This window comes from Vibrio limimangrovi (genome assembly GCF_054064025.1).
In genome coordinates, this window is sequence record NZ_JBSUGF010000006.1 from 115343 (window position 1) to 230685 (window position 115343).

Sequence of the window (115343 nt, forward strand, 5' to 3'; positions counted from 1 at the left end):
TTTGGATCCATGATAAAGGCCGCCATTTCACGTCAGCGTGAGTTCTTAGCCGACGCGAGTGCGGTTCAATTTACTCGCAACGATCAGGGGATTGCTGGTGCACTCAAGAAAATAGGCCGTCATTTCCACGGTTCCACACTGGATACAGCGGCATGCGACGATATGAGCCATATGATGTTTGGGCAAAGCAAGCTCTCAGGCTTTTCTGGTTGGTTTGCCACTCACCCTCCTCTTGATGAAAGAATTCGCCGTATTGAGCCAAACTGGGATGGAAGTTATGCCGAGCAAACCGAAAATAGCCGTTCGTTTTTTGGCAGCGAGCAAGTAAGCGGATTTGCTGAAAGTGCAAGCTTAACGACCAATGAATCAGACACGATGCCGACACAATTGAGTGGCACCGGTCAACAATTGATCAAGCAACTACCTGCAGAACTGGTTGATCTTGCCAGAGAACCCTACAGCGCACGTTTCATTGCTCTCCTCATCATCTTCGATGGCAGTAATATTCAACGAGAGATGATAAAAAATCACCTACCTCCCTCTACTCAAGCTTCTGCGATCCCCTGGCTGGATTACGACCTCCCGCTGCATCTCCGCTTTCCGCTGCTTGAACTAGCAATACCGGCACTCAAATCCCTCAGCGAAGGACAGAGAAATCGACTTTGTGAGGTACTACGCGAATTTTCTCAAACTGATGATCACTACTCTCTCGCAGAGTGGTGCGTTATTAACTTAGTAGAGAAGCAATTGCTTGTTTCTTTTACACAAATAAAACAGCAGAAGTCATTAAAGCAACTCAAACAAAGTGTGCTGTGGTTACTCCGGGAACTAGCATGGGTAAGCCACCATCAGTCAGAAAGGGCGCAAAATGCCTTTAACTCTGCCCTTACTTCACTGGGCTTTCCAGAACAGGAGTTAGAACGAGCCAATAATGACTGGCGTTTGAGCCGAGCAGCGTTAGAACTGCTACTACAGTTAAAACCGAAAGAAAGAGCGATATTTGTGAAAGCATGTCGACTCGTGATCGAATCTGATGGTGAAATTTCGGTAGCAGAAGGAGAGCTTTACCGTGTGATAGCGTGCTTCCTTGAAGTACCAGTAGCGCCAATGACCGTGTCCGTTGTGTGACAATCTCACTTTTATCAACTAAAACGCCAGCAATAAAATCGCTGGCGTTTGCATATCTCTCGGTTTAACTATGCCGCTTTTAAGCGCTCAGGAACTTGAGTAATGCTTTGACGATAACTAAACCACAAATAAGTCACTGCCAAAGAGAAGAACAAGTAAGACAGAGTAAATACAATTGGAGAAGTTATAAGCTCCGCAGACATTCCCCACATAACACCTGTAACTGTGATTGCCAATTTAGACAACATGCCACAAATCAACAGGAACAACGCAAGTTGCGGAAAACGAGAGCTACGAAATGCGAAAAAGTAGCAACTACCTACCGCTAAAGAAGCGATTGATAGACCCAACATAAATGAATGGAAATGCTCTGCCGATGCCACACCTGCAGAAACAGAAGCGATAAGCACTAGGAACAGTTTCATAAGTTACCTCACAATAAATCGAAAAAAGCATCCCTTCATAAATGAAAACTCACTTTTCACTATATTTTGCTTATCTCAAACACCAATTACAAGTGCGTTTTTTGTTCATTTTATTTCATAAACCACCCGTCAATTGACTGTATTACAAAAGGTTAACAACTTAAATTTTATAAAACCTTTATATCCAATACTTAGGCATTAAAACTCTTATTTAGATGCATTTTGTCACACGAAGTTAACAATTAAACGTTTCGTAACTTTTATCTAAAAATGTGAACTAACGACGAACGCGCAATCAGTTCGCAAAAATTGTTATATAAATCGGGGATAGACACATAACTCCACACTTTCAAATTAACATCTTGTTTACACAAATAAACTCAGTGTAAAAATGGTTCTATTCATTCAAATTGTTTTTAATCTAAACGTTAAAAAAGAGATTCCAATCACATCTTTATTGGTTATAATCCGCGCTCATTGCGTTATACGTTGAAAAACGCAAACTTATTTTGATGAAAAGAACTTTTAAACCCCCACCTCTTTGATATTGGGCTATCGACCTATTTTTTGTTCAACAGCAAAAGGATGACAGGCTCCCACCAAGAGGTATAACCGAGAAAAAATATGAGCAAGATTGATAAAGCATTGCGCATCCTGCTGGCAGGCTTTTGCATTAACCTTTGTCTTGGCATCCTGTATGCTTGGAGTGTATTTAACAAGGCATTGGTAACAGAATCCGGCTGGACTGCTGCTGAGGCCTCCGCACCTTACGCAACTGCAACCATCACTTTCTCTATTTGTCTTCTTGTTGCAGGCATCCTACAAGATCGTATGGGGCCTCGTTTGATCCTTATTCTTGGTACTGTACTGACTGGTCTGGGGATGATTGCATCTGGCTTTGTTAACTCACCACTGATGCTGAACATCACCTTTGGTGTAATTACAGGTGCAGGTATCGGTTTTGGTTACGCATGTTTGTCACCTTCTGCAATGAAGTGGTTCCATGCCTCTAAGAAAGGTATGGTAAACGGTATTATCGCAGCAGGATTTGGCTTAGCGGCTATCTATCTAGCGCCTGTTACGGCTGCATTGATCGAAAACATGGGCATTCAAACCAGCTTTATGGTTCTTGGTGTGGGTATCCTGGCAATTGCGGTTCCACTAGCAGCAACAATTAATAACCCACCAGCTGATTACACGCCTGCGGAGCCTAAGTTGAAACAAGGCCAAGCTCCTAAAGCGCTCAAAAAGTCTGACGATCTTACCTGGAAAGCAATGCTGAAAACGCCTCAGTTTTACTCACTATGGATCATGTACGCGTTCGCAGCTTCTGTCGGTCTGATGATCATCGGTAACATCACGACAATAGCAAGTGTCCAAGCTAACCTGCCAAACGCGGTGTATCTGGCTTCTATTCTTGCGGTATTCAATTCTGGCGGCCGTGTCGTTGCTGGCATGCTGGCCGATAAAATTGGTGGTGTTCGCACTCTTCTACTTGCATTTGTTCTGCAAGGTATCAACATGGTGTTGTTTGCCACATTTGACTCAGAATTCACACTCATCATTGGTACGGCTATCGCAGCGGTCGGTTACGGCACGCTTCTGGCGGTGTTCCCGACTCTGACCGCAGAGTTCTATGGTCTGAAAAACTACGGTACAAACTACGGTGTACTTTACACCGCATGGGGTATTGGTGGTGCGATTGGTGCTGCGGTCGTTGGCTACTCAATGAGCAATGGCGAAGGTTACACACTGGCTTATACAATTTCATCAGTAATGATGGCGGTATGTATCGTATTAGCATTCATCACTAAGCCACTAGCTGAAGCAAAAGTCGCGCAGCTGAAAAACGCATAATTGTGAATTGATTTGATGATGAAAAGGCTTAACCTGTGGGTTAGGCCTTTTTACTATAAACCCTTTCTCATTATGCAAACACCTGTCGAACTCACATCGGATTACTATCTGGAGAATTTCTTCAAGCTCCTCCAGCATGCAACGCTTTGGTATAGCGATTTACTCTTAGAAGAAGAACACAAATGGATTTGTACGTTTCAAACGCTTAGTCGACCAGCTCAATGCCTTTTGGTGCGCTTGTACAGCCGTAAAGGATGCTGGTTTCGCAGTGATAAGCTCAATTATCCGGAAATCCCTTCGATTGACGAAGCGCTGTCGGAACTGAATCAATCTGATCTTATCGAGCTATCACCAACGATTACCCACCAAGAGCTGGCGGCGAGTATCCTGACCAAGCCAGAAATTCTATCGCTTTATCCTCAACTGCCTAAAGCATTAAGAAAAGATAATCTCGTTGAGTGTCTGAGCAACACTGAGTTCGATCAATTTGATTTGCTTGAATTTACAGTCATCAGGCTTAACTCAGCGCATATGATTGATGTACTCCTCACCTTGTTCTTCGCCAATACTCATCAGGATTTGAGCCAATTTGTACTGGATGATCTGGGTTTGCATCAGTTCGAAAAGTATCAATTAAGCACAGCGCTCCGGTTCTTCGAATCGCGCGCACAAATTGACCGCTTGATTGAACTCAGCCAACTCGCCAATCTTTACTGGCAGTTTGACCGGAAAGAAAAAGCCAATCTCGACCAACTCATTGAAGCAATGCCTGTTCCAGTTAAACATGACTACGTGGATAGAAAACGCGAACACATGCTGAATGACATCGCGCGCGATTACGAACGTATTAATGAACTAGAAACCGCGCTCGCGATTTTCGAACAAACTCACCTCCCACCAAGCAGGGAACGCCGCGCGCGCATCTATGATAAGTTGGACAACGACATCTTGTTGCGTGACATTGTCACTGACATGCTAGCATCACCTAGCGATGTATCCGAATGGGAAGTGGCACAAAAACTGGAACAGCGTTTAAAACGTAAACTTGGCCAAAAAGTGTCAAGGGCTTCGAAGCCAAAATGCAAGGAATATCGAGTAGAGTTAGACTTATCCCAACAACGAGTCGAACTGACCACCAAAGCATATTTCGAACACTTGGGCTGGCAAGTGTTTTATGCGGAAAACGCTCTACTCAATGCTCTGTTCGGTCTGACCTTTTGGGAGGCTATTTTCGCGCCAATTGAAGGAGCTTTCATCAATGCCTACCAACATCGACCACTCGATTTGTACCACAGTGATTTTGCACCTAAGCGGGAAAAGTTTGTCACATCGGCATTAACAGAACTCGCTGCTGGAAACACAAGTGCTCTACTTGAAAAGTACGATACCAAGTTGGGCATCAGTAATCCCTTTGTACATTGGGGTGTTGTGAGTAAAGAGTTAATTCAGTACGCACTCAGCACCATTCCTACTTCGATGCTAATAGAACTGCTCAAGGTGCAACTGAGCGATCTCAAGCTATACCGTAATGGCATGCCAGATTTGATTGCGTTTAAGGGTGAGCAATTTGAATGGATTGAAGTGAAAGGCCCTGGTGATAAGTTACAGGATAACCAATGGCGCTGGATTAAAGAATTTAATCGCTTAAATATACCTTTTGCGGTCTGTTACGTGGCCGCTAATCCAGACGTATAACTCAGATAAGCAAGGTTTTTAAGCAGATGTTTCAATACAAGGGCAATCATTTGGTAACACAAGCTTTATGCTTTTTGATAATACTTCGAAACGCACTTTGCGTGAGCGGTAAGGTTCACCATCTAAATTCAGCGGTAACGGGTTTGGAAAATCAATTTCCAACCAACTTGTACGAGTATGTTTTACAAACTCGCCATTAATACTCGGGTTATTAATCTCTTCGATTACTTTGGGTAAATCATGTGGCAAGAATGGACAAACCAGAGTTAAATCCATTAACCCGTCATCAATCATAGCGCTGGGTGCTAACGACTGACCTCCACCAGCCAAGCGTCCGTTACAGAACGCACCGAGTAAAATTCCACCTTCATAACTCCCATCGTCTACTGTGATAGTTCCATCATACGGTTTGAACCCCAGCGCTTTAACGACACCTGTCAATGTATATGCACCACCGCCTAAAAAGTTTTTCAATTCCACAGGGGTGTCAGCCGTAATTTCCGCACCGAATCCTGCCGTAGCAACATTGATAAAGCAGCGATCGTTAGCTTTAACACAATCGACCAAACATGGCTGCCCCTCAACAGCAAGCAGAAGTGAGTCATCAATCGAGCCTGGGATACGGTTTGCAGTGGCAAAATCGTTGGCGGTTCCAAGCGGAATGATCGCCAATTCGGGCCGTTGGTCTTCATCAATTTGCACCATTGCTGAGACGGCTTCATTGACAGTCCCATCACCACCCGCAACAACAAGACGAGTAATACCATCATTGACGGCTTCTTTAACCAAACGGACCATGTCTTGAGATTCCCAGGTAACTCGAACTTGCACATCGACTCCCTGCTCTCTCATATCCATAATTGCGTTTCTTAGCTCAGGGGTGCCCGCTTTTTTGCCGTTTAGTATTGCTCGTATTGTTTTCATATGAGTTCAATCCTATGTCTTGATGACATTCCCTATCTTGTTAATGTAGGGAATAACTTAATACCCGGGAACAACAGTTTAGCTAAATGACCTCAACGTACAGCAGATTATGGAGTTTGCTCGATTAAGATTTACCTAAATACGGGGTGAGAAACGCGCTCACTTCATCACCGCAAACACCGATTTCTACTTCCATACCCGCCTGCTTAAGGATATCGATACCACGACCACTGTTACGTGGATCAGGGTCGAGCATAGCCACCACAACTTTTTTGATTCCTGAGTTAACCAGCGTTACCGCACAAGCAGGAGTTCGTCCTACAAACGAACAAGGCTCAAGTGTCACATAAGCAGTAACATCCTCTAATGACCCTTTATATCCATTCAGCGCTTCCACTTCGGCATGATTACCTCCGATAGCTTGAGTGTGACCCTCGGAGACGATTTGATTGTCTTTAACTAAAACACAGCCTACTGGCGGATTGGGTTGGCACTCAGGAAGTGCATTACGCGAGATCTCCAACGCGCGGCGCATAAACTCTTGGCTCATGTAACATCGATTCTTTAATGAAAAACAAGGTGCTATAGTAGCGCCCAGCTTTATTCAATACCATCTCTTTGCTTAAACTTATCTAATTGAGGTAAAGCCTTAGGTATTGTTAGCTTGAATCGCTTTTTCTTGCTCTGTATTTCTCGCCACATGGATTTCATCAGACTCGCGTTCTGCTCACCTTGTTGTAACCGAACGGAGCGCTTCTGCCACGCCTCATCAACGTTAGCTTCTTTCATCTCAAGCTTGGCGGTATTCACTCTCAGCTGTTGATACAGTGCTGCCCGTGCCTCACCCCAACGTTTTGATTTAAGCAATCGATGAAAAGTCAGCCACGGAGGTGTGGGTCTGTTTCGGTAGTAACGCTTGATCGTAAAAAATAAAATGCCACTCATGAGAACGGCAGCAATCAAACCAAGCACCCATGCATAATAGGCTTTAATAAACGACTTTAACGTATGTTTTGCCTGAAAAGCTTTACCCTCAACCAGCACGCTTTCTAGCTGTTGCGTTTTGCTGTTCCACCACAGGAATTCAAGATCAGGAAAGTTTAACTCCCCGCCTTGTTGGATTACGTAGACGCTCTCTTCTGTGCGGGTCGATTGATAGTCACCTCGTGTTTGTGTATCCGAGAGTCGGTGAGGCTGCGCATAGGCTTGATAACGCGAGTTTGATTCGCCTTTTAGCAGATCAGGCAGTAACACCGACAAACTATCCTGCGCAGTTATGGTTATTTTTCGTGTGACCGCATCTCCAACTTTTAGCGATTCCGAGGAACTTTCCCACTCTTGTTTTACGTCGACATTCGTTGCAGTAAACCAAGGCGTATTATCGCTCAGCAAACCCGATGGTAACGAAGCTGAGAACTTAATAGGTTGAGTGTAAAGGGTTCCTGAAACGTTGTTTCCATCAGGTGATGAAACCTGAACACCCACCGCAACAGGAGGGATTACAAAATCGCCCGATGTTTGTGGGTATAAGGTGACTTCCCAACGTTGACGCGACCAGGTTTGGCCACCTTTTCGTTCGGTGAAATTAGTTGCCAGTTGATTGCGCTGCTTGGTAATCACATCGGGGATTTCTATCGTGCCGATTCGGGTGCCACCGGTAAACCAGCGTGGCGTCGCCACCTCAATGCTTAGGATAATTTGTTCGTTAACACTGAAGTTGGGTGGCGTACGATTTTCTTCATCACTGGTTGCTTTACCTACCCAGGCTTTAATCTCCACACTATTACTACGCTGCAAGTCAACAATGTCTTGTGCGAAAACCAAACCACTCATACAGAAACTTACCAGCATGATGACGACACGAGACAGACGAGCACACAGAATATGTTGAAATAGTGCTATCATTGCGTCACCTCTTCATTGCCACTAACGCGATCAACAACTGAGACACTGGCTGGCGGCGAGTTGAGTTGAATTTGAAACTTCGCACGCAAGAAGTCTTTTGGATCAGACTCCACGCGTTTTAACCACTTATCAGCGAGGTCTTGATTGCCCAGAATGTCAGCAGCACTCAGTGTCTCTTTGATCATCATTTCTTGAGACGTTTGCTCTTCCGCCCCTTCTGCTGTTTGAGGATTATCACCAAGCTCAGTCGACATCTCTTGTTCAGTCCCGGCCTGACTTTCACTCATCTGATTGATGTCCTCAACAATACCTCCGATGACTGCTAAATTGTGTTCAACATCAGGTCGCAATGTCTGACTTAGTGTTGGTTTACTCGCCAATGATTTTAGCAGGTCTCTCGCCGCCAGATATTCTCGTTCACGCGCCAGTGCACTCGCAGCATTGTATAAGCCGTAATCTCGTACCTCTTGTGAGGGGTCGTTTTGCATTTCTAAGAATGCACTGTGCGCCAACTCAAACTCGCTTGCGTAGTAATAGGCCGTACCTTTGCGTAGAGGGTCGGAGAAATGCTTTGCCGCATCCAAATACGCTTGTTTGTTGAACAACCGCTGTCCTTGTTGATCAGATGTCAGCCACAAGTCCCACCACCATTGAGCCGCTTTGTCAAACATTGTCACTTTTTGGACAACGACAGGCTCTACCGCTTTGCTTGATACGTTCTCAGCCCACACTTTAGTAGGCACAATCAGACTGCCTGAGACCATCGCGATTAAACACCATTGCACTAACCAGCCCTTTCGGAACCAGATCAGCATAATAAGAGCAATCGGAAATAGCAGTGCATAACCCATGTCTTTCCAAGGCATAGAAGATTCGCCATTGAGCTGCATGTTCCGTTCTATGTAGCGATTCAGCTGTTGAATGTCTGAGTCATCAACACTCACTTCCACCAGCCGTCCATCGGTTTTACTTGCAAGCGTTTGCAGCGAATCGAGATCCATCGGGTCATTAGTGACAATACCTGGATTACCCACTGCCAGTATCAACAACTGATAAGGTTGATTGGCAAAATAATCTTCATACTTGCTAATGGTGGTTGGGTTCACCCCATCCGTCACCAATAACACCGTCGAGCCTGCCAATCCCTGTAATTGCTGATCAATCAACGGCAGTACCTGCTCCGCGAGTTTACCTTTCACTGGCATAATTTCCGGATCAATGGCGGCGAGGAATGGATCGAAAACGGCACTGTCCTGTGTAACCGGCATCGCAACGTGTGCAGTTCCAGCAAACACCACCAACCCCGTACGCCCCCCTTGTCTTGTCGCGAGCAAATCACGAATTTTTTGTTTAGAGCGCTCTAAACGACTTGGTGGCAGATCTTTTTGTAACATCGAGTCACTGTTATCCAAAACCACCAGCATCGACGCTTTGTCTTCGCCGAAAGGTGATGCCTCACGTTGCCAGCTCGGTCCTGCGCAAATAATGATGGCGATGAAAACGTTGACCATGAGTAACTTCAGTGGCAACTGTTTGCGCCAGCCTCGTTCACCTATCGTCAGTACCTCACGCAAATGATCCGGCAGAATATCTTTCCAGCTTGGTTTGTTCTCTTCGTGCCAGCGCAACCAAACCAGAAAAAACATCGGGATCAGCGCCAATAGCCATAACGGGCGAATGAAATGAAACTGAGTAATAAACTGCGTTAAGCTAAGAGAATCAAACATCGCGCTCTCCTAACGAACCATCCCCGGTTGAGAAACGTGCTTTTGCTCTTCTTCTGAGTGTAGCCACGCTGAATGCGAGCAAATGCATCACCACCACCAAGACCATCAGGTAATGATGCAAACTTTGTTTAGGTCGATATGTCGTGCTTTCATACAATTCTGGCTCAAGCTTACTGATTTCTTGGTAAGCTGCCGATAATTCGTCTCGATTAAGCGCTTCAAATGCCTCGCCACCGGATTCTTCCGCAATTCTTTTGATCGTCTCCATATCAAGTGCCGTTTCACCAATGGTTTGCGGATCGCCCATCGCGATAACATGCACGCGAACACCTTTCGCTCTGGCCACTTTTGCCGCGTCTATTGGTTCAACGTAGCTGCCGGTGTCATTACCATCGGTCAATACAATCGCAACTTTTTCACGATTTGTGGCTTGCGTTAATTCACCACGCGTCTTGTCACTCTGCTCAAACACTTTAATTGCTAATCCAATTGCATCGCCAAGGTGGGTACTTTGCCCTGCCATCGCGACATCGGTTTGATTAAGCAGTTCTAGCCACACGCTTTGATCGGCGGTAAATGGCGTTTGCACAAAGGCTGCATCACCAAACAGCACCAAACCGAGTCGATCGCCTTTACGAGATTGGACAAAGTCCATCAACACTTCTTTGGCAGCATCCAGTCGTGAAATTTTCTCGCCAGTACGAGAAGTAAAATCTGGCTCGGCCATTGAACCAGAAAGATCAACGACGACCATCACATCTCTGCCGAGGCTTTCACGAACTTGAGGCTGACCCAAAACAGTGGGTTTTGCTATCGCGCAGACAATCAGTATCCACGAGAGGATTAATGTCGCGCGCTGCCACCAACTTGGGGTTAGCTGGCTTGCACCTTCTGACGGCGTTTCGCCAATGGCTTCTACTAGTTGACTAAAGAATGGGACCTTTATTGCCGTTTGCTTGGTACGATAAGCGGGAACTAGGTAATAGATCACCAGTGGCAAGGGTAAAATAACCAGCCATAAAGGGTACCCAAATTCAAAGCCAGGCAGCCCCATCGAAGAGAAAAGATCATTCATCCTGACCTCCTTGCTTCAGAGCTGTTCTTGCCGTTGACATATTTAAACGAACCACTGACGAATGCTCTTTAACCCAACGGCTTGCTTTCTCGATCAAAAGCACACGCTGCTCATGCGTTAGCTCAATGTTTGGGTTAATAATACTCTTCAGCCATAATGCAGAGGTTTCATCACTGAAAGCTTGTTTTTTCGGGTCAAGTTCATCGAGTTTACGAAGAAAAGCAGCATCAAACAGTTTGCCATTCCGACTGTCTATATGAATTAAAACAATTTTTAAAATCGAAAATAGCGTTTTAGGCATCTCACTATCGCTTGGATCAATGAGAGTAATCACGTCCAACGCTTCTTTACGATATCGATTCATCCACCAATTGCTCAAAAGGCGGAAAGCGAGATAAATCAGAACCAGCAATATCACGGCAGCCAGAATTTTCCAGCCAACAGTTTGCGGATACCAATCGACGCTGGGCGGTACCGTCACATCATGTAACTCACTCAAAATGTAAGAACCCGGCGGCTTAGGCAAATCACTCATTTAACGCCCTCCTACCAGCTTCTGAAACTCTTTGACATGTGCACCAGTTGTGTCCAGCTCAATGTAAGGCAAATGTTTAATCGCCATCAGTTGTGCTAAAGATTGACGCTGTATGTCCGTTTTCGCTTCCAGTTTCGCGCTTGCAGCTTCGACTTTTGCTTTGCTGTCCAAATTGAGTTGATATTGACCGTCACCAACCACCCATTTTGATTGTGCTAAATCATCTGGGAGTGTTTGTTCGAGAGGATCACCGACCATCACGGCAAGAATGTCGTTGTGCTGTTGAAGCTGCTTTAGGTGATCGAGATGATGCTCCTGACAGTCACTCCAATCGCTAATAAAAATCACAGTGGATTGCTTTAGCTTCATTCGTTTGATCAGCTCAATCCAACGACTAAAGGTCACTTTCCCGGAGTTGATGGAATCAACATTGAGAGATTGGTTTGCGCGCGATAAGTGTTTAAGCTGCGTAAGAAGGTCGTTTTGCGAACGCTGAGGTTTTGTATGAAACAAGGCTTGGTGAGAAGCAATGACAAAGCCAACTCTGTCGCCATCTTTTAATACCCGCCAACCACACATTGCTGCGACTTCCGCTGCAACCACGGACTTCATCACCTGTGTGGAAGCAAAAAACATCGCACTGCGTTGATCAACACAGATGATAACATTACGATCTTTTTCTTCGGTATAACTGCGCACATGAGGTTTGCCAGTGCGCATTGTCACCTTCCAATCCAGATTACGGATATCATCACCTAACTGGTAATGCCGCAACTCTTCAAAGTTGAGACCGCGACCACGAAAAAGAGAATTGTGTCGCCCAGAAAGCACACTGCCTGCTTTTAAATGAGGAAGTAAGCTAAAGGACTCTGCTTGCGCTTGTAACCGCACAAGCCGGGCATAATCACAATATAAACGAGGATCTATGCCCTGAAATTTGGGTGCATGGGTCGGCTTTGCCATAATGCCTCCCTCTTACCCAATCTCAACGTAGTCTAGTAATTCCTGAATAACACGTTGATGATCGACACCATCTGCTAGAGCATCGTAAGTTAATGAGAATCGGTGCCCTAATACGGAGGGGACCATAGCGCGAACGTCATCAGGTGTGACATGGTCACGGCCTTGAAGCCATGCATAAGCGCGAGCACATTTATCCAGTGCAATCGAAGCACGCGGACTTGAGCCAATTTCAATCCATTTCGCTAATTGCGAGTCGGCATAGCGCTCTGGCTTACGAGTCGCCATCACCAACGCAACGATGTAATCTTCGACCAAATCCGAGACCGCAACATCGGGCAATTGGCGACGTGCTTCTAATACTAACTCAGGTTCAATATGTTGTGGCGTAACCAGTTGAGAGCTTGTTTCTGCCCCCAGCTCTTCACTGCGCACCAAGCGAATAATTTCACGCTCTGCAGCGTCTTCCGGGTAATCCACGGTCACCTTCATGATAAAGCGGTCCATCTGCGCTTCAGGCAGAGGGTAAGTCCCTTCTTGCTCAATCGGGTTTTGAGTTGCCAGCACCATAAATAGATCCGGTAAGACATGCGTTTTATCGCCCACAGTGATTGTACCTTCAGCCATGGCTTCCAGCAGCGCGGCCTGCACTTTGGCGGGAGCACGGTTTACCTCATCCGCCAGAACAATGCTATTAAAAATGGGGCCAGGCTGAAAATGCAGCTGCGGCTTGCCATCTAGTTCCTGGTAGACCTCTGTGCCCGTCACGTCTGAGGGGAGAAGGTCTGGCGTAAACTGAATACGACCAAAACTGGTGTTTAAAAGGTTGGCCAATGATTTCACAGAGCGTGTTTTTGCGGTTCCCGGTAAACCTTCCAACAGAACATGCCCATTAGTCAGTAAACCAATCACCAAGGCCTGTACCACATGGCTTTGACCAATAACGCTTTGTTCGGTCTGTTCAATCAGTTTATTGATCGCTTGCTGCGCGTTGTTCATTGTTGTCCCTTACTTAGAATTCTGTTGTTGTAAAATCTGAGATAAACCCACCAGCATCGGAAGCGTGTCATCAAAGAAACGGCGAATGCCAGAGCAAAGGTAATTCAGCCCTTCTTCACCATCAGGGGTCTTGATCAGACGATTTTTCGGGCATTCACCCCAACAATATTTAAGATAAGGACACTTCTTACAGTAATCCGGTAAAGAATCACGTTTTGCCATGCCAAAGCTAAACTGACGAGTCGAGAACGCCATTTCGTTCAATGAGTGCTCGTGAATATTTGAGAGCTTGTATTCTGGATATACGTAATGGTCACAGCTATACACATCACCATTGTGTTCGATTGCCAGCCCTTTGCCACAAAACTCTGAGGTAATACAAAGTTGTGCCGGTTTACCCATAACTTGAGCCACTGCCGTTTCAAACAGGTTCACCAACACGCGGCCTAAATCGTTATTGACCCATTCGACAAACATATCGCTTAAGAATTTACCCCAGTCATCAGGGTCAACCGACCAGTCCGTTACCACCGACATTGGGTGCCCCGGTTTAGCCAGTTCGCTCCCCATGACTGGGATCATCTGTTCGTTCCAGAACTGAGGCGCGGTAGTGTGGAAATCATTCGCTTCAACCACGGGCGCAAGCTGAATGTAGGTCACTCCCAATTCTCGGGTAAGAAAGCGGTAAATCTCCAGAGGGTACTTAACGTTGTAGCGGTTCACCGTCACCAATGCATTGAAACGCACCCCATGATGCTGAAGTTTTTCTACCGCCTTCATAACCAGATGAAACGTCGGTTTACCACTGCGGGTTTTGCGATATTTATCGTGCAGCTCTTCTGGGCCATCGATAGATAAACCGACCAGGAAGTTATTCGCTAATAAAAACTCACACCACTCATCGTTAAGCAGAATACCATTGGTTTGTAAGTCGTTTTCGATACGAGTGCCGCTAGGTTTGTATTTTTTCTGTAGCTCAACCACTTTACGGAAGTAATCTAAGCCAAGCAGTGTTGGCTCGCCGCCCTGCCATGAAAATACGATTTCTTCGCCATCTTGACTCTCAATATAACTCTTAACAAACGCTTCTAATGTTTCATCATCCATCTTGGGTTGTTTTGGTTGATGAAGAAGGTTTTCTTTGTGTAAGTAAAAGCAATATTGGCAGTCAATGTTGCACTTTGCGCCGCCGGGTTTCGCCATCACATGAAAGCGGCGTTCATTTCCCTGCTCGGATTTGAAAGCAGTTTTCATCGGAACAAGTGGCATAGCCGTAGAATGACGTGGTGAAGTTTTGCTCATGCAGCCTCTCTTTTGAATGTTGGCTTTTCTACTTTCTTTTTTAAGTATGGCGCTCCTAAGAGCGCCATTCATTTTTATTCTAGTCTTAGCTTAAGTGCAAGGTTACTTTGGAACAAATGAACCTGCTTCCATACGTGGTGGGAACTCTTTAAAGGTGCCCATTACCTCTTGCACTTTGTCCATCGCTGGCATCAGCATGTACTCTCGTTCGTACATCCAAGTGTGGTAACCGATACCTGTATCACCACGTTCAAATGGGTCAATACTTAGGTCGAAGATCAACGGTACACGTAGCTTAGTGAACGGTTTCATCCAAAGTTCGAGGCCTGTTTCTTGCTCTTGAATCATGAAGTGGTACTTAAATCGACCATCACGTAAAGCGAGCAAGTCGCCGTCGTCACTCCAGTAAACAAACTCATTACGAGCTGATTCTTTTGCTTTACCAGTTAGGTAAGGCAGTTGGTTGTAACCGTCAATATGAACTTTGTAGTTCATATCACCAACTTTCTTCCCTTTAAGCAACTCTTCTGTCACTTTATCGTTACCTGCTGCCGCAACCAGTGTCGGGAAGAAGTCTTCTAGAGACATAATGCCGTTAAACGTCTTACCGGCTTCAATTTGACCAGGCCACTTAATCAGCATAGGGACACGGAAACCACCTTCCCAGCCAGTGTTTTTCTCTGAGCGGAATGGCGTCATACCGGCATCTGGCCACAAGTTGATCATTGGACCGTTATCTGTGGTGTAAACGATGATGGTGTTGTCATCCACGCCTAGTTCTTTAATCTTGTTCAGCAACTGGCCGATTTCATCGTCGTGCTGCTTCACACCATCAGCGTAGAAACCTGCGCCCGTTTTGCCCTGATATTCTTCTGGTACGTGAGTAAAGTTGTGCATACGAGTTGCGTTGAACCAAGTAAAGAATGGTTTGTCCGCTTTTACTTGTTTCTCAATGAAGCTCTCTGCCGCATCTAGGAATTCACCATCGACGGTTTCCATTCGTTTCCGAGTCAGAGGACCAGTGTCTTCAATCTTACCATCAGCATAAGAGTGAATTACGCCACGAGGGCCGAACTTTTTCTTGAACTCTGGATCTTTAGGGTAATCAACATTCTCTGGCTCTTCTTCCGCATTTAAGTGGTAGAGGTTGCCAAAGAACTCATCGAAACCATGGTTTGTTGGCAAGTGCTCGTCTCGGTCACCTAAATGGTTTTTGCCAAACTGACCAGTTGCGTAGCCGAGATCCTTAAGCATGGTCGCGATTGTAGGATCTTCTTTAGAAATACCTTCAGCCGCACCAGGTAAGCCTACTTTTGTCAAACCTGTACGTTTTGGCATTTGACCCGTAATAAATGCCGAACGCCCTGCCGTTGAACTCTGCTGAGCGTAGAAGTTAGTAAACTTCGCACCTTCTTGAGCAATCGTGTCAATATTCGGTGTGTTGTAAGCCATCATCCCTTGGTTATAGGTACTAAGGTTCCAGTAACCAACGTCATCACCAAAGATAACAAGAATGTTCGGTTTGTCAGCTGCGTATGCGGTTGCAGAAGCAGCACCTAGCGCTAAAGTACATGCGTTAAGTACGAGTTTTTTACTGCTCGTTTTGGTCGCATTTTTCATATTTTCTCCAAAATTTCGCTGATGCATTAAATGGTATTCGCATTCCAATACCATTACTGTTATAAGATAAAGCACTAATTTCTGACGATAAATGCAGTTTGAATTAGTTAACCTATAAATTTAATTTATGAGTAGCATTATGGACTTAAACCTCATCCAAACTTTTCTGGTCGTCGCAGAGTTCCAATCCTACACAAAAGCTGCGGAACAACTTGGGCTGACACAACCGGCGGTAAGCGCTGCAATCAAGCGTTTAGAACAAGTCGTTGACAAGCAGTTATTCGTCAAAAAAGGCCGCGGAATAGCTCTTACTTCCACCGCACATCAATTGCTTCCTCAATTTCAGCAAGCGGTAAGTATCATTGATAGTGCAATATCTGATAAAAACCATTTTGAAGTATGCTGCTCGGAAATTTTGCTACATAGCATGCCTCCTATTGAAAACGTGGTGTTTTATGAATCACCGCCTGAAAAATACACTCTGTTTGAACTTCTAAGACAACAAAAAGTCGACTTAGCTATCGATACCGTAGTAACAAAAGACGCTGCTTTTGTTATTGAAGATGCCTATTCGGAAGAAGCTGTCATCATCTGCCGAGAAAACCACCCCAGAATCAATGGAACGCTGTCAAAAAAACAATTTTATGAAGAAAGCCACTGTCTGTTTTCCGGAAGATGGGAGAACATGAGTGGGTTCGAGCAACTTGCTAAAGAGAAGATACAAGAGCGAAAAGTCGATTTAGTGACATCTTCGCTAGCAGGTATGGCTTTGTACGTGGCTGACCGAGATTGCTTAGGTGTCGTATCTCAGTCGTTTGCCAGGAAATGGAGTAAGGCGCTCAAACTACAAGTGCTCCCATGCCCTATTTCGATTCAATCTATCCCTTACAAGTTTGTCTATCACAAACGCGAAATTGATAACCCTACTCATATTGCCCTGCGCCAAAAAATTAAAGAGCTACTTGCCGTGGCACATAGCAAGCAAGTGTCCTAGTAAAGAATCAGCTTTGGACAACACTACCGAACTTGCTATTTTGTGAGAGCATAAAAGTCCGTCACAAAGTTGTTAGCGCAGCACTTAACGCTATGTTTAGCAAATCTATAAATCAAACTGTATTAAATAAATGTCAATGCAACAAGATTTATAGTATAGAAATTAGCTATTTGCAATAAAATAGAGCTGACCTAACTATCAGTAAACCCGACTCGCCCAGAAAGTGACTTTTTGGACTTTTACAAAGTTAGATCTAAAGATAACAGCGTAGGTAAGTTTTAGAATTTTTGCGTTAAACATTTCTAACAGTGGAATTTTAAATCTTCCTAGTCTTAAAAACATGACACTCTCATTTAGATTGTAAAGATCACACCTTTGACTTTGGAAATGAATTAGGGAGAAACAGAGGGAACCTCTCACTTTAAGCATCTAAGGTAAATCACATGACTTGGACTTTTGGTATTTCGTCCCTTAATTTGCTTTAATTAAAACAAATTGAACTCACTGCAAATAACCTCATGAATTTACGCTTAATTTTAATACTGTGTATTACCAGTGTGTTTGCTGGTTGCGCCACTTATGCTGGTCTCAACTACGACCTCCTTTTTGGCCAGCAACTCGTAAGAGAACGTACTGCTAGCGTCGAGACAAAACACGCAAACTTTTTTCAGAACAAAGTAAAGCCAATAATAGATAACCGCTGCGTGGTTTGTCATGCGTGCTACGATGCACCGTGTCAATTGAAACTATCGTCAGTAGAAGGAATCGATAGAGGTGCGACGAAAGCTTTGGTATACGAAGGAACACGCCTTACTGCCGTAGCACCAACTCGCCTATTCGAAGATGCAGAAACGACACAAGAGTGGCGTGATGCGGGTTTCCATCCTGTTTTGAACGAACGCGAGCAGAGCATGGCAGCGAATTTGGATGCTGGCTTAATCGCGCGACTTCTGGTGCAAAAAGAGCGTCATCCTCTGCCTGAGCAAGTTCAGTTGGAAGGGTTTGATTTTTCGATTGATCGTGAACAAACGTGCCCGACAATCGAAGAATACGAACAGTATGAGAAAGACAACCCAACTTGGGGAATGCCATTTGGCATGCCAAACCTGACAGACTCTGAATACCTTACTTTGATGAACTGGCTGGAAAACGGCGCAGTCATGAATAGCCACACGCCCATTAGCCAATATGAGCGAACACAAATTGCGAAATATGAGACGCTGCTGAACCAGGATGATTTGAAGAACCAGCTCATGGCTCGCTACATCTATGAGCACCTATTCTTATCTCATTTGTATTTCTCAGAGCTAAACCAGAGTCAAACACCTCGCTTTTTCTCGCTAGTTCGCTCCTCGACACCTCCAGGTCAGCCGGTTAAACGTATATCAACCCGTCGCCCATATGACGATCCAAACACCGAACGCGTTTATTACCGAATCATCCCCGAACAAGGCACTATTGTTGACAAAACACATATGCCTTATGCGTTAAATCAGCAGCGTATCAACAATTGGATACAGTGGTTCATTCAAACTGAATATTCCGTTTCCCAATTGCCAAGTTATGAGCCTGAAGTTGCCGCAAATCCAATGACTTCGTTTATTGATATCCCTGTAAAATCTCGCTTTAAGTTCATGTTAGATAACGCGCAAAACACGATCATGGCGTTTATTAAAGGGCCGGTGTGCCGTGGTCAGTTAGCGCTGAATGTCATAAATGATCGTTTCTGGGTATTCTTCCTCGACCCTGATAAAAGCGACATACCTGAAGTGAACGAGTTTTATCGCTCACAAGCGGAGAATTTAAAGTTGCCTAGCGAGTTAGAAAGCAACACATTGCCAGTTGCCAACTGGGTTAAATACGCAAGACAGCAAGCGCATTATCTTGAAGCCAAATCGGATTTTTCTAACCAATGGTTTAAACATGGTGAGCATCTATCTACCGATGTAATCTGGAATGGCAATGGATCGAATTCAAATGCAGCATTGACCGTTTTCCGCCATTTTGACAGTGCTTCGGTTGTGCAAGGTTTAGTTGGAGACCAACCTAAAACAGCATGGGTCATGGATTACTCCCTACTTGAACGGATCCATTACCTGCTTGTGGCTGGGTTTGATGTCTACGGCAACTTTGGCCACCAACTCATCACACGTATGTTTATGGACTTTCTTCGTATGGAAGGTGAAAGCAACTTTATATCGCTGTTACCCGCAGACATGCGCCATCAATTACAATCGAGCTGGTATCAGGAACAAAGTCCTCAATTAACCGATTTCTTAATGAGAAACGTTAAGCCATTCAGTCAACCTACAAGTGTGGTCTACACAACAGATAACCCTAAGTCTGAACTGCTAAATAAATTGCGAGAGCGCCTGTCTTCTGTCCTTTTGCCTCGCTATGAAATAACAGCTACCGCACTATCGTCTGAGAGTGAGCAACAAATAAAACGCCTTGGGCAATTGCACGGTGAAGGTCTCAAAACAGTCCCTCAAATAACCATGCTGATGGTACAAAGCAAATCAGGTAAAGATGAGCTGTTTACTCTGCTGCACAATAATGCCCATACCAATATCTCGAGTTTGTTTAATGAAGAGAACAACCGAAACTTCGCTGAAGACGACATGACTGTCGTACATGGCGTGATCGGAAGTTACCCCGCTGCGTTTTTCTCGATAAATGAGGGTCAAATTACAGATTTTGTCGATCAATTCAGTTCGATTAAAAATGAAGACGATTACGTTAACTTATTGGATCGTTTTGCCATTCGTCGTAGCTCAGAAAAATTCTGGCCATTTAGCGATCGGATTCATCATTGGTATCGGGCGAATCAACCGATCGAATTTGGATTACTTGACTATAATCGTTTTGAGAATCGATGATGATTTAAGGGGGTTCTCATGGGTATCCGAGACAACATTGCCGCTCTGGAGCAACAGATTTATGTTGCTTGTTCAGAGGGAGACTACGATACGGTCAATATGCTTGAGCATCAACTCGAATACTTACGTGGTAGAGTGGAACATCCATTAGACGATGACCCTTATGCTCTAGACACTCGGTTTGAGTGGGAAGATGACATGACCGAATAGATAAAACCTCCGGCATTTACCGGAGGTTTTCGTTTCGTCTGACGGTCACCAACTCATCGATGTATCAAGTTCGGTTACGAATGTCGCTAACGCCAAGTTCACTATACAAAGATTCAATTCGAGAATCGTTATCCCCGTCAGAATATAGGCCAACATTCAGCGTAAAGCCTGTTGATTGATCGACTAAAAAAGTGTTTTATTAAAAGCAGAAATCCATAATCTTAAATCGGAAATAACTTGATGCAAAAAACGACTCGTACCATGCCTGCACACAAGCACGTGGCTTTAGTTGCCCACGATAACTGCAAACCTGAACTGCTTCGCTGGGTACAAGAGAATAAAGAAAAACTGCAACGCCACTTCCTTTATGCAACGGGCACAACTGGTCATATGCTAAGCAAAGAGACAGGCTTAGCGATAAAAAACATGATCAGCGGACCTATGGGTGGTGACCAGCAGATTGGTGCACTCATTTCTGAAGGTAAAATCGACGTATTAGTCTTCTTTTGGGATCCTCTAAACGCGGTTCCTCATGACCCAGACGTAAAAGCACTGCTTCGAATTGCCAGTGTTTGGAATATTCCTGTCGCAACCAACCGTGCAACAGCAAAATTCCTGTTCAACTCCCCTCTTATAGAACAAGAAGTCGATATTGAAGTTCCTGATTACGAAGCATATTTACACGAGCGCACATAATCTGAACGCAAGTCTTATTCTCAAAAGATAAAACAGAGGCGATACTGAGTATCGCCTCTGTCATTTATACTAATGGCTATTTAGACTAATGTTTATTTAAACTAATGGCTAGTTTATCGCGAGGTGATGATTGGATAATCCCCTTGCACCAGCTCCTGAACAAATGCCGATCCAGCTCCGGTATGGGTGATCCAAACTTTCTCTTTTGCTCGCGTAATCGCAACGTAGAACAATCGTCGCTCCTCGGCATGAGGGAACTTATCGTTTGATTCAGTGAGTGCACCATCAATGTGAACTTGCTTTTTCTTCGCAGGAAACTGCCCTTCATCAACAGAAAGGACAATGACAAAGTCCGCTTCTCTGCCCTTACTTGCGTGACATGTCATAAAGCGAATATCGAGATTCGGGAAACGTCTTTGCCAGTCATCAAACAAATCCGGTTTGTGGTAATGATTGCGACCAAGTAGCAACACGGATTTTGTTTGGTTAGCTTGCTGATTTAACTGATCGAGAATCTTCTCAACTTGGTTACTCGGTGCAGTATGAACACTCTTTTGCTTACGTTGCTTATGACTATTCAGTGTCTTAGGTAGTTGCGCTGGGTTTTGTTGAACAAAGGTATTTGCTACATCACCAATTTGATTATTAAAACGATACGTCGTATCAAGATGATGAACGGTCGAATGTGCGAATCGGTCTTTGAACCCCGTGATCAAATCTACATCAGCACCAGCAAACTGGTAAATCGCCTGCCAGTCATCCCCTACAGCAAACAAGGTCGCGCCAGGCTGTTTATCCGTAGACTCACATAGCGCTTCAATTAAAGCTAAGCGGTCAGGAGAAATATCCTGATATTCGTCAACCATGACAAAGCGCCAGGGAGAAACAAACTTACCTTTGTTTACATATTCTGTTGCTCGACTAATCATCGTTGGGAAGTCGACATGATTACTCTCTTTGAGCATCTTTTGCCAAGAACTGTAACACGGCCAGCAGAGCGCTAACTCACCGTTTAAACGTGTGTAATCCTCGTGCTCGACCAGTTTTTCCTGAACTTGTTTTTTGGTTAAACCTACGGCGGCTAAATGCGATAACTGACTGTCTAACCAAGCAATCAGTTTAGGGTTTTCTGAGTGGCTGCCAAGTTCATCATCCCCTTTTAAATAAGCGATAGGCCACTTATCAAGATGCTTTTGCCAGCGTTTGAAGTTAGTTGGCGTCATCCAGTGCTTTTTAAGCCAGTCTATACACCATGCACTACGTTGATTGTCATCTAAAGCTAGCGGACTGATTTCGACGGGCTGAGTCTCGACTTGGTTTAGAATGTACAAACCTAATTGGTGAAAGGTATTAACACGTGCACCGTCTGCAGCCATCCCCACTTTATCGACCAATCGTTCTTTCATTTCTTTCGCAGCATCCCGTCCGAACGCAAGCATCAGTAGTTCTTCTGCTTGCGCCTGATGACTTTGCAGTAAATACGCTACGCGTGCTGTCAACACACTGGTTTTACCTGAGCCAGCACCAGCAAGTACCAGATTATGGTCATCATTCAGTAACACGGCGTATTGTTGAGACAAATTCAGAGGAGAAGACTCAATGCTGTTGAACAACACTTCCCAATTAGGACGCTCACCCTCCAGCCATGCATAATTACGATCCTCTAAGGTGTGAGAGGTATTTTTCAGCCAAGGCTCAAGTTCTGCCATACGATTCGGCATGCGTAATTTCGCTTCTTCCAGGCTGGTTTTAATTTCGACAAGATCGTGATTTAAACGCTCAACCCAAGATTGAACCTGCGAATGCGGTAAATAAGCCGGAAGGTGTTTTAACTTGTAAAGCTCTTCTTCCCATACAGGCAGGTATTCAGCCAGTTTTCTGCACTGATTGTTATGCCATTCCTGATATTGATGAACCGCTTCCAACGCAAACTTGCGGCACTGAGGCCACGGTAACCCCTGAACCAACCAACTTTGCTGCTTGCCGTCTTGCTCATGAGAAAAGAACTGAAGAGCACTCCAAAGCAGCCCTCGTTTGACGCTCACTTTGCCATTCCAAACCGTAAATGGAATATGTTCTTCACTGCCTATGGAGCTTAATAAAACACTATTCTCTTTTATTTCGACATGATAGTACTCATTTTGAATAAAAAACTGTGCTTTGTTAGTGGCAGTAAGCTGCATGAAATGTGCGCCTTTTTAGTTATAAGTTTTCGGTTTATATCATTTTAGAGCAGCAAATTGTAGCGCTGACACACACCGAAATAAGCATCTCGTTTACATTCTTAAATAAATTTCACAATACTGCTGTTTTAGTGAACAATCCATAACCTAAAAGCTTTGGTTCCGTAACCGACGGTTTGTCCGGAGCGAAATCGTAACAATATTAGGAGGTAAGCGAGAAACGACAATATATAGTCCCATTGTGTCTATTTCATAAACAAGCGATCTTTTTTCTTAAATTAAATCATAAAAACGCTATAGTGGGCTTGATACTATCTCTACGTTTTTTCATCGGAAATGAAAGGCGCATCGTGCAATCAACTTCTAAATTTCGCCTCTATTGGGCTAACAAAACCGTTAATTACAGTATTCTGATCCTGATCACTTTATTAGGTGTTGTCATTCCTGCATGGTATTTTGGCCAAAACACGCTGATCACACCGCTAATATTGGGAATAATCGCTGCGGCTCTGGCGGAGAGTGATGATAGTTTCACAGGACGAATAAAAGCCTTAATCCTGACATTTATTTGTTTTGCTGTCGCCGCCTTTTCTATTGAGATCTTGTTCAATACGCCGTGGCTTTTTGCTACAGGGTTATTTTTATCAACCTTCGGTTTTATCATGCTCGGCGCAATTGGACCTAAATACGCGAGTATTGCGTTTGGTTCATTGCTCATCGCTATCTACACCATGTTAGGCGCTCATGAGAGTACAAATCTTTGGTTCCAACCTCTTCTGCTGCTAACGGGCGCCGCATGGTATTATTTCATGTCGATGATATGGCAGATTTTCTGGCCGCTGCAGCCAGTACAACAAAATCTGGCTAACGTATTTTTTCAAATGGCAAATTATCTCGACGCTAAAGCCAAGCTTTTCCATCCGGTACTAAACCTTGAACCGCAACCAATGCGAATCGAGGCTGCGCGGCTTAACGCGGCAACTGTCACAGCATTAAACGCTTGTAAAGCCACTTTACTTAACCGATCAAAACGCGGCCATATCGACGGTCCGAGTGACCGCTTCTTGAACATCTACTTTATCGCTCAGGATATTCATGAAAGAGCGAGCTCCAGCCATTACCGATACCAAGATTTAGCGACCGAGTTTGAACGATCGGATGTCTTATTCCGTTTTAAATACCTGCTGGAATCACAAGCGCGAGCCTGTCGCGATATTGCGCAGGCGATTCAACTCGGTAACGAATACACTCACACCAACGAATCTATTCTGGCTTTGGCTGAAGTCCAAAACTCTCTTACGTACCTTGAAGAGCAAAAGCAAGGCCATTGGAAACGTTTGTTAGCGCAGCTTAATTACCTGTTCAATAACCTGGCGACAGTAGAAAAGCAGCTGAATAACATTAACAACCCAGATGTTGAAGGACTCGAAGAAGATACGCTCGATGATACCAATCCACATACATTAAAAGCGATGTGGCAGAAGATTTTGGCCAATTTCAACAAAGATTCGATGCTATTTCGTCACGCATTACGTATGTCTATCGCGCTTACAATCGGTTATGGGATCATTCAGGCATTTGATTTTGACCGCGGATACTGGATCCTGCTAACGACACTGTTTGTGTGCCAGCCAAACTACAGCGCAACCCGCCAGAAGCTAACCGCACGTGTGATAGGTACTTTAGCCGGTCTGCTCATCGGCGTCCTACTACTGACCGCCTTCCCTTCTCAAGAAAGCCAATTAGTTTTCGTTGTTGTCTCCGGCGTGATGTTTTTCGCCTTCCGGATGAACAACTACGGCTATGCGACGGGTTTTATCACCTTGCTGGTTTTGTTCTTGTTTAATCAGTTAGGCGAAGGCTATGCGGTCGTGCTCCCACGGCTTGCAGACACACTAATTGGCTGTTTGTTAGCGGTATCTGCCGTCATGTTCATTCTCCCAGATTGGCAATCGAGACGACTGCATAAAGTCATGTCAGATGCTATTGACGCGAATAAACAGTATCTCGGTCAGATTATTGGTCAGTATCGCATAGGTAAAAAAGACAGTCTAAGTTATCGGGTTGCACGCCGTCAGGCACATAATAGCGATGCGACTCTCTCGTCAGCCATCAGTATTATGCTTGCTGAGCCAGGAAAATACCGAACATCGGTTGATGAAAGTTTTCGTTTTTTAACCCTTAATCACGCCATGCTCAACTATATCTCTGCACTCGGTGCCCATCGCACGCGTATAGACGACAATTCAATCCACAAATTAGTTTTGGACGCGCACCGTTGTATTCATCAGCATCTGGATGTGCTTCATCAACAACTTCACCAACATTGTGAAGAATGCGACCTGTCAGCTATCGAAGACGCCGGTCTGGAACAGCGCTTAAATGAGTGGCGCGACGAGGACGACAGTTCTGCACGGATGATATTACAGCAACTTCACCTTATCTATCGCATGCTGCCAGAGCTACATTCGCTCGCGAGTAAATTTGCTGTTCGAGTTAACTAGCAATCAGGGATCGCAAGCGTCCTTAATTTCATAGCTTACAGAGGTGGCGCTTCACTTCTGTAAGCAAGTTCCTACAAATTTACACACCTTCCTACAAAGCCACAATTTAGCCTTTCATCATGGTCACATTCTGACTTTTCACATAACACACTCTGACAATATTCGGACAAAAAAGAGTCGATCGAATTCTATCCTTACCCGGAAATATAAGTTTGTTGTATGGCCACGATGGCCGAACGATGGGTAAAAAGGATGAACCTGTGTACAACGAGGATTTAGAAATGACGACACAGCAATTTAATGAACTCAAGCGTAAGCTAAGTGACTTAACCGACAGCCAATTAAAATCACTTCAAGGTGAAATCAGCCAGACTTTAAATAAGAAGCGCGAACCAATTCTTTCGTCGGAAGAACGTGAGATGATTGCGCGACTGTTTTCCTGATATTTTCCTCACTTGGCCATACAAGTCATTCCACTTACCCGATGACTCTGGGTAAATGCTGCTGTTTTCTTCTTTTCTGGATGAATACTCAGACTTACGATCGTTTTTAAATAAGCGTTGATCTCCCCCTCCCTCTTTTTTGTTAAGCAACGAATCACCGATTTAGCAATAAACCCACAATACCGCTTGTTAGCTGATGGTAAGACTGACCGCCGCGACCAACAAAGGCAGGAAACCAAACACTAAGCTATAGAAGCCAGAGCGTTTAGACAACCTGATAAGCACAGGAGATGAATAGAACGTAACGATAAGGTAAGGCACTATATATACTGGTTGAAGGAAAAACGCCAAGACTACATGTGACAGTACATGTAAGTCAGCACTCCAAGAACTGGGCTTGGTTCTTCGTATCAATGCCAATGAGAGGATCAGACTAACAGCGAGATTGAACATAACGGTCCATTTGTAAATAATTATCATTTGTAATTTTAGATAAACAAACAGAGATCTTCAAATACGTTTTAACTATCGCTCCTATCGCCACAATCAATCTAGTGAATCAAATAATTTCCTTATTAAACGATTGCGTAATCGCTAACCTTCTCTTTCCCCCGCTTTTGGTCTTTCTTCACATTTTGTACGTTGTTATATTACAGCCAACATAAAGACCATTCGAGGCACGGAGCTTCCTCAATAATCTCAAGAAGAGAAGAATTGGTACCGACAAATTCGGCAGATTTAAAGAGGGTCAAATAATGGAAATGAATATGGTTGAGATTCTGGGCTACGCGGCTTCAATCATGGTTGCTATCTCACTAACGATGAAAGACATAGTCAAACTTCGTGTGCTTAACTTTATCGGTTGTGGTCTATTTACCGCTTACGGTCTTATGATCGACTCATGGCCAGTCGTGCTAACCAACGGCTTTATTGCATGTGTAAACGTGTACTTCCTGGTTAAAATGCAACAGGAAAAGAGCAGCCTGGAACCTGAACAAGCACAATAAAACCACTAAATTTTAAAAGCTCGCATTTTGCGGGCTTTTTTGCATTTAGTACTCCGGTTAAACGGTTAGTTGCTTCCTCCTCACCACTCACCAACATGATTTCCACACGTCGGACAACTTCTTTTCTTTTTATAGGACGTTAGGTATATACTCGTTTTTGACGTCATCTTGATTGAAGAGGTAAATGATGAACATTGGGGTAGTTGCGAAACTGACAGGCCTTTCTTCCAAATCGATTCGACTTTATGAAGATAAAGGCATTATTTCACCACCAGCTCGCAGTGAATCCGGCTATCGGGCATATTCTGACAAACACATCCAAGAGCTCAATTTGGTATCACGTGCTAAAAACGCTGGATTTTCGCTCCAAGAATGCAAAGAGTTTGTTCAGCTTGCGCACAACCCAAATCGTAAAAGTAGCGATGTGAAAGCGCGTACTATAGACAAGTTGAAAGAGGTCGAAGAGAAAATTTCACACCTGATTGAGATTAAACAACAGCTAGAAAGTTGGGTTTCGTCCTGCCCAGGTGATGCAAAAAGTCATTGTCCTATCATCGACGAACTCACCAAATAAATTCATCTGCCTAAACAAAGTGCGAGGAGGACATGAGCCCTCCTTTGATAATTTAAACTATGAGTTCGCTTTAGCTTTAAGTTTGCTTCAATTAAGAATTTGAAACTGGGTATCTTTTCTTAAAGGCCGATGCGGATGCAAACAGCCCAGTAGCAGCAAAAGTAATAACAATACCTAATAAGTAGGACGGTTCCTCGTAAGCCAGAAGACCGTAACTGCTAAACAAAAACACACAAAGGACGAATGCCACACTAATACGATGGCACCATGGCCGCTTTACAGAATACTGAGCATACTTTTGCACTAAAACAAAGCCCATTCAATCACCACACTAATAACAATTTTATTATTTACTGATGGTCATGATAGATATTTTCTTAAACTAGAAAAACGGACGCGTTATTTTCCTCGGTGAAAATCACATTTATTTGAAATAAAAGCCGAAAAACGAACAAGAACAAATCACATTGATTAGAAATTGACACACATCAATAACATATAATATTAAAAACATGTCGCTAAAGGAGCAATTTGACGCTCTGACGCGCAACTAACGTCGGTTCTAACTGCACGATTTCAGAATCCGCTAATTTGTCATCGAGTCTTCGCAGCAAAGTTTCAACCGCTGCCTGACCCAAACGATATTTAGGTTGGTGAATGGTGGTAAGTGAAGGAGACATAAATTTAGCGATATGTACATCGTCATAACCAATAACGGAAAGATCTTCCGGTACCTTGATGCCAAGCTCGTTAGCAGCATTAATTACGCCCATTGCCATCATATCATTTGAAACAAAAATAGCCGTCGGGAGCGCTCCGTTTTCAGACATACTCTTAAGCGCCTGATAGCCACCCTCACATTCGAAATCTGATTCAATGATCCAGTTTACGTTGAACTCCAACCCTGCCTCAATCATCGCGCGCTTGTAACCTTCGTAACGCATTTGAGCCTGATGCTTGATCAAAGGACCAGTGATACAACCAACCTGTTGATGGCCACAATCTATCAGATGCTTAGCTGCAAGGTATCCACCGCGCAATGAGTTATCTTGAATCTTATCGCTGGTGAACAGCATCGGCCCCCAATCCATTACAACGACGGGGATATCAGGATAACGTTCGAACACATCAATGCGCTCACCTTCCAGTGAATCACACATCAGAATCAAACCATCGACACGTTTTTGCAACAATGTACTAATAGACTGGCGCATACGCTCATTGTCACCTTCAGTGTTGCACAGAATGAGACTATAGCCTTTTTGATAACAACTGCGTTCTACCCCTTTTACGACTTCACCAAAAAACGGGTTGGTAGACGTTGTAACCAACATACCAATGGTTTTGGTTCTATTGACTTTGAGGCTACGTGCTAACGCGGATGGCGCATAGTAATTAAGCTCTTTCGCAGCGTTGTTTACGCGTTCTGAGATCTCTTCACTAACAAAGCGGGTTTTGTTGATAACATGGCTCACTGTAGAAGTAGAAACCCCTGCCAGTTTTGCGATATCTTTCATCGTTGCCATGTTATGAATTCCTTACTTATTGATGTTCAGCTAAGAATACGTCGACCTCTTCACGAGTCGGGATAGACGTCTGTGCACCAAAGCGCGTCACAGAAATTGCTGCTGCCGCATGTGCGAACTTAATTGCTGATTCTAAAGACAAACCTTCTAATAAACCAGTAACGAATGCTCCATTAAAGGTATCACCTGCAGCGGTAGTGTCCGTAGCCTCTACGCGGAAGCCTGGAATAATATCACCACAGCCGTTCTGGCTTAACCAAACGCCCTTCGCACCCAAAGTAATCATCACAATTTCAATGCCTTTCGCGTGCAGCACGTTTGCCGCTTCTTGTGCACTATCATTGTCAATTACCGTCACGCCTGTTAACACTTCGGCCTCGGTTTCGTTAGGCGTAATAACGTCAATACACGCAAGCAATTCATCCGACAATTCACGCGCTGGCGCAGGGTTCAAAATAACATTCGTTTTAGCCTCTTTTGCAACTCGTGCTGCTTTTTCTATCGCACACATAGGCGTCTCGAGTTGCATCAGTAAGTATTCTGCCTGACGTATACGATCCAAATCCGATTCAATGGCATCAGCCGTCAACTTCGCATTCGCTTCAGCGGAAATACAAATGCTGTTTTCACCACTGTCGGCTACCTGAATCATCGCAATGCCAGTTGGACAATTCGGCTGCATCTTCACAGCACTGATATTGATGCCGTCCATTTTAAAGCTCTCACGGATGTTGATGCCGAACGAATCATCGCCAACACAAGCAATAAAACCGATATCAGAATTCAGGCGTGCAGCGGCAACGGCTTGGTTCGCCCCTTTTCCACCTGGGATAACTTGGTAGTTGCGCCCATGAAGCGTCTCGCCTGGGCGAGGAAAAGAAGGCACTTGAAGAACATGGTCAGCGTTTACACTACCTAACACTACTAACTTATTCATACGGTTATCCTCGGTTCTGAATGAACCCTTTTTGAAAAACTATTTTCTGGAAAATATATTAGATGACTTTAACTTCTCGTCTGTGTCGTAATAAAAAGTCAAAGGCATCTATTCTTGCCCTCTCCCCTAACGACAGATAAGAACTGAGGAGAGAGCTAAGAAACTAGGATGATTTATTCAAAGCTGTGATTATTTAGTTACCACTTTTAGAGGAACCGGAATGTAAGCTTCGACTTTTTCGCCTTTCAGTACTTTGTCTGCAGTTTCAACACCAAGTGCACCGATAAGGTCTGGTTGCTGCGCAATCGTTGCTGCAAGCTTGCCACGGTTTACAGCTGCGATACCATCTTCAGTACCATCAAAGCCAACGATAACGACGTCCTTACCAGAAGCTTGAACCGCACGCAGCGCTCCCAAAGCCATTTCATCGTTTTGTGCAAATACCGCTTGAACATCTGGGTTTGCTGCCAGTAGGTTTTCCATAACGTTCAGACCTTTAGTGCGATCGAAGTCTGCTGGCTGGCTGGCAAGTAGCTCCATATTGCTGCTTTTAACCGAATTCATGAAACCTTCACCACGCTCACGTGCCGCTGACGTACCCGCGATACCCTCTAGCTGAATAACTTTCGCTTTCTCGCCCACTTTCTCCATGATGTATTTACCCGCCATTTCACCACCAATCACGTTATCTGACGCTATGTGGCTAACGACTTCGCCACGGCTTGCACCACGGTCTAGTGTCAATACAGGAATATTCGAACCATTGGCCATACGAATCGCATTCGATACCGCATCCGAATCCGTTGGGTTGATCAGAATCGCTTTCACACCTCTGATTGTCAGGTCTTCGATATTCGACAGTTCTTTACTCGGATCGTTTTGCGAGTCCAGTACAATCAGTTCGTATCCCAGTTCTTTTGCCTTTGCTTCAGCGCCGTCTTTCATCGTAACGAAGAACGGGTTATTCAGCGTTGAAACCACAATCGCCATCGTATCTTGAGCTTGTGCAGCGACAGATACCGTTGAAGAAAGAAGTGCAGCAGAGATAAGAGTTGCGAGTTTTTTCATCGTTCTAGTCCTTTGTGTAGGGTGAGCCAGCACACGTCTACTGGCTCGGTTTATTCACATATTGTTGGATTGTTATGAATTACTTGTTTTTGTTGTCTACCAGTACTGCCAGCAAGATAACCACTGCTTTCGCAATCATTTGGTAGTAAGAAGAGACGTCGAGCAAGTTCAGCGCGTTATTCAGGAAACCGATGATAAGTGCACCGATCAGCGTCCCCATGATGCGGCCTTTACCACCCATCAGACTAGTACCGCCCAGAACAACTGCTGCAATCGCGTCTAACTCATAACCCATACCTGCTGTCGGTTGCGCAGAAGAAAGGCGAGAGGTCACGATGATGCCAGCAAGCGCCGCCAACATACCACAGATGGCGTAAACTCCGATCTTAACGCGATCCACGTTGATACCAGATAAGCGAGTAGCCGATTCATTACCGCCAAGCGCGTAAACATAACGACCAAAGCGGGTGTGGTTTAGTAAGTACCACGCGGCTGCAAACACAACCACCATCAGCCACACCGGAACCGGAATGCCCAGCGCATACCCCGTACCGAACCATGCAAATGCGTCAGCAGTATCAGTGAAGCCAGTAGAAATAGGTCGGCCGTCGGTGTAAACCATAGTCACACCGCGCAATAACGTCATAGTAACCAGCGTCGCGATGAAGGCCTGAACCTTACCTTTAGCGATAATGATGCCGCTAATCGCACCAAGCGCTGCACCAGCAAGGAGAGCGGTAGGCACTGCAACCAACACTGGAACTTCCATTGCAATCAGGCTTGCAGCGAATGCCCCACATAAAGCCAGTACAGAGCCTACACTTAAATCGATACCTGCGGTCAGGATTACCAACGTCATACCTACTGCGATAATCGCGTTTACTGACGTTTGGCGGAGAATATTAAGAATGTTGTCTACCGTAAAAAAGTTCGGGTTCAAAAAAGACACAACAACAATCAAAAATAACAGTGCTATCAGTGATTTTTGTTCAATCAACCACTCTTTAGTGAACAGCTTTCTGCTGCTGGTTTTAGTCGATTTGCTCATGGTGTTGGTACTCATGCTGCTTCCTCATTAATCTTTTTGCCTACGGCACAGGCGAGTAATTTTTCTTGGTCGGCGTCTTTCGCATCGAATTCACCGCTAATACGACCTTCATGCATGACAAGAATGCGGTCACTCATGCCCAGCACTTCTGGCATCTCTGAAGAAACTAAGATAATGCTCATGCCGTCGGCTTTGAATTTATTGATTAGCTGATAAATCTCTTTCTTCGCGCCAACATCTACGCCGCGCGTTGGTTCATCGAGAATCAGAACTTTAGGTTTGGTCATCAATCCTTTCGCGATAGCCACCTTCTGTTGATTACCACCAGAAAGGTTACCGATGATTTGATCACGAGTCGGCGTTTTGATGTTAAACAGCTTAATAAAGTCTTCCACCGCTATCACTTCTTCACCGTGTTGGATTTGGATTCCTTTGGTCAATTTATCCAAAGAACACAAAGACATGTTCTCTTTAACAGACAAACCAAGAACTAGACCATCGCCTTTGCGGTCTTCCGAGATATACGCAATACCATTTGCTAAGCCATCTTGCGGACTTACCGGATTAATCGTTTTATTGTCCAGATTGATAACACCGTGTTCGCTCGGCAATGCGCCGTAAATCACCTTCATCAATTCAGTACGACCCGCGCCCATCAATCCTGAAATACCAAGAATTTCACCACGCTTAAGTGTGAAACTTACATCGTGAACACCAGAACCTGTTAAGCCGATAACTTCAAGGCACGTCTCACCGTGTCTGACATCAATTCGTGGATACTGCTCTTCCAGCTTACGGCCAACCATCATCTCGATAAGACCATCTTCATCAGTATCTGTAACCTGGCATTCGCCAATGAACTTACCATCGCGAAGCACGGTAATATCGTCGCAGATTTCGAAAATTTCTTTCAAACGGTGTGAAATGTAAACAATGCCGCAACCAGCATCACGAAGCTCATTAATCACTTTAAATAGAGATTCCGTTTCGGTATCCGTCAAAGCATCGGTAGGCTCATCCATGATGATGACTTTCGATTCAAAAGAGAGCGCTTTGGCAATTTCTACCATCTGTTGCTCACCGAGACTTAAATCGCCAAGCAGCGTTTTCGAGCTGTGTTTTACATTCAAACGCTTCAGAAGTTTGTCTGCTTCATCGTACATTTTACTCCACTGAATGCGTCCCATCGTGCCCGTAAACTCACGACCAAGGAAAATGTTCTCTGCGATTGTCAGCTCAGGAATCAAATTCAGCTCTTGGTGAATGATACTGATCCCCGCTTCTTGAGAGTCACGTGGGCCTTTAAATGCAGCAGGTTGACCTTGGTACTGAATGCTACCGGAATCCATGTGATAAATGCCCGTCAGTACTTTCATCAACGTCGACTTACCTGCCCCATTTTCTCCCATGAGCGCCATCACTCGCCCCGGATACACATTAAGACTTGCTTTATCTAGCGCCTTAACGCCCGGAAACGCTTTTTCAATTTCGCTCAGTTGCAGAATGGCTTGAGTCATAATCTGTCCTCAAATTCTCTGGGTTAAAAAGCTATACCAGCTTAAAAAACTACGCCAGCTTGAAAGATAACGTTCGCATATGGGGTACATTCACCTGTGCGAATCACTGCTCTGCTTTGTTCTGTGCGATCTTTAAACGACTCGTGCGATACATAACTGGTTGTGATTGATTTTCCTGATTGCTCGCTTTCTCGACTGAGTTCTTCAAGCAGCGCTTTATGCAGTTCAGGGCTAACTTGTGCAAATTCTTCGGCAATGATGACACCTTCAATTTGTGACTCAGACAAAATCACGCGAACGGTATCAATAAAGCTTGGTACGCCATGAGTAAGCGCTAAATCGATTCGCGGCACATGTTCAGGAATTGGCAAGCCTGCGTCACAAATGGTGATTTCATCGGTATGGCCCAACGTTGCCACCAAGTAAGAAATATCTGAGTGTATTAGGGTACTTTTTTTCATCTCATAGACCTTTCGGTTACACGTTCATACAACGATGAGCGTCTGCATTAGTACATTATGGTTATTTACATAAAACTCATCGAAACGTTTCGATGCAATAATAGTTCGCTAAACTAAATTGAAAAGCGGTCTATCTGTAAGGTGTGAGAATGATCTGCAAACGAATCATAGCAAGACAAAAAAAGAAAACTCGTATCACACTTTAGCCATCGAAACGTTTCGATACGTGGGGTGTGATGTCGTTACAAAAGCTTATACAACACCGGCAATTAATAACAAATACGTCTTGCTACTGAGAAACAACCCAGTTATACGGTTAAAAATCATACACAACTTCACAGTTCTTATACGGTTCTCCGATTTTCAAGGTCAGCAAACTTAAATTCTAGTTACAATTTGATAAGAAACGTCATCCGTTAACTACCGTCAAGGTATGCAACGTTTGTAGGGAAACAAACGGAACTTGAAGAATAATAATGAAATTAAGCAGCAGAGTGATTTTGCTTGTAACGCCAGTCATCTTATTAAGTGCGGTGGTATCGAGTTACATTATCTATAGCATCCAGAAAGTCACGCTCATAAAAAGAGAAGATAGCTATATTCAGCTTCAAATGGAGAAACTCGCGGGTCAGTTCCGACAAGCGAATATATTTCTCAATAGCTACGCTTACATTCTGAGCAAGAGTGATGTTCTACAAGACTATTTAATCAATCATGATAATCCATATCGTGAGCGGGTATTATTTAATCGTCTTGATGAGACTGCCGACGTTCTGAGTTACGGGTATAACGGCGATGCCAGTATGGCGATTCTCGATGGTAAACAGAAACTACTCTATTACACGGAAAACCAATTCTTTGAATATACAGGCGCTATCGACCCCAAAGTCCTAGAGTACATATCGGAGAGTTTTGACCAATACAAAGACTTTAATCACACCGGTTTCATTTATAACTCCAGTGGTCAAAGTATTCTGCTTCAATATGGCTTAGTCGATAAACGTACAGGAGAGCAACCACTGAGCTTCGACCCTAGCAATGCGTTTTTTGTCGTCGTCACTGTTTCCCTCGAGGCGTTTAGCGATATAAAGCACGATATTGAGTTTGATACACACAGTGTTATTACTTTTTCTCAAAAGCCCATCCACCTTGATATCCCTCTTGCCCAAACGATCGAATTACTTCCTCACTTTTTCGCCGTTCTTTCACCAGCAGAATATTTGATGTGGAATAAAGTCGATAAAGTATGGCTAGAACTCGCCTTGTCATTTGGTATTGCGGCATTTTGCACCATCACTTTAATCGTCCTGATTCTTTATCGTAATGTGTTGCGCCCAGTCTCTCTGTTAGATAAACAAATTAAAGAGTTGGAATTGAACAAGCGAGATAACATTGAGAAATTGAACACTAACGACGAAATTGGCCGACTATCTACGCGAATCTTTGATATGTATGAAGAGCTACGCGTCAGTTATAAGAAAACAAAACGACTGGCTGAAACCGATCATCTGACACAACTTGCTAACCGAGTTCACTTTAATGAATTAGCAACCCGAGAGCTCTCCTCTCCTTCTGAGAATTTATGGGTGATATACGTCGACCTGGATAACTTCAAATATGTGAATGACAAATACGGCCATGAGCTGGGCGACAGCTTATTAAAATTGTATTCAAATCACATAAAAAGTGTATGTCAGAAATTTTCACATCAACATGACAGCCCATGTTTTGGTGCGCGTCTATCTGGGGATGAATTCGCAATTTTACTCAGCTCGAACAACGAAGTAAGTAACATGCCTGATTTACTTGCAGAAGAGTTGCTCAAACCAATAAATAACCTAAGCCATTCATGGTCGAGTACATTACCCGTCACCGCGAGCGTTGGTATCGCTCGATTTCCTCATGATGGTACTGATGTTGCGAGACTGCTGTCTAACGCCGATGCGGCTATGTACCAAGCTAAGCGAGCGGGTAAAAACCAATATGCCTATTATTCTGCCGAACTCAATGTAGAAGCCCAAAGACGAAGTCAAATCGAACGAGCACTCAGAAAAACCAACGTTGAAGATGAATTTCGTTTGGTTTTTCAGCCTTACATGAATCGTTATGACAACGAAATTGAAGGATTGGAAGTCTTGCTACGTTGGGAATCGGAAAGCATAGGAAATATACCGCCAGGTGAGTTTATCCCGATTGCGGAGAAAACCGGTTTATTTGACAAAATCGACCGATGGGTATTCTCTACTGCGGCCTCCACATACAACGATCTAAGAAATATCTTTGATAAAGACATTATTCTTTCGATTAATTTGTCCTCCGCAGAGCTAAACTCTCTCGAAATGGCAGAGTACATTCATACCTATACGACAAAGCACGGACTGGATCCAAAGTTCATTGAACTCGAGATAACAGAAACTTTCGCATCGGATCAACGTGGCACGGCATTACTTGATGAACTGTCTAAACTCGGATACCGTCTCGCCATTGATGATTTCGGCTCGGGTTATACTTCTCTGACTCAGTTGGTCCAATTCCCGGTACACAAAATTAAGTTTGACCGCGAGTTTCTACTGACATTGATGGAAACCAATAATGGACACGTCATTAAACCAATTATAGATTTATGCCATGCGCAGAACAAAACCGTCACAGCAGAAGGCATAGAGCACGATGTGATGCGCCAATGGCTATCGGAATATCATTGCGACTATATGCAAGGGTATCTGTTTGGTAAACCAATGAATATTGAGCAACTCCAAGAGTGGTGGGAATCAAATAGCGACAATCGCTTCAAACAACCACAACTTGCTCATCTATCAGTAGCTGGAGGGCTATCCAAAGTAGCCAAATAGAGCACCTTCCATCCATCGACTGATTTAAATATCCTGAGTAACGGTATTTTTTGAGTCAGTCATCACAGGAACTCTATTTTTCGCAGAAATGGTTGGCATGAAAAAATCACAGGCGAGTCTAGTCGCCATCGTTGGCTGCCCCCACGCGCCACAAATATCTTTATCGCTCGCCTTGTCGCGAGTGAATTGTCGACACTGGCCGCATTTTTTATTCATATCAATCCCTTGTGATCAAAGACCAAACTGTTGCTCTACTGAAACGTGTGTTCTTTATACTCAGCCTCGAAAAACAAAATAAAAAGATTATTCAGTAATCATCACCTGGAGCGAACCGTATCACAAGCCATCAAATGATAAGTTGATATTTAGCAATATTTGATCGATAACAGAACTCCTAGCTTTCAATGCAAGTAGCATTTAATAGCTCACAATTTCACTAAATTAATTCGCATAAACATTTATTTCAGTCAAATTTATTCATTTAATATTGAACTAAAAGTATTTTTTAACCTCAAATATTCTTTTAATGCAATTCGGTCAACCTCAGTTCCAACTGGTGAATTGATTGGAGAATACCAAGCGACGGACTCTGCTTCATAGCATTCTATTTCTCCGTCCCACTTAGGAATTACATAATAATGTAGTAGTTGCAGTTCGGTCGTTGTTGGATGATATAGAGAACACAAATAAACAAATGATTGTGGAATAATATTCAACTCTTCTTTGAGCTCTCGATACAATGCCTGTTGCTGAGTTTCGTCAAGCTCTAGATGCCCACCAGGAATAGCAACGACACCAGGGTCGGTTGCTTTATCTTTTGCTCGTGTTTCCAGCAATACTTGCGCGTCTTTTACTAATATAAAAGACACACACTCATATACGTTCATTAAAACCTCTTTCCTATCGACTGTGGGTTATATTATTCCAATCTATACTGTGCAAGTGTTTGCATTCAAGATTCAATTCATGATTTGTTACGACTCGGATCACAGAGTGAATTTTTTATTCTACGTCGCGGAGAAAAAATAAAAGTATTGAAATCAAAAAAGTTTTTTTGATTGAACAATAATTAAACAATGTTTTTTAAATAAAAAACACCTCAAACATCCGTATACATAGTTTTATTAATTACATAATTAAGTTATTATTTATTCAGAAGTTTTTTAGATAAAAAGAAAAACCATTTAACATCAAAAAGTTAGCTTTAAAGTTATAGCTGAATAATAAACCCCCATAAGTAAGTGCAAACATGCATATTACGTTTTAATGGGATTAGAATCAGATTGATGTACATGTAGTATTACTGAATGCATGAGGTATTCAGCAAGTTTGTAACACCTAGGGTTTTATTTAATCAAAATGAAAAAGTCATTTTTATTGTTGATATGGACGTTTTTCTCTGTTTCTCCTTTCGCTCTTGCTAAAAACACGGATGGCAAAGGCCAGGTAGAGAATCAGATTGCTCAACAAGTTAGAAAAACATACAAGGACGCCAAGCTAGACGGCGTTATCGATTTTAAACTTTTTAATGATGCTTATTTAGCATACAAAAACACCAAGAATAGAAAGAAGCCAGTTCTGACTATCATTGATTACAGCAAACCATCGACTGAAAAGCGATTTTATGTCGTTGATTTAAATAAGAAGAAACTGATCTTTAATACTTATGTATCACACGGTGTAAACAGTGGAAAGAAAACCGCCACGAAGTTTTCTAATATTGTGAACTCTAGAAAAACCTCATTAGGCACGTTTTTGACTGACACCACCTATTACGGATCTAATGGTTATTCACTTCGATTAGATGGTTTGAACTCAGGAGTAAACGACAAAGCTCGCGAGCGTTACATTGTTGTACACGGAGCCAAGTACGCTAACCCCTCTTTCATCGAAAAGAATGGTTACTTAGGGCGCAGTTGGGGCTGTCCAGCTCTGCCAGAAAAACTGTCACGTATCATCATTGATACCATAAAAGGTGGCAGTGTTATCTACGCAAGTGCTTAACTTAACATACAAAAGGGAGTGGTTCCGAACCGCTCCCTTTTGTATTACACATCAAACCATAAACAGAGTAAGAGAATCTACCCACTAATTATTGCCATACGGAAAGTGCTCGAACATTTTCACTATCTCTTCCGAAATCAAATTCTCTCTCCGGTCAGTGTCCATCGATTCTGTCAGTTTACGACTCGACACGCCTTTCCACACGACTTGGTTCTCTTTAGTATCCACTAATTCAACCACGAGGTTGCCGAATTTTCGCTCTCTATATCTTTCTGGACTTGACGTAATGACACCGAAACTATTCCAGCCGTAGCCAAAGCTGACACTAGAGCCAGAAGAGACAAACTCGGTATTCTTAACAATGTCATGATGAACATAAATATCACCACCACTTGCTACTCGTTTCATTCCTTTGGCCTGTAACTGAGCTGCGATACCCTGTTCAATACGTCGAGCATCAATACTCTCAGGGGCGCCATTCTGCTCTCCAAAATCGAATGTGCTATACGATGAAAAATCAGCTTGCTTATCGACATCGGTTGTCACTGTGGTACAAGCTGCGATCAGCAATGCCATTCCACCTAAAATGACTCCTCTCCACATAGTTGTTCTCCTCTGATTTGCGGGCAGTATCAGCGCCTTTTGCTTATATGGCTGAAAATAAAAAATACTTCTACACCATTGAGTCTTAACCATGAATGCCAAGTGTTCAATATCAATACAGTTTCTTTCACTTTCAAAGACACAATTTAATCAATGATTTTCAAATTGACCCGCAAGGCACTATCAATCCTGCATAAAAGGCAGGTCTTGCGCATTTTTTATTCAAAAAACAACCAATTGATGAGAAAAGACTTTTCTTTTCAATTTAATGTGGCATATTAGCTGAGTCCTTTCGGTGCGCGGGCATCGTATAATGGCTATTACCTCAGCCTTCCAAGCTGATGATGCGGGTTCGATTCCCGCTGCCCGCTCCAATCCTCTGATTAAAACCTCAAACGCATTACTCTGTTCAACTTGATACGTATTTAAGCTTCCAGTCGTCTGCAAATGCAACGCAATTATCTTCCGTTCTTCGGTGAAGATACTAAGTTTAAAATAATAAAAAATGCCACTCTCGAAGCAAGAGTGACATTTCATCGGATGAACTAGAATGCAGTTAAATCGAGAAAGCAGATCTGTTACTTAATCACAGCTCCATTTCTGCTTTGATCTGCTCTACCCAACCAGCAATTCGCTGCTCAGTAAGACTGGATTGATTTTCTTTATCGATAACTAAACCGACGAAGTCATCTCCATCGACAGCATTGGAAGAACCAAACTCGTAACCTTCGGTTGGCCAGAAGCCGACCATTTCCGCCCCACAGTTAGCGACATGGTCATACAACTCACCAAGTGCGTCAACGAACTCATTTGTATAAGCGACCTGGTCTCCTAAACCGTACAACGCGACTTTAATGCCGGTCAGATCCATATCTGAGAAGTTAGGTAGAAATTCTTCCCAGCTTTCCTCCTGGCAATCTACGGATAACCCTGGTAGCTGACCTTCACCTAAAGTCGGTGTTCCTAAAATAAGATAGTCATAGCTAGTGAATTCTTTAGCGTCGACTCTATTAATATTTTTAGGCTTATCGGCAATTTCATCACCGAGTTGTTTTTGGATCAATTTGGCCATTTTTCGAGTGCTACCCATATCGGTACCAAAAAAAATTCCTACTTTGCTCATAATTAGCTCCTTGCTTAAAATATCGTAATGGCAGAGATACCCTGCAAAATACTCACCAAACTTTAAAGCCTAAAAATCAATAACTTAGAAATAACCACGCATTACAATAACTGACATATTGTCGTAAAGATGACAATTAATCGTCATCATCGTCATCTTCAGGTTGCCAAATCAAAGGGCGATATATTTCAACTCGATCGCCTTCCTTAAGCTCGCTGTCTAACTTGGAGACCTTGCTGAAAATACCGACTTTTTGTTTATCAAGATCGATGTTTGGAAACATGTTTAAAATGTTAGAGGCCTGAATTGCACTCAGCACTGTCGCAGTATGATCAACATCGACAGACAGCCATACCTGTTCATCTGGTAGCGCGTACACAACACTTACTTTCATCATTACCCCCTAACGTGAGCAACAGTCGGAACCGCATTTTTAACGACCGATTCGTACTTTTGTTTTAACGCAAGTACCAACCCCAGAACCAAGAAGCCTCCCGGTGGCAAAATAATCAGAAGCAGCCCTCGGTAATCGTCAATAATGACCAGTTCCAGAAACGCGAAACGTTCCCCTAAAAGCAAATGAGCATTGCTAAACAATGTCCCGCTACCAAGAATTTCCCTTATGGCACCCAGCGTGGTAAGCACCCACGTAAAACCTAAGCCCATAAACAGACCATCAGCAATTGACGGCAATACAGCACTTCGACTGGCAAAGGACTCCACACGACCGAGAATGGCGCAGTTTGTGACTATTAAGGGGATAAACAGCCCGAGTACTTTATGCAGAGAATGAAGATAAGCATTAAGTACCGCATCTATCAGTGTCACTAATGTAGCAATAATGATGACGTTGACCGGAATACGAACCGTCTTACTGATAATGCCTTTTGCCATCGAGTTCAGAGTATTGGCAGCAACCATAACAACCATCGTCGCAAGGCCAAGACCTAAACCATTCGTTGCACTACTTGTCACCGCAAGCAGCGGGCAAAGGGCAAGAGACTGCTTTAATACAATGTTGTTACCCCATAAGCCTTGAGAAATAATAGTTTTGTATTGATTTGAGTCACTCATTGTTCGCTCCTTGATATGATTCAAGCGCTAATAACGCTTGATGAACGCCCTTCACTACCGCTCTGGGGGTGATCGTCGCACCACTGAATTGGTCAAAGTCTCCACCATCTTTTTTCACGGCCCATAAACCAGTGTTCTCTAAAGCTCGTTTCGCAAAACTATGTATCCAGTTACTTTTTTGTGCTTCTATTTTGTCACCGAGTCCAGGAGTTTCACTGTGGCTGATGATTCGCACACCAATGATCTCGCCATTTAGCGTGACCCCAATAAGAAACCTTATCGTGCCGCTGTATCCCTCCTGATCACCACGAATGACCCAATCAATCAATTGATGCTTGTCGTCTTCCACTCGGTAAAGTTCGTAAGATTTGCCTTCGAACTCAATAAGTTCACTAAATGAGAACACATCATTCGCGTAGGATTGCCCCGCCAGAACCTCTCTCAATAGTGCATTTTGGTCTTCGAGTATTCGCTGTGCTATAACGGGTTTTGTTGCCCAATCGGTAGCAAATAACAGTAAAGCAGCAAGAGCGCAGGCACTAGCAAGCAAACCTACCTGATATGAAATCCGCTCTTTAAATTGTTGTAATCTGATTTCCATGATTATTTCCCCGTTGCTGTGGTCGCGCCGAAAACACTAGGTCGCATGTAATAATCAATCAGTGGGCTGACTCCATTCATAATCAGTACAGCGAAAGCGACACCTTCGGGATAACTTCCGAACGTTCTGATTAACCAAACTAAAAGGCCACAACCCAACCCATAAAGGAGCTGTCCACGAATACTGGTTGGAGAGGTCACGAGATCCGTCGCGATATAGAAAGCGCCCAACATCGCTGCACCACTGGTCAGGTGCACCCACGGAGACAAGTAAACTTCAGCGTTAATTAAATGGCCAACAAAAGCAGGTAGTGCCAAACCGAGCATAAAGGTAAGTGGTATAGCCCAGTGGACTATTCGTCTCCAAAGCAGGTAACCACCCCCACATAGAATCAGAAAAGTACTGGTTTCACCCAGACTTCCTGAGTGCTGTCCAAAGAACTGTTCGGTGAACTCAACAGGAAAGATACGCTCACTACTTAACGCTGTAGCGGAAGTTACTCCATCAAAACTAAGCCAGCCTTCCGGCACCGTGACTAAGTTGTTACTCAAATCGATCGGAGTTGGAGCCGCCCACTGCGTCATTTCGACGGGAAAGCAGATGAGCAACATAACGCGCGCTAACATCGCCGGATTGAATAAATTTTGCCCTAAGCCTCCGTAGATTTGCTTACCTAAAATAATCGCAAACATACTGCCCAAAATAGCCAGGCTGATCGGAAATGACGGAGGTAAACTCATGGCTAACAGCAAACCCGTTAATATGGCTGAGCCATCAAAACACGCGCTAGGTTTCTTGTTCATCGCCAACAAGCATAAACACTCACTGATAATGCAAGTTAGGCAACAAACTGCTATCAGAGCAATGCTATTGCGCCCAAACTGAAACCCTGCGAACACGCAGGCAGGGAATAACGTTAATATCACCAGATACATAATTCGTGTTGTCGAACTCCCGTTATGGGCGAACGGACCTATCACCGAGTCGTACTTAATCATAATTGTTGCTCCTTCTCGGTAGCAGTTGCTTGTCGAGTAACGCGTGCAGGACGTGCAGGTCTTTCTGGCCGTGAAGGCTTCTCAGCAGGCGCTGATCTGCCGCTACTCCTGGTAGGTCTCGCTGCTTTCTGTGCTGCTTGTGCAGCCTTTTTCTCTGCCGTTTCCAGAGCGAGACGTTGCTTACGAGACTCATTGAGTACTTTCGCCTGAGCCGACTTTCTTTCCTGAAAAGCGGTCGAGGCAATCGCGCCTTTCGCATGCATGAAATACTGCACTAGAGGGATGGATGATGGACATACATATCCGCATGCACCACAAGACAAACAATGGTTCACACCAAGATCTTCGGCACGTTTGAAATCCGAAACACGCGTATATGCTGCCATCTGAAATGGCATTAGACCCATCGGGCATGCGCGGACACATTGCCCGCAACGAATACACTCTTGGTGTTTGGACTCAATGAATACTTCATCTTCCGTAAGGGCTAGAATCCCTCCAACCGTTTTATCGACTGGTACCTGCATTGAAGGCACAGCTTGGCCCATCATTGGTCCACCCAAAAGTAACCGCTCTGTAGATTCGCTGACACCACCACAATAGTTGATCACTTCATTTACCGGTGTTCCGATTGGTACCTCAACATTTTTCGGCTCTGCGATACCCCTACCACTAACGGTCACAATCCGAGAAACCAATGGGCGTCGGAATCGAACAGCATGATACACAGCCCTAACCGTGGAGATATTGTTCACCAGGATCCCAACTTGAGTTGCGCGACCACCTGGAGGAACATCTTTCCCGGTCAGCGTTTTTATCAAATGCTTCTCCGAGCCCATCGGGTAGATACTCGGCACCTTACGTACTTCGATAGAATCCACTTCACTTGCAGCATAATGGAGTGCACTGAGTGCTTCTGGTTTGTTATCCTCTATCCCAACAATTGCCCGTTTAGCGCCACTTGCAATCAATAGCATCTGTATCCCTGCGATGATCTCTTCGGGATAGCTTTGCATCGTTAAATCATCACTGGTCAGGTAAGGTTCGCACTCTCCCCCGTTGATGATGATGGTGTCCACATTGGAACTACGTGAAAAGCGTATTTTTACTGCCGCCGGGAAGCCCGCACCACCAAGCCCAACGATGCCCGCTTCTGCTACTCTTTCGATAATGGTGTCCGCGTCCAGGTCGTGGATGCTTTCACCTGGTGAAGTCTCACCCCAATGTTTATCGTCGTTCGCCCGAATCACTACTGTGTCACATTTCACTTTCGCAGGATGAGTAGTGATATGTGGAACAATCGCAGTCACAATGCCATTGACTGATGAGTGGACCGGCGCGACGAAATCATTCTGCCCTACAGCAATAAGTTGACCTCGGTAGACCTGATCTCCGACACTGACCAACGATCTGAGCTTAGCACCCGAACGAGTCTGTAGTGCTAAGTAGATATTTCTTGGCCAAAATTGACGGTCAATGCTTTTATCCGATGTAAGCCCTTTATAAGCTTTGGGATGGACCCCACCGCGAAATGGCTTACTCAATAAACTAAAATCTATCAAACTGGACATGGTTCACTCCTAAGCCGTCAACGAAGGTTTTGGCCAATACCATGTCGATACTGAAGGCGTAACTTCAGACATGGTGAGGCAGCCTTGGGTACACGCTTTTTCACACAACTGGCATCCGGTGCACACATCTTTTATTACCGTATGCAGCTGCTTAGGCGCACCGACAATCGCGTCGAAAGGACACGCTTTGTAGCATCGGTTACAGCCTGTGCACTCGGCTTCATTAATACGTGCAACCAACTCGATATCTTGATCATCAACATCAATAGAAACACCAAGCAACTGTGCGACATTCTGCGCAAGCGCAGCACCTCCTGGTGGGCAACACGATGGGCTCAGTTCTCCCGAAACCATTTTTTCCGCGGCTTGACGGCAGCCAGCCTCACCACATTGACCACACTGACCTCCTGGTAATAGTGCTTCAACTTTGTCTATGCGCGGGTCTCCCTCAACATGAAACACCTTTGCCGCGTACCCTAGCGCTAAGCCAAGTACAGCACCGAGACAAACAAAGAAAATGAGCGTTGTAAGTAACATGTTTAAGTCTCCTTTACGCCATTCCTGAAAAGCCCATAAAGGCCATTGATAAGAAGCCCGCGGTGATAAATGCGATTGGTGAGCCTTTGAAGGCTTCCGGTACATGACTCAACGTAAGCTGACTGCGTAAACCGGCAAAAATGGTGAGCACCAACATAAAGCCCAACGCAGATCCAAAACTGAACATCACGGTATTAAGAAATGACAACTCATCCTGAACGGCTAACAAAGCAACACCGAAGACCGCACAGTTGGTGGTAATGAGCGGTAGGAAAACGCCAAGCGCCTGATAAAGTTCGGGAAATGATTTCTTAACGTATAGCTCTGTGAACTGTACAACTGCAGCGATGACCAAAATGAAGGATATGATCCGCATAAACTCCAGATGTAATGGCTTCAAAATAGTAAATTCAATCAACCAGCTGCATACCGTCGCAAGAGTAAGTACAAAAATGGTCGCTACCCCCATTCCTACCGCACTCGTAATCTTGCTCGACACCCCCATAAACGGGCACAAGCCCAGAAATTTGGCTAGCACGACATTGTTTACAAATGCCGCGCTGAGAAAAATGATCAATCCTTCGGACATAACAACACTCCAATAACTTGCACTATCGACTATGGTGCATAGCCTATGCCACGAGTGAAATGTTGCACCGAGTTGTATCAAAACCCTCGATTTACCAAGTACTAGAACAGATATGCACTGCGCCAAACCCGCAGATTAACCTTGTCAGAAAGCCAACAAACTTTGCTTAATCGAAGTAATAATTGTCCGAAATCAAACAAAGTTTAATTGGAGTGGGCCCACCAGAACTGGTCTGAGAGTCTGGAATAGGAAATGCATTACATGTTGTTACATCACTAAACGTAGTTACATCACCAAACGTAAAGGGATAGACGTATGGAACAACTTGAGAACTTTCTACCCGATAGCCATCCAACGGCATTTAATACGCGCGCGTTCGAACAGATTGTTGCGCATGCGCCAGTTGCTATCAGCATTACAGATAAGCATGGCAACATACTTTTCGTTAACCAGACTTTTAGCCAAATAACCGGCTATTCTCCCCACGAACTCATCGGTAAAAATTCGTCTTTACTTTCGTATAAGGCAACGCCTCAGAGTGTTTACCAAAACATGTGGTTCGCCATTACCAACGGTGATCACTGGCAAGGTCAACTGGTGAACAGGAAGAAAAATGGCCAGCCTTATATCGCGGAAATGTCGATATCTCGATTGAAAGAACAAAAGGGCGAAACCCGTTACTATGCAATTCATAGAGATATTACCGAACGCCACCTGCGCATCACTGATCAGAAGAATCAATTTACGCTGTTTCAGGCGGTTCTTAATGGATCATCAACAGCAATCGCATTAGTTGATTCATTGAATAACCTTTTAGTCACGAATAAAAAATATCAGCGGATAGAGCAAAGTATCCAACATTCACCCATTGATCTCCTGTTAAGCAGTATCAAACAAGATTATCAATATGACAGTTTGGTGGAATTTATTGGTCAGCAAAAAGCTCGTACGCAGAATATTTCTATTCGCAGCGAAGATGGTACACACGAACGATGGTTTGAGTTCGCTATGGTCAAAACCCCGGTTTCAACGATTAACATTGAACACTATTTTCTTCCTGATAGTGATGATGACTACACCGTTATTTCTATTACCGAACGCACCAAAGAAAAATTGCTGGTTGAAGAGCGCCGAATTAACGCGGTCAAACTGATGGTCAGAGACAACAAATACGTCCACGCCATGCAAGAAGCATTGATGGGCACCCTCCATCAACTGCAGGGACCGTTCAATGTCATTAATTCTGCCGTAAACATTCTAAAACGTACCAATGCCGCCTGCCCGGGTTTAGTCGCAATGGACGATGCAATGGCTACCGCGAACTCTGCTATGCATGAAATTCAACTCGCTATCCCTGAGCGTGAAAGAGAGGCGCTACAACCCGTCAACCTAAACGAAATTATTCGTGATGCATGCAACATCACCGGTGATGAGTTAATGCGGTTGTCTATCCATTTAGAACTCGACCTATCACAAAAACTCTCGTCTATTAACGGCACGCCTCATCGACTCATTCTTGCGTTAAAGCAACTTATCGATAATGCGTTGGACGCAATCAAACTAGCGAAACCGGTAGACCGAACATTGTTTATTCACTCTTATGAACAAAACGGCGAAATCATCATTGATATTGAAGACAGCGGCTTAGGAGTCAAAGAAGAGCTTCGTTTGACCGTCTTCCAACCTTTTTACAGTACCAAACCGAAACATCAGTCCGGCTGTCGTGGAATAGGACTCTCAATCGTGCAGCAGGTTCTTAACGAACACTCTGCCACCGTCACTATCTCAGATAGTCAGAGACTAAACGGTGCGAAAGTTTGCTTAACATTTCCAATTAATAGCGGTAGAACATTATGATTGAAGAACATACTCTCTTAAATTTAGAGCGTCAGTTGTTGGCGGCAATGTATCGAATATCGAGTGTTCTTAATGCTAGCCTAAACTACGTTGAATCCTCCGACAAAATCCTGAAAATACTGCATGACGAATGTCGATTGCAGTGTGGGATGCTCACTATCCTCGACCACGAAAAAAACATTTTGCTAGTTAAATGTGTGCACAGTCCAACCAGCGACAACACCAGTGGGCAAAAGAACGTTTACTATAAAACAGGCGAAGGCATTGTGGGAGAAGTTCTCAGCCGCGGCAGTTCAATGGTCATCCGCAACCTTGGTAGTGATATGCGCTTTGCGGATAAACTTGCGCTCTACGACTACGATAAACCCTTCATCTGTGTGCCGATCAAAGACAGCAACAGTAAAGTGCTTGGTGCGCTTTCTGCCCAGCCGCCAAACGTTGGTGATGAGCATCTGACTCTGTTATCCAAATTTCTAGATATGATTGGCAATCTGATTTCGAAGAATATTCAATTGGCTCAAAACGTTGAACGTACCGAAAAAGAGTTGGTCGATGAACGAGATGGCCTGCGGCGCAAGGTCCGTAATAACTACAGTTTCCGCAACTTAGTCGGCCACACGAAAGTTATGAGGCAAATCTTTGACCAAATTCGCTTGGTGTCTCGATGGGATTCAACGGTACTTGTTCGAGGAGAATCAGGAACCGGTAAAGAGCTGATAGCAAATGCCATTCACTATAATTCGCCTCGTGCTGATCGCCCATTCGTTAAACTTAACTGCGCGGCATTACCAGATAACTTGCTCGAGTCTGAGCTGTTTGGTCATGAAAAAGGCGCATTTACGGGTGCCGTAAAACAACGTAAAGGCCGTTTTGAAATGGCGCACAATGGCACGATATTCCTAGACGAGATTGGTGAAACCAGTGCAGCCTTTCAGGCTAAGTTGTTGCGCGTACTGCAGGAAAAAGAGTTCGAACGCGTTGGAGGTACAACGACGATTTCTGTCAATGTCCGTATCATCGCTGCAACAAACCGCCATCTTGAAGACGAAGTAGCCCAAGGAAACTTCCGTGAAGACCTCTACTATCGTCTCAACGTCATGCCAATGCACTTACCGGCTCTGCGTGACCGAATTCAAGACATACCTGAGCTCGCAGAGTACATGAGGAAAAAATTAAGCAATCAACAAGGCCGGGAGCTCACCATCAGCGATGACGCGATACGCGTTATGATGAATCACAACTGGCCCGGAAACGTTCGTGAGCTGGAAAACACCTTAGAGCGCGCTGCTGTTCTGTGTGAATCTGGCGTCATTGATGCCAGCTTAATTACAATAAATCAAACCGAGGCAAGCTTTGCCAATATGCTACAACCCGCGTATACAGCGAGTTCAGGTTTTTCAGCACCACCTTCTCGCGTCACAGAGAGTCATCTTATGGCCAGAGAAAAGAGCAAACCTGCTGATGAACGAGAGCTGGTCATTGATGCCCTTGAACGTACTGGTTGGGTCAAAGCAAAAGCAGCGAGGTTATTAAATATGACACCACGTCAAATAGCGTATCGAATCCAAATATTAAATATCGAGATGAAACAAATCTGACAATTTTCAGGACATTATTATTGTCAACTATCAGACAATTGTTGTTAGCCCACAACGTTAGCCATTTAAAAACAATGAGTTAAACAGGGAACGATGATTGCAGTACACCTTTTTATAGGCATAAAATCATTAAGGGGCAGACATGGATAGTCCTTCACCACGAGTAAAAAGTGACGATTGCGCGAACGATAATCTTCATCACTTTTTAAACAAACAAACTCAAGAAAAGATCGCGAAGCATCCTTGCTATTCAAAGCAGGCTCATCAGTATGCTCGGATGCATTTACCAGTAGCTCCTGCTTGCAACATTCAGTGTAATTACTGTAATCGTAAATATGATTGCAGTAACGAGTCTCGTCCGGGGGTTGTTTCACACGTTATGGATAGCGCTGCTGCCCTCAAACAGTTTTCAACCATTAAAAAGCGCGCGCCCAATCTTACTGTTGTCGGTATAGCTGGGCCCGGTGATGCATTGGCGAATCCACAAGCGACGTTTAAAACTCTCCGAGATATATACAAAGCAGATCCCAATGTTCAACTGTGTATTTCGACCAATGGTCTGGCACTTGCAGAACATGTCGTAACACTTTCCGCTTTGGGTGTTAACCATCTCACCATTACGATTAATTGCATTGATGCTGAAATCGGTGAAAAAATTTACCCGTGGGTTTTTTACAATCGTAAAAGACTTAAAGGAAGAGCTGCTGCGCAAACGCTTATTGATCGCCAACTACTCGGATTACAACTAGCTGCGGAAGCAGGGATGCTGGTCAAAATCAATACGGTGCTTATTCCCGGCGTCAACGACCATCACATCTCTCAAGTTTCAGAGAAAGTAAAATCCCTCGGAGCGACATTACACAATATTATGCCGCTGATATCAGACCCGAGTCATGGCACCTATTTTGGGCTTAGTGGCCAACGGGGACCGACCGATAGTGAGATAGAAGCCGTTCGCGAGGAATGCGGCATTCATATGCCACAAATGACGCATTGTAAACAGTGCCGTGCAGACGCCGTGGGTATGCTTAATGACGATAGTGCTTCCCCGTGCAGCTCAACAAAATCGCCTTCAGTATATCGAGTCGCGGTGGCAAGTCATGGTGAAGCAAATATTGGGCTGCATTTTGGGCATGCCAAACGTTTTGAAATCTACCAATATGATAAACAGTCAGAACGATTCCTTTTCCAGGAGTCGCGTAATGTGGCTCAGTATTGTAAAGGCCCCAGCGAATGCGGGGATGAAAGTGATAAGGAAGCCTTGTTCGATACTATCGCCGACTGTCAGATGGTGCTCAGTGCCAGAATTGGGATTAGCCCTTGGCGAGAATTAGAAAAACGCGGAATAACTCCTAATGTTGACTTCGCGTTCCAGCCAGTCAGCACCAGTCTGGAAATCATTGCCAAACAGCACCAAACAAATTCTAAAGTAACGGAGGACAAGCATGAGCTTATTCATCAACGATAAATGTGTTGGCTGCCATGCCTGCATAACTGTTTGTCCAAATCAAGCGGTATATAAAACAGGCAGAGCTGAGAAACCATTTGCGATTCACAATAAAAGATGTAACGAATGTTCTTCTTTCTGGCATGAACCGCAATGTGCCAGCATTTGCCCTATCGAAGAGGCAATCGTCGACTGCGCCAATCTTCCTCTAAACCCTAGAGGAAGCTTAAGTCCGCAACCTTCCGGGGATTCTGTATAGTGCGAGATGATAAATACAACCGATACTGGCATCCGATTGTCCACTCTTATTTGAGTGGGCATTCTGCCCTTCCTCTGTATCTTGGTTTAGATAAGATCACTTTTATTCGGCTAATTCACGCAATAGGTGTAGAAGTTGATAGTACTGACTTCGAAACGATGCAGGCCGAGTTGCGTGGTGAGTTGATGGCGTTAAGAGCACAGGAACATGATCAACTCCACCAGCTATTGCAGGAAAACATCGACGAGTCGGTGCCCTTTGCGACGGAGATGGCTACCGTCATCTCCAGTGGCTGTATGGGAAGTCAGCACCTGTGGCATGATTTAGGCTTGCCTGAACGGCCAATACTCAGCCAGCTATTTTCAGACTACTTTCCGGACCTATCCGCACTCAACGTCAACAACATGCGGTGGAAACGATTTTTGTATCGCCAGCTATGCGAGAACGGTGGAGACTATGTATGCCGTTCGCCCAGTTGCGAAACTTGTTCGAGTTACAGCGAGTGTTTTGACACCACATCTCATTAGATGTTGAATCAGTCACCAGCTAGCTAGAAGCATATTGCGAGATCAGATTATTAATAGCGTACTTACTTGTCTTGCCGATTTTCTGCATTAATTTAAATGTCGGGCTCTCAATGTTTTTCAAGCGGAGTTCGTCTACCATTAACATCCACAACTTCGCTGTCATTTGTGAATCAGCCAAGGCACGGTGAAAAGTTCCATCATTTTCAATGTGTTTAAAATGAACTAAGTCACCTAATTTGTGAGTCGGTGCGTCCTGAATTAATCTCCTCGCAACTAACATGGAACAAGCGAATTGTTGAGAGTAACTCTTATTGATTCTGTCTAGCTCAGCATCGAGAAACCGCTTATCAAACGACGCGTTATGTGCAACAAGCGGACTGTTACCAATAAACTCAGAGAATTCCTCCATCACCTCTTCGCAGCTAGGCGCGGTCCGTAACATTTGATTGGTAATACCTGTATAACTCTCAATAAATCCACTGACTCTGAAACCCGGGTTCATTAACTGCTGAAAAGATTCCGTTACATGACCATCGACCAACCTGACCGCACCAATTTCAATCGCTCTGTCGCCCATATTCGGTGACAGGCCGGTAGTTTCAAAGTCAAGCACGACAACCGAACTCGCAGATGGGCACATATTCCAAGCCTTTATTTAGTTGAAAGCGCAATTATATACCCAAATGTGCGTTTAAGGGCACTAGCTAAGTGAAGCAAGTACAAAGAATGCAAACACAAAAAAGTGGAGGGTTCAGACCTCCACTTTTAATTAGTGAAAGAGATTTTCACACTCGGGCGTTATATCGTTTTGCTATTCCCAATCAAGACCTTCAGGTAAATCGGGAAGTGCCCAGTTATGAATGTAATTGATCACTCTTAACGAATCATCAGCCGCTTGTGTAAAGCCTCGTGCATAACCCGTATGCATTGGGTCCGCTGTAAATGCCTTAGGATTACCTGTTATATCAAGAAGAGGGACCACCTGGTATGACAGAGTTGAAATCATTCTTGGATAAACATCATCTCCAGGCTCAGCAGGCGCGACCCCAGGAAGTAACAAACCGACTTCTTTTCCACCGTACATATTGAAACGGTCATAACTATACCCACTAAAGTCGAAATATCCTCTTTCATTGGTATTCGAATTATCGTTATCCAAATTATTGATACCCAATATGGTATTGATATTAATAACAAGATCGAGAGTAATTTCGCCAAACTTATCTCCAGCGCCAGCTAAAAGTGCAGCCGCTGTATGCAAGTCTTCTGGGGTCAGTGTTTCAACACCGTTGCCGTTACTGGTCAAATGTCCGAGACCACCTAACTGATCATCACTTAAACCAAGCGTCGGTAGGTAGCCATTCAGCATCAGCGCTTTATAGAGCGCTAAATTTTCCAGTGGCGAATCGATGGTTTTGAATACATTATCTGAAACCTCTACCTCAATTCGTCCTGCGGGGTCAGTTCTGATACTAAGCGCACTGTTAATATTCGACATCGCTTCAAGGTAAGATGATTCGATCACATCGGCTGGCGATCTCGCCACACTTAATCGACCGAAGTCCACTTCTTCCCCATAACTTGCAAAAGCGTAGTCTTCATACCCCTCTAGGCTCTCGACAATTTCACAATCACTGTTAAGTGGAATGAGCATTAGCCCATCATCTGTTCGAAACTCTTCAGGTAACGCTGGAAGAGGTTCCCCGGTAAGTGCATCTGTAGCATCTTCATTCGCGATTGGCTGGAAGCAACCATTGTTATCTTGTGTCGGTACGTATATTGTTGCGCCTAACTCATCCAAATCCCAATCCCAGGTATATAGAACTGGCTCACCATTGTCATCACGAACAATGATCAACAAGTCACCATAAAGATCACCTTTACTCACACCCGGATTACTATTACCTCGGCCCGGCTTACCATCTTTACCCTGATTACCAGCCCAATCAGGTCGATCTGAACTATCATCAGCAGATTGAGCAAAAGGAGGCAACAAGAAGAATAATAGTGCAAACGCCATACTCACTAACATGAGTATATTTATGCTCATTTTTTTAATTGGTGTATAGCCTTTCATCATTTGCTCCTTAGCGCATGGTAACGCTCCAAATGCAATACATTGCAAAAACGAAAAAAGACTGCCTGACTATTTAAGTTTTAACACCACCAAATTAAATGTAGAGCAGAAAACATAAGCGATTACTAATATATCTAAGCGTTTTGATATGGATCAATTGAACATCAATTAAGTGCTTACTAAAGCGCGATAGCGTCGACACTGCAACGAATTGAAGGCCGCGGGATCTCCCTATTTAAAAGATCATGAACACGATTCGCGAAGCAAAACTCATATCAACTCAGACTCGCTAATCGAGCCGCAAAGCCCATAAAGAACATGCCAAGCAGACCATTACCCAACTTGGCCAAAAGTTTATTGTCCCTGAAGAGTTGAGTTAATGACGATCCCAAAAAGATAAGAGTGCTCAGGTAAATAATACTGAACAGTTCCAGGATGAATGCCAGAATCAGATAAGAAATCCACGTGTGTTCGTAAGTGTAATCAATAAACTGGATAAAGAACGAGACATAAAACAGAATCGCTTTCGGGTTGGTTAAACTTAACGTCAACGACTTAGCGAACACATTTTCTTTCTTTTTAGGACGAGCCACCTCCGACTCCCCTCCATCATTTTTACTTATCAGTTGATGGATGATTTTTATCCCTAAATAAAGTAAATACACGGCACCAAGGTAGCGAATAATAGTAAATAAAACGGGAGAAGCCTGAATCAATGAAGCGACCCCGAGATAGGAAAGTAAAATCAAAATCGCGTCGCCAATAAGTACACCTGAAGCAGCTTTGTAACCCGCCTTAACACCCAGAGACGAGCTGGATTTAAGCACATAAAGAGAGTTTGGACCTGGCGCGAGGATTATCATTGTTAACCCAACCAAATACGTCCATATATTAATTACGCCAAACATCTCCAACATGACGAGCAACCTTCTTTATAAAACCATCGAGTGAATTGACGAGGTATAACGTAAACCTTTGGCAAAGTCTATCTCCATGCAATGAAAACGAATGTGCAACGAAGCTTATACCTACTATAAACATGGGTCCTGGAAAAATTGGTACAGTGAAAGTTATAAACCCAAGAGACTTCGCGATGCAGGATGCAGGATTCAGAGCGGGGTTGTTTGGATATAACGACATCATTCTAGCTTTTGGAAGCCAAAGGAGTAAGATATGCAATCTCGCCATTAACACCAATGCTAATAATCTGAAATCAATGTCAAAATCAAAAACCACAACCTTATTGGTCATCAGCATATTACTGCTTTCTATCAATTTACGTGCGCCTTTCACCAGCTTAGCGCCGTTAATTGCGCAAATTATGGAAAGTTTGCAGATTTCAGCAGTGAGCATGGGTATTATCTCTTCAACTCCTCTCATTATGTTTGCTTTGGCCTCCCCTTTCTGTCCCAAATTAGGCAGCAAATTAGGTTTAGAAAAGTCGGTTTGTTTTGCGCTGATACTCATTGCGCTTGGTGTGATAATTCGCTCATTTGGTCACTTTCACTGGTTATTCATCGGGACCATGCTCATTGGCTTGGGCATCGCTGTTGGCAATGTTTTAGCTCCTGCGGTAATCAAATCTTCATTTCCCGGACGAATAGCCACCATCACGGCGCTTTATGGTATATCAATGGGTGTTGGTTCAACGTTGAGCGCTGCGAGCATGGTGCCTATAACTAGCATGGTTGATGATTTATCTGTCGGCTGGCGAATAGCGTTAGCTGGAAACTTGATTTTCCCATGTTTAGCACTGTTGTTTTGGTTGCCTCGCTTAGCTGAGAGCAAAACCCGTAGCAGAAGTAAGAATAAAGATTACTACCCATTGAAAAAGCTTATGCGCCAGTCTCTTGCATGGTTCTTTACTTTTGCCTTAGGTTTAAATTCTTTTACTTTTTATACTTTTGCTGGATGGCTACCCAAAATTCTTGCAGAGTTAGGCTATAGCGAGTTAGAAGCTGGTTATGTTTATGGCTTTTTGCAATTTTCCACCATGGTGCCGGGATTGTTTCTTATACCTATCATGGCGCGTTGCAAAAACATTGCACCTTTATTTGTCGGTGCTGCGCTATTAAATGGGGTTGGTGTCAGTGGTCTTATGCTGGCACCTCAATGGGCGATATTCTGGGTTGGAGTGTTTGGGTTAGGCAACTGCGCAACCTTTATTTTAGCGCTGTCTATTTTAGGTCAGATATCCGTTACTTCCACGCAAGCTGCGACCTTATCAGGAATGGCTCAGTCCATAGGTTACGCACTTGCAGCGGTCGGTCCAGCTTTTGTCGGCATGATTTACTCCCAAACTCAAACATGGTCGTTGCCACTGACTATCATTGCCGTAGCCGCTTTTTTGTGCGCTCTATTTGCTCTCCTAACCACTCGCAAAGGCCATTTGGCTGAGGATTAATTGAACTCCCAAGCGGTTCGAGTCGTTTTAGGCAATTGCAATTCGTCAAAACTACTCGCGTTGAGCAAAATGACTTCAATCTCTTCGGTAATCTCTTCCCGGCGTAAAATATTACATTGCTGGGTCAATTCATCCGCTTTACTTTCAAGGTGCTTAACGGCACCTTCAAGGTGCGTGATCCGATTGTAATTTTCCTCTAATAACGAGGTATAGAATATTTCATGTAACGCCGTAAAAAGAAATTGCTCGGCAACTTTTATCAAAAAGTCCGCTGGAGATAAATTGAGTTCTGGGGGAGACGGAAAACTCGGCAGCTGTGGCTGATTCTGCTGAAATGGTGGTAATAATTTTTTTACGATAATCCCCTGCTCGCCGCTATGGTAAAGACTATATAGACTCATCAACGGCTGTTGCTGCTGCAATTCTGTCAGTATCTGAACAGATTGCTCAAGGACGCTAGGCACATCTTCGACAACATTGGGACCATCAATTTGCGCATAGACGTTTACATCGTCTTGCATTAAGTTACAGAGTTTACGGCCAACAATGATTAACGTTGGCTTTACGTTGGATGGAATATCTAAAAGCTGATCCATATAATCCAACAACTCCTGATTGAAATCACCACAGAATCCCCGCTCGGATCCAATTAAAAGATAAACGGGGATTAGTTCAGATTCTTTTAATAACGTTCCGGGGTAAAAACTAAGAAAGTCGTTCGCCGCTGAACTGATGACATCGATCGCACGATGTTGAGTCTCAAGGAAAGCGCCCAACTTATGCGTTTCCATATAAGCCAACATTTTCATGGCATCTAAGATTTTTATAATTTCGTTCAGACTATGATGGTGATTGTCCAGATCCAGGCGTCGGCTCATAACGTACTGTCCTGTTTGGTATTAAGAGATAACCATTGAGTAACCGCTACACTCCACTCATCTCTGGGGCTATCAAGGGTAAGACCGGAAGACTTCACTTGCTGTTGAAGAATACTAAGAAGCGACGCCACTTCTTTTCGTTCGCAATTCTTGAAATGTCCATCATTAAAAGCCACAAGCCATGCTAGTTGAAAAGTCTCGTGAAGCGGGGAAAATTGATCCTGTTTGAGGATCTCTCTCAATATCAAGCCACGTTGAATCGCTTCTTCCATCGAAGCTTCAAGTCGGGCTCCAAAGCGGGTGAAACTCTCAAGCTCCAGAAACTGCAGGTAGTGTAATTTCATACTTCCGGCTTCTTCCTTGATTCTGGGATGTTGTGCTTGCCCCCCAATACGAGAAACCGAACGGGCAATATCAATAGCCGGACGGAAGCCCGCTGAAAACAGCCCCCGTTCCAAATAGATTTGCCCGTCAGTAATGGAAATTAAATTGGTCGGGATATAATCCGCTATCTCGCCCTGTTTGGTCTCAACGATGGGCAACGCTGTCATACTGCCACCACCATGAGACGGACTCAGGCAGGTCGTTCGTTCCAATAATCCAGCGTGTACTGAGAAAATATCACCGGGATAGGCTTCCCGCCCAGGAGGACGCCGCAGAAGCAATGATAATTCCCGGTAGATTTTGGCATGCGTGCTGAGATCATCATAGACAATGAGGACATCATGCCCTTGCTGCATCCAATACTCAGCAATAGCACAACCGGCAAATGGCGCTATATGCTGCAACCCCGGAAGGCTGCTCGCCTCAGCAACGACTACTGTTGTGTACTCCAGCGCACCAAACTCTCTTAATATCTCAATCGTCTTAATGACGGTAGAACGCCTTTGCCCAATAAGCACATAAACGCAACGTACATTTCTGTCTCGTTGATTAATCACGGTATCGAGAGCAAGCGCACTTCTGCCAAGGCCTTCGTCACCAATAAGCAGCTGCCTCTGTCCTTTACCTACCGGGATTAAGGTATCAATGATCTTGATACCCGTATATAAAGGCGCATGGACGAAATCACGGCTGATAATAGGAGGAGATAATGTATCCAGGTGCATCCATGCAGAAGGGATGGGAGGCGCTTCCCCGTCATGCGGAATTCCCAGTGGATCAATCACCCGGCCAAGCAATCTGTCACCGACAGGAACACTTAAAGAGTGCCTGGAAAGATGAACAGAGGTTCCGGCGGTCAACTGACTGGTTTCATGCAACAGAACTGCACTTAACAGCTCTTCCGTCAGGTCAAAAACCATTGCCCGACTGCCATCCTCCATCGTTAAAATATCATTCACCGCAGCCGAAGGAAGCCCGGATATTCTGGCGATGCCATCTCCGATGGAACGCACCACGCCCCGTTCTTCAAGACGTAACCCTGGCTTATAATCCTTGAGCCACATTGCCTGCCGGGTCAACGGGCTATTGAGTTCGTCTTCATCGGGTAACATAGGCAAACTCCATAAACCCTTTTAAATCATCTCTTATATTGGCACGCAGACACCAAGCCCCTATGGCTATAAACAATCCAGCGATCAACTCAGGGTTCTCATCATATTGCACAGGGATGGATAATTGACTGACGGTCATCAGCGCCTTTTCTAACTCCTGCCGCTTCTCTTCAGGTATTGGATAAGCACTGCTTACCTCAATAACTTCAGGCACAACGCCCCACTGATGGAGCAAATTGGCTGCATCATCATGGGAAAGCGAGGCTAAGTCCTGCAACAGGATATCCAACAGCCGGCTCTCCAGCTCTGGCCCAGACGCCCTGCTAAGCAAGGAAGTCGCAAATTGAGCGCTCTGTTGTAATGCCTGTTGTTCACTATCACGAATCATTTCCATACGTTGGCGGGATTCAGCAACCTCAGCTTTTTTCTTTTCCTGTTCAAAGAACTGCTTCAACTGCTCTAACCGAGATGTTCTTTCTGCATCAATTTCTCTGGCCAGTTCCTCTTTTGCCTGCTGACGCTCACGCTCCCAATTCGCCAGGCGATTTTCATACTCATCTTTTAGTGCTGCCGATTCATCATTCAGGCGTTGGGATTCACTTAGCTGATCATCAATACCGGCCTGGCGCTGACTAATAACAGCCATCACAGGCTTAAACAGAAAGCGTTTGAGAATCCAGATCAACACCAAAAAATTGATGATTTCCAGAACAAAAGTAGTCCAGCTAAACTCCACAGTAATTGCTCCTCAATATCGGTGATAAACCATCATAGAGTGGCTAGCCGACGCTATTTTATAAGGTATTCAAGCAATGGATTACGGAATAGCACAATCAACACAATAACGAGCACATAAATGGCCAATGACTCTATCATTGCCAGCCCGATAAAAAGCGTCCGCATAATTGATTTTTCTGCCTCAGGCTGACGTGCCAGAGCATCCATCGCCCGACTCACAGCCCACCCCATGGCTATCGCTGGTGCCAAGACCCCAATAGAAATACCGATAATGGCAACAGCGGTGGAAGTCAGAACAAAAGTAGATAATTCATTCATTAGTGGCTCCTTCTTGTTGCTGTTGTTGATATTGTTGATATTGTAGGCTGCCCGCTATATAGATGAGTGCTAGCATGCCGAAGATATAAGCCTGAACTAATGCTTCAATGACATGGAGCATTAAAATTGGAACGGGAGCCAGAAATCCCGCCACCATCAGAAATAGCAAGGCCGCCATTTCCAGACTCATCATGTTGCCAAATAATCTCACCGCTAACGCAACCGTGCGGGTGACTTCGCCGATAAGATGAAACGGCAATAGAATCGGGCTGGGTTTTACATAATGGGTTAAATATTGCTTTATCCCTTGCAGACGAATGCCATACCAGTGTGTCGAAAGAAAAACGATGATTGCCAGAGCAGAGGTAGCCGATAAATCACGTGTTGGGGAATGAATGCCCGGAATAAGCCCACTCAGATTAGCAATAACAAGAAATATCCATAGGCTGCCAATAAACGGCATCAGGCTTTTTACATGCTGAGGAGCGACTTCCCTAATCACATTTTCAATACTGGCGATCATACCTTCAATAGCAGTCTGCATTAGTCCGGGTTTTATCGATAAATTGTGTGACAAAAACCAGGCAAACAGCCCAATGACGCCTATGATTCCCCATGTTGTGACTACTGTGTTATCTATCATAGTTACAGTCTCACTGAGTTAGTCTTCGCCGTTAAAATCGATGGCATTATTGCCGAATCAAAAGATAGACATTAACCATCCCGACCATCACGCCGAGCAAGATAAAACTGATTGTCCAGCGAACCGAATATCCCTCAATCATACTGTCTATCCAATGACCGAGGTATGCGCCGCCCACAATGGGTAACACAAGCACTAACCCCAGTGTCCCAAGATAGATAGTTTGGCCGATAAGGGTATGCCGATCACGCTCGGCTCTCTTAATACGATCAACCTGACTCTCGGTTTTCTTTTTTAAATCATCAAGTTTAGGCATGGCACTAAATTGTCTCTCTCTTACCTATTTTCCACAGACGCATAAATACTTCTTCTTCCATGCGATGCAGACTGTCTTTAAACGTCTGTGACTTCTCTTCTTCTGCAAACAATTGTTGCTCCAGAGCCTGGCTAATACGGCTATAATCGTCATCCAGAAAAAAGCGGTAAGTACATAATGTTAGGATGTTATTTTTAAAATAGAGCACCCCTCCCGCCGCTGCCAGGTATTTCCAGTCTCCGTCACCTGTGCGGTACTTGGCGATTCCCGTAGAAAGTACTGTCATAAAACGACTGTGATTCGCCAGCAATCCGAAGCTACCCGTTTGGTCTTGACCAACAAAACTAGTCACATCCTTAATTTCTTCTGCATGCGTTGCATCCAGCAGGCAGAGCATGAAACTTTTCATCGTGGCTGGCTCTCCATACTCCCCCGCATATAACAGCGCTCTTCCGGTACTTCATCGTAGCGACCAAGCAGAAAATTTTCACAATCATCCAGGGTACTTTGTAGCGGCACTGACACACCCGGCATACCTGTATGTACTGCCGTGGTACAAAATGGCTGGGTCAGATAACGCTGGAGTTTGCGGGCGCGCATGATGATGGTGCGATCAGCCTGAGACAGCTCCCCTACACCTAACATGGTGATAATATCCTCTAGCTCATGATAACGAGCCAAATGCTCGCGAACGCCTTCTGCAATACTGTAGTGGCGTTCGCCTAACGTATGCCTGTCCATAAGCTTATTGCTTGACTGCAGAACATCGACTGCAGGATAAATACCTTTACCCGCTTGTGCCCGGGATAACATAACTGTGCTATCAAGGTGACTAAGGATGGTACTGACCGCTGGATCGGTCATATCATCAGCCGGAACATAAACAGCCTGCACCGAAGTGATGGTTCCATTTTTCGTAGAAAGAATGCGGTCCTGAATCTCAGCAATATCGGTCGACAGTGTAGGTTGGTAGCCGACGGTCGCAGGCATTCTGCCGAGCAAACTGGATACTTCACTGCCCGCCTGCACGAAGCGGAATATATTATCCATGACAAACAGAACATCTTTTTTCAGCGTATCGCGCAGGTATTCCGCATAGGTCAGAGCCGACAGTCCGATCCGAAAACGAACGCCCGGCGATTCGTCCATTTGCCCGAACACCATTAATGTCTGTGGCAGTACCCCTGCATCTTGGATAGCGTGCCAAAGTTCATGACCTTCGCGTATGCGTTCACCAATTCCGGAAAAAACCGACACGCCCTGATTTAATGAAGCCATCGCGTGCATGAACTCCATAATTAACACCGTTTTTCCTACACCTGCCCCACCGAGTAATCCTGTTTTCGCGCCCTCAATGAAAGGACAGAGAAGATCGATAACTTTGATTCCGGTTTCTAACACTTTTCCGGCACCGACAGATTCATGGATGGCAACTGGCGCACTGTGGACATTGCGATACATTGACGTCTTGAGTTCACTACCGCCATCCAGCGGCTCACCAAAAATATTGAGCAGACGACCAAGGCAATCCGGTGTTACCGGGACATGAAGAGAAGCACCGGTATCATAAACGGTGACCCCACGATGCAAAGAAGAGTTTTTATGTAGAATAATGGCGCGGATGTGATGCTTATCCAGATGTTGGTGGACCTCAAACAAATAGGTTTCATTATCAACATTCGCACACAAGGCCTGATGCAAGGGAGGTAACACATCACAGTCAATCACGGTGACTGGACCGTGGATCTCAGTAATGACTCCAATGGGGATATGCTTCCGTCCTGACTTCATCATTTATACCTCTGATTAGGGACTGTTGCCCCTAGGCATAGTTGCTTTAAGCAATTCTATTAACGAATGATTTCCGGCTTCAGTTTTTAGTATAGGGTATACCGATTTAATTTGAGGTAATGTTATCTACCAAAAGTATCAACATATAGTTGCAGTAATGACGTTCCCATCGGCCAGCCAGTTCAGGAAAATCGCTGACACACGGATTGTCAGTTTGCTTACACCGGATGTTCCGGCTTGAATATCGGCTTCTTGTCTCAGCTATCGTTCCCAGAATTATCCGTATGCTGATTCACGGCTTTTCCTCCAAACTGTTGGCGCAGTCGGTTTAATTCGTGCAAACGTTCGTTCACCTTGCCGTTAACACTCATCGCCGGATACTGTCCGTCGACCGCTTCCCCAATAGGCAAATTAGTAAGCAGTATCATGGCCTGATCGACATGCTCAATTGCCCAAATATGGAACAAATTCTCCCGGACTGCTGCGCGGACATCTGCCCGCAACATCAGGTGGGGAATATTCGCCGCAGGAATGATCACCCCATGCTCTCCCTTGAGCTTACGCGCCTGACATATTTCGAAAAATCCTTCAATTTTCTCGTTGATGCCACCGACCGCCTCAATCAGGCCATGCTGATTGACCGCCCCGGTGATGGCCATTGATTGTTTAAGCGGTATCTGACCAATTGCCGATAATAATGTGCACAATTCCGCCGCGGAAGCACTATCCCCTTCCACACCGCCGTAGGATTGCTCAAAGGCCAGTGAAGCACTCAGTGATAACGGTTGACTCTGACCATAACGCTCACCAAGAAACCCGCTCAGAATCATCACGCCTTTAGAGTGAATCGAACCTCCCAAATCCACTTCGCGCTCAATGTCGAGTATCTGCCCGTCGCCGAGTCGTATGGTTGCCGTTATCCGTGAGGGCATGCCAAATGGGTGATCGCCAGCCGCCACAACTGATAGCGCGTTGATCTGACCTACCGCGAAGCCCTCAGTGTCAATCGTCCGAATCCCTCGCAACACACTTTCCTGATGACGCTCCTTGAGATAGCTGACCCGACGCCTCTGAGCTTCTACTGCGGCTTCGACTGCCTCCGCGGTGATCGCTTTCTCTTCACGCTGTTTCGACCAATAATCCGAATCACGCAATAGATCCGTCAGCGAATTCATGTGCAAGGACAACCTTTCCTGATCGGCCATCATCCGGCTGCTGCATTCGATCACTCGGGCCACCGCTTCCCGTGCCAAAGGGCGCAACTTTTCCCGTGTCTGCACTGTTTTAATCAGTTGGGCATAGAGCGTTATCGAAGCCTCATCCCAAGGCAGTTCTTCTGAAAAATCAGCCTGAACCTTAAATAATAAGCTAAATTCAGGATCATAATATTTGAGCAAATAGTAGAGCATCCGACTGCCACAAAGTACTACTTTCAAGTTAAGCGGTACCACTTGCGGTTCAATTGAGGTAGTAGTGGCCACGCTCAACATTTGTTCCAGAGACTGGATCCTAATTTGACCGGATCGCAATGCGCGCTTGAGCGAGTCCCACAACAAGGGACGGTCAACCAACCGGGCTGCATCCAGCACCAAATAGCCACCATTAGCACGATGCAGCGCACCGGGTTTAATCAACATAAAACTGGTATATAAAGTACCGGCATGGCTAAGGTGTTCCACTCGTCCCACCAGATTCGATACTGTCGGGGTATCCTCGTAAATCACTGGCAGCCCGTCGACACCACTGTTATCCACCAGCAAATTCACCTGATACTCTGTGAAGTACTCTGCCACTTTCTCACTTTTCTGCTCTTCCGCCAGACTACTCAGGACTTGTTGAAAACGATCAATATTATCGATGAGGTCTCGTTTGAGGCTCTGTAGATAGTCAATCACAGGCTGGTACGCGCCAAACTTTTGTTCCAGTTCAAGAAACAACTGGCTGATGGTGATGGCGACGGTTTCTCGCTGTAACTCTTTGATAGCCTGCAGACTTTGACGACGCCAGACGGGCATGTCCCGGGAGATCTGGTTCAGCTCCTGACGCAATGCTTTCAGATTGGTCTCAATCTGCTCCCGCTGAGCCTCCGGCAGTTTACGAAACGCCTCCTGATTCAAGATTTCCCCATCAAGTTCGGGTAGAAAAGTGTAACCGGTCGGGATTTTCTTCAGGATAATATGATGCTCATCCGCATGGGATTCCGCTGTAGCAAAAGCCTGGTGACAACGCTCTGTGTAATCAGCTTGGAGTGCTTGCGTTCGTGCCTGAAGTTCATCACTCTGCAGTGTTTCCGGGATCGCCTGAACCAGATATTCCACCAACTGGTGCACGTTCTGTCGCAGCCGTCGTCCATCCCCAGCCCGAAGCTTTAATGCCAATGGTTGTTGTGGATGATCGAAGTTATTGACATAACACCAGTCATCAGCCGATGGGTAATCCCGCGAGCGGCTCTGCAGAAGTCGCTCGATCAGAGTATGTTTGCCTAAGCCAGTTGAGCCAGTGACAAAAATATTGTATCCGACATGAGGCATATCGAGCCCAAAATTCAGAGCTTCCATCGCCCGGCCCTGTCCCAGCGGCTCAGCCAGTGGATCCAATTCATCGGTGGTCTCAAAATTCAGCTGGTTGAGATCGCAGACATGATAAAGCTGCTCCTCCGTCAGAGATAGGCGTTTGTTTAGCATAGGACGCTCCGAAACCTTGAATTAATTCGGGAATTTTTATTCCAGTGTAGTACACGCAGCGTCACCTAAACCGGAAGTAGCATTCGTTTCGTGAGACAGAGCGAAACCTGATGATCCCTTAGGTAGAAGATACCGGATACGCGGCTGGAGCTTATTTTAATAGAATTCCGTAAAACAATATTATTTTCGCATTAATATGGACCACTCATATACTAAGAATAAAGCTGGAAAAATTACTGTTATATAACTTTGCCTATTAGTGAGTGTTATGGAATATCGTGATTATTATGCAATTCTTGGTGTTCCCCGTGATGCAACGCTTGCGGACATTAAACGCGCCTATAAAAAGTGCGCGCGAAAATACCACCCGGATGTGTCAAAAGAAGCCGATGCAAAGCAACAATTTATTCAGGCGAAAGAAGCATACGAAGTCCTGAAAGATCCTAAAAAGCGCGCGGCTTATGATGAGCTTGGTGAAGACTGGACATCTGGTGAGGAATTTACAGCGCCACCTAACTGGAAGCGTAATTTTCAGTTTTACAGCAATGGTTCCACCCAAGGCGATCCCGGCGCATTTTCTGATTTTTTCGAGTCGTTGTTTGGCGGTTCTTTCAGAAGCGAACCTTTTCATTCTCGTTATACGTCTGGTGATCACGCCTTCACAGCGAAGGGCGAAGATTTACATGCCAAAATAGAGATAGATATCGATGACAGTTTTCATGGCGCAGTAAAAACCCTAACCTTACCAAATTCTTCGCCCAGCAAAGACCATACTCAAACTATTAACCTACGTATTCCAAAGGGAATAAGGGAAGGACAACAAATTCGTATCGGGGGTAAAGGTTTACCGGGCTATTCAGGTGGCACTCCTGGAGATTTATATCTTGAGATAAGCTTTCGCCAACATCCATTCTATCGTGTGGAACAAAAAAACCTGTGTCTGACACTTCCTATTACACCATGGGAAGCGGCATTGGGGGCGAAAGTAAAACTACGCACGCCTATGGGATCAATCGAAGTCACTGTTCCTGCCAATTCAGCTTCCGGACAAACTCTGCGCCTACGTGAACGTGGACTGCCTGGAAAAAATCCAGGTGATATGCTGATTAAACTCAACATTGTATTACCTAAAGTGACAACTGAAGAAGAAAAAGCGCTGTTCCACCAGATGCAAGATTTGATGCCCTTTAACCCCCGCGGCCAATTAGGTGTCTAGCCATGAAGAAGAAAATTACTCCAAATCAGCTCGTAATTTCTGTTGCTGGTGAATACGAGCCGACTCTGACACTAGCTGAGTTTTGTCGAGCATGTGATGAGCCAGTTGAATGGGTAATCGCTCTGGTTGAAGAAGGTGTATTAGATCCGCAAGGTGACAGACCAATCCATTGGCTATTTGCAACATCCAACTTACGCCGCGCCCTTCGAGCACAACGAATGCAACAAGACTTAGGGTTAAACATGCCCGGTGTTGCAGTTGCCCTTGATCTTCTTGATGAGATAGAACGACTGGAGCGTAAGCTCAACAAGCTTCGTTAAGATAATTACCACTCAAGGAAAAATTTAAATATCTAATTCGAAACTTGTCATGGCAGATTAGTCATTATTTTAATAATGCTTATTTATTAGCCTTAATCAAACCAATTCCGCATAGTATTAGTAAAACAGCAGTTATTGTAGATACAAATAATATTCGAGAACCAAATATCCAAACGTGTCCAAATGGGTAACCTGCCACTAGATAGAGGTGGATAATGGAGGCAGCGATAACTATTAGGTAAATTAACGGTACGGTAATAAAAAGCCAAGCTACCGTTTTCATCAAAAAAGTCAATTTAGCGATTACCTTTACAGTGGAATACAACGTGAGCGACTAACTTTCGTGCTTATGATTTGAATCCAACATCCTTTGGATTTCATCTTCTCCAAGTGGCTGGTTGAACTTAATTCTCAGGCTCTCATTCCATTCTTTATGGAAGTCTTTTTGTAGATACATATTAATACACAAGGTTATAGCCATTGCGATAAACGCACCGATACTTGCGAGTAGCATATCTTTGTGAGCGTCCCATATATCGCCCTGTGTTCCGAGATAATTCATTCCCAGATCACCGCCAAACAGTTCTGCCGCACCCCACTCAAAGAGCTCAAACATCATGGATGTCGCCATGGTCAAATCTAATGGAAAGAAATACCCCCAAAATCCAGATGTATTGGCAACACGACAATATAACTCTCTAATGGGGTACGCTAGTAGAAGCCCGTATGAGAAGTGGATAAACCGGTCAAAGTGGTTTCTTTCCCAACCCATAGATTCATTGAGACTAAAACCCAGATTGTTTATCAGGAAATCATCATAAGGCACTCTCGCGTAGGTATAGTGCGCGCCAACCTCATGCAAACACATGAAAATGAATATTAATGTGTAAGATACTCTCGACATCGGAAAATGGCGGTAAGAGAAAGCCATAACAATCACAAAAACAGCCACCAAGGCATTTTCCAGAGCCCAGTCTGCACGGTCATATGGTGATATTGAGAGTGCTATAAATTCAAAGGCAAAGAGTATTGATAAGAAAACAAAATAGCGATTGTGTGTTTGTCTCATTCTAAGTCCGCCCTTGCTCTCTCCATTATTATTAGTATAGAAAGTAGTGGTCTGATCAGCGAACTTTACGAAACAACAGGCTTATTAATTTTATGCACCCGCACACACATTTGGTGCATAAATGTACTGATTCTGCTAACTCGCGCAAGAGAACGTAACATTAATTTTGCAACACCTTTAATAATGCATAATCATTCTGCCAATCCACATGGCTCGATGCTAAATAAATCTGTAATACGATCAAGCGATTTGCGCATAGCTATTACCATTTTCACTCACTCTCGAAAAGAATTATGCATACTAGACCGAATACTCCTGTTGGCGTGACTCTCAATATCATCGGGTCAGCCCTCTTTGCTGCTATGTTCGCTTACACGTCTTTACTTGGTGAACTTGATGGAGAGGAAATATATGGATGGCGTATTTTAATTACTGTCCCACTTTTAACGGTTTTTATTCTCGTCAACGGCAAATGGCCCCAAGTCGTGGCTATCTTTGAGCGAATATTACAATTCGACGTAACATTCATTCTTACTCGTCTCATCGCATCTTTTTTAATTGGAATTCAGTTATGGCTGTTTTTGTGGGCACCTATAAACGGCTATGGTCTTGCGGTATCACTTGGCTACTTTATGATGCCCATCACTTTGGTTTTGGTTGGACGCTTAGCATTTAACGATCAAATGTCTCGCTTTCAAAAGCTGGCCTTTTTTTTCGCCGTACTTGGCATTCTCAATCAAATGCTGATATCTCAGACGCTAGCCTGGCCTACTCTGGTCGTGTGCTTGGGTTACCCAATCTATTTTTGGCTACGACAAAAAACCGACACAAACAATATTGGTGGTGTCTGGTTTGACATGATGCTAAGCCTACCAGTCAGCCTCTACTTTATCTTTGAAAGTGGGTACATTCTTCAAGAGCTCAACGTAAGTTCTGACCTTCTCTGGCTAATCCTGGGGTTAGGGTTAATCAGCACATTAGCACTCGCATTTCAGTCTCTGTCAGCGCCTCACTTAAACTTGAGCTTGTTTGGCCTGTTGGTTTATGTTGAACCAGTTCTCCTCGTTGTGGTTGCTATTTTGCTGGGCGAGAGCATCTCAGCGAAAGAATGGCCTACGTATATTGCCATTTGGCTGGCCGTTCTTGTGCTGATGTTCGAGGGCTATCTGAGTTTAAAGAAAGCGAAGTATTAAATGGTGGGTTTAATAAATCACAGAAAACGCATCCCTCGCCACTTAACGTAATTGAAATGGCTAAGCGTAGGATCATGAGCACCTGACTATAAATAATGAGTGCTTATAGTCGGTCATTTTGCATCCAGAACTACCGGAATGATTGAATCTTCCAGCTCTTCTGACTTCCAAATAGCTTGCTCTTGTTTCCGCTTTTCATGCAGCGCTTCAATAAGCTGACGGTCTAACTTTGCAAAGTACATGTCTTCCTCAGCTTTACCTTTCAGGCGAAGTTTTTCTGTGAAGTCCATTGTAGCGACCTCTTCATCATGACTAACTACCGAAAGTATAGATGAACAGATAAAGGTGGTATGTGATACCAAACAAATGGTCTACATGAAAATTAAATGTATTGTCCCTAACAAATTGCCACTGCTTTAATCAAAGCCCAAACACGCTTGCCTTTATGCAAATCAAGCTCATGCTGAGATTTAATCGTGATTCTAGCGAGTAATCGCTTTTGGTTTTCCAGCCCCAGAACCACTAAAGCTTCGCCAGTTTGAATCGATGCTGACTCAATTTCGACAATCTTTGCTGGTAATCGGTTGAGTACAGTGGTCGCCATTGGTTCATCCAATGCAATGCCCACATCACTTGCCAAGATGCGGCATCTCTGACATTCACCGATATTAGCAACTTCACCGGGAACAAACAGAGTGACACCGTCACATTCGAGTTCGGTCATTCCGTACTTTTCAAGGCGGCTTGTCACTGTGGTATCAAAGATACTCCCCATCTCTTCTCCGAACAGATGACTAAACTTAGCATCAGACATGATTTGTTGAGCGCCGCCACTGGCGATAATATTGCCTTGATTAAACAACACGACATGATCAGCCAATCTTGCAAGTTCGTGCACCGAATGAGTGACATAAATAATCGGCAGATCCCACATCCTCTGGAGTCGTTCCAGATACGGTAAAAACTCTGCTTTTCTTGCATGATCCAGTGCCGATAACGGTTCGTCCATTAACAGCAACTGAGGTTGTGTCAGTAACGCTCGCGCGATGGCTACGCGCTGTTTTTCACCTCCCGACAGTTGTGATGGATAGCGATTCAGCATTGTACCGATACCCAATAATTGCAGGATACTTTCGCGATCGAACAACGTTGGCTCGGTTTTTACTCTCTGTTCTGCATACTCAAGATTTTGATTAACGTTAAGATGGGGGAACAGACTTGGTTCCTGGAAAACATAGCCAATTCGGCGCTTATAGGTCGGAATGAAGGTTTGCCCGTCCCAGCTTTGCCATTGTTCTGTATTGATACGAACATCACCTTGCTCAACTCTTACCAGGCCAGCAATCGCCCGCAGACAAGTAGTTTTACCACATCCGGAGTGCCCGAACAGTACGGTTACGCCTCGGCTGGGCAGTTCCAAATTAGCCTCAAGCTGGAAGTCATCATAAGCAATATTCAGTCTGGCAGTGATTACACCTTCATTCCCAGAAACAGTCGGATTGAACATACAATTCTCCCTACTCCATTCTGACTTTATGAAGATTGTTGAGCCAATGTATCAACAACAGCGCCAGAAAAGAAAACCCGACTAATCCAGCAGATAAAATATGAGCGTTAAGGTACTCTAGCGCTTCAACATGATTATAAATTTCGACCGACATTACCCTTGTTTGTCCCGGTATATTTCCCCCGATCATGAGTACGACACCAAACTCCCCCAACGTATGGCAAAAGCCCATGACAGCAGACGACAAGACTCCGGGCCATGCTAAAGGCAAAGTAACCGTCACGAAAGTGTCGAGGGGAGATGCACGTAATGTAGAGGCGACTTCCATTGGCCTCCTACCGATTGCAGAGAAAGAATTTTTAAGCGGTTGAAGGACGAACGGCAACGAATGTACGGTGCACGCTACCGCTATACCTGTAAAGGTAAATGGCAACTGCTGCCAACCCAGTTTGTAAAAGATTTGTCCGATACTACCCTGTGGCCCAAGCAGGACTAAAAGGTAAAAACCGAGAACCGTCGGTGGTAGTACCAAAGGTAAAAGCAAAATAGATTCGATCACGGGCTTAAAACGCGATTTGCCATGACAGAGCCACCACGCCGTAGGGACACCAATCACTAACAATGCACACGTTACAACTAAAGCGAGCTTCAGTGTGGTAATAATCACTAAACCATCCAATGGCGATCCCCTTACTCTTTGTCTCAGTCAGTCACATACCCAAAACTAGTGATAATATTTTTTGCGCGTTCGCTTTTCAGGTAGTCGACAAATTGAGTGACGCTTTCTTTACCTTTAGCCGACTTCAACGTTACTGCATCTTGTTTAATGGCTTGATGGTCGCTGGCAGGCACTTGCCAAACGCTGCCAGACTGAAATTCTCCCTGTTGATAAACTTGAGATTTGGCCAGCAACCCGATTTGTGCATTACCCGTAAAAACGAATTGATAGGTCGCATTCAGTCCTTTACCTACCACGAGTTTGTTTTGCACATCATTCCATTTTTGGTATTTCTCAAGCATCTGCTGAGCGGCTAATCCATAAGGCGCAAGCTTTGGATCAGCGATCGCCAGGTACTGAAAATTGGCAGAAAATAGATCTGCTTTTACGTCAATATTCTCCGCCGGAGACCACGCCACTAAGACGCCTTGTGCGTAGGTAAACTCATCTTCGGCCAGTTGCCGTTCAACCAGCAATTGAGGTCTCGTTTGATCCGCAGAAAAGAACAAATCAAATGGCGCTCCGTTGATGATTTGCGCGTAAAGTTGACCAGTTGAACCCGTACTGATCTCAACTTCATCACTGTGCAGTTGCTTGTAATCACTTACAAGCGCCTTCATCGGACCATAGAAGTTATTCGCAACCGCAAGTGTCAGCGTCTGACTAAAAGCAGCGGTAGAGAACAGTGAAAGAGCTAAGCAACATTGAATATACTGAAATTTTTTAACCATAATTTTAGCCTTGCGTTTCTAACAACTGTGTTAACCATTGCTTTTGTATGTATGCTCTGGCACGTTGTTGATGTTTTTGCTTTAGGTATGGGTAAGCTTGCTCAAATGACACCTGACCAGCCGGTTTGACTGAGTGGACGCGAACCAAATGGAAACCAATTTCCGTTTCGATCACTGAACTAATTTCCATCAGATCAAGAAGTGGCAGCTGCTGAACAATTTGCGGGAAAAGCTTTGGCTCTTCACACCATCCCAAGTAACCATCATTTACTGCACTCGGGCATTCAGAATATTTAAGTGCTACTTGAGAAAAGTCCCACTCCTTTAACTCTTGCTGTGCTGCCAGAATACGAGTAAAGGCAGGCTTTCGGTGATTTTCTTCAAAATCTGTATTCACCGTGACCAATATTTGGCTCAGTTCCCACAGGCTTGGCCTTACAAATTTTTCCTGGTTGGCTTGATAATGCTCGAAAGCCGCTTCTTCACTGAGTTCAGGAACATCATTACTTACGAGTTCCAAAATTTTATTGCAGCGAAGCTCATCCTTTAACGCCAGACTAAGATCACTTTCCGATAACTTCTGGCCTCGCAGCGCACGATAAAATTCTTCTAAGCTTGGATACCCCTCCTTCACTGCATTCATCGCATCTTCTAACTCATTGTCATGAATATAGGTTTGAGTACCGAGTTCAGATCCGAGTACTGCGGCTTGAATTCGAAACAAATGAGCTACCTGAGCATCGACATCCTGTCGTTGCTGATCACTCAACCATTCCGGGTTTAATTTAAATCTTTCTGTCGCCACTTTCGCTGTAAGGTAGTGGCGTTGATAGGCTTCCATGCTGACACTCCTATGCCTCTATTGGGGTTAATCGGGTAGCGTCTAATCTGATAGTGTGGTCACCGAACTTAACTTCGTAATTCACCGAGCCATCGTCCAAATTTCGGTGTGCCCGGTATACTTCGATTACGTCACCTTTAGACGCTAGCGGTTTGCCAAACATCACCAAGCTGCACGTTAGTTTTGCTTTATCCAAAGATCGAAATAGGCAAGGTACCCAAGGTAATGTGGCGTCAATGATTTCACTGTCTCTCACACCAACGACTTTATTTTCGGCTTCGATATAGACCTGATAAATGAGCTGTGTCTGTAAAAAATAACCGCAGCTGCGAACGATACCCGTACTTCCGGCTGTAACCAGCAAGTCTCCCTTGTCCCGATCTTGAAAACTGCCATCATTACGAATATTTCTCACGACTCTTACTTCTTTACCCGGCTCAAAACGGGGCATGTTTATCTGCATATTGACTCCGTTTGATCACAGTCCAACTGACACGACGCACAAGCACTTTGATTGACTGTAGGAAGTCGCCCGTGTGTAATTTGTCCATAGGCCATCGATAATGCACTGCGATAATCATCGTACTTATCTGACGCCTTCTTAGCGGTTAATAACTGTCGGCAAAGCCGCAACAAGGGAATATGCTTGCTTTGCACAATCTCACTGTCGTAATCAATGGCAAAGTATTCTAAAAAGTCCTCGACACTCTCGAGTTGCTCAAGATCTTCGATGAGCACATTTTTTTCAGTGATGTCCATATCATTCATTCCTAAGATGTCTAGGCTAAGCTGTGTGTAAAATCATTGATGTAAAGTGCCGTAACTGCTGCGGATCTGGGACACATTTATAGGTTTCCGACCAATTTACGAGCTGCGCTTTTATTAATTCGCATTGCGCTTTGGTCAGGCTGATTCCCATCCCTTGATAGATTGACTCTATCGCTTGCATACCAGAATGCTTACCCAGTACCATTTGATGAGTTCGCCCCACCAGGCTAGGTGCAACACCCTGATAGTTATTGATATCTTTAAGCAACCCATCGACATGAATGCCAGATTCATGCGTAAAAACACAGTCACCAACAATCGCTTTTTGCGGTGTCGATTGTCTTCCGGAGGCAACTTGAACATAACGACACAGGCCGTCTAGTTTTAACAAATCAACTCCGGTTTCCGCTTGTTTCAACACATTCAAGGCAACGGTAATTTCCTCTAGTGCAGCATTACCCGCCCGCTCGCCAAGACCATTCACGGTCGTATTTACAGAGTTCGCTCCAGCACGTATCGCTGCCAGAGAATTCGCTGTCGCCATTCCCAAATCGTTATGCGCATGCATTTCAATCTGTAGACCCGTTTTTGCTAGTACTTCAGATATGATCTGGTAAGTAGAAAATGGGTCCAGAATACCGAGTGTGTCAGCGAAACGAACTCGACTCGCGCCAAAAGACTCTGCCACTTCAAGAACCCGACACAACACGTCATGATCGGCGCGAGATGCATCCTCCATGCCCACGCAGACCCGCATGCCGCTCTCAAGCGCTTGTTGAATAACGCTCTCGCAACCAATCAAAACATCGTTCAAAGTTTTATTCAGCTTATGTTTAATTTGTTGATGTGAAACAGGTATTGAAAGATCGAGCCAATCGAGTCCGAGATTACCAGCACACTGAACGTCTTCCGCCCGCATGCGACACCACCCCATCGTCTCTGCCTGATTCAAACTGCTGGTAATCGCTTTGATGGTTTCCCGCTCTCGTTCTCCCATCGCGGGAATACCCACTTCGAGCTCTGTGACTCCAGCCGATTCCAGTAACGTCGCAATATTTACTTTTTCGTCGGTGGTAAAGCCCACTCCTGGGCTTTGTTCACCATCGCGTAATGTTGTGTCATTGATAATGACTCTTGCAGGCTGTACATCCTTGTCCATCGCCATACTCCTAGCCATATACAGGAATAAATTCCGTGGCACTTCCTTGTTGAGTTTGGTTATTCCAGTACGGAGACATTTCGCGTAATCGCTCTACGATTGGAGGCAAATGCTCGAGTACGTGGTCAATGTCTTCATCGGTCGTAAATCGAGACAATGAGAATCGTAACGTGCCGTGAGCAGCGGTAAATGGAATCTGCATCGCTTTCATCACATGTGAAGGTTCCAGTGATCCTGATGTACACGCAGAACCCGATGACGCTGCAATACCCACTTGGTTCATCATCAACAGAAGCGCTTCACCCTCAACATACTCCACAGCGATATTGGTTGTGTTCGGCACTCGTCTCTTAGGAAAACCGGTGACGAAGCAGCTTGGAATACGCGCTAATAGCCCTTGTTCCAAACGATCACGCATCATCTGAATTCGAATCGTTTCTGTTTCCAATGCAATGTAGGCCATTTCAGCTGCTTTCCCCATTGCAATCACAGAAGCTGCGTTCTCTGTGCCTGCACGTCGCCCACGTTCTTGATGGCCGCCACGCAATAGCGGACGAAACTTAGTTCCGCGTTTGACATATAACGCGCCAACCCCTTTAGGAGCATGGAACTTGTGTCCGGAAATAGACAACATGTCGATAGGACAGCTTTGAACATTGACCGGGCATTTGCCGACCATCTGTACCGCATCAACATGAACGACTGCACCATAGCGTTTCGCTAGCTGAGCAACTTGCTCAACAGGAAATATCGTGCCGGTTTCATTATTCGCCCACATGATAGAAATGATAGCGACATTACGACTCAACGCAGCTTTCAATGCTGTCATGTCGAGACGGCCTTTTTTGTCTACACCAATCCAGTGAATGGTGTAGCCTTTGCGCTCCAATGTCTGGCAAAGTTGCAGTGTCGCCGGGTGTTCGACTTGTGTTGTGATGATCTCTTTCTTGTCTGGGTAAGCTTCAACGGCAGATAAAATGGCCGTTGACGTCGCTTCGGTCGCGCAAGAGGTAAAGATCACTTCGCTTGCATGCTCCGCACCAATTAATTGCTGCACCTGTTCGCGTGCCGTTTCCATCGCGTGGCCGACAACCGCGCCCAGACGGTGAATTGAAGAAGGGTTCCCATAAAAAGTATCTAAGTACGGCAACATTACTTCCAGAGCTTTAGGGTCAATGCGAGTTGTCGCATTGTTATCAAGGTAAACCAGCTTATCACTGCTTAATTTAGCGTTAAACGTCATAAGAGCCTTCCTTTTTAATCGTGTTTGGTGAGGTTTCTTGTACTGGGAACACCGTGTAAGCGTCACCCAAGGCTTGGGTAATTTTTTGTTCCAGATTTGCCAGCGTCAGGCCAGATAAGCCACAACCGACACACGCACCGCTCATCTCGACGAAAACAATGTTGTCTTCAATCTCTAACAGGCGTACATCACCACCATCTGATTGAACTGAAGGACGAACCTGTTCAATGATCGATTCAACGATAGCGACGATCTCTTCGTCTGGCTCATAACGGCTTTTGGCCACGTCTATAATGAGCCCTTTCTCCGCCATTTCTTTAAGGCAATCTTCTAATACCCACTCAATTTTCTCGTGGCAAGAAGTACAAGCCCCACCCGCTTTGGTGTAGTTGATCACCTCTTCAAGCGTTGTGAGCTTATTGGCTTCCACCACACGTTTAATCATCAGGTCATCGATAGCAAAGCACTTACAGATTAACTCCCCTTCCTCATGATCATCTTCTAACGTTTCACCACGATAGTTCGCAACTGCCGCATGTAAGGCTTCCATACCCATTACGGAACAATGCATTTTTTCTGGCGGTAGCCCATCAAGATATTCCGCGATGTCTTTATTGGTAATGCTTAAGGCCTCATCAAGTGATTTACCAATGATCATTTCCGTTAGTGCTGATGAAGACGCAATGGCGCTACCGCAGCCGAAGGTTTGAAAACCAGCGTCTAAGATCACTTCACTGTCTGGCTCGACTTTAAGCGTTAAACTCAGTGCGTCTCCACAACTGATTGAACCGACATCTCCACGTGCATTAGCATCCACAACTAATTTTGCGTTTTTAGGCTGAAAGAAATGTTCCTTCACCTTATCTGAGTAATCCCACATAGCCACTCCTTGGTTGAATATCTTTCGATTCTTTCGATAGTGTTACCGTTGCAATAACCCGACCAAGATCACAAAAAACATAACCTGCTGATTTTTATAAATAAAAATATGTGTGATATGTAACATTGAAATAAGTACGACAATATTGTCTTAAAGTTTGTAGGGTTTATAACAAAACAAATTGTCAGATACGAAACAATGGAGAAGTTTGTAGCAGTAGAAATAATAAGGATGAAAACTCACCCTTATTAGAAATTAAGCTCAAGTAGTGAAACAAGTATAAAAGTCAGCGTCATTCCGAGGAGCCATAGCGACATCAGGAATCTACTAACTTTTAGCACGTAGCCGAAATTAACACCTTCAGCACCAGTACACTCGGTAAGCAGATCCTGAATTACGCTCCTTCGTCGCTTTTCAGGATGACCGATTAATTGGAATCGGATATTCGTCGCTAAGCCGCAGCAAAAGTTTGGCAGTTTTTCGGACACACTTTTGAACAAGCTTCACAACCAATACAATCTTCGGCGTTTTTAAGCGTCATGACCATCATGATTTCATCTTCATCAAAATAATCATCATCTTCGTCTATGCCTTCTTTCTCAACTAAATCAAAGACATCTCGGGAGCACACTTTAAAACACCGACCACAACCTATGCATTTTTGTTCATCAATTGCCTCAATAAATTGAGGTTCCCATGGTTCTCCCCCACGGGTATAACTTTGTTTATTACTCACATTAACCATCCTTGTATCAAACGTTACCAATCTTCATCCATTAGCTGAGTCAGCCTTTTCTCTGTATCCGAGGCTTCTGGCAGCTTACTTTTCTTTAAAGCCCGTGCGAGCCAGCCAGTCTGAGCACTGTCTAATTCAGACATGACTTCCGTCAGTAAAAAGTGAATGTCGCAACTCTCATTGACTTTGACTGGCTGGATATCACATTCAAGCAATTGCCGAATAGCCGAAGCACCACATGCATTACAGAAGATCGCTGCACACCCTGATAAGTCAGCGATGCGACTAGGCAATTTATCGTGTGCCGGGCCGCTAGTACTGTATTCAATGGCTTCCATCAGGTGCCATTCCGTGTTGTAAATACCGTAAATCAATACGCCTTTGGCAGAACCAAAATGCTGGTCAACGGTTTGTCGATCCGAGGTAGTAAAAGCAATTTTTACGCGCAGGTTCTCCTCGGTCGGCTCTGGTGGGAGGTGCAGCCTCCTTTTTGTCGACTTCATAACACCTCCGTTGTTGGTAATACATCATGCGCACCAAAACGATAGTAACTGACGTGTGGTGTTACCTCGTCTTTATGATTGCGGAGTAATAAGTTGGCAAGAGAGAACAGTCGTTGACGAGCACCTTCGTATCCTATTTGTTTCAGCTCCATGTTTCCAAACTGGTCAAAACATGGGAAGCCGACTCGCATAACCGGAACAACCGATTCACACACGTTGGCACAATGGCTGTTGCCAATAACTAACGTTAATTCAGGGTTTGACAGATCGATACACGATAAGTCTCCAACAATCACTTCTTGTGCTTCCATATCTTGCAAACTCGGAACATCTAATGTGGTGACGACCTGACTAACAGTCCCACCAGCCATGGTGATTAGGTCGACGTAACCGTTCGCCAAGTCAGGCTCAAGTGCGATGGTGTATTGCTCGCCACTAAGCAGAAAATGGACATCAAGCAATGCATCCTGTAGTCGTTGGCGCTCACGTGTTATCCATCCGGGTACTGGACGACCACTTATCTCAGACAACGTCATGATAAATTGGTCAATTGCGTCTAGCTTCATCGCCATCCCAAATTGGCGATACTCAATGCCGAATCGCACCTTAAGCCATCTCGCCACATCATCCATAGATTCGCCAAATACCAGCGTCATCTCACTGTCGGCCATCAGCTCAACTTCAAGGACTGATGTGCCGCCTGTGCTCGTTGCACTGTAGTCCTCACGGCCCAGGTGGCCATCTAACGAAAGCGATAAATCTGGAACCACAACAGAGTCCAGATCGAATGCTTCCACGTAGCGTTTAATCGTTTCAATATCCGCAGAAGTAATCCCAATAGAGCAGAGAATGTTCACTTGTATGCGCTGTTTGGCACGACCTGTAGGCCCTTTAACCAATTGTTTCACGACACTACGAACAGTATGTGCGAAACCCGTTTGCATCGATCCGATGAAGTCTGGGGTCATCACCGGGACAATTCTCGTATCCGAATATTGCGGATGCTGGAGAGTGAATTCGGTAATGGCATGATACAGGTCAGCCCCCTGCATTTCAGTTAACCCCGTACTCATTAATACGATCAGTTCAGGGGAATGCTTCTCACATAACACCTCCAGTGCTTCGCTCACATTACTCTCACCGCCCATGACGGCAGACACCTGGTCGATTGCCGTGTTCTGTAATGGAATAGGCTCCCTCAAGTGTTGAATAAGGTAAACCTTAGTGAACGCACTGCAACCCTGAGAACCATGCATCAAAGGTATTGAGCCAGCAAAACCTAGTGTCGCCAAGGTTGCCCCCGTCGCCGGACTCGTCTTTAACGGCTGAGTAACCAGTGGAGAATTTTGTTTGATTGGAGTAACCATATCAGGCTCCTTTTTCAATGATGGTAGAAGTGAATGTTGCGTCTTCGACGATCCAGGGAGCCTGACTTTGAACGGCTTGCCAGATAGGTGCCTCTATTGTTCTGCACAGTTCTTGCGCTAAGGTGAGCATACCTTCATACCCGGCATAGGCATGTTCACGCTCTTGGTTGATATCCAAAAAAGGCAACTTAGCTTTTAATGCGGTGTACATGTTTCGTCCACCGGCAATCATGACATCAGCGTGATATTGATGATAAGTATCAAGCAACAATCTAGCGCCACCTTCATCCAGCATTAACGCATCTTTACCCATAATCTCTAGAATTTTATTTTTATCAGATTGCGTAGATTTACGGGTTCCTGTTGCGACACACTCAATACCCAGCTCTTGCAAGGCACTCACTACTGACCAGGATTTAACGCCTCCGGTATAAAGCAGCGCTCGCTTCCCACTCAGTTTTTCTGCGTAAGGTACCAGAGCAGAGCGAATGCGACTTTCTTCCTCTGCAATCAACGCTTCTACTTCTTCACTCAGTTTGGGGTCGCCAAGTAAACGGGCAAATTCTCGTAGTGAATTCGACGTATCTTCGATACCGTAAAAGCTTCCTTCAAACCAAGGTATGCCCCATTTTTCTTCTAGTTTTCGCGCAACATTCACTTGTGCTCTAGCACAAACGACCATGGCAGCGTCAGCGCGATGCATAGTTTGTATTTGATGAAACTGAGTATCACCCGCCATACAGCACAACACTCTTAGCCCTAAACGCTCAAATAATGGCGAGACATGCCAAAACTCTCCGGCGATGTTGTATTCACCAATGAGAACGATATCGTGTACTAGCCGAGTCGAGTCGTGGAGCATTTTTGGTTTTGCCGGAGGCTCAGCGCTGCCCACTACTCGTTCAACCATAACATTACCTGCGATTCGGTTACCCAGGTTTTTATTGCCATAGAAGCCCGCCGCATCGACAGGAATCACAGGTATATTCCAACGCTCTGTAGCAAGGGAACAGATGGCTTCAATGTCATTCCCTTCGAGAGCAGGAACGCAGGTCATATAAACAAAAACCGCAGGTGGTTGATGTTGTTTAATAAGCTGTTTTATCGCATGTAACAGACGTTTTTCAGCACGTCCCATGATGACATCCTGCTCATTAAGGTCAGTGGTAAATCCATAACGAAATAGATTGCTGCCCAGAGCACGAGTCCCGCGGTTGTTCCAGCTGTTTCCCGCACAGCCAATTGGACCATGTACGATATGTCCCACATCCGCTATTGGTAATAAGCTTATCTGTGCGCCATCAAAACAACATCCTCCAGCCGTCGCCCCTGGCTTTGGTCGGCTACAACCACTTTTTTCTCCGCTGTTGTGCTCACAGGCGGGTTCATCTTGCAGTAACTTGATCTCCGATCGCTTCATGCGTCTCTCCTTGAGTTGCAACAATTAAAGTTGAGATACTGGACACTTAGTTAGCTGCAAGTGTTATTCCACTCGTAACTCATTGATTAAATTAGAACCCGACAAAGACAAAAGCTGACATTGTCGTAAAACTGACAAAAAGCGCTTCACTAATCGTGAAGCGCAATAACGAGCCCGGAACTCTGAGCTAATTCCTGAGTCAGAGAACTGCACCCAGAAATACTATGAGACACCAAATGGACATCAAAACCACTCGCTTCAACGTACGCATCATGTGAGCCCATCTCCTGTTCAAAACAGAGAGTAAAACGCAAATCAGGATAACTGACTTGCAGGCGAGATAAGGTGTCCTGATTAATATCGGATTCATTGTCTAACTGCGAAACAATATCTGACAGCATGTTCTCGGATAAACGAGTCAGTTCGACACCGGTAGTACGCTCAGTTGTAGCTGAATTATTCATAGCTCTCTTCCTCCAGAACTTTCTCGGAAGTCGCAATGCCTAGGATACGTTTAATCCATGGAGGTGGATTCGTGGAGATTACGTTTGATAAATCGCTAAGCACTTCTTCAGCAGACATAGGCGTAAGCTTTTTAATCGGATGAATATTGGCGCGAGTGACACGTGCAGCAGCAGGGCCACCAATAGACAAGGTGAACAACATGTGGCAATCACGAACTCTATCTAACATCGCGATAGCACGTTGTTCGCCTTTTTTCTCAGTTGGCATTTCACGCACTTCAACCAACTGATGTTCGATTGCATTGACTTCATAAATCAGCACACGTAAACAAGAACCATAATGGCCATTCACCATTTCACCCTGATTCGAAGTCAAAGCAACTTTTAGTTTTGGTCCTGCAATCGGCTCTTGGGCCGGTACTTGTGGTGCTGAAACATCGCTCACTTCAGGATTACACAAAACATCCAGAGCACTAGACACATCTTTGCGTGTCGGCCCAGAACCAAGAGAGCTCACCATTAAACGAAACGCTTTCGGTGATAAACCTACCAACTTAGTTTCAGTAAGCGGCTCACCCAGATGTTGGATCAATAGCCCTAACAAAGAGCGTAAGTCGATATTCGGTAGCGATTTAGACGCCAAAGCAACTCGAAGAGCTGCTTGGTCAGAAATAGTAGTGTCCATCATGATATTCCCCTTAACTTACGCCGCTTGTAACCGTCTGGCTTTCACCGTGATTGGCAATCTGGGTTTACTGGTCATTGGATCAATATGATAAATAGCACCATTTGCCAGGCGTACCTCACCACCCCATTTATCTTCAGAATCAAATTCGAAGAAAGTAATGACCTCTTCCAAATCCTTTTTAGGTAAATAAAGTGACAACTGGTTATTTTCGTTGTACTGAATCATTACATTAGCCATAACATTTCCCTCGTTTCCGGCTGAAAAAGGACCGACGGCAAACACCGTCGGTCATTTAAATTAACGAACTAAGTCAAAACCAAGGTCAGTTTTGCCTAGGTCGCTTGTATCGCGATCCAGCTTAGCCAGTACTTCGTTAACCAAAGTGGTCAGGACGTACATTGCACCTTCATAGCCCAGTGTAGATTGGCGATGTAAGTGATGGCGGTCAAAGATTGGGAAACCAATGCGCACGAGTGGTACTTCAAACTCAGGACCTTTCGCTTTGGTATCACGCTCGATGAATTTACCGTACGAGTTACCAATCAATAGGTCTGGCTTGTCAGTGAACATGAGTGAACGTAGGTGCCACAAATCTTGTTTGAAGTACACTTCTGCACCTGCACCGTATGGTGTTTCTGCAAGTTGTGCTTCAATTTGTTTCTTCCATTTTTTAGAACCGTTGTTGCAAAGAACATGCTTAATTTCGCAACCAAGCTCGGTTAGGAACTTACACATACCCAATAGGTAATCCGGGTCACCGTAAAGTGAAATAGTTACGCCATGTAACCATGTGTGCGAGTCAGTCATCATGTCGACAAGACGACCACGCTCTTTAGTGAGTGACGCAGGGATCGGTTTACCTGTTACTTCAGAAACTTTCATCAGGAATTCGTCCGTCCACTCTAAACCCATTGGGATAGCAGTAGCAGGAACTTCTTGTTTCCAAACACCCTCGATGTATTTCTTGGTTTTCACAAGTTGATCAGGCTGAAGCAAGAAAGTTGTTTTAGCATTCGGTGCATCTTTCATTTCTTCAATTGTGGTACCACCAGCATACATGCGGTATTCGCCGTCAGCAGGGGTATCCAGTACTTCTGATGGATCACATAGGAAAGAGTAATCAACGTCCATCTCTTTCAACATACGATGAATGACGCGATAGTTACCAAGATAAGTTTCAAATCCAGGAATAATGTTGATTTTACCATTGCTGCCAACTTCTTTACCTTCCATATCAGTAAAGTACTTAGCCATGCCTTCAAACATGCCATCCCAACCTGTCACATGACTACCAACAAACGATGGAGTATGTGCAAATGGTGTTGGTAATTCAGCAGGGATATGACCTTTTTGTTTCGCGTTATTAATAAACGCGTTCAAGTCATCCCCGATTACCTCTGCCATACAAGTCGTCGAAACGGCAACCACTTCTGGTTTGTACAGCGCAAATGCGTTTTCCAAACCCTGAAACATGTTTTCCTGACCACCAAATACCGCTGCATCTTCTGTCATAGAGTCAGAAACACACGCAACAGGTTCTTTGAAGTGACGGTTAAAGTATGAGCGGAAGTACGCTACACAACCTTGTGAACCGTGCACATAGGGTAGTGTTTTCTCGAAGCCCAGAGAGCACAGTACCGCACCTAGTGGCTGACACGCTTTCGCAGGGTCAATCGTAATGTGTTTACGAGCAAAGTTTATCTCTTGGTATTCTTTCGTTGTTGTCCATTCAAAGGTTTCACGAACCTTCTCAGAATCAACGCCTTGTTCAAAAGATGCACGCTTATTCGCCATCATCTCTTGATATTCTGGTTGCTGAAAGAGAGCATAACCAGTTTTAATATCTTCAACTTTTTGAGTCATGAGTATTCTCCTACCGTGCCACTAATCTGTGAACTCCGGCTCGGGTTACATTAATTGGAAATCCTTTCCAACTCACATTAAGCAGTTTTTGCCAGCGCTTCATCTGATGCTTCTTCCAACCAAGGTGCTTTCATCTTGTTCCAGCAAGGGTTGTTGATGGTCAAATCCATATCGCGAGCGAAAATAGCAAAGCCATCTACACCGTGGTAAGGACCTGAGTAATCCCAGCTGTGCATTTGACGGAATGGGAAGCCCATTTTTTGGAATACATATTTCTCTTTAACACCTGAACCAACGAGGTCTGGTTTAAGAGCTTTTACATACTCTTCGAGTTCGTATGCACTCGCATCATCGAATAGCAGCGTTGAATCCTTCACTTCTGGGGTTGTTTTCACGTAGTCATCGTTGTGAGCGAACTCATAACCTGCACCAGTGATTTCCATGCCTAGGTCTTCATACGCACCGATGATATGACGAGGACGCAGACCACCGACATAAAGCATCACTGACTTGCCTTCCAGTCTAGGGCGGTACTTGTCGATAACCGCTTGCCATTGTTCACGGTAGCGAGCAATAACCTCTTCCGTTTGTTGCTGGATTTTCTCATCAAACAACGCGGCAATCTTACGCATTGACTCTTCGATCTTCGTTGGACCAAACAGGTTGTACTCTACCCATGGAATACCATGTTTTTCTTCCATGTAACGAACGATGTAGTTCATAGAGCGGTAACAGTGAACCAGGTTCAGTGCCACTTTTGGTGTGTTTTTCATTTCTGGTAGCGTACCGTCACCAGACCATTGAGCAACAACACGCAGACCCATATCTTCCAGAATGATACGAGAAGACCAGGCATCACCACCGATGTTGTAGTCACCAATGATGGCTACGTCATAAGGGGTTGATTCGATTTTCTCTTCACCCTCAGTTGCATCAAGAACGTAATCACGAATAGTATCGTTCGCGATATGGTGACCCAGTGACTGAGATACACCACGGAAACCTTCACAACGTACAGGGACGATTGTTTTACCGATTTCTGCGCCTTTTACTTTTGCTACCGCTTCGATGTCATCACCGATAAGACCAACCGGACACTCTGACTGTACAGAGATACCTTTTGACAGCGGGAACAATTGCTCAAGTTCATCAATCGCAGCTGAAAGTTTTTTGTCACCACCAAAAACGATGTCACGTTCCTGGAAGTCAGTGGTGATATTCAAAGTACCAAATGAATCAACACCAGTCGTACCAGAGTAGTAGTTACGACGACCAGCACGAGAGTACTGACCACAACCGATAGGACCATGAGAGATATGAATCATATCTTTTACTGGTCCCCAAACTACCCCTTTAGAACCTGCGTAAGCACAGCCACGCACAGTCATCACACCAGGGACAGTTTTACGGTTAGAAGTGATACAAGACCCTTCTGATGTAGAATCGGTAATCGCTACGTGCTTCTGACGGTCTTCACGCGCTTTTTCAGGATAGACTTCCAATACCTCGTCTATCAGCGCCTGCTTTTGTTCTTTATTCATCGACATAATCTGCCTCCAAATTTATTTTTAGCTTATAACGGCTTAACAAACATTTAAGCCGAATCAGTTATTTAAGCTAGTTCAGCAGCAGTTTTACCAACGATAGACTCGTCTTCAACTTCCATGATGCCGAATTCCATTAACAGGTCTTCAAGCTCATCCATAGAACATGGCTCAGGGATAACGAACATTTGGTTCTCGATAACTTTCTTAGCAAGAGCACGGTATTCGTCAGCTTGGTTACAAGTTGGGTCATACTCGATAACAGTCATACGACGGATTTCTGCACGTTGTACGATGTTGTCACGAGGTACGAAGTGAATCATTTGAGTACCGATCTTAGCTGCAAGAGCCATGATCAGCTCATCTTCACGGTCAGTGTTACGAGAGTTACAAATTAAACCTGCAAGACGAACACTACCTGTTGCCGCGTACTTACAAATACCTTTAGAGATATTGTTTGCTGCGTACATTGCCATCATTTCACCAGAAACAACGATGTAGATTTCTTGCGCTTTGTTTTCACGAATTGGCATCGCGAAACCACCACACACAACGTCACCAAGAACATCGTAGAATACGAAATCTAGGTCTTCGTCGTACGCACCTTCTTCTTCCAGGAAGTTGATCGCTGTGATTACACCACGACCTGCACAACCAACGCCTGGCTCTGGACCGCCTGACTCAACACATTTAACGTCACCGTAACCAGTCAGTAGTACATCTTCTAGTTCGATGTCTTCAACAGTACCGGCTTCCGCTGCCATTTCCATGATGGTATTTTGCATCTTAGTGTGTAGGATAAGACGAGTTGAATCCGCTTTCGGGTCACAACCGATGATCATTACCTTTTGGCCTGCTTCAGCTAGAGCCGCTACTAAGTTTTGAGTTGTAGTGGATTTGCCGATACCGCCTTTTCCATAAATTGCACATTGACGAATTGCCATGGTCTATCTCCTTTTTAATTTAGACTCATGACAGATATTGCGAAATGCATACCAAATACAAATTCATATACATTTCAACAACTTAATTTATCTCGCCTTTGTATTACTGAAAACAAACAACTGACATTGTTTGTTTTAGTACAAGATTTGTTTGTTGTGATTGGATGGCTTGGCACAGGTTGGCATAAGAATAAGGAAAGGGTAACGAAAGGAGGAAAGTTACCCTTGATAGCGCTATTACGGCCCTAATCCCCCATTAAAACATACAGAGAAGTATCATCGTCGACACTCTTGTTGAACAACTTAGTCAACGCTTGGACTTCATCTAAGCTTGGCTCATTTTTCGTCAACTTATATAAAGAGGCGACTTTGTTCTCTACAACAGTGATCATCCCTTTTATAAATGGGTCATCTCTGGAAATCTGTTTATCTACAGGTTGGGGATTCGCTACAAGTGACTCTATTTTTTTCTGAAGAGCCGTAATCTCCATTGGTGTACGGATTCGATATAAATATCCACCCTCCACTTTTTGTCTGGCAACATACCCCACATTGTCAAAAGCAATAGACTCTCTCACCAATACGGTTGCACTAGTTTTAAAGTCATAGGGCTTGATATCGACAGGGGTATATTTGAATTCAGGTTGGCCAGATAAGTTATCCGTGCGAGCATCAACCAGAGAACAAGGCTTACTTAAAGGGCCTGTTATTTCATTCCAGTGAATAGGGACAAAAATTTCACCCGGCTTCATGGTGTCACTAATGGTCACTTTAACGACACACTCTCCGTTCTTATTGAACACAACCACCATTTCGTCATTAGAAATGCCATATTGCATCGCCGTTTTGGGATGTATCAACACGTACGGTTCACTGGCATGTTCCGCCAAACGACTCGATAAGCCGGTACGCGTCATGGTATGCCACTGGTCTCGACTTCTGCCGGTATTCATCACTAAGGGGAACACTTTCGATGTGAATGCTTGCGGCGGTGCATGTTTTACCGCGATAAAGTTGGCGCGGTGATCCTCGGTGAAGAAGCGTCGATCTGCAAACATTCTCTGATTAATAACCGTGTGTTGTTTCTCTTTTACCGGCCACTGCTGTGGAGAAAGTGAGTTGTATTCAGCGTCAGTTATATCAGCAAGACCGGCCAGATTCAGGTCTCGTTGTTTGGCTTGTTCACTTTCGAGGTCTGAGTTACCTAAGGTTGTAAGCTGAGCATACTCCCTGAATATTTCCCCCTCATGTAAATAGTCAAATGCTTCTTTAAAGCCGATTCTTTGTGCAACTTGAGAAATAATCCACCAATCCGGCTTTGCCAGACCCGGACTAGCCAGAAGTCTGCGCTGGCGTGAGATACGACGTTCAGAGTTCGTCACCGTACCTGATTTTTCGCTCCAGCCTTGTGCTGGCAATAGAACATCAGCGTATGCTGTCGTAGCAGTGTTCTCAATACAATCCGACACCACAACCAAGGGACAATTTTCTAATGCTTGCTTAATCTTTTCACTGTCAGGAAGACTGACTATTGGGTTTGTCGCCATGATCCAGACGGCTTTAATCTCGCCGCTATGAATGGCATCAAACATATCAATCGCTTTTAATCCCGGCTTTTTCGCTAAGGTATCGGTTTGCCAAAACGCCTCAAGACGAGCAATATCATCAGGATGAAACTCCATGTGTGCGGTCAGCGTGTTCGCCAAAGCGCCAACTTCCCGACCTCCCATCGCGTTTGGTTGTCCTGTAACAGAAAATGGACCCGCCCCTTCTTTGCCGATCTTTCCGGTCGCCAAATGGCAATTAATAATGCTGTTTACTTTATCAGAGCCTTGAGAAGACTGGTTCACGCCTTGTGAGTAGACCGTGATGACTTTTTCTGTTTGAGCAAAATACTCATAGAATTGCTGAAGTGATGCCAAATCAATGCCAGTGACACCACTCACGTCTGAATCATTTAATGCAGACTGATACGCCTCACTGAAACCGTTTGTCGATGAACCAATAAAAGAGTGATCAACAATATTATGTTCCCCGAGATAGACCAATAAGCCATTAAAAAGCGCAACATCAGAGCCGGGATTAATCGCTAAATGAAGATCGGCAATCTCACAGGATTCATTTCGGCGCGGATCGATGACGATGACTTTCAGATTAGCGTTAGTCTGCTTAGCCGCTCTCAAACGCTGAAATAGCACAGGATGGCACCAGGCCAGATTGGAACCGACCAATATCACCAGGTCCGCTTTTTCTAGATCCTCATAGCAAACGGGAACCGTATCCATGCCGAAAGCACGTTTGTGTCCGACAACACTGGAAGCCATGCACAAGCGAGAGTTACTGTCGATATTCGCGGTACCAAGAAAACCTTTTATTAGTTTATTCGCTACGTAGTAGTCTTCGGTTAAGAGCTGCCCAGAAACATAGAACGCCACGGATTCCGGACCAAACTCTTCTATCGTATCAGCGAAACCTTTTGCTACGCGGGATAGTGCCTCATCCCACTCAGTGTCACGCCAGTTACCTGCTTCTGTTTTGAGTTTTGGAGTCAGTAAACGACCGTCATGGATAACGGTGTCTCCTAAAGCAATGCCTTTAGTACATAACTTACCGTAATTTGAGGGGTGTTCTTTGTCGCCACGTACTTCCAGCTGTCCATTTGACTTAGGTCTGGCTTCAATCCCACACCCTACACCACAATAAGCACATGTTGATTTGATCCATCCTTCGCTCATACCCACCAGTCTCCAACTTTAATTTTAATAACTAATGAGCAAAATCCATTCCAATCATCCAACATCAACACTTTTACATAACAACCATATAATATTCATATGGTTAATAAACCAAATACCACTAAAGTGGTAGAGATTAATCCCCAAAAAAACTACCACCTTTTGTGTATATTTACCCATCTTGATGCAACATTGACCATAAAACATCTTCATCTACCACTTTTGGTAGTAACCCCATTTCCCTCACTCTCCACTCTCTACAAAAACAAAATATCATATCTATTTGTTTTTATTGTTTTTTATTTGTTTTTAATAAAAATAAATCATGCTGGCACCCATATTGCTTTGTGGCTAACAACTAGCAAAATCACATTCGAGGCAATGATGATGAATACACAACATTCAGTTATTGGAAACGTATCACTGGTGGGTGCTGGACCTGGCGATCCAGAATTACTGACCGTCAAGGCTATTAAGGCGATTGAACGTGCCGATGTCATCGTATACGACAACTTAGTCAGTGACGGGATACGTGCTCTGTTTCCGGCTCATTGCAACCTTGTCTATGTCGGAAAAGCAAAAGGTTGTCACAGCTATAAGCAAGAGGAAATTAACCAGTTGATTGCCAACTTTGCCTTGGATTCAAAGAACGTGTGTCGAGTAAAAGGCGGAGACTCCTTCGTTTTTGGGCGTGGTGGTGAAGAAATGCTGTTTCTTGCGAAATTAGGCATTAACGTGAGTGTGGTTCCGGGCATTACTGCCGCATCCGGATGTTCAACTTACTCCAACATCCCCCTAACCCACCGAGGCTTAGCGCAGGGCTGCACATTCATCACCGCCCATGCGGATAAAAAGCTAGAAATTAACTGGAGTGCATTAGCTCAGCTCAACCAAACGTTGGTCATTTATATGGGATTGACCAAAGCACCACTCATACAGGAGCAGTTGATCAGTTCAGGTATGAACGCAGATAAATCCGTGGCAATTATTGAAAACGGTTGTACTCCTTCGCAAAGAACGATCATCGGTCACCTCTCTGAGCTTTCCGCATTAGTGTCGCGTCATTCGGTAAAGTCTCCTGCCTTGATCGTAATAGGAGACGTCGTCAAAGTCGCAGACCAAATGCAATGGTTACAACAGCTTAACAACAAAAATATGGAAGTTCTTTCCGAGTCAAGTTTACTGAAAAGTGCCTGATTACACGGCCATGGAAAGTCAGAATTACTAAGGGAAATTAGATTATGAGCAAACAAAAAATCATAGTGGTCGGTAACGGAATGGTTGGCCATAAGTTTATTGATACGTTAATCCAGTCTGAGCAAGAGAATGTTGAAGTAATAACGTTTTCTGAAGAACCTCGCCTGGCTTACGATCGTGTTCAATTGACCGCCTATTTTACTGGCAAAACAGTAGAAGACCTGTCTTTAACCAGTGAAGGTTATTATCAGTCAAACGGTATTAAATACTTACTGAATGAGAAAGTGAGTCAAGTAAACCCGGAAGATAAACAGATCGTTACTGCTTCTGGCCGTATTGAGAGCTATGACAAATTAGTGCTCGCTACGGGCTCGTTCCCGTTTGTTCCCCCTATTCCTGGTAATGAAAAAGAATTCTGTCATGTATACCGAACCATAGAAGATTTGGACGAAATCGAACGCTCGAGCAAAGAGAGTAAAGTTGGTGTCGTTATTGGTGGTGGTTTACTGGGGCTGGAGGCGGCGAATGCCATCAAAAATCTTGGCTTAGAGACGCATGTTGTTGAGTTTGCACCTCGCCTGATGGCTGTTCAGCTTGATCAAGATGGTGGCGATTTACTTCGCCGCAAGATCGAAGCTCTGGGCGTCACCGTCCATACAGAAAAGGCGACTACAGAAATCATCGATGGTAACGAATGCCGTTACAGAATGAATTTCGCTGACGGTACTCATATTGACACCGATATGATCGTCTTCTCTGCTGGTATTCGCCCACAAGATGAGTTAGCTCGTAATAGCACGATAGAGATTGGCGAGCGTGGTGGCATTGTCATCAACAATAACTGCCAGACCAACTACGAAGATATTTACGCGATTGGTGAGTGCGCATTATGGGAGCAGCGTATTTTCGGCCTGGTAGCTCCTGGCTACCAAATGGCGAAAGTGGCGGCTCAACATATCCTTGGTTCTGACAAGAGCGCGCAGTTTACTGGCGCAGATATGAGCACCAAATTGAAACTAATGGGTGTCGATGTTGCAAGTATTGGCGATGTCCATGGCCAGACAGCAGGAGCCCTGTCATACACATACAAAGATGAAATTGAACAAGTTTATAAACGCCTCATCGTCTCTGAAGATAAAAAGAAAATTGTAGGCGCAGTCTTAGTTGGTGATGCCAGTGCCTATGGGAATCTGTTGCAGATTCGCCAGAACGATCTCCCATTACCTGAGAATCCATCCGTATTAATCCTGCCTAATGTGGCTGAAGAAGAATCAGCGGGACTAGGTATTGATGCTTTACCTGACAGCGCAGTTATCTGTTCATGTTTCGATGTTACTAAAGGCTCCATTAAACAAGCGGTAGCGGCTGGTTGCACTACAATGGCTGCTCTGAAAGAGACCACCAACGCATCAACGGGTTGCGGCGGTTGTAGTGCATTGGCAAAACAAGTGCTCGACAACGAATTGGAGAAACTGGGTGTTGAGGTCAACAACCACGTTTGTGAGCATTTTGCCTATTCACGTCAAGAACTGAGTGACCTGATTCGCGTTAATAAAATAAAAACCTTCGATGAACTGTTAGAAAAATACGGTCAGGGGCTTGGCTGTGAAGTATGTAAACCGACTGCGGGTTCTATCTTAGCCTCCTACTGGAATGATTACATCTTGCGCGATGAACATATCGAGCTTCAGGATACTAACGATATCTATCTGGGTAACATGCAAAAAGACGGTACCTACTCAGTTGTACCACGTGTGGCTGGCGGCGAAATAACACCGGAAAAACTCATCATTATTGGCGAAGTGGCGCGTGATTTCGAGCTTTACACCAAAATCACCGGTGGGCAACGAATCGACCTGTTTGGTGCACAACTCAATGACCTACCTGTCATCTGGAAACGCCTGGTTGATGCTGGTTTTGAAACGGGCCATGCCTACGGCAAATCCGTTCGTACCGTGAAGTCTTGCGTGGGTAGCACCTGGTGTCGCTACGGTGTGGGTAATAGTGTCGGCTTCGCAATCGATTTAGAGAATCGTTACAAAGGCCTTCGCTCGCCGCACAAGCTCAAGTTTGCGGTATCTGGCTGTACGCGTGAATGTGCCGAAGCCCAGTCAAAAGATATCGGTGTGATAGCGACAGATAAAGGCTGGAACCTTTATGTCTGTGGTAATGGCGGTATGCGCCCTCGTCACGCCGACTTACTGGCAACAGATTTGAACGATGAAACGTTGATTAAGTATGTTGACCGAGTGCTTATGTTCTATATCCGTACGGCAGACAGACTGCAACGTACTTCCGTATGGCTTGAGAATCTGGAAGGCGGCATTGACTACCTCAAAGAAGTGGTGATTGACGATAAGCTGGGGCTGGCAGAAGAGCTGGAAAAATCCATGCAAGACAGTCTGGCAAATTATCAGTGTGAATGGAAAACCACATTGGAATCCCCTGAGAAACTGCGTCGCTTCAGTCACTATATCAACAGTCCTGATCGTGATGAATCGCTTAATTTCGTGACCATCCGAGAACAGAAGTTTCCAAAAAATACCGCTGAAGAGTTGGCTATCGAAATCGTCGAAGTTAACTAACTTACGGATGAAAGAGTTTCATTTTAGGAGAATCAATATGAGTAACTGGGTATCAGTCTGTGAATCGGATGCTATCGCACCAAATACTGGTGTTTGCGCCAAAGTCGGTAATCTACAGATCGCCATTTTCTTTAGCAAACGCACCAATTCTTTACATGCGATATCGAATTACGACCCCATCGGCAAAGCCAATATTTTATCGAGAGGAATTGTGGGCTGCATCAACGAAATATTGTGTGTCGCATCGCCGTTATACAAACAACATTTTTGTCTGACAACCGGACAGTGCATTGAAAACCCGGAATATAGCCTGCCGATTTATGAAGTAAGAAATAACAACGGCATCATAGAACTCAGACAATAACCAGAAGCAGACACTAAACGCGAGGCATTGTCTTAACCACAGAATCAAGGCAATGCCTTCGAGACAAATCTTATAAGGATTATTGAACATGGAAAGCTCAAAATTCACCCTTCTATCCTTCACCGGAAAGATGAAGATCCTTCACTTAAGCTGGATGGCATTTTTTATTACTTTTGTTGTCTGGTTTAACTTTGCACCAATGCTACAAATGGTCAAAGAATCGCTCGGTCTTTCAAGCGAGGAAATTAAAACTCTATTGATTTTAAACGTCGCACTAACCATACCCGCTCGTGTACTCATCGGCATGTTTACCGATCGCTTCGGTCCACGAATCGTGTATTCGGCCTTGCTGGCGATCTGCTCGATCCCATGTTTCATGTTCGCCTTTGCAGACTCCTTTATTCAGGCAGCCATTGCACGTTTCCTGCTTGGCTTTATCGGTGCAGGCTTCGTTATCGGTATTCGTCTGGTGTCTGAATGGTTTCCACACAACCAACTCGGAACTGCAGAAGGCATTTACGGGGGCTGGGGTAACTTTGGTTCTGCCGCAGCAGCATTCACACTGCCTACATTAGCGCTTACTTTTGGTGGTGACGACGGCTGGCGATACGCTACCGCTATAACTGGGGCAATGAGTCTTCTGTTCTCCGTTGTTTTTTACAAAAACGTATCTGACACGCCAAAGGGAGCGACCTACTTCAGACCAAAACACCTTTCAGCAATGGAAGTGACATCAAAAGGAGATTTCTTTTTCCTATTGGCAATGAAAGTACCAATGTACGCCGTACTCGCTTTGCTGGCATGGAAACTCTCACCGAGCAACATCAACATGCTAGAGCAAGGGGTAGTAAACGCTATCTACGCTGGCCTTGCTGTTCTCTACATTGTCGATGCTAATCAGGTGTGGAAAGTAAACAAATCTATTTTCGAAAAGCCAGTTGAACCAATTCATCAGTACAAGTTCAAGCAAGTGGCCGTTCTGAACGTTCTATACTTTGCAACGTTCGGCTCTGAATTAGCTGTGGTTTCAATGCTGCCATTATTCTTTTCAGAAACATTTGAATTGACACCTGTTGTTGCAGGCATGGTGGCTTCGGCTTACGCGTTTATGAACCTGATGTCTCGACCGGGTGGTGGTTTAATTTCAGATAAGTTTGGCCGTAAGCTGACGCTCCTCATTCTAACAGCTGGCCTTGCTGTAGGTTATTTCCTGATGGGTCAAGTAAACGCAAGCTGGCCTGTATGGGTAGCGGTCGCTGCGGCAATGGCATGCTCATTCTTTGTTCAGGCTGGCGAAGGCGCAGTATTTGCAACCGTTCCTCTGATCAAGCGTAGAATGACCGGACAAATTGCGGGCATGACAGGTGCTTACGGTAATGTTGGTGCTGTGACTTATCTGACCATCTTATCGTTTGTCTCTTACCAAACATTCTTCTATGTGATTGCAGCGACGGCGGTCGTAGGTTTTGCTGCTCTAATGTTTATGGAAGAACCATCAGGTAAAATTGCAGAAGTTAACGAAGATGGCAGTGTCACACTTATAGATGTATCCCACTGATATAAGATGTATATCGGGAGATATTGAGCTTTACTAACTTAAAGCGAGATGAGTGGTAGTGTTCAATATCGTTCAAAGGCTCGACCATTCGTGGTTGGGCTTTTGTTCTTGTTATTCAGGTTATTCAGGTTATTCAGGTTATTCAGGTTATTCAGGTTATTCAGGTTATTCAGGTTATTCAGGGAAAATACGGTAAGGAAGACTTAATGTCAGTGCAGGAAAAGTCAGAACAAGAAATGCAACATATCGAATTTTCTGGGTGTTCTTTGACCGGTAAAAGAGACGAAAATCAAGACGCATTTATCGTTAAATACCCCAGAACAAAGGATGAACTCACTTACAAAGGGGTTGTCGCCTGTATTGCTGACGGTGTGAGTTGCAGTAATCAGGCACAACAAGCCAGCCAAACTGCGACTACCCAATTTGTGTCTGATTACTATGCCACTCCCTCCAGCTGGAGCATAAAGCGTTCTGCGAGTGAACTACTCACCAGTTTAAACCGCTGGCTTTATAATCAGGGCGAAGAGCACCTCTACCATAACGGTATGGTGACGACTTTCAGCGCGCTGGTGCTTAAATCCAATACTGGCTACATCTTTCACATTGGTGATAGTCGCGTTTATCTATATCGAGATAACCACCTGACGCTTCTAACCCGTGATCATCAACGCACTAATTTCGGCCATCAGCATTATCTGACCCGAGCCCTTGGAATGGATGAAAAAGTTGAAATTGATTTTCAAACATTGCCACTCAAAGAAAATGACAGATTCATTCTGACCACCGACGGCGTTCATGAGACCTTAACGCACGAAGAAATAAAGCAACAAATTACCAATATAGATTCTTGCCAGACACTATCTCAAGCCCTGTGCGACGAAGCACTATTGAAAGGGGGCACTGACAACACAAGCTGTATCGTATTGAAAGTCAATGAGTTACCTAGCTTTAATTTGATTGAACATCAAACCGCTTTGCTGGAAAAAAACATTCCACCAGCATTAAAACAAGGTCAAAATCTCGATCATTTTGAAATAAGAAGTACCCTCTACGAAGGACCTCGCAGCCACGTCTATCTCGCTTTCGATCGTCAAAAAGGCGGTAATGTCATTATTAAAGTACCATCGTTGAATTATAGTGATGATCCAGAGACGCTGAAGCGGTTTGCCAATGAGCAATGGATAGCGACTCAATTAGACAGTCGCCGCGTCATGAAAATGTACCCGAGACCCGTCTATTCAAAATTTATCTACCAGGTCTGTGAGTACATCGAAGGATCAACCTTGCGTCAATGGATGCATGACCACCCTAGCCCGCCACTGGAAATTGTCCGTGAAATAGTGGACGGCATCGTCAAAGCAGCTCGGGTTTTCCAACGGGCTGATATGATTCATCGTGACCTTAAGCCTGAAAACATCATGATCACCAGAGATCTGGAAGTAAAAATCATCGACTTTGGTACTGTGGAAGCAAAAGGCCTTAGCGAAATGCAACAGGACGAAAGCACATCATTTCCTCTTGGCTCAGTCAATTATACCGCTCCGGAATATATCAACACAGGAGAAGCAAGCACACTCTCTGACCTGTTTTCTATCGGTGTTATCGGCTACGAAATGCTCACGGGTTCTCTGCCATATAAAGAGCATTCCCAGCAAACACTGCAGCAAGCCCGACACGTCCGCTGGGAATACCATTCCATGAAAGCGTACCGGGAAGATATACCGCTATGGATAGATCTCGCGTTTAAAAAAGCGACCGCCGAGATCCCGAGTAATCGGTATCAGGCACTGGGTGATTTCATTGCTGACCTTTTCACGCCAAGTACTCAACTATTAAACGATGTCGACAACAAACCTTTAATAAAGCGTAACCCTATTTTATTTTGGAAGTCCCTTGCTTTACTTGCTTGTTCTGCTGCTGTCATTGAAGGGTTGCTGTTACTGAGTGATAAATAATTGTGGACCTAATGGTGATAAATCATGATGATACATTTAGATAACACATGGAGGAGTTAATGGTGAGTTCAGAAGATGCGACGATAATGTTGGTCGACGACCATCCACTATTTCGCAGTGGGTTACGACAACTGATTGCCTGGGAAGACGGTCTGCAAGTGATCTGCGAATATAACAATGGATATGATGCTATCGAAGGTGCAATTCAACATGATCCGGACCTGATTATTCTTGACCTCAACATGCAAGGCATAGACGGTTTAGAGACTGTCCACCAAATGAGAGCGAAAGGCGTCACATCTCGCGTCGTTATGCTAACTGTATCTGACAATGAAGATGATGTCCTCAACGCGATATCAAGTGGTGCTGACGGGTATCTGTTAAAGGACATGGAACCAGAAGACATTGTCGCCAATATCAAACAAGCAGTGTTAGGACAGCTGGCATTATCAGATCGACTGACCAAAGTCCTCATTCAGTCGTCTAATAAGCCCAAAAAGCCGATACAAGAAAGCCCGCTAAAATCACTCACGAGTCGCGAGCATGAAATTTTATCGCTCATCGCCAAAGGCATGAGTAATAAACTCATCGCTCACGAACTGAAAATCACCGACGCCACGGTAAAAGTCCATGTCAAAAATCTTTTGAAAAAGATCAACGTCAGTTCTCGCTTAGAGGCCGCAGTCTGGATGATCGAGAATCAATAGTTAAATGACCGCACTATAAACTTTATTTGTATATAAAGATCTCAAACGCTGTTAGCTTGCATAAGCTTTTCTGTATTGAACCGGAGACATATCGTGGTTTTTCCGCATAAACTTTGTAAAATTAGACTGTGATGAAAAGCCACATAACTCACTGATTTCACTTATCGATTTATTTGTACTCCCCAATAATGAGCAAGCTTTCTCCATTTTAATGTCTTTTTCTAACTCACTAAAAGATGTTTTTTCTGCATTTAATTTTCTATTAAGCGTCCATCTGCTCACACCAATTTTATGACAAACTTCGTCTAGAAGTGATAAGTCGTTAATAAAGTACTTTTCTTCAACTAGATTTTTAATAATTTCCTTAACAATAGATGAAAAATTGTGAGTAGTTTGAATTGTCTTTCGGAGTTGCTCTACATTATTTTTCTGCAGCCCATATAAAAATTCATTGAACGTATTATTTTTTTCTAACAAAGAAGATGATTTTATAATCATTTGATTTTTGTTCTGGCCAAAAATACACTTTGATTCAAATTGATCGTTCGTAAAATTTTTACCTAGTTTTATTGAACTATCGAACATTATGTCAAATTCAATATCATCTACGTACTTGCTCATGATGTCACGAATAAGTAGAAAGTGCCCCACGGAACCATTCATCGGTGCAGTAGGATCGGTATTACTGTACTCAATACAAATTGAGTCATCGCCAATTTTCATATGACAATGGTCACTATCGCCAATAATAAATCTGTATTTTAGAAAGCTATCAATAGCATTAACTGCATTTGATTCATTTAGGCACAAATTAAACAACTGAGGAAAAACATCATACAAACCTGAAACAGATGAATATTCTTTATAAATATAACGATTGTATTCTGACGTTTTAATAATAAATTTTTTGCTCTGTTGATAAGGAATTCTGCCGTTAGGATTCGTTAAATTTAACTTGTTAATATTACATTCGGAAATAATAGGATCCACATCAATGCCAATAGAAGACAACAAGTTCACTTTTCGGTTAATTAATAGACTAGAAACAGAATATCCCATAACAGTGCCAACCCAATTATTTTTGACCCGTAAAATAATTACTGATAATAATGATTTTGTATCCGATAATCGTCACAAATTAATAAAAACTATGATGATGGTCAGAATTTTTTGACAAGTTTGTGATCCTGCCTCAACACTCTCTCGCAAACAACGCTCTGTTTCTCTAATTTTATGTGCCACAAAGCAAAAAAAGAGGTGAACCGAAGTCCACCTCTTGTGTGACACAATCAACTATGAATTAATATTTACTTGGTTAGCAATCTCGCTTCTAACTCACCAGCGTACTCAGGTTGCAGCGCAAGAGTACCCGGAGTTGTTTCACTGACGACAATTTCATTGTCAATAGTGAACGAAACAGACTGGCCACTAGTAAGGTCTGATGAATTACTTACGTGGGCAACATAGCTACCTGGTTCAATAATCCATTGGTTACTGGCTTCGTTAAAGCTCGCTAAAGTTTCAGCTGAAATATTGAATGTTAGTTCTTGTGATCCACCCACCGCAATTTCATCAGTTTTATCAAATGCTTTCAGTTCGATAGCAGGCTTCGCCAATTTACCATCTGGTGCAGAGACATAAACCTGTGCGACTTCTTTACCTGCGTAGCCACCAGTATTACGAACCGTCGTAGTAATCGTTACGCTACCATTCGCACCTTCAGAATTAAGCGTATTTGAAACCAGTGCTGAATTCGCAAAGTCAAATGTGGTGTATGACAAACCAAAACCAAACGGGTACGCAACGTCAACATCGAATGTTGAGTGGTAGCGGTAACCTACATAGATGTCATCGCTGTAATACTGGTTAAAGTCACGCGGGTCACCGTCAGCGGTTGCAAGCACCATATCAAGATTGTAATTCAGCTCAGGTACATCGTTAGGTCCAGCGTTGATCTGGTTGTCTTCAAACTTACCAGGGAATGAACCACCGTCTTCAGAGTAACTTGACACTGTATCCAGACCCATTGGGAAGGTTTGAGCCAGCTTACCACTTGGGTTCACTTCACCCGAGATGATATTTGCTACTGCTGTACCAGCGGCCTGACCCGGTAAGTAAGTGACTAAAATACCGTCAACTTCATCGCGCCATTCTGCAGTATCAATCGAGTTACCTACGTTCAGGATAACGACAACTTTCTTATCCAGAGCGTGGAACGCACTTGATACGCGAGTAATCAGTGAGCGTTCAACAGCATTCAGGTAGTAACCTTGAGACATTGGATTTTCAAGCTCATCTACGCGCTCTGGGTTATCGGAACCTTCCGCAGTAGTACGAGTGATGGTAATAACCGCAACATCACTGCTGTCAGCAGCTGCTGTAATTGACGCAGTGTCAATGTTCAGCTCACGACACACAGCAAAAGAACCCGCAGGGTTTGTTTCACCGGCTTGTGCGCCACCTTCACAGTATTTCTCTGCGTTAAAGTCTTCGTCATGCACCTCCATCGAGCCTTCTAGAGATGAAGATCTGTACGCGGCCAGGTACTGAGCATCCAGGTCAGAATTAAGCGTATATTTCGTTTTTAGACCTTCGTTAAAGCTCACGATATGCTCTGATTCAACCGAACCACTACCGCCACCGACTGGAAGTGTGCCGTACTGACCAATACCAAATGCAGCAATGTTAGAAGTTGTTGCTAGTGGTAATGCTGCAGCATTTTTTAGCATTACAATGCCTTCTTCAGCGGCCTGTAGAGCAACTTCCGCATGAGCAGCCAAATCAGGTGTTCTGGAGAAGTTATAACCAAGAGCACTTGGTGTTTTCAGAACCTGTTTTAACGTTCTGACAATATTTCTGTCTAGTACTTCATCAGTAAGTTCGCCGTTCGCGTAAGCCGCTTCGATGTATGGGAACCAATCATCACTACCACCGAAACGCCATTGGCCGCCTGGTTCGATAACATCAACACCCGCTTCTAGCATCGCAACAGGATCCCAACCAGACCACCAGTCACTCATCGTTAGACCTTCAAAGCCCCACTCATTACGAGCAATCGTGCTCATAATGTCGTAACGCTCACCAACGTTCTCACCGTTAACTGAGTTGTACGATGACATTACAGCCCACGGTTGTGCATGCTGAATGGTATATTTGAAGCCACGCATATAAATTTCGCGCAACGCACGTGGTGTAATGACAGTGTTTGATGTGCGGCGATTCGTCTCAGAGTTATTCGCGACATAGTGTTTGATAGTGGTACCAATACCATGGCTTTGTGCACCATTAACAATAGCCGCACCCATCACACCACTGATTAAAGGATCTTCTGAGAAGTATTCGAAGTTTCGACCAGCTAGAGGGTGACGTTGAATGTTCATACCCGGAGCTAACCAGATATCTACACCGTATTCTTTACCTTCTTCACCAGCAGCATCTCCTACGCTTTCAACTAAGTCAGCGTTCCAGGTTGAAGCAAGTACAGTCGCTGACGGAAAGTTGGTCGCATAATAAGTATTAGGATCGCCATCCACTGTTGCTGTAATACGAATACCTGCAGGGCCATCCATCAACTTAGTTGCCGGAATATCTACGCCTGTTTCATCATTTTTAACGCCGTTAATGTAACCAACGGTACCAGATACTGCTACTTCTGGGTTTAGGTTTATTGGCGTAGAGAAAAAACCAGGGCCAATGACCATGTGTAGTTTTTCATCTGACGTCAATTTAGACACGATCTCTTGAGCCTGAGCTTCAAGAGCATCATTACTGGTATCCGTTACTCTGTCTGTATCGCTGTCATTACAACCCGCAAGGAGTGTGGCTGCAACCATCACTGATACAATACTTAATTTGGTATTTAACATCCCGTTTGCTCCTTTGTATTCACGTCATACCCAAGCAACTTCAAGATGCAAATTCGGAGCGTTATCACGTACACCAATTTGGGGGGAAATGATGCAGAGATAGAGACAATTTATTCAAAGTCGTTCACTCATAACCAAGCATCTTGTCGTTGCCTTGGGTTTAATCAAATACTATTGAGTTTTTGGGCGACATACTTTGACATTCGGTGCGCAGTTTTTGCCTTTCGGAGTAGGAGTAAAAAGTGTGAACTCGATACTATTCTTCAGGTTCTCGACGCTTATGAGAGCAGGCAGTAGTTGAGGGGGCGGCGTTAACACCAATGGGTACATTAAATCAACAAGTAGCTGTTTGCGCGACGACACAACAACATCATTTGTTTTAAATCTGAATGTTGGTAACCACTTCCGTTTTCACTGAGTTCGCAATAAAACAATTTTCATGCGCCATATGGTGCATCTTTTCTAGCTGTTCATACGTTGGCTGTTTTTCACCAATAAACACAATTTTAGGATTCAGTACGACACGTGATACCCACTCTTTGCCATTATCTCCTTGTGTTAACTCGCCTTCCGCTTCATCAATATAGCTATCAATGACGTAACGGCGTTTTGCCGCTATCGATAAGAAGACCAACATATGACAACTGGAAAGCGCCGCGACAAATGCTTCCTCTGGGTCTACATTTTCTTCCATAGATAGCGGCAGTGGCACGACATGCGGCGACGGTGAAGCAGGAACCAGAACCCCGCCATCAAATTCCCACGTATGCGCGCGACTGTACTGGTTATCGCTGAAAACTTCGTTTATTTGGCGCTGCCACTTAATTAATGCGGTGTGCATACTCATGTCAAACTTCCTGGCTGTCTTGCTACTCGTAGATTTAAGTGAAAAATACATCGACACTCTATGAGACGATCAATGAAAAAATATCTAATTAAAATAACCCATTAGACGATCGAACCAAGTTATCTCACCGTAGGCAATCAGATCATAGATGGTGAAAAATATTAAACAAATGATAGCCAGTTTGGCTAAGCGATAGAGAATAAACATCGTCAGTTCCTGTGTTTTTTTGGACAGTTTACTTCCCCCCTTCGCTAATTAGAAACTCAGAAGAACATAAGCTATCTTTTTTTCGTTTCCAAACATTTGAAGCAATACGGACAAACCACGTTGTCAGGAGACTTTTTGTTTGAATATCTATGCTATCGGCAATTTTTCGGATTTATGCAACAACATTCTATAAATATTTCGCCTATTCAATCTTAACAACTTGAACTTGCATCAAAAAAATATAGTATTGGATGTCATACAATTTCACAAAACTTATACCCATAACCAATTTTTAATGCAAACGTTTCGTTTATCTAACTTCAACCTACGCTATAAAACGGCCTTGTACTTCTCATTTGGTTTGCTTGGAATGGTACTAAGTTGTTTGTTTATAAGTCGCTACTTTTTCCTGTATAGCATCGATCAATTAGAGAACATGGAAATTGACCATGCGAACCAGCAAGCACTTGCGGTGGTTGATTTGATGGTATCCCAACAGACAACAAACTCTTATGACTGGTCATATTGGGATGAAACTTACGACCTTTTCCTAGCCAACCCCGACATTGCAGGTTATACCGAGCGAAACCTCTATGTAGAAACTCTCAATTCGTTGAATCTGGACATGATGTCATTTGTCACTCTTGCAGGCCAAGAGTTGCTCTCCCTGACTCGAGAAGATTCAGCCGAAAAGTCCTCTGCACTAACAGCTAATATGGTACATCACCCTCAGATTCAACAATATATCTCGTCGATGAACCAAAAACCGGATGCTCTTCGAACCCATCTATCCGGGCTATTAAAAATCGATCAAACCATCTGGGGGCTAAGTTTAACACCGGTAAAAAACAGTGAAGGCAATAGCTCGTCCAATGGCTGGTTATTGTGGGGCAGGAATTTGACAAAGCGCTTTCCAGGCGATTTTGCTTCGATATTATCTGCACAAAATTCATTAACTCCCCTATTAGCTCAACAGCCAGAATACGTTCAGACGCGCGAAATTCACAAATCGTCAGTTACTATTACCAAATCTGCCCCACTCAACGATCTGGGAGGCTCCCCTATTGCCTGGGTAGAGACGGAAATGAAACGTGAGTACTACTCCAAAAGTAATACTCTGTTTCTCTATCTGTTCGTAACTGTCGGTATTGTGGCATCAATAATCGCAGCAGCAACGTTTGTCATTTTCAAGAACAAAGTGGCGACACGATTTAATAACTTCGCAGACGATATGCACAAAATCGCGTCTGAATATAAGCTTGAAGGGGTTCAGTCGATTAGTGCTGATGAGCTTGAACTCGCATCTAAATTGGTACGCAAACTTTCTGACAATACATCCATGACGCAATCGCAGTTAAAGGATTCAATGCATAACTTTAGCGCGTTATATCATAGCTCTTCGCTGGGCATGCTTTTTGTTATCGAGCAAGAAATCGTAGATGCTAACCCGCGGGTTTTAGAAATACTCAATCACCAAAAGTCGGAGTTGATTAATCGCCCGCTATATTCCCTGTGTTTCCATGACGCCAGCGAATCACGACTCGAAGAGATGCTGATTGAGTTACAAAATGGCAGAACACTGTTTGAAGCGCAACTTCTCGATGGTCAAGGCTATACGATTGACTGCCTCATTGAAGCCGCGTTCATTCAGCACCATGGACAACGTGCGATCATGCTGTTAATTCAGGACATTCGGGAAACCAAACAACAAGCGGAGATGATCCAACATTTAACCGATTTCGACCCAATATCTGGGTTCTGTAATCGCCCAGCCATCGTAGAAGCGCTTGATAAGTTAGTCAAAACACAACCCAACCGGTTTTCGTTCATTTTCCTAAAAAGTAAGCAACTCAAACAAATTGCTGAAGTATACGGGCACCATGTATTCGACGAAGCCGTAGTACACATTTCTAAGCTGCTGCGTGATGCGTTGGGGCAATATAAAATTGGCCGTATCAGTGAATATGAATTTGTCATATTAATTCCTGATGGCACACACCATCTTGATGTGATTGATTCCACCAACCATTTGTTAAATCAACTTTCCTATAAGACTGTATTTTCTGACATTACCGTATCTCTCAACAGCAAAGCCGTGATGATGGATCCTAAAATCACCCATCAGCCAGCCGAACATCTTTTAATGGCCGCCCGTCATTCAGCGCAATCACTGAGCGGGCGCCAGATCCGTGAGGTATTCGTTACTGGTGAAGCACAGTCTGAACAAGCAGAAACTTTGAAGGTAATTAATCGAGACTTAGAAGCAGCAATACATCAAGACAACATCATTCCTTACTTCCAACCCATCGTTGACGCGAAAACAGAAGAAGTGATTGGCTTTGAGTCACTTGCTCGCTGGAAACATCCTGACCTTGGCATGATTCCACCTGATGTATTCATACCAATGGCTGAACAAGGAAAACTGATTATTGAGCTTGGGGAATCCATCCTCAAACAATCTTGCGCATTAATTGGCCCACTCAATTCCATTCGCCATACAAAAGGATTACCGCAGCTGTCGGTCCACATTAACCTGAGCGCCCGTCATTTTTATCACTCAAGACTCATCTCTTATCTCACGATGTTAATTAAGGAGTATCAAGTCTCTGCCGAGAGCATCGTTCTTGAAATCACCGAAAGTATACTAATGGGTGGAGAAGCGGACTCCATTAACTGCATCAACGAGATTAAGAGTCTGGGCGTTCAACTCGCTTTGGACGACTTTGGCACCGGCTATTCTTCATTCAGCAGCATCTGTAACTTCCCGCTGGATATTGTCAAATTAGATAAGTCCTATGTCGATGAAATTGAATACAATGATCGTGCGAAAACCCTTGTTCGTAACATTGTAGGGATGTCCCAAGAGCTAGGGTTGACTATTGTTGCTGAAGGAGTAGAAACGGCAAGTCAGGTTCAGAAGTTAAAAACATGGAACATCAATCACTTACAAGGGTTCTATTTCTACAGACCGATGCCTATGGATGAAGTACTAGACAAATTCTCAGCTCATCAGGTCAGATAGTTACCATTAAGCAGGTAAAGATGCGTTGACTGCCTGCTTTAATAACTCTGTCGCTCATTCAGTCGTTAGTACTACTAATCTCACCAAGGAGCACATGCCGCGGTTACTTGCGTATATACTTTAAACAAGCTTTTCAATAAGTCCTGTCATTTTACGAGGAGGACTGTATGAAACGAATACGTATATGGCTATTACCGCTGATCATGTTTGCCAGTCAGGCATTGGCAAATACGATATGGATTGTACCCGTCAATGGCCCCATCGGCCCCGCCATAAGCGACTACCTCTCCAGAGAAATTGAACAAGCTCAGCTTGAAGGTGTCAGTTTAGTCATTTTAAAGATGGACACCCCGGGCGGTCTCGATAGTTCAATGAGGGACATCATCCATGCAATTACAACCTCTCCCACTCCTGTCGCTACCTGGGTTGGCCCATCGGGTTCCAGAGCAGCTAGTGCTGGTACGTATATTTTGTTAGCCAGTCACATCGCTGCAATGGCAGAGGCGACTAACCTTGGCGCAGCAACCCCTGTTGCATTAGGTGGCGGTGCTCCGGGATCACCTTCCTCTGGCGACGAACAAGACAGCGAAGCCAAAGATACACAGCAAGACTCCGATAAAAGCTCTGAAAAAGTACCGGCAAAAACAGCGATGGAGAAAAAAGTCATCAATGACGCGAAAGCCTACATAAAAGGCTTAGCTAAACTGCATGACAGAAACGCAGAATGGGCAGAAACAGCCGTCAGCGAAGCGGCCAGTCTAGACGCACAAGAAGCGTTGAAGCTTAATGTCATTGACTATATTGCTAATTCCCCCGAAGAACTGGTTCAGATAATTAATGGCAAAACCGTCAAAATCAACAACCAAAATGTGACTTTGTCACTAGAGAATCCAGTTTGGGTCGAACGAGTGCCTGACTGGCGTGCAGAGATGTTAGCTGTGATCACCAACCCTAACGTCGCTTACATTCTTATTCTGATTGGTATCTATGGATTGCTTTTAGAGTTCTATAACCCTGGCGTGGGCTTACCCGGGGTATTAGGTGGAATCTGCTTGTTACTCGCCATGTATGCCTTGCAGATGATGCCTGTCAATTACGCGGGTTTAGGGCTGTTGTTATTGGGTATTGCATTGATGATCGCCGAGGCGTTTAGTCCTAGTTTCGGTGTTTTGGGTTTAGGCGGCGTGGTCGCATTTGTTCTTGGATCGATATTTCTCATGGACAGCGACCTACCCGGCTTTCAAGTCGCATTACCTTTAATTTTTGGTCTTTCCATTTTTTCAGTTGTATTGATTTTGTTGACCATAGGCATGTTACTAAAAATTCGCCATCGGCGTGTAACCACGGGACTGGAAACCTATCCCGGTAAGCACGCCATCGTATGTGACGATTTTGTTGATGGTGAAGGTCGAGTGCAAATGGATGGAGCATTATGGACAGCCAAATCAGAAGTAAGCCAAAGGCTCAAAGATGGTGACCAAGTTACCGTTGTCAATATTAAAGGGCTAACCTTAACGGTGAAACCCAGTGACCGCCCTGACGAATAGGAGGCGAATATGATGCTCTACACTGTTTCTGTCGTCCTGGTGCTATTGTTCGCACTAGCGACACAAGTGTTCAAAGTTCTGCGAGAGTATGAAAGAGGCGTTGTGTACTTTTTGGGTCGATTTCAAGAAGTAAAAGGCCCGGGGCTGATCATTTTGATCCCCTTCATCCAACAAATGGTGCGCGTAGATTTGCGAACCATAGTACTAGACGTACCGACGCAAGACCTTATTACCAAAGATAACGTTTCTGTACAGGTGAATGCGGTGGTGTATTTTCGTGTGGTTGACCCGCAAATGGCCATCAACAACATCGAGAGCTACAGCGAAGCAACCAGTCAGTTAGCGCAAACCACCCTGCGTTCGGTATTAGGTCAGCATGAGTTGGATGAGCTTTTATCTGAGCGCGAGCGACTAAATAAGGATCTACAATCCATTCTCGATCAACAAACCGATGACTGGGGAATTAAAATATCCACGGTTGAAGTGAAACACGTCGACCTGAATGAAAGCATGGTACGCGCGCTTGCTCGTCAGGCAGAAGCAGAGCGTAACCGTCGAGCCAAAGTGATTCATGCAACGGGTGAATTAGAAGCGTCTAGCAAGTTAAAAGAAGCGGCACAGATGCTCAATGAAGCCCCAAATGCCTTGCAATTACGTTACATGCAGACACTGACTGAAATCACGACGGATAAAACATCGACGATTATTTTCCCAATGCCAATCAACTTAGTCGAGGCGGTGCAAGATATTGCGAAGGCGGTAAACAAAGATAAAGAAGAGAAAGATCAATCATCTTAAACACTGATAGAACGTAATAAGTTCAGCTCAATAAAAGAGCCGCATTTCAAGCGGCTCTTTCCGATACTAACCTCGTTTAACTCAAGCCACCTTTTTAGAACGGAAGTTGCCAAGTAGCGCATCGTATAACTCGTTATCACTCAACACACCGACTAACTGGTTATTTTCAACCATCAGAAGCGGCTGATGACTTCGCTGTTTAAGCTCAATAGCTTCACGCATGGTAATATCCGGGCTAACCTGGACCAACGTGTTTTCGTTTATGTCATCAAGATTTGATGATTCGCTGTCCCAAAGAACCAACAACTTATTGGTATCGATCAATCTTAACCCTTTTGCCTCTTGTGTTACCCAAATCTCTCTATCAGAACAGATAAGAACACGCTCATCTACACGTACCAAAGCGTCACTAGATTGCATCAGAGATCGACCTTTAAGTACATTTAGAGGGTTAGTGTGTGCGACAAAGTCCGCCACATAGTCATTCTCTGGCGTCAGAACGATTTGCTCTGGTTTACCATGCTGGATTAGCTTACCCGATTCCATGATTGCGATATTATTGCCAATTTTAAGCGCTTCATCCAAATCATGACTCACGAATAAAATCGTCTTATTCAGCTTCTCTTGCAAAACAATCAGTTCATCTTGAAGCTGAGCTCGAATCAATGGATCAAGCGCTGAAAATGGCTCATCCATTAACAGAATATCAGTGTCCATCGCAAACGCGCGGGCTAAACCTACTCGCTGTTGCATACCGCCAGAAAGCTCATGGGGAAATTTGTTCGCCCATTCAGATAAGCCGACCATCTCTAGCTGTTTGCACGCTTTATCCCGGCGCTCTGCTTTACCGATACCTTTCATTTCCAGGCCAAATGCAACGTTATCCAATACCGTCAACCATGGCATTAAAGCGAACTTCTGAAACACCATCGAAACGCGGTGTGTCCGTAAGTGGCGTAACGTCTGTTCATCACAGTTCGCCAGATCCACCATATCGTCACCGTCTTTGATTTTTAGTGAGCCTCGGGAAATGTCGTTTAGCCCATTTACCGTACGAAGCAAGCTTGATTTACCAGAGCCTGACAGGCCCATTAGGACACAAATTTCGCCTCTTTTTACCTTCAAAGAGACATTATTTACACCAACGACCTGACCAATTTCGTCAATAATCTCTTGTCGTGATTTACCTTTGTCCAGCAATGCCAGTGCTTGATCTTGTTTCTGACCAAAAACCACATCAAGGTTCTCAATAGTAATTGCGTCCATGATTATGCTTCCTTCTGATTTGGTGCTTTACATAAGCGATCAAGGATAATAGCGACTAAAACAATCGCTAAGCCAGCTTCAAAACCTTGAGAAATGTTCACGGTGTTCAGCGCACGTACAACAGGTTTACCTAAACCGTCCGCCCCTACTAACGCCGAAATTACCACCATAGAAAGTGACAACATAATGCATTGTGTTACGCCTGCCATGATGCTTGGAAGTGCAGCTGGTAACTCCACCTTAAACAGTAATTTCATGCGGCTCGCGCCAAATGCTTTGCCCGCTTCCAGCAGTTCTTCCGGTACTTTGATAATCCCCAGATAAGTTAAGCGAATCGGCGCTGCGATGGCGAAAATAATAGTTGAGATAAGGCCTGGGACAATACCTAAACCAAACAGTACCAGTGTCGGAATCAGATAGACAAACGTTGGTACGGTTTGCATCAAGTCCAGAATCGGTCTCAGTATTGTATATAGCCAAGGACGATGTGCCGCCATAATGCCTAAAGGCACACCAATTAATACTGAAATCGTTGTCGCCGCGAATACAAGCACAAAAGTTTCCAGCATCTCCTGCCAATATCCAAGGTTCAGAATCGCCAATAACGCCAGAACGATGAATACGACAAGCGGAATACTACGATGAAGGAACCACGCGAGCGCTGCCGTAATAATGATCGGTGCCGCTGGTGGCATCCATTTAAATATATCCACCACAAACATAATTATGGTTTCAAGTGTAAAAGAAATCGTATCAAAGAAACCAGATGCGTTAACCGTTAACCAGTCAACAGCGGTTTCCATCCACATCCCTAATGGTAGTTTGTTGTCCACAATAATACTCACGATAAACCCCTTGTGTTAATGAAGAGGGCTTCCCAGCCCGAATGGAAGGACCGAGTTAAGCGTTAGTTTTTAAGTAAGTCGAAATCGCAGTTTGTGCATCTTGGCCATCAACAGTTTTCACATCTTTCAGCCAGGCTTTAATTGTATTTTGATTTGCGTTTAACCAGGCTTGTGCCGCTTTAGAAGGGTCTTGTTTTTGGTTGAGAATTGCGTCCATTAACTCGTTTTCCATTTCTAAGTTGAACGCTAGGTTCTTAACCAACTGACCGACATTCGGGCATTCAGAAAGGTAGTCCTTTCGTACGTTTGTGTAGACGTTTGCACCACCGTAATTTGGACCAAAGAACTCATCGCCGCCAGAAAGGTATTCCATTTCAACGTTGTTGTTCATCGGGTGCGGAGCCCAACCCAGGTACACAATCCACTGGTTACGACGCACTGCGCGTGACACTTGTGACACCATGCCAGCCTCACTCGATTCAACCAAGCTAAAATCTTTTAGCCCAAATGCATTACCATCAATCATGGATTGAATGATACGGTTGCCATCGTTTCCCGGTTCGATACCGTAAATACGGCCGTTAAATTTGTCGGCATGTTTTACGATATCCGCAAAGCTCTTTACACCAGCATCGTAAACGTATTTTGGTACGGCTAACGTGTATTTGGCCCCCACAAGGTTCGCTTTCACTGATTCGACAGTGCCAGCTTCACGGTATTTAGCGATATCGCCTTCCATCGTTGGCATCCAGTTACCCAGGAAAATATCAATGTCACCATTCGCCATGGACGAGTAGGTTACTGGAACAGACAGCATATCTGTTTTGGTTTTGTACCCTAATCCTTTGAGTAATTCTGAAGTTACAGCAGTTGTTGCGGTAATATCGCTCCAGCCAACATCAGCAAATCGAACGGTTTCACACTGGTTTGCGTAAGCACCGGTAGCTAAGGTACTCAACGCGATAGATGAAAATAATTTTGTGATCTTAGACATGTTTAGTTCCTTGTAATGATTACTGACTTTTTATAGTTGTTTGCATTATGATATTGAATTTAAATCTCTTTTCGGTCGATTCGTTCGTTGCTGATCTTGCCAGTTAGGAGCAATCCAAACAGGCGTGTTAGGTGATTTTTCCAGCGCGTGGCCCAAGATCATATCCGCAGCGCGTTCGGCAACCATGATGGTTGGCGCATTCAAGTTACCGTTTGGAATGGTTGGGAAAATAGATGAATCCACAACACGTAATCCTTGGATGCCACGTACCTGACACTGCTCATTCAGAACGGCTAACGGGTCATCGTCCGCACCCATTTTGCAGCTACACGATGGATGGTAAGCACTCTCAACGTTTTGCTTTACCCACTCGTCGATTTGCTCGTCAGTGGTGATATTAAGCCCTGGCTGGATCTCTTCGCCACGGAACTCATCCATCGCTGGTTGATTTAAAATTTCACGTGTCAGACGAATACAATCACGCCAGTCCTGCTTGTCTTGTTCGGTTGATATGTAGTTGAATTCGATCTTAGGTTTGTCATTTGGATTCGAAGACACCACCTCGACTGAACCACGACTTTCTGGCTTATTAGGTCCAACGTGAACCTGGAAACCATGCCCGTCGAATGCCGCCTGACCGTCATAACGCATCGCAGCTGGTAAGAAGTGGTATTGAATATTCGGCCACTTCAATCCTTCACGCGAACGAATAAACGCGCACGATTCAAAATGGTTCGTCGCCCCGAGGCCTTTACGGGTTAGAATCCACTCAGTACCAATTAACCCTTTGCTAACCAGCCCTAACTTACCATTCAGTGTGATTGGCTGTTTACAATGATACTGGAAGTACACTTCCAGATGGTCTTGCAGGTTTTTACCCACGCCTTCCAATGCATGTTTTACCTCGATACCTGCTTTTTCCAGCACATCTTTAGGACCAATACCGGAAAGTTGCAGCAGCTGTACCGAACCAATTGAACCCGCACTAGAAATCACTTCACTGTTTGCAAAACACTGCTTAACAGAACCTGATTGCTCGAATTCAACGCCGACCGCTTTCTTGCCTTCTAGTAAAACGCGGTGGACGGTGACTCGCTTCATTAACGTGAAGTTTTTACGCTTTTTAGTGCGGCTTAAGTACGCATTAGAGGTTGAAGCACGTACGCCTTTATCAACCGTCATATGCATCGGGCCAAAGCCTTCTTGCTGGTAACCGTTGTAATCGCCAGTCTCTGGGTAACCGGCATCTTTACCAGCTTCGATAAACGCTTCGTATAGCGGGTTAAGCTTCATGTCATTACCGTTGCAGGTACCAACAGGGCCATTATCGCCACGGTACTCGTCCGCGCCACCAACCCAAGATTCCGCTTTACGGAAGTAAGGTAAACACGCCTGATAGTTCCAGCCTTTCGCACCCTCTTCTTCCCACTGGTCGAAGTCGCAAGCATGACCACGTACGTAAACCATACCGTTAATAGATGAGCTACCGCCAAGAACTTTCCCGCGAGGACAGTGCAGTTGGCGTCCATCAAGGCCGTCTTCTTTCACGGTCTCGAATTGCCAAGCGTATTTTTCGGTGTTCATCGGGTAAGAGAGCGCTGTCGGCATTTGGATAAAAATACTCTTATCTGTGCCGCCCGCTTCTAGCAATAAAACAGAGTGCTGACCACTTTCACTCAAGCGATCCGCTAAAACACAGCCGGCCGAACCCGCACCGACGATAATATAATCGTAGCGTTGTTGCATTTTGATTCTCCTGGAAGGTTTAAGCGTAAGGGCTTTCGAAGTCGCTCAGTTGAACCAGTACACTCTTAGTTTGCGTGTAGTGCTTCAGTGTTTCGACGCCGTTTTCGCGGCCAATACCTGATTGCTTGTAACCGCCCACTGGCATTTCTGCCGGAGAATCACCCCAGGCATTAACCCAGCAGATACCCGCCTGAATCTTATGAATAACGCGATGTGCACGAGAGAGGTTCTGCGTGAAGACACCCGCTGCCAGACCATACTCCGTATCGTTCGCACGCTCGATAACCTCAGCTTCATCACTGAACTTAAGCACAGACATAACAGGACCAAAGATCTCTTGCTGTACGTGACTCATGCTATCGTCACAGTCGATAAATACCGTCGGAGCGACGAAGTTACCGTTAGCAAGGCCATTTTCCGTAACTTTGTAACCACCAGTCAGCAAAGTCGCGCCGCTTGCTTTCGCTTCTTCAATTGCAGACAACACTTTGCCTTCGTGCTCTTTTGAAATTAGAGCGCCAATTTGCGTGTTTTCATCAAGGGGATCACCGACAACCAGCAGTTCAGTACGAGTTTTAAGCTGCGCCACGAATTCGTCGTAAATGGATTCATGAACAAATACGCGGGTACCGTTGGTGCATACTTCACCTTGAGTGTAAAAGTTTGCAACCATGGCAGCCGATACTGCATCGTTCAGTTTTGCATCTTCGAATACGATCAGTGGTGACTTACCACCCAGTTCCATAGTGACTTGCTTAAGTGTTTTCGCGCTGTCACCCATAACGACTTTGCCTGTACCGCACTCGCCAGTGAACGAGACTTTTGCAATATCCGGATGCGCCGTTAGCATTTGGCCAACACGGTAATCACCCTGCACAACATTAAATACACCGTCAGGCATGCCCGCTTCTGAGTAAATTTCAGCCAGTTTAAGTGCTGTTAGCGGCGTTTCTTCCGATGGTTTGAAAATCATTGCGTTACCAGCAGCAAGCGCCGGTGCGGATTTCCACATTGCGATTTGAATTGGGTAGTTCCAAGCACCGATACCCGCACAAATGCCTAAAGGTTCACGGCGTGTGTAGAAAAATTGGTTTTCGTTTAGCGGTTGTTGTTCGCCCTGTAAGCTAGGCGCTAAGCCCGCATAGTATTCCAGTACATCAGCACCTGTCGTAATATCAACAGCGTTTGCTTCTTGGATTGGCTTACCTGTATCCGCTACTTCTAGTGCGGCTAATTCGTCATTGCGTTCGCGTAGAATCGCAACGGCTTTGTTAAGAATACGGCTACGTTCGATTGCCGTCATTGCAGACCATACTTCAAAGCCGCGTTTTGCAGACTCAACCGCCGCTTCCATATCATGCTGATTTGCTTGTTTAACATTGGCTAACGGCTCACCATTAGCCGGATTGTATGTGGTGAAATGCTCTTCAGAGCTTCCGGTGTACATTGCACCGTCGATGTAATGTGTTTTCATTTCCATTTTGAAGACCTGTGACTTTTAAATTTTTTGTGAGTAGTACGTTAGCTGCTTTTCGAGATAGTCGTTGATGATGACTCTTGCTTTTTCTGCATCGATGCCTTGCGGGTTGAGCGTTCCGCGTAGCCATATTCCATCAATGAGTGACGCAATCCCGTGAGCAACCAATTCCGCTTGCTCTGCACTTAATAGTGCTTTTAATTCTCTTCTTAGATGGGACAAAAGACGTCGTTCGTTTACACGTTGCAGACGCTTTAGCTGTTCGTCATGCATCGAATAAGACCAGAAGGCTAGCCATGTCTTGGCCACTTTATTTTCAGCCTGAAAGCCGACAAAGTTACCGTCAATAATGGCATTGATACGTTGATGATGAGCGTCAGCCGGCAGCTCACGAAGCTTTTTCGTGATCGTGAATGAAAGCTGGCGAAGGATCTCGCGCATCGTTTCTTCCAATAACCCGTGCTTACCACCAAAGTAATGATTGATGATACCCGTTGATACGCCAGCTTCTTTGCTGATCAACGAGATACTCGCTGCATGTAAGCCCACCCTATCAATCACTGACATTGTCGCTTTCACCAGCTGTGGCTTCCTGATTTCAGGCATTCCCACCTTCGGCATTTCATCCCCTTTCATTTTTAATTGAACGGTTAGTTAAATATAAAATGCCTGAATTTTAGTTCGATCTCAAACTATTTTTTGTAGATTCATCCGAAGAATGTTGGAAATTTGCGCTTTGAGACACAGAGATGACGTGTTGAAAATGACTCATTAAAAGGCGATACACAGCTTAACTAAAGAAAATTAATCTTTATTTTTCAATATATTATAGACATAAAATTATTATCTTTGTGTTTTTTAATTTTCGGGTAGATTAATTTTCAAATTTATCAACACAAAAAATTTACATCGTACACTAATGATTACACCGATACTGTTCTGTTTGCACAAACATTGCCCACGCCATGTGGTAACAGTCTCATAACATTATAATTTTCATTTGCACAATTATTGGTCGCTATGAAATAGGATTTTACATACCCAATAACGGCGATTCAAAAGTGTGATCCGCACACAGTTTTAGAAAACACACTTAAAAAGAGGTAAAGAGAAACGGGAAAGATAAATTGGCATGTAACGTAAAACAGATAGAGAGGCTCAATCTGGTTTTATACAACTGCCATCAATGAGGAAATTTGATATTGGCTAACAATACAACGAACATTGTTAGCCTTGTGAGTGAGGTTACATTCGCATACCGCCATCAAC

104 protein-coding genes, 1 tRNA gene and 1 pseudogene (2 of these 106 running past the window's edge) are annotated in these 115343 nt (G+C 44.4%); 33 read left to right on the plus strand and 73 right to left on the minus strand.

Going from position 1 to position 115343, the window contains the following annotated elements; all coding sequences use genetic code 11:
* Positions 1–1128: the 3' portion of a M48 family metallopeptidase gene (locus ACWYU8_RS06430; protein WP_457518153.1), read on the plus strand. Its footprint begins 732 nt before the window's first position; the window shows 1128 of its 1860 coding nt (coding positions 733–1860); its start codon lies beyond the left edge, outside the window; it ends in the stop codon at positions 1126–1128.
* A 68-nt stretch (positions 1129–1196) separates the two neighbouring features.
* On the opposite strand, the gene ACWYU8_RS06435 is transcribed toward ACWYU8_RS06430, so the two are convergent.
* Positions 1197–1553, minus strand: a complete 357-nt coding sequence (locus ACWYU8_RS06435; protein WP_457518155.1) for an NADH:ubiquinone oxidoreductase — start codon at positions 1551–1553, stop codon at positions 1197–1199.
* A 624-nt stretch (positions 1554–2177) separates the two neighbouring features.
* Here ACWYU8_RS06435 and ACWYU8_RS06440 point away from each other — a divergent pair.
* Together ACWYU8_RS06440 and ACWYU8_RS06445 are read left to right on the plus strand one after the other, a co-directional pair.
* A complete protein-coding gene (locus tag ACWYU8_RS06440; protein WP_457518156.1) occupies positions 2178–3410 on the plus strand; it encodes an L-lactate MFS transporter in 1233 nt (410 codons plus the stop codon).
* A gap of 72 nt (positions 3411–3482) precedes the next feature.
* Positions 3483–5105, plus strand: coding sequence for a VRR-NUC domain-containing protein (locus ACWYU8_RS06445; RefSeq protein ID WP_457518158.1), 1623 nt, complete (start codon positions 3483–3485; stop codon positions 5103–5105).
* An 18-nt stretch (positions 5106–5123) separates the two neighbouring features.
* On the opposite strand, the gene yegS is transcribed toward ACWYU8_RS06445, so the two are convergent.
* The 10 genes from yegS to ACWYU8_RS06495 all read right to left on the minus strand — a co-directional run bounded on the left by yegS (position 5124) and on the right by ACWYU8_RS06495 (position 16152).
* Positions 5124–6029 carry a lipid kinase YegS gene (yegS, locus tag ACWYU8_RS06450; RefSeq protein ID WP_457518160.1) on the minus strand — a complete coding sequence of 302 codons (906 nt, stop codon included), beginning with the start codon at positions 6027–6029 and terminating at the stop codon, positions 5124–5126.
* A gap of 124 nt (positions 6030–6153) precedes the next feature.
* Positions 6154–6579, minus strand: coding sequence for a bifunctional diaminohydroxyphosphoribosylaminopyrimidine deaminase/5-amino-6-(5-phosphoribosylamino)uracil reductase RibD (locus ACWYU8_RS06455; RefSeq protein WP_457518162.1), 426 nt, complete (start codon positions 6577–6579; stop codon positions 6154–6156).
* A 50-nt stretch (positions 6580–6629) separates the two neighbouring features.
* Positions 6630–7880, minus strand: coding sequence for a BatD family protein (locus ACWYU8_RS06460; RefSeq protein ID WP_457518628.1), 1251 nt, complete (start codon positions 7878–7880; stop codon positions 6630–6632).
* Positions 7881–7930: 50 nt separating this feature from the next.
* A complete protein-coding gene (locus ACWYU8_RS06465) occupies positions 7931–9661 on the minus strand; it encodes a VWA domain-containing protein (protein ID WP_457518163.1) in 1731 nt (576 codons plus the stop codon).
* The gene (locus ACWYU8_RS06470; RefSeq protein WP_457518165.1) at positions 9654–10736 is read right to left on the minus strand and encodes a vWA domain-containing protein; all 1083 of its coding nucleotides are present in this window, start codon (positions 10734–10736) and stop codon (positions 9654–9656) included. The genes ACWYU8_RS06465 and ACWYU8_RS06470 overlap by 8 nt, the downstream gene beginning before the upstream one ends.
* Positions 10729–11271, minus strand: a complete 543-nt coding sequence (locus ACWYU8_RS06475) for a DUF4381 domain-containing protein (protein WP_457518167.1) — start codon at positions 11269–11271, stop codon at positions 10729–10731. Before ACWYU8_RS06475 ends, ACWYU8_RS06470 begins: the two co-directional genes overlap by 8 nt.
* Complete coding sequence (locus ACWYU8_RS06480; protein ID WP_457518169.1) at positions 11272–12234, minus strand: DUF58 domain-containing protein; 963 nt, start codon at positions 12232–12234, stop codon at positions 11272–11274.
* Between the two features lie 12 nt (positions 12235–12246).
* Positions 12247–13230: an AAA family ATPase gene (locus ACWYU8_RS06485; protein WP_457518171.1), complete on the minus strand. Its 984-nt coding sequence runs from the start codon at positions 13228–13230 to the stop codon at positions 12247–12249.
* Between the two features lie 9 nt (positions 13231–13239).
* Positions 13240–14532, minus strand: a complete 1293-nt coding sequence (locus ACWYU8_RS06490; RefSeq protein WP_457518173.1) for an anaerobic sulfatase maturase — start codon at positions 14530–14532, stop codon at positions 13240–13242.
* 102 nt (positions 14533–14634) lie between these two features.
* Positions 14635–16152 (minus strand): arylsulfatase, encoded by a 1518-nt coding sequence (locus tag ACWYU8_RS06495; RefSeq protein WP_457518174.1) that lies wholly within the window; start codon positions 16150–16152, stop codon positions 14635–14637.
* Positions 16153–16291: 139 nt separating this feature from the next.
* Between ACWYU8_RS06495 and ACWYU8_RS06500 the strand changes: the two genes are divergently transcribed.
* The 5 genes and pseudogenes from ACWYU8_RS06500 to ACWYU8_RS06520 all read left to right on the plus strand — a co-directional run bounded on the left by ACWYU8_RS06500 (position 16292) and on the right by ACWYU8_RS06520 (position 20931).
* Positions 16292–17146, plus strand: a complete 855-nt coding sequence (locus ACWYU8_RS06500) for a LysR family transcriptional regulator (protein WP_457518176.1) — start codon at positions 16292–16294, stop codon at positions 17144–17146.
* A 518-nt stretch (positions 17147–17664) separates the two neighbouring features.
* Complete coding sequence (locus tag ACWYU8_RS06505) at positions 17665–20025, plus strand: fatty acid cis/trans isomerase (protein WP_457518178.1); 2361 nt, start codon at positions 17665–17667, stop codon at positions 20023–20025.
* Between the two features lie 18 nt (positions 20026–20043).
* Positions 20044–20235 carry a hypothetical protein gene (locus ACWYU8_RS06510; RefSeq protein WP_182009128.1) on the plus strand — a complete coding sequence of 64 codons (192 nt, stop codon included), beginning with the start codon at positions 20044–20046 and terminating at the stop codon, positions 20233–20235.
* Between the two features lie 83 nt (positions 20236–20318).
* A pseudogene (locus ACWYU8_RS06515) lies at positions 20319–20414 on the plus strand (TMAO reductase system periplasmic protein TorT); the annotation flags it as partial.
* A 61-nt stretch (positions 20415–20475) separates the two neighbouring features.
* Entirely contained in the window at positions 20476–20931 is a 456-nt protein-coding gene (locus ACWYU8_RS06520; protein ID WP_444494503.1) for a methylglyoxal synthase, read from the plus strand.
* A gap of 113 nt (positions 20932–21044) precedes the next feature.
* Here the strand turns inward: ACWYU8_RS06520 and helD are convergent, their stop codons facing one another.
* Positions 21045–23114, minus strand: a complete 2070-nt coding sequence (helD, locus tag ACWYU8_RS06525) for a DNA helicase IV (protein WP_457518181.1) — start codon at positions 23112–23114, stop codon at positions 21045–21047.
* A gap of 350 nt (positions 23115–23464) precedes the next feature.
* Here helD and yccS point away from each other — a divergent pair, with 350 nt between their 5' ends.
* The 4 genes from yccS to cueR all read left to right on the plus strand — a co-directional run bounded on the left by yccS (position 23465) and on the right by cueR (position 27642).
* Complete coding sequence (gene yccS, locus ACWYU8_RS06530; RefSeq protein WP_457518183.1) at positions 23465–25618, plus strand: YccS family putative transporter; 2154 nt, start codon at positions 23465–23467, stop codon at positions 25616–25618.
* A gap of 281 nt (positions 25619–25899) precedes the next feature.
* Positions 25900–26061, plus strand: a complete 162-nt coding sequence (locus tag ACWYU8_RS06535) for a hypothetical protein (RefSeq protein ID WP_457518185.1) — start codon at positions 25900–25902, stop codon at positions 26059–26061.
* 755 nt (positions 26062–26816) lie between these two features.
* Entirely contained in the window at positions 26817–27068 is a 252-nt protein-coding gene (locus ACWYU8_RS06540) for a YgjV family protein (protein ID WP_457518187.1), read from the plus strand.
* Between the two features lie 187 nt (positions 27069–27255).
* Positions 27256–27642, plus strand: a complete 387-nt coding sequence (gene cueR, locus ACWYU8_RS06545) for a Cu(I)-responsive transcriptional regulator (protein WP_457518630.1) — start codon at positions 27256–27258, stop codon at positions 27640–27642.
* A gap of 518 nt (positions 27643–28160) precedes the next feature.
* Here the strand turns inward: cueR and ACWYU8_RS06550 are convergent.
* The 6 genes from ACWYU8_RS06550 to rbsD all read right to left on the minus strand — a co-directional run bounded on the left by ACWYU8_RS06550 (position 28161) and on the right by rbsD (position 34199).
* Positions 28161–29168 (minus strand): substrate-binding domain-containing protein, encoded by a 1008-nt coding sequence (locus ACWYU8_RS06550; RefSeq protein ID WP_457518188.1) that lies wholly within the window; start codon positions 29166–29168, stop codon positions 28161–28163.
* 16 nt (positions 29169–29184) lie between these two features.
* The gene (gene rbsK, locus ACWYU8_RS06555; RefSeq protein ID WP_457518190.1) at positions 29185–30105 is read right to left on the minus strand and encodes a ribokinase; all 921 of its coding nucleotides are present in this window, start codon (positions 30103–30105) and stop codon (positions 29185–29187) included.
* Between the two features lie 189 nt (positions 30106–30294).
* Entirely contained in the window at positions 30295–31173 is an 879-nt protein-coding gene (gene rbsB / locus ACWYU8_RS06560) for a ribose ABC transporter substrate-binding protein RbsB (protein ID WP_457518191.1), read from the minus strand.
* A 79-nt stretch (positions 31174–31252) separates the two neighbouring features.
* Positions 31253–32236 (minus strand): ribose ABC transporter permease, encoded by a 984-nt coding sequence (rbsC, locus tag ACWYU8_RS06565; protein ID WP_457518193.1) that lies wholly within the window; start codon positions 32234–32236, stop codon positions 31253–31255.
* The gene (gene rbsA / locus ACWYU8_RS06570) at positions 32233–33738 is read right to left on the minus strand and encodes a ribose ABC transporter ATP-binding protein RbsA (RefSeq protein ID WP_457518195.1); all 1506 of its coding nucleotides are present in this window, start codon (positions 33736–33738) and stop codon (positions 32233–32235) included. The genes rbsC and rbsA overlap by 4 nt, the downstream gene beginning before the upstream one ends.
* A 41-nt stretch (positions 33739–33779) precedes the next feature.
* Positions 33780–34199, minus strand: coding sequence for a D-ribose pyranase (gene rbsD, locus ACWYU8_RS06575; RefSeq protein ID WP_457518197.1), 420 nt, complete (start codon positions 34197–34199; stop codon positions 33780–33782).
* Positions 34200–34675: 476 nt separating this feature from the next.
* Between rbsD and ACWYU8_RS06580 the strand changes: the two genes are divergently transcribed.
* Entirely contained in the window at positions 34676–37051 is a 2376-nt protein-coding gene (locus tag ACWYU8_RS06580; protein WP_457518199.1) for an EAL domain-containing protein, read from the plus strand.
* 24 nt (positions 37052–37075) lie between these two features.
* Here the strand turns inward: ACWYU8_RS06580 and ACWYU8_RS06585 are convergent, their stop codons facing one another.
* Complete coding sequence (locus ACWYU8_RS06585) at positions 37076–37267, minus strand: hypothetical protein (protein WP_457518201.1); 192 nt, start codon at positions 37265–37267, stop codon at positions 37076–37078.
* A gap of 257 nt (positions 37268–37524) precedes the next feature.
* Complete coding sequence (locus tag ACWYU8_RS06590; protein WP_457518203.1) at positions 37525–37938, minus strand: NUDIX domain-containing protein; 414 nt, start codon at positions 37936–37938, stop codon at positions 37525–37527.
* Between the two features lie 472 nt (positions 37939–38410).
* On the opposite strand from ACWYU8_RS06590, the gene ACWYU8_RS06595 reads away from it, so the two are divergent.
* A complete protein-coding gene (locus ACWYU8_RS06595) occupies positions 38411–39055 on the plus strand; it encodes a murein L,D-transpeptidase catalytic domain family protein (protein WP_457518205.1) in 645 nt (214 codons plus the stop codon).
* Positions 39056–39139: 84 nt separating this feature from the next.
* Here the strand turns inward: ACWYU8_RS06595 and ACWYU8_RS06600 are convergent, their stop codons facing one another.
* The gene (locus ACWYU8_RS06600; protein WP_457518207.1) at positions 39140–39658 is read right to left on the minus strand and encodes a DUF4136 domain-containing protein; all 519 of its coding nucleotides are present in this window, start codon (positions 39656–39658) and stop codon (positions 39140–39142) included.
* A 299-nt stretch (positions 39659–39957) separates the two neighbouring features.
* On the opposite strand from ACWYU8_RS06600, the gene ACWYU8_RS06605 reads away from it, so the two are divergent.
* Positions 39958–40032: transfer RNA gene (locus ACWYU8_RS06605), tRNA-Gly, on the plus strand.
* 212 nt (positions 40033–40244) lie between these two features.
* Here the strand turns inward: ACWYU8_RS06605 and ACWYU8_RS06610 are convergent.
* The 8 genes from ACWYU8_RS06610 to rsxA all read right to left on the minus strand — a co-directional run bounded on the left by ACWYU8_RS06610 (position 40245) and on the right by rsxA (position 46151).
* Positions 40245–40781, minus strand: a complete 537-nt coding sequence (locus ACWYU8_RS06610; RefSeq protein ID WP_457518208.1) for a flavodoxin — start codon at positions 40779–40781, stop codon at positions 40245–40247.
* 136 nt (positions 40782–40917) lie between these two features.
* Positions 40918–41175 (minus strand): RnfH family protein, encoded by a 258-nt coding sequence (locus ACWYU8_RS06615; RefSeq protein WP_457518210.1) that lies wholly within the window; start codon positions 41173–41175, stop codon positions 40918–40920.
* Positions 41176–41177: 2 nt separating this feature from the next.
* Positions 41178–41855, minus strand: coding sequence for an electron transport complex subunit E (locus ACWYU8_RS06620; protein WP_457518212.1), 678 nt, complete (start codon positions 41853–41855; stop codon positions 41178–41180).
* The gene (locus ACWYU8_RS06625; protein ID WP_457518214.1) at positions 41848–42456 is read right to left on the minus strand and encodes an RnfABCDGE type electron transport complex subunit G; all 609 of its coding nucleotides are present in this window, start codon (positions 42454–42456) and stop codon (positions 41848–41850) included. The genes ACWYU8_RS06620 and ACWYU8_RS06625 overlap by 8 nt, the downstream gene beginning before the upstream one ends.
* Before the next feature lie 2 nt (positions 42457–42458).
* Positions 42459–43454, minus strand: a complete 996-nt coding sequence (locus tag ACWYU8_RS06630; protein WP_457518216.1) for an RnfABCDGE type electron transport complex subunit D — start codon at positions 43452–43454, stop codon at positions 42459–42461.
* A complete protein-coding gene (gene rsxC / locus ACWYU8_RS06635) occupies positions 43451–45025 on the minus strand; it encodes an electron transport complex subunit RsxC (protein ID WP_457518217.1) in 1575 nt (524 codons plus the stop codon). Before rsxC ends, ACWYU8_RS06630 begins: the two co-directional genes overlap by 4 nt.
* A 9-nt stretch (positions 45026–45034) precedes the next feature.
* Positions 45035–45562 (minus strand): RnfABCDGE type electron transport complex subunit B, encoded by a 528-nt coding sequence (locus tag ACWYU8_RS06640; protein WP_457518219.1) that lies wholly within the window; start codon positions 45560–45562, stop codon positions 45035–45037.
* A 13-nt stretch (positions 45563–45575) separates the two neighbouring features.
* A complete protein-coding gene (gene rsxA / locus ACWYU8_RS06645; protein ID WP_457518220.1) occupies positions 45576–46151 on the minus strand; it encodes an electron transport complex subunit RsxA in 576 nt (191 codons plus the stop codon).
* A gap of 315 nt (positions 46152–46466) precedes the next feature.
* Here rsxA and nifL point away from each other — a divergent pair, with 315 nt between their 5' ends.
* From nifL to ACWYU8_RS06670, 5 genes are all read left to right on the plus strand, one after another.
* Positions 46467–48008, plus strand: coding sequence for a nitrogen fixation negative regulator NifL (gene nifL / locus ACWYU8_RS06650; protein ID WP_457518222.1), 1542 nt, complete (start codon positions 46467–46469; stop codon positions 48006–48008).
* Positions 48005–49606 (plus strand): nif-specific transcriptional activator NifA, encoded by a 1602-nt coding sequence (gene nifA, locus ACWYU8_RS06655; RefSeq protein ID WP_457518224.1) that lies wholly within the window; start codon positions 48005–48007, stop codon positions 49604–49606. The genes nifL and nifA overlap by 4 nt, the downstream gene beginning before the upstream one ends.
* 142 nt (positions 49607–49748) lie before the next feature.
* The gene (gene nifB, locus ACWYU8_RS06660) at positions 49749–51074 is read left to right on the plus strand and encodes a nitrogenase cofactor biosynthesis protein NifB (RefSeq protein ID WP_457518226.1); all 1326 of its coding nucleotides are present in this window, start codon (positions 49749–49751) and stop codon (positions 51072–51074) included.
* Positions 51052–51312, plus strand: a complete 261-nt coding sequence (locus ACWYU8_RS06665; protein ID WP_457518228.1) for a 4Fe-4S dicluster domain-containing protein — start codon at positions 51052–51054, stop codon at positions 51310–51312. The genes nifB and ACWYU8_RS06665 overlap by 23 nt, the downstream gene beginning before the upstream one ends.
* On the plus strand, positions 51312–51839 hold the full coding sequence (locus tag ACWYU8_RS06670) for a nitrogen fixation protein NifQ (RefSeq protein ID WP_457518230.1): 528 nt from the start codon (positions 51312–51314) through the stop codon (positions 51837–51839). The genes ACWYU8_RS06665 and ACWYU8_RS06670 overlap by 1 nt, the downstream gene beginning before the upstream one ends.
* Before the next feature lie 19 nt (positions 51840–51858).
* On the opposite strand, the gene ACWYU8_RS06675 is transcribed toward ACWYU8_RS06670, so the two are convergent.
* The 3 genes from ACWYU8_RS06675 to leuE all read right to left on the minus strand — a co-directional run bounded on the left by ACWYU8_RS06675 (position 51859) and on the right by leuE (position 54833).
* Positions 51859–52479, minus strand: a complete 621-nt coding sequence (locus tag ACWYU8_RS06675) for a 3'-5' exonuclease (protein WP_457518232.1) — start codon at positions 52477–52479, stop codon at positions 51859–51861.
* Positions 52480–52650: 171 nt separating this feature from the next.
* Positions 52651–53919, minus strand: a complete 1269-nt coding sequence (locus ACWYU8_RS06680; protein ID WP_457518233.1) for a hypothetical protein — start codon at positions 53917–53919, stop codon at positions 52651–52653.
* Positions 53920–54191: 272 nt separating this feature from the next.
* Positions 54192–54833, minus strand: a complete 642-nt coding sequence (leuE, locus tag ACWYU8_RS06685) for a leucine efflux protein LeuE (RefSeq protein ID WP_457518235.1) — start codon at positions 54831–54833, stop codon at positions 54192–54194.
* Between the two features lie 176 nt (positions 54834–55009).
* Between leuE and ACWYU8_RS06690 the strand changes: the two genes are divergently transcribed.
* On the plus strand, positions 55010–56320 hold the full coding sequence (locus tag ACWYU8_RS06690; protein WP_457518237.1) for an MFS transporter: 1311 nt from the start codon (positions 55010–55012) through the stop codon (positions 56318–56320).
* Here the strand turns inward: ACWYU8_RS06690 and ACWYU8_RS06695 are convergent.
* The 9 genes from ACWYU8_RS06695 to ACWYU8_RS06735 form a co-directional block, all read right to left on the minus strand.
* Entirely contained in the window at positions 56317–57198 is an 882-nt protein-coding gene (locus ACWYU8_RS06695; protein ID WP_457518239.1) for a F0F1 ATP synthase subunit gamma, read from the minus strand. The two genes, ACWYU8_RS06690 and ACWYU8_RS06695, sit on opposite strands and share 4 nt — an antisense overlap.
* Entirely contained in the window at positions 57195–58694 is a 1500-nt protein-coding gene (locus ACWYU8_RS06700) for a F0F1 ATP synthase subunit alpha (protein WP_457518241.1), read from the minus strand. Before ACWYU8_RS06700 ends, ACWYU8_RS06695 begins: the two co-directional genes overlap by 4 nt.
* The gene (locus tag ACWYU8_RS06705) at positions 58681–59430 is read right to left on the minus strand and encodes a F0F1 ATP synthase subunit delta (protein WP_457518243.1); all 750 of its coding nucleotides are present in this window, start codon (positions 59428–59430) and stop codon (positions 58681–58683) included. Before ACWYU8_RS06705 ends, ACWYU8_RS06700 begins: the two co-directional genes overlap by 14 nt.
* A gap of 53 nt (positions 59431–59483) precedes the next feature.
* Entirely contained in the window at positions 59484–59750 is a 267-nt protein-coding gene (atpE, locus tag ACWYU8_RS06710) for an ATP synthase F0 subunit C (protein ID WP_014234581.1), read from the minus strand.
* Positions 59743–60393 (minus strand): F0F1 ATP synthase subunit A, encoded by a 651-nt coding sequence (locus ACWYU8_RS06715; RefSeq protein WP_457518245.1) that lies wholly within the window; start codon positions 60391–60393, stop codon positions 59743–59745. The genes atpE and ACWYU8_RS06715 overlap by 8 nt, the downstream gene beginning before the upstream one ends.
* 46 nt (positions 60394–60439) lie before the next feature.
* Positions 60440–60709, minus strand: a complete 270-nt coding sequence (locus ACWYU8_RS06720) for an AtpZ/AtpI family protein (protein ID WP_457518247.1) — start codon at positions 60707–60709, stop codon at positions 60440–60442.
* A 4-nt stretch (positions 60710–60713) separates the two neighbouring features.
* A complete protein-coding gene (locus ACWYU8_RS06725; protein ID WP_457518249.1) occupies positions 60714–61106 on the minus strand; it encodes a F0F1 ATP synthase subunit epsilon in 393 nt (130 codons plus the stop codon).
* A gap of 8 nt (positions 61107–61114) precedes the next feature.
* The gene (gene atpD, locus ACWYU8_RS06730) at positions 61115–62503 is read right to left on the minus strand and encodes a F0F1 ATP synthase subunit beta (protein WP_457518251.1); all 1389 of its coding nucleotides are present in this window, start codon (positions 62501–62503) and stop codon (positions 61115–61117) included.
* A gap of 254 nt (positions 62504–62757) precedes the next feature.
* Positions 62758–65184: a Lon protease family protein gene (locus tag ACWYU8_RS06735; protein ID WP_457518253.1), complete on the minus strand. Its 2427-nt coding sequence runs from the start codon at positions 65182–65184 to the stop codon at positions 62758–62760.
* A 268-nt stretch (positions 65185–65452) separates the two neighbouring features.
* Between ACWYU8_RS06735 and ACWYU8_RS06740 the strand changes: the two genes are divergently transcribed.
* Together ACWYU8_RS06740 and ACWYU8_RS06745 are read left to right on the plus strand one after the other, a co-directional pair.
* Positions 65453–66400 (plus strand): DnaJ C-terminal domain-containing protein, encoded by a 948-nt coding sequence (locus ACWYU8_RS06740; protein WP_457518255.1) that lies wholly within the window; start codon positions 65453–65455, stop codon positions 66398–66400.
* A gap of 2 nt (positions 66401–66402) precedes the next feature.
* Positions 66403–66720, plus strand: a complete 318-nt coding sequence (locus tag ACWYU8_RS06745) for a chaperone modulator CbpM (RefSeq protein WP_457518256.1) — start codon at positions 66403–66405, stop codon at positions 66718–66720.
* A 334-nt stretch (positions 66721–67054) separates the two neighbouring features.
* Here the strand turns inward: ACWYU8_RS06745 and ACWYU8_RS06750 are convergent, their stop codons facing one another.
* Complete coding sequence (locus ACWYU8_RS06750; RefSeq protein ID WP_457518258.1) at positions 67055–67789, minus strand: DUF2238 domain-containing protein; 735 nt, start codon at positions 67787–67789, stop codon at positions 67055–67057.
* A gap of 293 nt (positions 67790–68082) precedes the next feature.
* On the opposite strand from ACWYU8_RS06750, the gene rarD reads away from it, so the two are divergent.
* A complete protein-coding gene (gene rarD, locus ACWYU8_RS06755) occupies positions 68083–68982 on the plus strand; it encodes an EamA family transporter RarD (RefSeq protein WP_457518260.1) in 900 nt (299 codons plus the stop codon).
* Between the two features lie 113 nt (positions 68983–69095).
* On the opposite strand, the gene ACWYU8_RS06760 is transcribed toward rarD, so the two are convergent.
* The 21 genes from ACWYU8_RS06760 to ACWYU8_RS06860 form a co-directional block, all read right to left on the minus strand.
* Entirely contained in the window at positions 69096–69272 is a 177-nt protein-coding gene (locus ACWYU8_RS06760) for a hypothetical protein (RefSeq protein ID WP_457518262.1), read from the minus strand.
* 107 nt (positions 69273–69379) lie between these two features.
* The gene (gene modC / locus ACWYU8_RS06765; protein WP_457518264.1) at positions 69380–70489 is read right to left on the minus strand and encodes a molybdenum ABC transporter ATP-binding protein; all 1110 of its coding nucleotides are present in this window, start codon (positions 70487–70489) and stop codon (positions 69380–69382) included.
* Between the two features lie 10 nt (positions 70490–70499).
* Positions 70500–71168, minus strand: coding sequence for a molybdate ABC transporter permease subunit (gene modB / locus ACWYU8_RS06770; RefSeq protein WP_457518265.1), 669 nt, complete (start codon positions 71166–71168; stop codon positions 70500–70502).
* Between the two features lie 23 nt (positions 71169–71191).
* The gene (gene modA / locus ACWYU8_RS06775) at positions 71192–71938 is read right to left on the minus strand and encodes a molybdate ABC transporter substrate-binding protein (RefSeq protein ID WP_457518267.1); all 747 of its coding nucleotides are present in this window, start codon (positions 71936–71938) and stop codon (positions 71192–71194) included.
* Positions 71939–71942: 4 nt separating this feature from the next.
* Positions 71943–72779, minus strand: coding sequence for a peptidylprolyl isomerase (locus ACWYU8_RS06780; RefSeq protein WP_457518269.1), 837 nt, complete (start codon positions 72777–72779; stop codon positions 71943–71945).
* 10 nt (positions 72780–72789) lie between these two features.
* A complete protein-coding gene (locus tag ACWYU8_RS06785; RefSeq protein WP_457518271.1) occupies positions 72790–73242 on the minus strand; it encodes a nitrogen fixation protein NifZ in 453 nt (150 codons plus the stop codon).
* A complete protein-coding gene (locus tag ACWYU8_RS06790) occupies positions 73233–73538 on the minus strand; it encodes a nitrogenase-stabilizing/protective protein NifW (RefSeq protein ID WP_457518273.1) in 306 nt (101 codons plus the stop codon). Before ACWYU8_RS06790 ends, ACWYU8_RS06785 begins: the two co-directional genes overlap by 10 nt.
* Positions 73539–73563: 25 nt before the next feature.
* The gene (nifV, locus tag ACWYU8_RS06795) at positions 73564–74706 is read right to left on the minus strand and encodes a homocitrate synthase (protein ID WP_457518275.1); all 1143 of its coding nucleotides are present in this window, start codon (positions 74704–74706) and stop codon (positions 73564–73566) included.
* A 10-nt stretch (positions 74707–74716) separates the two neighbouring features.
* A complete protein-coding gene (gene nifS / locus ACWYU8_RS06800) occupies positions 74717–75949 on the minus strand; it encodes a cysteine desulfurase NifS (protein ID WP_444493096.1) in 1233 nt (410 codons plus the stop codon).
* Positions 75939–76829: a Fe-S cluster assembly protein NifU gene (nifU, locus tag ACWYU8_RS06805; RefSeq protein WP_457518277.1), complete on the minus strand. Its 891-nt coding sequence runs from the start codon at positions 76827–76829 to the stop codon at positions 75939–75941. The genes nifS and nifU overlap by 11 nt, the downstream gene beginning before the upstream one ends.
* Before the next feature lie 451 nt (positions 76830–77280).
* On the minus strand, positions 77281–77565 hold the full coding sequence (fdxB, locus tag ACWYU8_RS06810) for a ferredoxin III, nif-specific (protein WP_457518279.1): 285 nt from the start codon (positions 77563–77565) through the stop codon (positions 77281–77283).
* 23 nt (positions 77566–77588) lie between these two features.
* Positions 77589–78068, minus strand: coding sequence for a NifB/NifX family molybdenum-iron cluster-binding protein (locus ACWYU8_RS06815; protein WP_457518281.1), 480 nt, complete (start codon positions 78066–78068; stop codon positions 77589–77591).
* Positions 78065–79435 carry a nitrogenase iron-molybdenum cofactor biosynthesis protein NifN gene (nifN, locus tag ACWYU8_RS06820; protein ID WP_457518283.1) on the minus strand — a complete coding sequence of 457 codons (1371 nt, stop codon included), beginning with the start codon at positions 79433–79435 and terminating at the stop codon, positions 78065–78067. The genes ACWYU8_RS06815 and nifN overlap by 4 nt, the downstream gene beginning before the upstream one ends.
* Position 79436: 1 nt before the next feature.
* Entirely contained in the window at positions 79437–80855 is a 1419-nt protein-coding gene (gene nifE / locus ACWYU8_RS06825; RefSeq protein WP_457518284.1) for a nitrogenase iron-molybdenum cofactor biosynthesis protein NifE, read from the minus strand.
* A 149-nt stretch (positions 80856–81004) separates the two neighbouring features.
* On the minus strand, positions 81005–81319 hold the full coding sequence (locus tag ACWYU8_RS06830; protein ID WP_457518286.1) for a hypothetical protein: 315 nt from the start codon (positions 81317–81319) through the stop codon (positions 81005–81007).
* Positions 81312–82007 carry a NifB/NifX family molybdenum-iron cluster-binding protein gene (locus ACWYU8_RS06835; protein ID WP_457518288.1) on the minus strand — a complete coding sequence of 232 codons (696 nt, stop codon included), beginning with the start codon at positions 82005–82007 and terminating at the stop codon, positions 81312–81314. The genes ACWYU8_RS06830 and ACWYU8_RS06835 overlap by 8 nt, the downstream gene beginning before the upstream one ends.
* 15 nt (positions 82008–82022) lie before the next feature.
* Positions 82023–82244, minus strand: coding sequence for a putative nitrogen fixation protein NifT (gene nifT, locus ACWYU8_RS06840; protein WP_176292819.1), 222 nt, complete (start codon positions 82242–82244; stop codon positions 82023–82025).
* Between the two features lie 60 nt (positions 82245–82304).
* Positions 82305–83870 (minus strand): nitrogenase molybdenum-iron protein subunit beta, encoded by a 1566-nt coding sequence (gene nifK, locus ACWYU8_RS06845; RefSeq protein ID WP_457518289.1) that lies wholly within the window; start codon positions 83868–83870, stop codon positions 82305–82307.
* 77 nt (positions 83871–83947) lie between these two features.
* Positions 83948–85417 (minus strand): nitrogenase molybdenum-iron protein alpha chain, encoded by a 1470-nt coding sequence (gene nifD, locus ACWYU8_RS06850; protein ID WP_457518291.1) that lies wholly within the window; start codon positions 85415–85417, stop codon positions 83948–83950.
* Between the two features lie 65 nt (positions 85418–85482).
* The gene (gene nifH / locus ACWYU8_RS06855) at positions 85483–86358 is read right to left on the minus strand and encodes a nitrogenase iron protein (protein ID WP_444493106.1); all 876 of its coding nucleotides are present in this window, start codon (positions 86356–86358) and stop codon (positions 85483–85485) included.
* Positions 86359–86603: 245 nt separating this feature from the next.
* Positions 86604–89093 carry a molybdopterin oxidoreductase family protein gene (locus ACWYU8_RS06860; protein WP_457518292.1) on the minus strand — a complete coding sequence of 830 codons (2490 nt, stop codon included), beginning with the start codon at positions 89091–89093 and terminating at the stop codon, positions 86604–86606.
* A gap of 387 nt (positions 89094–89480) precedes the next feature.
* Between ACWYU8_RS06860 and cobA the strand changes: the two genes are divergently transcribed.
* From cobA to narL, 6 genes are all read left to right on the plus strand, one after another.
* Positions 89481–90290 (plus strand): uroporphyrinogen-III C-methyltransferase, encoded by an 810-nt coding sequence (cobA, locus tag ACWYU8_RS06865; protein WP_457518294.1) that lies wholly within the window; start codon positions 89481–89483, stop codon positions 90288–90290.
* A gap of 44 nt (positions 90291–90334) precedes the next feature.
* The gene (gene nirB / locus ACWYU8_RS06870) at positions 90335–92875 is read left to right on the plus strand and encodes a nitrite reductase large subunit NirB (RefSeq protein ID WP_457518296.1); all 2541 of its coding nucleotides are present in this window, start codon (positions 90335–90337) and stop codon (positions 92873–92875) included.
* Between the two features lie 37 nt (positions 92876–92912).
* Positions 92913–93239, plus strand: coding sequence for a nitrite reductase small subunit NirD (nirD, locus tag ACWYU8_RS06875; protein WP_457518298.1), 327 nt, complete (start codon positions 92913–92915; stop codon positions 93237–93239).
* Between the two features lie 88 nt (positions 93240–93327).
* Positions 93328–94797 carry a NarK family nitrate/nitrite MFS transporter gene (locus ACWYU8_RS06880; protein WP_457518300.1) on the plus strand — a complete coding sequence of 490 codons (1470 nt, stop codon included), beginning with the start codon at positions 93328–93330 and terminating at the stop codon, positions 94795–94797.
* A 206-nt stretch (positions 94798–95003) separates the two neighbouring features.
* Positions 95004–96752, plus strand: a complete 1749-nt coding sequence (locus tag ACWYU8_RS06885) for a protein kinase domain-containing protein (RefSeq protein ID WP_457518301.1) — start codon at positions 95004–95006, stop codon at positions 96750–96752.
* A 59-nt stretch (positions 96753–96811) separates the two neighbouring features.
* Positions 96812–97459: a two-component system response regulator NarL gene (gene narL, locus ACWYU8_RS06890; RefSeq protein ID WP_457518303.1), complete on the plus strand. Its 648-nt coding sequence runs from the start codon at positions 96812–96814 to the stop codon at positions 97457–97459.
* A gap of 51 nt (positions 97460–97510) precedes the next feature.
* On the opposite strand, the gene ACWYU8_RS06895 is transcribed toward narL, so the two are convergent.
* From ACWYU8_RS06895 to ACWYU8_RS06905, 3 genes are all read right to left on the minus strand, one after another.
* The gene (locus ACWYU8_RS06895) at positions 97511–98518 is read right to left on the minus strand and encodes a helix-turn-helix domain-containing protein (protein ID WP_457518305.1); all 1008 of its coding nucleotides are present in this window, start codon (positions 98516–98518) and stop codon (positions 97511–97513) included.
* Positions 98519–98766: 248 nt separating this feature from the next.
* The gene (locus ACWYU8_RS06900) at positions 98767–101325 is read right to left on the minus strand and encodes a glycoside hydrolase family 3 C-terminal domain-containing protein (RefSeq protein ID WP_457518307.1); all 2559 of its coding nucleotides are present in this window, start codon (positions 101323–101325) and stop codon (positions 98767–98769) included.
* 379 nt (positions 101326–101704) lie between these two features.
* The gene (locus ACWYU8_RS06905; RefSeq protein ID WP_457518309.1) at positions 101705–102172 is read right to left on the minus strand and encodes an OsmC family protein; all 468 of its coding nucleotides are present in this window, start codon (positions 102170–102172) and stop codon (positions 101705–101707) included.
* 502 nt (positions 102173–102674) lie between these two features.
* On the opposite strand from ACWYU8_RS06905, the gene ACWYU8_RS06910 reads away from it, so the two are divergent.
* The 3 genes from ACWYU8_RS06910 (at position 102675) to ACWYU8_RS06920 (ending at position 107746) form a co-directional block, all read left to right on the plus strand.
* Positions 102675–105401 carry a bifunctional diguanylate cyclase/phosphodiesterase gene (locus ACWYU8_RS06910; RefSeq protein ID WP_457518311.1) on the plus strand — a complete coding sequence of 909 codons (2727 nt, stop codon included), beginning with the start codon at positions 102675–102677 and terminating at the stop codon, positions 105399–105401.
* Between the two features lie 167 nt (positions 105402–105568).
* Positions 105569–106948 carry an NfeD family protein gene (locus tag ACWYU8_RS06915; RefSeq protein WP_457518312.1) on the plus strand — a complete coding sequence of 460 codons (1380 nt, stop codon included), beginning with the start codon at positions 105569–105571 and terminating at the stop codon, positions 106946–106948.
* Between the two features lie 9 nt (positions 106949–106957).
* Positions 106958–107746, plus strand: coding sequence for a slipin family protein (locus ACWYU8_RS06920; RefSeq protein ID WP_457518314.1), 789 nt, complete (start codon positions 106958–106960; stop codon positions 107744–107746).
* Positions 107747–107827: 81 nt separating this feature from the next.
* Here the strand turns inward: ACWYU8_RS06920 and choV are convergent, their stop codons facing one another.
* From choV to ACWYU8_RS06955, 7 genes are all read right to left on the minus strand, one after another.
* On the minus strand, positions 107828–109012 hold the full coding sequence (gene choV / locus ACWYU8_RS06925; protein ID WP_457518315.1) for a choline ABC transporter ATP-binding protein: 1185 nt from the start codon (positions 109010–109012) through the stop codon (positions 107828–107830).
* 2 nt (positions 109013–109014) lie between these two features.
* The gene (gene choW, locus ACWYU8_RS06930) at positions 109015–109857 is read right to left on the minus strand and encodes a choline ABC transporter permease subunit (RefSeq protein WP_457518317.1); all 843 of its coding nucleotides are present in this window, start codon (positions 109855–109857) and stop codon (positions 109015–109017) included.
* A gap of 55 nt (positions 109858–109912) precedes the next feature.
* Complete coding sequence (locus ACWYU8_RS06935; RefSeq protein ID WP_457518319.1) at positions 109913–110851, minus strand: choline ABC transporter substrate-binding protein; 939 nt, start codon at positions 110849–110851, stop codon at positions 109913–109915.
* A gap of 45 nt (positions 110852–110896) precedes the next feature.
* Complete coding sequence (betA, locus tag ACWYU8_RS06940; RefSeq protein WP_457518320.1) at positions 110897–112597, minus strand: choline dehydrogenase; 1701 nt, start codon at positions 112595–112597, stop codon at positions 110897–110899.
* 19 nt (positions 112598–112616) lie between these two features.
* Positions 112617–114077, minus strand: coding sequence for a betaine-aldehyde dehydrogenase (gene betB, locus ACWYU8_RS06945; protein ID WP_020333793.1), 1461 nt, complete (start codon positions 114075–114077; stop codon positions 112617–112619).
* A gap of 18 nt (positions 114078–114095) precedes the next feature.
* Positions 114096–114695, minus strand: a complete 600-nt coding sequence (gene betI, locus ACWYU8_RS06950; RefSeq protein ID WP_014233980.1) for a transcriptional regulator BetI — start codon at positions 114693–114695, stop codon at positions 114096–114098.
* Between the two features lie 624 nt (positions 114696–115319).
* Positions 115320–115343: the end of an SDR family oxidoreductase gene (locus ACWYU8_RS06955; protein ID WP_457518322.1), read on the minus strand. 735 nt of this gene lie beyond the right edge of the window; the window shows 24 of its 759 coding nt (coding positions 736–759); its start codon lies beyond the right edge, outside the window — the gene reads right to left on this strand; the stop codon is at positions 115320–115322.

Bases quoted from the DNA above. Each gene is read 5' to 3' on its own strand.
- cobA (WP_457518294.1), top strand. From the start codon at position 89,481: ATGAATACACAACATTCAGTTATTGGAAACGTATCACTGGTGGGTGCT.
- modA (WP_457518267.1), bottom strand. From the start codon at position 71,938: ATGGTTAAAAAATTTCAGTATATTCAATGTTGCTTAGCTCTTTCACTG.
- yegS (WP_457518160.1), bottom strand. From the start codon at position 6,029: ATGAAAACAATACGAGCAATACTAAACGGCAAAAAAGCGGGCACCCCT.
- ACWYU8_RS06830 (WP_457518286.1), bottom strand. From the start codon at position 81,319: ATGAATAATTCAGCTACAACTGAGCGTACTACCGGTGTCGAACTGACT.
- ACWYU8_RS06690 (WP_457518237.1), top strand. From the start codon at position 55,010: ATGCAGGATGCAGGATTCAGAGCGGGGTTGTTTGGATATAACGACATC.
- cueR (WP_457518630.1), top strand. From the start codon at position 27,256: ATGAACATTGGGGTAGTTGCGAAACTGACAGGCCTTTCTTCCAAATCG.
- ACWYU8_RS06745 (WP_457518256.1), top strand. From the start codon at position 66,403: ATGAAGAAGAAAATTACTCCAAATCAGCTCGTAATTTCTGTTGCTGGT.
- helD (WP_457518181.1), bottom strand. From the start codon at position 23,114: ATGCAGCTTACTGCCACTAACAAAGCACAGTTTTTTATTCAAAATGAG.
- ACWYU8_RS06715 (WP_457518245.1), bottom strand. From the start codon at position 60,393: ATGATAGATAACACAGTAGTCACAACATGGGGAATCATAGGCGTCATT.
- ACWYU8_RS06490 (WP_457518173.1), bottom strand. From the start codon at position 14,532: ATGAGCAAAACTTCACCACGTCATTCTACGGCTATGCCACTTGTTCCG.
- nifN (WP_457518283.1), bottom strand. From the start codon at position 79,435: ATGGTTACTCCAATCAAACAAAATTCTCCACTGGTTACTCAGCCGTTA.
- ACWYU8_RS06675 (WP_457518232.1), bottom strand. From the start codon at position 52,479: ATGTGCCCATCTGCGAGTTCGGTTGTCGTGCTTGACTTTGAAACTACC.
- ACWYU8_RS06510 (WP_182009128.1), top strand. From the start codon at position 20,044: ATGGGTATCCGAGACAACATTGCCGCTCTGGAGCAACAGATTTATGTT.
- nirB (WP_457518296.1), top strand. From the start codon at position 90,335: ATGAGCAAACAAAAAATCATAGTGGTCGGTAACGGAATGGTTGGCCAT.
- rsxC (WP_457518217.1), bottom strand. From the start codon at position 45,025: ATGTCCAGTTTGATAGATTTTAGTTTATTGAGTAAGCCATTTCGCGGT.
- ACWYU8_RS06475 (WP_457518167.1), bottom strand. From the start codon at position 11,271: ATGAGTGATTTGCCTAAGCCGCCGGGTTCTTACATTTTGAGTGAGTTA.
- ACWYU8_RS06625 (WP_457518214.1), bottom strand. From the start codon at position 42,456: ATGGAAATCAGATTACAACAATTTAAAGAGCGGATTTCATATCAGGTA.
- ACWYU8_RS06750 (WP_457518258.1), bottom strand. From the start codon at position 67,789: ATGAGACAAACACACAATCGCTATTTTGTTTTCTTATCAATACTCTTT.
- ACWYU8_RS06700 (WP_457518241.1), bottom strand. From the start codon at position 58,694: ATGTTACCCGATGAAGACGAACTCAATAGCCCGTTGACCCGGCAGGCA.
- leuE (WP_457518235.1), bottom strand. From the start codon at position 54,833: ATGTTGGAGATGTTTGGCGTAATTAATATATGGACGTATTTGGTTGGG.
- ACWYU8_RS06915 (WP_457518312.1), top strand. From the start codon at position 105,569: ATGAAACGAATACGTATATGGCTATTACCGCTGATCATGTTTGCCAGT.
- rsxA (WP_457518220.1), bottom strand. From the start codon at position 46,151: ATGTCCGAAGGATTGATCATTTTTCTCAGCGCGGCATTTGTAAACAAT.
- ACWYU8_RS06520 (WP_444494503.1), top strand. From the start codon at position 20,476: ATGCAAAAAACGACTCGTACCATGCCTGCACACAAGCACGTGGCTTTA.
- ACWYU8_RS06470 (WP_457518165.1), bottom strand. From the start codon at position 10,736: ATGAATGATCTTTTCTCTTCGATGGGGCTGCCTGGCTTTGAATTTGGG.
- ACWYU8_RS06495 (WP_457518174.1), bottom strand. From the start codon at position 16,152: ATGAAAAATGCGACCAAAACGAGCAGTAAAAAACTCGTACTTAACGCA.
- rbsB (WP_457518191.1), bottom strand. From the start codon at position 31,173: ATGAAAAAACTCGCAACTCTTATCTCTGCTGCACTTCTTTCTTCAACG.
- ACWYU8_RS06620 (WP_457518212.1), bottom strand. From the start codon at position 41,855: ATGAGTGACTCAAATCAATACAAAACTATTATTTCTCAAGGCTTATGG.
- nifB (WP_457518226.1), top strand. From the start codon at position 49,749: ATGGATAGTCCTTCACCACGAGTAAAAAGTGACGATTGCGCGAACGAT.
- ACWYU8_RS06485 (WP_457518171.1), bottom strand. From the start codon at position 13,230: ATGAACAACGCGCAGCAAGCGATCAATAAACTGATTGAACAGACCGAA.
- ACWYU8_RS06780 (WP_457518269.1), bottom strand. From the start codon at position 72,779: ATGGAAGCCTATCAACGCCACTACCTTACAGCGAAAGTGGCGACAGAA.
- ACWYU8_RS06595 (WP_457518205.1), top strand. From the start codon at position 38,411: ATGAAAAAGTCATTTTTATTGTTGATATGGACGTTTTTCTCTGTTTCT.
- nifU (WP_457518277.1), bottom strand. From the start codon at position 76,829: ATGTGGGATTACTCAGATAAGGTGAAGGAACATTTCTTTCAGCCTAAA.
- rarD (WP_457518260.1), top strand. From the start codon at position 68,083: ATGCATACTAGACCGAATACTCCTGTTGGCGTGACTCTCAATATCATC.
- nirD (WP_457518298.1), top strand. From the start codon at position 92,913: ATGAGTAACTGGGTATCAGTCTGTGAATCGGATGCTATCGCACCAAAT.
- ACWYU8_RS06480 (WP_457518169.1), bottom strand. From the start codon at position 12,234: ATGGCAAAGCCGACCCATGCACCCAAATTTCAGGGCATAGATCCTCGT.
- ACWYU8_RS06720 (WP_457518247.1), bottom strand. From the start codon at position 60,709: ATGCCTAAACTTGATGATTTAAAAAAGAAAACCGAGAGTCAGGTTGAT.
- nifD (WP_457518291.1), bottom strand. From the start codon at position 85,417: ATGTCGATGAATAAAGAACAAAAGCAGGCGCTGATAGACGAGGTATTG.
- nifK (WP_457518289.1), bottom strand. From the start codon at position 83,870: ATGACTCAAAAAGTTGAAGATATTAAAACTGGTTATGCTCTCTTTCAG.
- betB (WP_020333793.1), bottom strand. From the start codon at position 114,077: ATGGAAATGAAAACACATTACATCGACGGTGCAATGTACACCGGAAGC.
- ACWYU8_RS06460 (WP_457518628.1), bottom strand. From the start codon at position 7,880: ATGCTGGTAAGTTTCTGTATGAGTGGTTTGGTTTTCGCACAAGACATT.
- ACWYU8_RS06910 (WP_457518311.1), top strand. From the start codon at position 102,675: ATGCAAACGTTTCGTTTATCTAACTTCAACCTACGCTATAAAACGGCC.
- rbsA (WP_457518195.1), bottom strand. From the start codon at position 33,738: ATGACTCAAGCCATTCTGCAACTGAGCGAAATTGAAAAAGCGTTTCCG.
- ACWYU8_RS06440 (WP_457518156.1), top strand. From the start codon at position 2,178: ATGAGCAAGATTGATAAAGCATTGCGCATCCTGCTGGCAGGCTTTTGC.
- ACWYU8_RS06585 (WP_457518201.1), bottom strand. From the start codon at position 37,267: ATGAATAAAAAATGCGGCCAGTGTCGACAATTCACTCGCGACAAGGCG.
- ACWYU8_RS06610 (WP_457518208.1), bottom strand. From the start codon at position 40,781: ATGAGCAAAGTAGGAATTTTTTTTGGTACCGATATGGGTAGCACTCGA.
- ACWYU8_RS06640 (WP_457518219.1), bottom strand. From the start codon at position 45,562: ATGTTACTTACAACGCTCATTTTCTTTGTTTGTCTCGGTGCTGTACTT.
- ACWYU8_RS06615 (WP_457518210.1), bottom strand. From the start codon at position 41,175: ATGAAAGTAAGTGTTGTGTACGCGCTACCAGATGAACAGGTATGGCTG.
- ACWYU8_RS06935 (WP_457518319.1), bottom strand. From the start codon at position 110,851: ATGTCTAAGATCACAAAATTATTTTCATCTATCGCGTTGAGTACCTTA.
- ACWYU8_RS06815 (WP_457518281.1), bottom strand. From the start codon at position 78,068: ATGAAGTCGACAAAAAGGAGGCTGCACCTCCCACCAGAGCCGACCGAG.
- nifL (WP_457518222.1), top strand. From the start codon at position 46,467: ATGGAACAACTTGAGAACTTTCTACCCGATAGCCATCCAACGGCATTT.
- ACWYU8_RS06880 (WP_457518300.1), top strand. From the start codon at position 93,328: ATGGAAAGCTCAAAATTCACCCTTCTATCCTTCACCGGAAAGATGAAG.
- ACWYU8_RS06695 (WP_457518239.1), bottom strand. From the start codon at position 57,198: ATGAGCCGACGCCTGGATCTGGACAATCACCATCATAGTCTGAACGAA.
- betA (WP_457518320.1), bottom strand. From the start codon at position 112,597: ATGCAACAACGCTACGATTATATTATCGTCGGTGCGGGTTCGGCCGGC.
- ACWYU8_RS06905 (WP_457518309.1), bottom strand. From the start codon at position 102,172: ATGAGTATGCACACCGCATTAATTAAGTGGCAGCGCCAAATAAACGAA.
- ACWYU8_RS06835 (WP_457518288.1), bottom strand. From the start codon at position 82,007: ATGATGGACACTACTATTTCTGACCAAGCAGCTCTTCGAGTTGCTTTG.
- narL (WP_457518303.1), top strand. From the start codon at position 96,812: ATGGTGAGTTCAGAAGATGCGACGATAATGTTGGTCGACGACCATCCA.
- ACWYU8_RS06680 (WP_457518233.1), bottom strand. From the start codon at position 53,919: ATGATGAAAGGCTATACACCAATTAAAAAAATGAGCATAAATATACTC.
- ACWYU8_RS06785 (WP_457518271.1), bottom strand. From the start codon at position 73,242: ATGCAGATAAACATGCCCCGTTTTGAGCCGGGTAAAGAAGTAAGAGTC.
- ACWYU8_RS06790 (WP_457518273.1), bottom strand. From the start codon at position 73,538: ATGGACATCACTGAAAAAAATGTGCTCATCGAAGATCTTGAGCAACTC.
- ACWYU8_RS06735 (WP_457518253.1), bottom strand. From the start codon at position 65,184: ATGCTAAACAAACGCCTATCTCTGACGGAGGAGCAGCTTTATCATGTC.
- atpE (WP_014234581.1), bottom strand. From the start codon at position 59,750: ATGAATGAATTATCTACTTTTGTTCTGACTTCCACCGCTGTTGCCATT.
- ACWYU8_RS06550 (WP_457518188.1), bottom strand. From the start codon at position 29,168: ATGGCAACGATGAAAGATATCGCAAAACTGGCAGGGGTTTCTACTTCT.
- nifE (WP_457518284.1), bottom strand. From the start codon at position 80,855: ATGAAGCGATCGGAGATCAAGTTACTGCAAGATGAACCCGCCTGTGAG.
- ACWYU8_RS06665 (WP_457518228.1), top strand. From the start codon at position 51,052: ATGAGCTTATTCATCAACGATAAATGTGTTGGCTGCCATGCCTGCATA.
- ACWYU8_RS06740 (WP_457518255.1), top strand. From the start codon at position 65,453: ATGGAATATCGTGATTATTATGCAATTCTTGGTGTTCCCCGTGATGCA.
- ACWYU8_RS06540 (WP_457518187.1), top strand. From the start codon at position 26,817: ATGGAAATGAATATGGTTGAGATTCTGGGCTACGCGGCTTCAATCATG.
- ACWYU8_RS06760 (WP_457518262.1), bottom strand. From the start codon at position 69,272: ATGGACTTCACAGAAAAACTTCGCCTGAAAGGTAAAGCTGAGGAAGAC.
- ACWYU8_RS06590 (WP_457518203.1), bottom strand. From the start codon at position 37,938: ATGAACGTATATGAGTGTGTGTCTTTTATATTAGTAAAAGACGCGCAA.
- ACWYU8_RS06920 (WP_457518314.1), top strand. From the start codon at position 106,958: ATGATGCTCTACACTGTTTCTGTCGTCCTGGTGCTATTGTTCGCACTA.
- ACWYU8_RS06435 (WP_457518155.1), bottom strand. From the start codon at position 1,553: ATGAAACTGTTCCTAGTGCTTATCGCTTCTGTTTCTGCAGGTGTGGCA.
- ACWYU8_RS06465 (WP_457518163.1), bottom strand. From the start codon at position 9,661: ATGTTTGATTCTCTTAGCTTAACGCAGTTTATTACTCAGTTTCATTTC.
- ACWYU8_RS06580 (WP_457518199.1), top strand. From the start codon at position 34,676: ATGAAATTAAGCAGCAGAGTGATTTTGCTTGTAACGCCAGTCATCTTA.
- rbsD (WP_457518197.1), bottom strand. From the start codon at position 34,199: ATGAAAAAAAGTACCCTAATACACTCAGATATTTCTTACTTGGTGGCA.
- ACWYU8_RS06600 (WP_457518207.1), bottom strand. From the start codon at position 39,658: ATGTGGAGAGGAGTCATTTTAGGTGGAATGGCATTGCTGATCGCAGCT.
- ACWYU8_RS06860 (WP_457518292.1), bottom strand. From the start codon at position 89,093: ATGAGCGAAGGATGGATCAAATCAACATGTGCTTATTGTGGTGTAGGG.
- ACWYU8_RS06455 (WP_457518162.1), bottom strand. From the start codon at position 6,579: ATGAGCCAAGAGTTTATGCGCCGCGCGTTGGAGATCTCGCGTAATGCA.
- nifS (WP_444493096.1), bottom strand. From the start codon at position 75,949: ATGACGTTTAACGCTAAATTAAGCAGTGATAAGCTGGTTTACCTTGAT.
- nifH (WP_444493106.1), bottom strand. From the start codon at position 86,358: ATGGCAATTCGTCAATGTGCAATTTATGGAAAAGGCGGTATCGGCAAA.
- ACWYU8_RS06535 (WP_457518185.1), top strand. From the start codon at position 25,900: ATGACGACACAGCAATTTAATGAACTCAAGCGTAAGCTAAGTGACTTA.
- ACWYU8_RS06900 (WP_457518307.1), bottom strand. From the start codon at position 101,325: ATGTTAAATACCAAATTAAGTATTGTATCAGTGATGGTTGCAGCCACA.
- choV (WP_457518315.1), bottom strand. From the start codon at position 109,012: ATGGACGCAATTACTATTGAGAACCTTGATGTGGTTTTTGGTCAGAAA.
- rbsK (WP_457518190.1), bottom strand. From the start codon at position 30,105: ATGAATAAGTTAGTAGTGTTAGGTAGTGTAAACGCTGACCATGTTCTT.
- ACWYU8_RS06500 (WP_457518176.1), top strand. From the start codon at position 16,292: ATGGACTTAAACCTCATCCAAACTTTTCTGGTCGTCGCAGAGTTCCAA.
- ACWYU8_RS06885 (WP_457518301.1), top strand. From the start codon at position 95,004: ATGTCAGTGCAGGAAAAGTCAGAACAAGAAATGCAACATATCGAATTT.
- rbsC (WP_457518193.1), bottom strand. From the start codon at position 32,236: ATGAGTACCAACACCATGAGCAAATCGACTAAAACCAGCAGCAGAAAG.
- nifT (WP_176292819.1), bottom strand. From the start codon at position 82,244: ATGGCTAATGTAATGATTCAGTACAACGAAAATAACCAGTTGTCACTT.
- betI (WP_014233980.1), bottom strand. From the start codon at position 114,695: ATGCCGAAGGTGGGAATGCCTGAAATCAGGAAGCCACAGCTGGTGAAA.
- ACWYU8_RS06630 (WP_457518216.1), bottom strand. From the start codon at position 43,454: ATGATTAAGTACGACTCGGTGATAGGTCCGTTCGCCCATAACGGGAGT.
- ACWYU8_RS06505 (WP_457518178.1), top strand. From the start codon at position 17,665: ATGAATTTACGCTTAATTTTAATACTGTGTATTACCAGTGTGTTTGCT.
- ACWYU8_RS06895 (WP_457518305.1), bottom strand. From the start codon at position 98,518: ATGGGATATTCTGTTTCTAGTCTATTAATTAACCGAAAAGTGAACTTG.
- ACWYU8_RS06445 (WP_457518158.1), top strand. From the start codon at position 3,483: ATGCAAACACCTGTCGAACTCACATCGGATTACTATCTGGAGAATTTC.
- nifV (WP_457518275.1), bottom strand. From the start codon at position 74,706: ATGGACAAGGATGTACAGCCTGCAAGAGTCATTATCAATGACACAACA.
- ACWYU8_RS06725 (WP_457518249.1), bottom strand. From the start codon at position 61,106: ATGCTCTGCCTGCTGGATGCAACGCATGCAGAAGAAATTAAGGATGTG.
- modC (WP_457518264.1), bottom strand. From the start codon at position 70,489: ATGTTCAATCCGACTGTTTCTGGGAATGAAGGTGTAATCACTGCCAGA.
- atpD (WP_457518251.1), bottom strand. From the start codon at position 62,503: ATGATGAAGTCAGGACGGAAGCATATCCCCATTGGAGTCATTACTGAG.
- nifA (WP_457518224.1), top strand. From the start codon at position 48,005: ATGATTGAAGAACATACTCTCTTAAATTTAGAGCGTCAGTTGTTGGCG.